97 protein-coding genes and 4 tRNA genes (1 of these 101 running past the window's edge) are annotated in these 115,343 nt (G+C 46.9%); 49 read left to right on the top strand and 52 right to left on the bottom strand.

Going from position 1 to position 115,343, the window contains the following annotated elements; translation table 11 throughout:
- Positions 1–74 precede the first annotated feature (74 nt).
- From ACM5Q9_RS07280 to ACM5Q9_RS07270, 3 genes are all read left to right on the top strand, one after another.
- Complete coding sequence (locus ACM5Q9_RS07280) at positions 75–863, top strand: GntR family transcriptional regulator (protein ID WP_418144066.1); 789 nt, start codon at positions 75–77, stop codon at positions 861–863.
- Between the two features lie 68 nt (positions 864–931).
- Complete coding sequence (locus tag ACM5Q9_RS07275) at positions 932–1,900, top strand: Bug family tripartite tricarboxylate transporter substrate binding protein (RefSeq protein WP_418144065.1); 969 nt, start codon at positions 932–934, stop codon at positions 1,898–1,900.
- A 632-nt stretch (positions 1,901–2,532) separates the two neighbouring features.
- Positions 2,533–3,327 (top strand): SDR family NAD(P)-dependent oxidoreductase, encoded by a 795-nt coding sequence (locus ACM5Q9_RS07270; RefSeq protein ID WP_418144064.1) that lies wholly within the window; start codon positions 2,533–2,535, stop codon positions 3,325–3,327.
- A gap of 111 nt (positions 3,328–3,438) precedes the next feature.
- Here the strand turns inward: ACM5Q9_RS07270 and ACM5Q9_RS07265 are convergent, their stop codons facing one another.
- Entirely contained in the window at positions 3,439–3,756 is a 318-nt protein-coding gene (locus ACM5Q9_RS07265; protein ID WP_418144063.1) for a metalloregulator ArsR/SmtB family transcription factor, read from the bottom strand.
- A 139-nt stretch (positions 3,757–3,895) separates the two neighbouring features.
- On the opposite strand from ACM5Q9_RS07265, the gene ACM5Q9_RS07260 reads away from it, so the two are divergent.
- On the top strand, positions 3,896–4,795 hold the full coding sequence (locus ACM5Q9_RS07260; RefSeq protein WP_418144062.1) for an MBL fold metallo-hydrolase: 900 nt from the start codon (positions 3,896–3,898) through the stop codon (positions 4,793–4,795).
- A gap of 6 nt (positions 4,796–4,801) precedes the next feature.
- Here the strand turns inward: ACM5Q9_RS07260 and ACM5Q9_RS07255 are convergent, their stop codons facing one another.
- Positions 4,802–5,701, bottom strand: coding sequence for a LysR family transcriptional regulator (locus tag ACM5Q9_RS07255; RefSeq protein ID WP_418144061.1), 900 nt, complete (start codon positions 5,699–5,701; stop codon positions 4,802–4,804).
- Between the two features lie 141 nt (positions 5,702–5,842).
- Here ACM5Q9_RS07255 and ACM5Q9_RS07250 point away from each other — a divergent pair, with 141 nt between their 5' ends.
- The 3 genes from ACM5Q9_RS07250 (at position 5,843) to ACM5Q9_RS07240 (ending at position 7,621) form a co-directional block, all read left to right on the top strand.
- Complete coding sequence (locus ACM5Q9_RS07250; protein ID WP_418144060.1) at positions 5,843–6,385, top strand: cytochrome b; 543 nt, start codon at positions 5,843–5,845, stop codon at positions 6,383–6,385.
- Positions 6,386–6,407: 22 nt separating this feature from the next.
- Entirely contained in the window at positions 6,408–6,980 is a 573-nt protein-coding gene (locus tag ACM5Q9_RS07245; protein WP_418144059.1) for a YceI family protein, read from the top strand.
- A 71-nt stretch (positions 6,981–7,051) separates the two neighbouring features.
- The gene (locus ACM5Q9_RS07240) at positions 7,052–7,621 is read left to right on the top strand and encodes a YceI family protein (protein WP_418144058.1); all 570 of its coding nucleotides are present in this window, start codon (positions 7,052–7,054) and stop codon (positions 7,619–7,621) included.
- A 164-nt stretch (positions 7,622–7,785) separates the two neighbouring features.
- Here ACM5Q9_RS07240 and ACM5Q9_RS07235 read toward each other — a convergent pair whose 3' ends face one another.
- Complete coding sequence (locus ACM5Q9_RS07235) at positions 7,786–8,454, bottom strand: OmpW/AlkL family protein (RefSeq protein ID WP_418144057.1); 669 nt, start codon at positions 8,452–8,454, stop codon at positions 7,786–7,788.
- Between the two features lie 144 nt (positions 8,455–8,598).
- On the bottom strand, positions 8,599–10,464 hold the full coding sequence (locus tag ACM5Q9_RS07230) for a bifunctional metallophosphatase/5'-nucleotidase (RefSeq protein WP_418144056.1): 1,866 nt from the start codon (positions 10,462–10,464) through the stop codon (positions 8,599–8,601).
- 127 nt (positions 10,465–10,591) lie between these two features.
- On the opposite strand from ACM5Q9_RS07230, the gene map reads away from it, so the two are divergent.
- A complete protein-coding gene (gene map, locus ACM5Q9_RS07225; protein WP_418144055.1) occupies positions 10,592–11,389 on the top strand; it encodes a type I methionyl aminopeptidase in 798 nt (265 codons plus the stop codon).
- A 129-nt stretch (positions 11,390–11,518) separates the two neighbouring features.
- Here map and ACM5Q9_RS07220 read toward each other — a convergent pair whose 3' ends face one another.
- The 3 genes from ACM5Q9_RS07220 to ACM5Q9_RS07210 all read right to left on the bottom strand — a co-directional run bounded on the left by ACM5Q9_RS07220 (position 11,519) and on the right by ACM5Q9_RS07210 (position 15,065).
- Entirely contained in the window at positions 11,519–11,836 is a 318-nt protein-coding gene (locus tag ACM5Q9_RS07220; protein ID WP_418144054.1) for a DUF1971 domain-containing protein, read from the bottom strand.
- Between the two features lie 37 nt (positions 11,837–11,873).
- Entirely contained in the window at positions 11,874–13,202 is a 1,329-nt protein-coding gene (locus tag ACM5Q9_RS07215) for a ferric reductase-like transmembrane domain-containing protein (protein WP_418144053.1), read from the bottom strand.
- 342 nt (positions 13,203–13,544) lie between these two features.
- Positions 13,545–15,065, bottom strand: coding sequence for a catalase (locus tag ACM5Q9_RS07210; protein ID WP_418144052.1), 1,521 nt, complete (start codon positions 15,063–15,065; stop codon positions 13,545–13,547).
- Positions 15,066–15,570: 505 nt separating this feature from the next.
- On the opposite strand from ACM5Q9_RS07210, the gene ACM5Q9_RS07205 reads away from it, so the two are divergent.
- The gene (locus tag ACM5Q9_RS07205) at positions 15,571–15,993 is read left to right on the top strand and encodes a copper resistance protein NlpE (RefSeq protein ID WP_418144051.1); all 423 of its coding nucleotides are present in this window, start codon (positions 15,571–15,573) and stop codon (positions 15,991–15,993) included.
- Positions 15,994–16,070: 77 nt separating this feature from the next.
- Here the strand turns inward: ACM5Q9_RS07205 and ACM5Q9_RS07200 are convergent, their stop codons facing one another.
- The 3 genes from ACM5Q9_RS07200 to ACM5Q9_RS07190 form a co-directional block, all read right to left on the bottom strand.
- The gene (locus ACM5Q9_RS07200; RefSeq protein ID WP_418144050.1) at positions 16,071–17,303 is read right to left on the bottom strand and encodes a CaiB/BaiF CoA transferase family protein; all 1,233 of its coding nucleotides are present in this window, start codon (positions 17,301–17,303) and stop codon (positions 16,071–16,073) included.
- Positions 17,304–17,379: 76 nt separating this feature from the next.
- Positions 17,380–17,553, bottom strand: a complete 174-nt coding sequence (locus tag ACM5Q9_RS07195) for a LuxR C-terminal-related transcriptional regulator (protein WP_418144049.1) — start codon at positions 17,551–17,553, stop codon at positions 17,380–17,382.
- Positions 17,550–17,948, bottom strand: a complete 399-nt coding sequence (locus tag ACM5Q9_RS07190; protein WP_418144048.1) for a PAS domain-containing protein — start codon at positions 17,946–17,948, stop codon at positions 17,550–17,552. The genes ACM5Q9_RS07195 and ACM5Q9_RS07190 overlap by 4 nt, the downstream gene beginning before the upstream one ends.
- A 206-nt stretch (positions 17,949–18,154) precedes the next feature.
- On the opposite strand from ACM5Q9_RS07190, the gene ACM5Q9_RS07185 reads away from it, so the two are divergent.
- On the top strand, positions 18,155–19,681 hold the full coding sequence (locus tag ACM5Q9_RS07185; protein WP_418144047.1) for a class I adenylate-forming enzyme family protein: 1,527 nt from the start codon (positions 18,155–18,157) through the stop codon (positions 19,679–19,681).
- A 127-nt stretch (positions 19,682–19,808) separates the two neighbouring features.
- Here ACM5Q9_RS07185 and ACM5Q9_RS07180 read toward each other — a convergent pair whose 3' ends face one another.
- The 7 genes from ACM5Q9_RS07180 to dnaA all read right to left on the bottom strand — a co-directional run bounded on the left by ACM5Q9_RS07180 (position 19,809) and on the right by dnaA (position 29,973).
- On the bottom strand, positions 19,809–21,320 hold the full coding sequence (locus tag ACM5Q9_RS07180) for a tripartite tricarboxylate transporter permease (protein WP_418144045.1): 1,512 nt from the start codon (positions 21,318–21,320) through the stop codon (positions 19,809–19,811).
- Between the two features lie 6 nt (positions 21,321–21,326).
- Positions 21,327–21,806, bottom strand: a complete 480-nt coding sequence (locus ACM5Q9_RS07175; protein WP_418144044.1) for a tripartite tricarboxylate transporter TctB family protein — start codon at positions 21,804–21,806, stop codon at positions 21,327–21,329.
- Positions 21,807–21,816: 10 nt separating this feature from the next.
- Positions 21,817–22,803: a Bug family tripartite tricarboxylate transporter substrate binding protein gene (locus tag ACM5Q9_RS07170; protein ID WP_418144043.1), complete on the bottom strand. Its 987-nt coding sequence runs from the start codon at positions 22,801–22,803 to the stop codon at positions 21,817–21,819.
- 66 nt (positions 22,804–22,869) lie between these two features.
- Entirely contained in the window at positions 22,870–24,525 is a 1,656-nt protein-coding gene (locus tag ACM5Q9_RS07165; protein WP_418144042.1) for a rhodanese-like domain-containing protein, read from the bottom strand.
- Positions 24,526–24,837: 312 nt separating this feature from the next.
- Positions 24,838–27,288 carry a DNA topoisomerase (ATP-hydrolyzing) subunit B gene (gyrB, locus tag ACM5Q9_RS07160; RefSeq protein ID WP_418144041.1) on the bottom strand — a complete coding sequence of 817 codons (2,451 nt, stop codon included), beginning with the start codon at positions 27,286–27,288 and terminating at the stop codon, positions 24,838–24,840.
- A 91-nt stretch (positions 27,289–27,379) separates the two neighbouring features.
- Positions 27,380–28,489 (bottom strand): DNA polymerase III subunit beta, encoded by a 1,110-nt coding sequence (gene dnaN / locus ACM5Q9_RS07155; RefSeq protein ID WP_418144040.1) that lies wholly within the window; start codon positions 28,487–28,489, stop codon positions 27,380–27,382.
- Positions 28,490–28,491: 2 nt separating this feature from the next.
- Positions 28,492–29,973 (bottom strand): chromosomal replication initiator protein DnaA, encoded by a 1,482-nt coding sequence (dnaA, locus tag ACM5Q9_RS07150; protein WP_418144039.1) that lies wholly within the window; start codon positions 29,971–29,973, stop codon positions 28,492–28,494.
- A gap of 293 nt (positions 29,974–30,266) precedes the next feature.
- Between dnaA and rpmH the strand changes: the two genes are divergently transcribed.
- From rpmH to yidC, 4 genes are all read left to right on the top strand, one after another.
- The gene (gene rpmH, locus ACM5Q9_RS07145) at positions 30,267–30,401 is read left to right on the top strand and encodes a 50S ribosomal protein L34 (RefSeq protein WP_006578231.1); all 135 of its coding nucleotides are present in this window, start codon (positions 30,267–30,269) and stop codon (positions 30,399–30,401) included.
- Positions 30,402–30,497: 96 nt separating this feature from the next.
- On the top strand, positions 30,498–30,869 hold the full coding sequence (gene rnpA, locus ACM5Q9_RS07140) for a ribonuclease P protein component (RefSeq protein WP_418144038.1): 372 nt from the start codon (positions 30,498–30,500) through the stop codon (positions 30,867–30,869).
- Positions 30,866–31,132, top strand: coding sequence for a membrane protein insertion efficiency factor YidD (yidD, locus tag ACM5Q9_RS07135; protein WP_418144037.1), 267 nt, complete (start codon positions 30,866–30,868; stop codon positions 31,130–31,132). The genes rnpA and yidD overlap by 4 nt, the downstream gene beginning before the upstream one ends.
- A 71-nt stretch (positions 31,133–31,203) precedes the next feature.
- On the top strand, positions 31,204–32,871 hold the full coding sequence (gene yidC / locus ACM5Q9_RS07130) for a membrane protein insertase YidC (protein WP_418144036.1): 1,668 nt from the start codon (positions 31,204–31,206) through the stop codon (positions 32,869–32,871).
- Positions 32,872–33,363: 492 nt separating this feature from the next.
- Here yidC and ACM5Q9_RS07125 read toward each other — a convergent pair whose 3' ends face one another.
- The 11 genes from ACM5Q9_RS07125 to ACM5Q9_RS07075 all read right to left on the bottom strand — a co-directional run bounded on the left by ACM5Q9_RS07125 (position 33,364) and on the right by ACM5Q9_RS07075 (position 44,773).
- On the bottom strand, positions 33,364–35,481 hold the full coding sequence (locus tag ACM5Q9_RS07125; protein WP_418144035.1) for an acetate--CoA ligase family protein: 2,118 nt from the start codon (positions 35,479–35,481) through the stop codon (positions 33,364–33,366).
- 142 nt (positions 35,482–35,623) lie between these two features.
- On the bottom strand, positions 35,624–36,805 hold the full coding sequence (locus ACM5Q9_RS07120) for a cytochrome P450 (RefSeq protein WP_418144034.1): 1,182 nt from the start codon (positions 36,803–36,805) through the stop codon (positions 35,624–35,626).
- A 152-nt stretch (positions 36,806–36,957) separates the two neighbouring features.
- Entirely contained in the window at positions 36,958–37,902 is a 945-nt protein-coding gene (locus tag ACM5Q9_RS07115) for a Bug family tripartite tricarboxylate transporter substrate binding protein (RefSeq protein ID WP_418144033.1), read from the bottom strand.
- A gap of 184 nt (positions 37,903–38,086) precedes the next feature.
- Entirely contained in the window at positions 38,087–38,932 is an 846-nt protein-coding gene (locus tag ACM5Q9_RS07110) for an amidohydrolase family protein (RefSeq protein WP_418144032.1), read from the bottom strand.
- An 11-nt stretch (positions 38,933–38,943) separates the two neighbouring features.
- Positions 38,944–39,633: a fumarate hydratase C-terminal domain-containing protein gene (locus ACM5Q9_RS07105; protein WP_418144031.1), complete on the bottom strand. Its 690-nt coding sequence runs from the start codon at positions 39,631–39,633 to the stop codon at positions 38,944–38,946.
- Positions 39,621–40,562: a fumarate hydratase gene (locus ACM5Q9_RS07100; protein WP_418144030.1), complete on the bottom strand. Its 942-nt coding sequence runs from the start codon at positions 40,560–40,562 to the stop codon at positions 39,621–39,623. Before ACM5Q9_RS07100 ends, ACM5Q9_RS07105 begins: the two co-directional genes overlap by 13 nt.
- A 30-nt stretch (positions 40,563–40,592) precedes the next feature.
- Positions 40,593–42,329 carry an L-aspartate oxidase gene (locus ACM5Q9_RS07095; protein ID WP_418144029.1) on the bottom strand — a complete coding sequence of 579 codons (1,737 nt, stop codon included), beginning with the start codon at positions 42,327–42,329 and terminating at the stop codon, positions 40,593–40,595.
- The gene (locus ACM5Q9_RS07090) at positions 42,326–42,688 is read right to left on the bottom strand and encodes a succinate dehydrogenase (RefSeq protein ID WP_418144028.1); all 363 of its coding nucleotides are present in this window, start codon (positions 42,686–42,688) and stop codon (positions 42,326–42,328) included. Before ACM5Q9_RS07090 ends, ACM5Q9_RS07095 begins: the two co-directional genes overlap by 4 nt.
- On the bottom strand, positions 42,688–43,011 hold the full coding sequence (locus ACM5Q9_RS07085) for a succinate dehydrogenase (RefSeq protein ID WP_418144027.1): 324 nt from the start codon (positions 43,009–43,011) through the stop codon (positions 42,688–42,690). The genes ACM5Q9_RS07090 and ACM5Q9_RS07085 overlap by 1 nt, the downstream gene beginning before the upstream one ends.
- Before the next feature lie 8 nt (positions 43,012–43,019).
- Positions 43,020–43,733: a succinate dehydrogenase/fumarate reductase iron-sulfur subunit gene (locus ACM5Q9_RS07080; RefSeq protein ID WP_418144026.1), complete on the bottom strand. Its 714-nt coding sequence runs from the start codon at positions 43,731–43,733 to the stop codon at positions 43,020–43,022.
- Between the two features lie 41 nt (positions 43,734–43,774).
- Positions 43,775–44,773, bottom strand: coding sequence for a Bug family tripartite tricarboxylate transporter substrate binding protein (locus ACM5Q9_RS07075; RefSeq protein ID WP_418144025.1), 999 nt, complete (start codon positions 44,771–44,773; stop codon positions 43,775–43,777).
- 179 nt (positions 44,774–44,952) lie between these two features.
- Between ACM5Q9_RS07075 and ACM5Q9_RS07070 the strand changes: the two genes are divergently transcribed.
- Entirely contained in the window at positions 44,953–45,864 is a 912-nt protein-coding gene (locus ACM5Q9_RS07070) for a LysR family transcriptional regulator (protein WP_418144024.1), read from the top strand.
- 93 nt (positions 45,865–45,957) lie between these two features.
- On the opposite strand, the gene ACM5Q9_RS07065 is transcribed toward ACM5Q9_RS07070, so the two are convergent.
- Positions 45,958–48,324, bottom strand: a complete 2,367-nt coding sequence (locus ACM5Q9_RS07065) for a cytochrome P450/oxidoreductase (RefSeq protein ID WP_418144023.1) — start codon at positions 48,322–48,324, stop codon at positions 45,958–45,960.
- 75 nt (positions 48,325–48,399) lie between these two features.
- On the bottom strand, positions 48,400–49,380 hold the full coding sequence (locus tag ACM5Q9_RS07060; RefSeq protein WP_418144022.1) for a Bug family tripartite tricarboxylate transporter substrate binding protein: 981 nt from the start codon (positions 49,378–49,380) through the stop codon (positions 48,400–48,402).
- Between the two features lie 151 nt (positions 49,381–49,531).
- Between ACM5Q9_RS07060 and ACM5Q9_RS07055 the strand changes: the two genes are divergently transcribed.
- A complete protein-coding gene (locus ACM5Q9_RS07055; RefSeq protein ID WP_418144021.1) occupies positions 49,532–50,341 on the top strand; it encodes an IclR family transcriptional regulator in 810 nt (269 codons plus the stop codon).
- Positions 50,342–50,401: 60 nt separating this feature from the next.
- On the opposite strand, the gene ACM5Q9_RS07050 is transcribed toward ACM5Q9_RS07055, so the two are convergent.
- The 9 genes from ACM5Q9_RS07050 to mnmE all read right to left on the bottom strand — a co-directional run bounded on the left by ACM5Q9_RS07050 (position 50,402) and on the right by mnmE (position 68,119).
- Positions 50,402–53,713 carry an autotransporter domain-containing protein gene (locus tag ACM5Q9_RS07050; protein WP_418144020.1) on the bottom strand — a complete coding sequence of 1,104 codons (3,312 nt, stop codon included), beginning with the start codon at positions 53,711–53,713 and terminating at the stop codon, positions 50,402–50,404.
- Positions 53,714–54,278: 565 nt separating this feature from the next.
- The gene (locus tag ACM5Q9_RS07045) at positions 54,279–58,022 is read right to left on the bottom strand and encodes a hypothetical protein (protein ID WP_418144019.1); all 3,744 of its coding nucleotides are present in this window, start codon (positions 58,020–58,022) and stop codon (positions 54,279–54,281) included.
- A 117-nt stretch (positions 58,023–58,139) separates the two neighbouring features.
- Positions 58,140–61,289 carry a type I restriction endonuclease subunit R gene (locus ACM5Q9_RS07040; protein WP_418144018.1) on the bottom strand — a complete coding sequence of 1,050 codons (3,150 nt, stop codon included), beginning with the start codon at positions 61,287–61,289 and terminating at the stop codon, positions 58,140–58,142.
- Between the two features lie 14 nt (positions 61,290–61,303).
- Positions 61,304–62,563, bottom strand: a complete 1,260-nt coding sequence (locus ACM5Q9_RS07035; RefSeq protein WP_418144017.1) for an FRG domain-containing protein — start codon at positions 62,561–62,563, stop codon at positions 61,304–61,306.
- On the bottom strand, positions 62,560–63,933 hold the full coding sequence (locus ACM5Q9_RS07030) for a restriction endonuclease subunit S (RefSeq protein ID WP_418144016.1): 1,374 nt from the start codon (positions 63,931–63,933) through the stop codon (positions 62,560–62,562). Before ACM5Q9_RS07030 ends, ACM5Q9_RS07035 begins: the two co-directional genes overlap by 4 nt.
- Positions 63,923–64,051 (bottom strand): hypothetical protein, encoded by a 129-nt coding sequence (locus ACM5Q9_RS07025; RefSeq protein ID WP_418144015.1) that lies wholly within the window; start codon positions 64,049–64,051, stop codon positions 63,923–63,925. The genes ACM5Q9_RS07030 and ACM5Q9_RS07025 overlap by 11 nt, the downstream gene beginning before the upstream one ends.
- Positions 64,048–64,902, bottom strand: coding sequence for a DNA damage-inducible protein D (gene dinD / locus ACM5Q9_RS07020; RefSeq protein WP_418144014.1), 855 nt, complete (start codon positions 64,900–64,902; stop codon positions 64,048–64,050). Before dinD ends, ACM5Q9_RS07025 begins: the two co-directional genes overlap by 4 nt.
- Before the next feature lie 4 nt (positions 64,903–64,906).
- Positions 64,907–66,616, bottom strand: a complete 1,710-nt coding sequence (locus ACM5Q9_RS07015) for a type I restriction-modification system subunit M (RefSeq protein WP_418144013.1) — start codon at positions 66,614–66,616, stop codon at positions 64,907–64,909.
- Positions 66,617–66,709: 93 nt separating this feature from the next.
- Positions 66,710–68,119, bottom strand: coding sequence for a tRNA uridine-5-carboxymethylaminomethyl(34) synthesis GTPase MnmE (mnmE, locus tag ACM5Q9_RS07010; RefSeq protein ID WP_418144012.1), 1,410 nt, complete (start codon positions 68,117–68,119; stop codon positions 66,710–66,712).
- Positions 68,120–68,232: 113 nt separating this feature from the next.
- On the opposite strand from mnmE, the gene ACM5Q9_RS07005 reads away from it, so the two are divergent.
- From ACM5Q9_RS07005 to ACM5Q9_RS06975, 7 genes are all read left to right on the top strand, one after another.
- The gene (locus ACM5Q9_RS07005) at positions 68,233–68,922 is read left to right on the top strand and encodes a response regulator (RefSeq protein ID WP_418144011.1); all 690 of its coding nucleotides are present in this window, start codon (positions 68,233–68,235) and stop codon (positions 68,920–68,922) included.
- Between the two features lie 52 nt (positions 68,923–68,974).
- Positions 68,975–70,345, top strand: a complete 1,371-nt coding sequence (locus tag ACM5Q9_RS07000; RefSeq protein WP_418144010.1) for a sensor histidine kinase — start codon at positions 68,975–68,977, stop codon at positions 70,343–70,345.
- Between the two features lie 96 nt (positions 70,346–70,441).
- Entirely contained in the window at positions 70,442–71,407 is a 966-nt protein-coding gene (locus tag ACM5Q9_RS06995; RefSeq protein WP_418144165.1) for a Bug family tripartite tricarboxylate transporter substrate binding protein, read from the top strand.
- 63 nt (positions 71,408–71,470) lie between these two features.
- Positions 71,471–71,914 carry a tripartite tricarboxylate transporter TctB family protein gene (locus tag ACM5Q9_RS06990; protein ID WP_418144009.1) on the top strand — a complete coding sequence of 148 codons (444 nt, stop codon included), beginning with the start codon at positions 71,471–71,473 and terminating at the stop codon, positions 71,912–71,914.
- A complete protein-coding gene (locus ACM5Q9_RS06985; RefSeq protein ID WP_418144008.1) occupies positions 71,911–73,437 on the top strand; it encodes a tripartite tricarboxylate transporter permease in 1,527 nt (508 codons plus the stop codon). The genes ACM5Q9_RS06990 and ACM5Q9_RS06985 overlap by 4 nt, the downstream gene beginning before the upstream one ends.
- A 6-nt stretch (positions 73,438–73,443) precedes the next feature.
- Complete coding sequence (locus tag ACM5Q9_RS06980) at positions 73,444–74,499, top strand: AbrB family transcriptional regulator (RefSeq protein WP_418144007.1); 1,056 nt, start codon at positions 73,444–73,446, stop codon at positions 74,497–74,499.
- A 154-nt stretch (positions 74,500–74,653) separates the two neighbouring features.
- Positions 74,654–76,072: a DHA2 family efflux MFS transporter permease subunit gene (locus ACM5Q9_RS06975; protein WP_418144006.1), complete on the top strand. Its 1,419-nt coding sequence runs from the start codon at positions 74,654–74,656 to the stop codon at positions 76,070–76,072.
- A 160-nt stretch (positions 76,073–76,232) separates the two neighbouring features.
- Here the strand turns inward: ACM5Q9_RS06975 and ACM5Q9_RS06970 are convergent, their stop codons facing one another.
- Positions 76,233–76,661 (bottom strand): HIT family protein, encoded by a 429-nt coding sequence (locus ACM5Q9_RS06970; RefSeq protein WP_418144005.1) that lies wholly within the window; start codon positions 76,659–76,661, stop codon positions 76,233–76,235.
- Positions 76,662–77,369: 708 nt separating this feature from the next.
- A complete protein-coding gene (locus ACM5Q9_RS06965; protein ID WP_418144004.1) occupies positions 77,370–78,536 on the bottom strand; it encodes a methionine aminotransferase in 1,167 nt (388 codons plus the stop codon).
- Between the two features lie 320 nt (positions 78,537–78,856).
- Between ACM5Q9_RS06965 and mnmG the strand changes: the two genes are divergently transcribed.
- The 18 genes from mnmG to serA all read left to right on the top strand — a co-directional run bounded on the left by mnmG (position 78,857) and on the right by serA (position 98,371).
- Positions 78,857–80,770, top strand: a complete 1,914-nt coding sequence (mnmG, locus tag ACM5Q9_RS06960; protein WP_418144003.1) for a tRNA uridine-5-carboxymethylaminomethyl(34) synthesis enzyme MnmG — start codon at positions 78,857–78,859, stop codon at positions 80,768–80,770.
- A gap of 8 nt (positions 80,771–80,778) precedes the next feature.
- Positions 80,779–81,432, top strand: coding sequence for a 16S rRNA (guanine(527)-N(7))-methyltransferase RsmG (gene rsmG, locus ACM5Q9_RS06955; RefSeq protein WP_418144002.1), 654 nt, complete (start codon positions 80,779–80,781; stop codon positions 81,430–81,432).
- 3 nt (positions 81,433–81,435) lie between these two features.
- Entirely contained in the window at positions 81,436–82,254 is an 819-nt protein-coding gene (locus ACM5Q9_RS06950; RefSeq protein ID WP_418144001.1) for a ParA family protein, read from the top strand.
- The gene (locus ACM5Q9_RS06945; RefSeq protein WP_418144000.1) at positions 82,244–83,227 is read left to right on the top strand and encodes a ParB/RepB/Spo0J family partition protein; all 984 of its coding nucleotides are present in this window, start codon (positions 82,244–82,246) and stop codon (positions 83,225–83,227) included. The genes ACM5Q9_RS06950 and ACM5Q9_RS06945 overlap by 11 nt, the downstream gene beginning before the upstream one ends.
- 106 nt (positions 83,228–83,333) lie before the next feature.
- A tRNA-Tyr gene (locus ACM5Q9_RS06940) sits at positions 83,334–83,419 on the top strand.
- 88 nt (positions 83,420–83,507) lie between these two features.
- Positions 83,508–83,581, top strand: a tRNA-Gly gene (locus ACM5Q9_RS06935).
- Positions 83,582–83,617: 36 nt separating this feature from the next.
- Positions 83,618–83,692, top strand: a tRNA-Thr gene (locus ACM5Q9_RS06930).
- Between the two features lie 45 nt (positions 83,693–83,737).
- Complete coding sequence (gene tuf / locus ACM5Q9_RS06925; RefSeq protein ID WP_418143949.1) at positions 83,738–84,928, top strand: elongation factor Tu; 1,191 nt, start codon at positions 83,738–83,740, stop codon at positions 84,926–84,928.
- A gap of 75 nt (positions 84,929–85,003) precedes the next feature.
- Positions 85,004–85,079, top strand: a tRNA-Trp gene (locus tag ACM5Q9_RS06920).
- Between the two features lie 37 nt (positions 85,080–85,116).
- Positions 85,117–85,497 carry a preprotein translocase subunit SecE gene (secE, locus tag ACM5Q9_RS06915; protein ID WP_418143999.1) on the top strand — a complete coding sequence of 127 codons (381 nt, stop codon included), beginning with the start codon at positions 85,117–85,119 and terminating at the stop codon, positions 85,495–85,497.
- Between the two features lie 10 nt (positions 85,498–85,507).
- Entirely contained in the window at positions 85,508–86,041 is a 534-nt protein-coding gene (nusG, locus tag ACM5Q9_RS06910; protein WP_418143998.1) for a transcription termination/antitermination protein NusG, read from the top strand.
- 57 nt (positions 86,042–86,098) lie between these two features.
- Positions 86,099–86,533 carry a 50S ribosomal protein L11 gene (gene rplK, locus ACM5Q9_RS06905; RefSeq protein WP_189386116.1) on the top strand — a complete coding sequence of 145 codons (435 nt, stop codon included), beginning with the start codon at positions 86,099–86,101 and terminating at the stop codon, positions 86,531–86,533.
- Positions 86,533–87,228, top strand: coding sequence for a 50S ribosomal protein L1 (rplA, locus tag ACM5Q9_RS06900; protein ID WP_418143997.1), 696 nt, complete (start codon positions 86,533–86,535; stop codon positions 87,226–87,228). The genes rplK and rplA overlap by 1 nt, the downstream gene beginning before the upstream one ends.
- 230 nt (positions 87,229–87,458) lie before the next feature.
- Positions 87,459–87,983, top strand: coding sequence for a 50S ribosomal protein L10 (gene rplJ, locus ACM5Q9_RS06895; protein WP_418143996.1), 525 nt, complete (start codon positions 87,459–87,461; stop codon positions 87,981–87,983).
- A gap of 80 nt (positions 87,984–88,063) precedes the next feature.
- Positions 88,064–88,444, top strand: a complete 381-nt coding sequence (gene rplL, locus ACM5Q9_RS06890) for a 50S ribosomal protein L7/L12 (protein ID WP_418143995.1) — start codon at positions 88,064–88,066, stop codon at positions 88,442–88,444.
- Between the two features lie 182 nt (positions 88,445–88,626).
- Positions 88,627–92,742: a DNA-directed RNA polymerase subunit beta gene (gene rpoB / locus ACM5Q9_RS06885; protein ID WP_418143994.1), complete on the top strand. Its 4,116-nt coding sequence runs from the start codon at positions 88,627–88,629 to the stop codon at positions 92,740–92,742.
- The gene (gene rpoC / locus ACM5Q9_RS06880) at positions 92,739–96,995 is read left to right on the top strand and encodes a DNA-directed RNA polymerase subunit beta' (protein ID WP_418143993.1); all 4,257 of its coding nucleotides are present in this window, start codon (positions 92,739–92,741) and stop codon (positions 96,993–96,995) included. The genes rpoB and rpoC overlap by 4 nt, the downstream gene beginning before the upstream one ends.
- A 146-nt stretch (positions 96,996–97,141) precedes the next feature.
- Entirely contained in the window at positions 97,142–98,371 is a 1,230-nt protein-coding gene (gene serA / locus ACM5Q9_RS06875) for a phosphoglycerate dehydrogenase (RefSeq protein WP_418143992.1), read from the top strand.
- 167 nt (positions 98,372–98,538) lie between these two features.
- Here serA and ACM5Q9_RS06870 read toward each other — a convergent pair whose 3' ends face one another.
- On the bottom strand, positions 98,539–99,672 hold the full coding sequence (locus ACM5Q9_RS06870; protein ID WP_418143991.1) for a PQQ-dependent sugar dehydrogenase: 1,134 nt from the start codon (positions 99,670–99,672) through the stop codon (positions 98,539–98,541).
- Between the two features lie 441 nt (positions 99,673–100,113).
- On the opposite strand from ACM5Q9_RS06870, the gene ACM5Q9_RS06865 reads away from it, so the two are divergent.
- From ACM5Q9_RS06865 to ACM5Q9_RS06855, 3 genes are all read left to right on the top strand, one after another.
- Complete coding sequence (locus tag ACM5Q9_RS06865) at positions 100,114–100,332, top strand: hypothetical protein (protein WP_418143990.1); 219 nt, start codon at positions 100,114–100,116, stop codon at positions 100,330–100,332.
- Positions 100,333–100,414: 82 nt separating this feature from the next.
- Positions 100,415–101,803, top strand: a complete 1,389-nt coding sequence (locus ACM5Q9_RS06860; protein ID WP_418143989.1) for an amidase — start codon at positions 100,415–100,417, stop codon at positions 101,801–101,803.
- Between the two features lie 84 nt (positions 101,804–101,887).
- Positions 101,888–102,844 carry a LysR family transcriptional regulator gene (locus ACM5Q9_RS06855; RefSeq protein ID WP_418143988.1) on the top strand — a complete coding sequence of 319 codons (957 nt, stop codon included), beginning with the start codon at positions 101,888–101,890 and terminating at the stop codon, positions 102,842–102,844.
- Between the two features lie 12 nt (positions 102,845–102,856).
- On the opposite strand, the gene ACM5Q9_RS06850 is transcribed toward ACM5Q9_RS06855, so the two are convergent.
- The 9 genes from ACM5Q9_RS06850 to ACM5Q9_RS06810 all read right to left on the bottom strand — a co-directional run bounded on the left by ACM5Q9_RS06850 (position 102,857) and on the right by ACM5Q9_RS06810 (position 110,594).
- Positions 102,857–103,834, bottom strand: coding sequence for a flavin reductase (locus ACM5Q9_RS06850; protein ID WP_418143987.1), 978 nt, complete (start codon positions 103,832–103,834; stop codon positions 102,857–102,859).
- Positions 103,835–103,867: 33 nt separating this feature from the next.
- Positions 103,868–104,260 (bottom strand): RidA family protein, encoded by a 393-nt coding sequence (locus tag ACM5Q9_RS06845; protein WP_418143986.1) that lies wholly within the window; start codon positions 104,258–104,260, stop codon positions 103,868–103,870.
- 23 nt (positions 104,261–104,283) lie between these two features.
- Positions 104,284–105,147: a class III extradiol dioxygenase family protein gene (locus tag ACM5Q9_RS06840; RefSeq protein WP_418143985.1), complete on the bottom strand. Its 864-nt coding sequence runs from the start codon at positions 105,145–105,147 to the stop codon at positions 104,284–104,286.
- Positions 105,135–105,533 carry a hypothetical protein gene (locus tag ACM5Q9_RS06835; protein WP_418143984.1) on the bottom strand — a complete coding sequence of 133 codons (399 nt, stop codon included), beginning with the start codon at positions 105,531–105,533 and terminating at the stop codon, positions 105,135–105,137. Before ACM5Q9_RS06835 ends, ACM5Q9_RS06840 begins: the two co-directional genes overlap by 13 nt.
- Positions 105,534–106,292 carry an HpcH/HpaI aldolase family protein gene (locus tag ACM5Q9_RS06830; protein WP_418143983.1) on the bottom strand — a complete coding sequence of 253 codons (759 nt, stop codon included), beginning with the start codon at positions 106,290–106,292 and terminating at the stop codon, positions 105,534–105,536.
- 36 nt (positions 106,293–106,328) lie between these two features.
- Positions 106,329–107,186: a hypothetical protein gene (locus ACM5Q9_RS06825; RefSeq protein WP_418143982.1), complete on the bottom strand. Its 858-nt coding sequence runs from the start codon at positions 107,184–107,186 to the stop codon at positions 106,329–106,331.
- Between the two features lie 41 nt (positions 107,187–107,227).
- The gene (locus ACM5Q9_RS06820; protein ID WP_418143981.1) at positions 107,228–108,202 is read right to left on the bottom strand and encodes a Bug family tripartite tricarboxylate transporter substrate binding protein; all 975 of its coding nucleotides are present in this window, start codon (positions 108,200–108,202) and stop codon (positions 107,228–107,230) included.
- 40 nt (positions 108,203–108,242) lie between these two features.
- Positions 108,243–109,469 carry a flavin-dependent monooxygenase gene (locus ACM5Q9_RS06815; protein ID WP_418143980.1) on the bottom strand — a complete coding sequence of 409 codons (1,227 nt, stop codon included), beginning with the start codon at positions 109,467–109,469 and terminating at the stop codon, positions 108,243–108,245.
- Positions 109,470–109,808: 339 nt separating this feature from the next.
- A complete protein-coding gene (locus tag ACM5Q9_RS06810; RefSeq protein WP_418143979.1) occupies positions 109,809–110,594 on the bottom strand; it encodes an enoyl-CoA hydratase in 786 nt (261 codons plus the stop codon).
- Positions 110,595–110,834: 240 nt separating this feature from the next.
- Here ACM5Q9_RS06810 and ACM5Q9_RS06805 point away from each other — a divergent pair, with 240 nt between their 5' ends.
- A complete protein-coding gene (locus tag ACM5Q9_RS06805; RefSeq protein WP_418143978.1) occupies positions 110,835–111,926 on the top strand; it encodes an ion channel in 1,092 nt (363 codons plus the stop codon).
- 49 nt (positions 111,927–111,975) lie between these two features.
- Here the strand turns inward: ACM5Q9_RS06805 and ACM5Q9_RS06800 are convergent, their stop codons facing one another.
- Complete coding sequence (locus ACM5Q9_RS06800) at positions 111,976–112,395, bottom strand: Lrp/AsnC family transcriptional regulator (protein WP_418144164.1); 420 nt, start codon at positions 112,393–112,395, stop codon at positions 111,976–111,978.
- A 143-nt stretch (positions 112,396–112,538) separates the two neighbouring features.
- On the opposite strand from ACM5Q9_RS06800, the gene ACM5Q9_RS06795 reads away from it, so the two are divergent.
- The 4 genes in view from ACM5Q9_RS06795 to ACM5Q9_RS06780 are tightly spaced (at most 46 nt apart) and all read left to right on the top strand, a layout consistent with a single transcriptional unit that may run on beyond the window.
- Entirely contained in the window at positions 112,539–113,651 is a 1,113-nt protein-coding gene (locus ACM5Q9_RS06795) for an ornithine cyclodeaminase (RefSeq protein ID WP_418143977.1), read from the top strand.
- Between the two features lie 46 nt (positions 113,652–113,697).
- Positions 113,698–114,660, top strand: a complete 963-nt coding sequence (gene rocF, locus ACM5Q9_RS06790; RefSeq protein ID WP_418143976.1) for an arginase — start codon at positions 113,698–113,700, stop codon at positions 114,658–114,660.
- Positions 114,661–114,672: 12 nt separating this feature from the next.
- On the top strand, positions 114,673–115,113 hold the full coding sequence (locus tag ACM5Q9_RS06785) for a multidrug/biocide efflux PACE transporter (RefSeq protein WP_418143975.1): 441 nt from the start codon (positions 114,673–114,675) through the stop codon (positions 115,111–115,113).
- A gap of 2 nt (positions 115,114–115,115) precedes the next feature.
- A protein-coding gene (locus ACM5Q9_RS06780) for an NAD(P)H-hydrate epimerase (RefSeq protein ID WP_418143974.1) crosses the window boundary here: on the top strand, positions 115,116–115,343 show its start. Its footprint extends 393 nt past the window's final position; only the first 228 of its 621 coding nucleotides appear in the window; it begins with the start codon at positions 115,116–115,118; the stop codon falls past the right edge of the window.

Here is a 115,343-nt window from a genome sequence, read left to right as displayed (position 1 = left end):
CTTTTATAATTTATAATTGTACGCATATTAAATATGAATTATGATCCTTCATCTAGATATTCAAGAATCCGGCCATGCAAGAAAAATCAGTCACCCTGAAAAAATCCATCCCCAGGGCATCCGGCAACAAGCGGATGCCCCGCTACGCCTGGCTGCATCAAACCTTGCTCACGGATATTGAATCAGGCAAATATCCGGTAGGCAGCTATTTGCCTACCGAAGAACAATTGGGCACCATTTATGGTGTCAGTCGTCATACGGTTCGTGAAGCAACCCGCCGTCTGGCCGAAAAAGGCATGATTACCCGGTCTCCCAGCACCGGAACGGTTGTCAATTCGGCAACCCCCATCCAAAACCAGTCAGTCTATGTGTCAACCTTTGGTTCCATGAATGATTTAATGCTCTATACCGCACAAACCCGGATTGAGCCATTTGCCCATGAAACCATTCAGGCCGATCACGACATAGCGCAACAGCTGCTTGTCCCCGTGAACGAAAAACTGGTTCGTTTGCATGCCTATCGCAAACTGGTCAGCAACGATCTGCTGATTTCCTATTCGCACATTTACCTGAATCCTGCCTTCAAAAACCTTAAAAACCGCCTTAAAGGTAACCATCCCAGTGTTTTTGAGCTTTTGAAAACAGAATTCAACCAGGAAATCGTGAAGGTGCACCAGGAAGTAGGAGCATGTCATATGCCTGAACAAGGCATACAGGCATTGCAACTCAAACCTGATGGCTTGGCTTTACGAATTACACGTGTTTATTTTGATAAAACAAACCGCCTGCTGGCGGCCTCAGACAACTTCTATATTGAAAACAATTTCCGCCTGATTACCACATGGCAGAAAGAAAATGAGTAAACCAAAAGTTTAATTAAACGCTGTTATTCAATAAAGAACTTATTCATTCTTCCTTATGGAGACAATATATGAAGAAATTTATAGCTTCAGTTTTACTTGGTTGCACACTTAGTGCAGGTGCCGCATTTGCCGCCTATCCTGAAAAAAGCGTTCGTATTACCGTACCCTACCCAAGCGGTCAGACCACTGATGTGATTGCCCGCTTGCTGGCAGAACAGTTTTCAAAAGAACTGGGCCAGCCTTTTGTAGTTGAAAACAAAGGCGGTGCAGGTGGCATTATTGGTGTGGAAGCCGCCAAACGCGATAAACCCGATGGTTACAATTTGTTAATTGCCGCCTCGGGTCCACTGGGCATCAATCCATCGCTTTATACCAACTTGCCTTATGATCCGGCTAAAGATTTCACCGCCATAGGCATGGTATCCATGGTGCCTTTGTTTCTGGTCACCCGTAGCGATTTTCCTGCCAATACCGTTCCAGAACTAATTGACTATATTAAAAAGAATCCGGGCAAAATCAACTATGGTTCTGGTGGCATTGGCTTAACCAATCACTTAACCATGGAAATGTTCAAGCAGGCAAATGACCTTAACTTGCTGCATGTTCCCTACAGAGGTGCTACCGCTGCAGTTGCTGGCCTGGTAGGCGGTGATACCAGCGTGATGTTTGAAGCGGCTCCTGCAATCAAGCCTTTGGTTCAGGATGGTCGCCTTAAAGTTTTTGCCGTTGCCAACAAAAGCGGCGCACAGGCTTTTGAAGGCGTGCAGCCACTGGATAAACTTGGTGTCCCCAATTTTGATGCGACTGCATGGATTGCATTGATTGCCCCAACCGGTACACCCGATGAGGCGATCCAGACCTTAAATAAAACCATGAACAAAATTTTGCAGGATCCCGAACTGGAAGATAAATTGGCCACCATTGGCAATGAAGTTTTTATTGCCAGCCCGGAAGAAAGCCAGGCATTTATTGAAAAAGAAATTGAAAGTTGGGGTAAAGCCGCTAAAGCTGCGGGTGTTGAACCTTCAAAACTGTAAAAACAGCTTTTTATAGTCATAAAAACCCGCTTTAATTGCAATATTTTTTGAATCGCTGCATCTATCATTGGATTTAAATGCCAAATTGATCAATGCAGCTTTTTTTATTGCCCGATTTCTTTACTTATTTATATTTTCATACGTTAAATTTTTATAGTGCCCAAAAACAGGTGTTTATGCTGTTTTTGGGCTTTTCTTTTATGTTATTAAACTTCTTTATATAAAAATGATTAATAGACAGATACTCTGTGGATAAGTCTGTTTTCCTTATAATCTTCTTTTTTTTCAACAAATTAGAGAAAATTTTTGCTGTTTACTTATGTTCTTTTTAAATTTGGATAAGATTGAACAAGTTTGCCGGCAAATTTTCAACGGTCGCTTATGAACTTTTCATACAAAAATTATCCACAACCCATTTTCCCAGTAGTTATCCACAGGCCGTTTTTTTAACTTATTTGGTTATATTGTTCATTTTTTGAGCAATTTTATTGGTTTTTCTAGCAAATACCGCAGGCACTCAAACTGATTGTTCCATTAATGGAATTGAGCAATGCATTTTGTAGGGTTCTGTTTTAGGGTAGGTGTCCCTAGAATGTAATATCCATCAAATATGAAAAGAGAAAAGGTTAATAATGAATATCGATCTGACCGGTAAAACCGCGATTGTAACTGGGTCTACCGATGGCATTGGTTTGGCCATTGCCACGGGTCTTGCTCAAGCAGGGGCACGTGTGATTATTACCGGCCGAACCCAAGACCGAATTGATGCTGCAGTAAAAAAAATTCAGGCTGTTGCCAAGGCCCCGCAAGTAGTGGGTGTGCTTGCTAACATTGGTACGGTAGAAGGTTGCCAAACTTTAATCACCGCCTATCCCCAAGCAGATATTTTGGTTAATGCTTTGGGCATTTATGGTGGCAAGGCATTTTTTGATATTACTGATGCCGATTGGGAAGAAATTTACCAAGTCAACGTGCTCAGTGGTGTTCGTCTGTCCCGTCATTATGCAAAGGGCATGAAAGAAAAAGGCTGGGGCCGGATTCAGTTTATTTCCAGCGAATCTGCCCTGAATATTCCTGCTGAAATGGTTCACTATGGTGTAAGCAAAGCAGCTTTGCAAGGAGTTTCTCGCGGCTTGGCTAAAGTATTGGCTGGTACGGGAGTAACGGTGAATACTATTTTGCCTGGCCCTACCCGCACAACAGGTGCTATAAACATGATGCAAAAAATGGCTGATGAGCGGGGTATATCCGCTTTGGAAATGGAAGCCGTTTTTCTGAAAGAAAATCGTCCTTCCACTTTACTTGGCCGTTTTGCCAGTCCTGAAGAAGTAGCCAGTATGTCAGTTTATATTGCTTCTGAACAAGCTAGTGCCACAACGGGTGCCGCACTGCGTGTTGAAGGCGGTATTGTTGAAAGTATTGCTTAAGGTTGCCGCCATGAGCTGACTCATATTAAGTGGGTCGGTGTATAACTGAAAAATGAAGGACTGGGTCCAGTGTTGTACTGGATTCAGTCCTTTTTTGCATGCGGTGATTTATTAGAGCAGTGTAACGGTTTCGTCTACACTGCCAACACAGTAGATTTTATAGAGCGCGGCAATAATGGGTTCGGCCTTAGCCGTACTTAGCCGGTAAGTAAGCGTACGCTGATCGCGCGTAAAATCAACCACGTTTTCACTGCGCAGCTTGGCCAGATGATTGGACATGGAAGTTTGGCTGATACCAACGATTTTGGTTAATTCGGTCACATTACGCTCGCCCTCGAGAAGCGTGCATAAAATCAGCAAACGGTGAGGGTGTGCGATAAGTTTTAAAAAGCGGGCGGCTTTTTCGGCACTGGCAGCCATTTCTTGCATGATTGATCCGTATAATTAAGGAATACTGTAATTATAGACATTGCCATAGCAACAATCAATAAATATCAATATATTTAAATTTCATGATTTATTGATATAATAAGCGTACTACTATTTCCTAAAACAGGAGTGCCCGCCCATGAATGATGTAAACATTCCACAAGCTGATCAATTAATCAAACCGCTTGTGACCGCTTTTTTTGATGAGCAAACCAATACCTATTCTTATATTGTGCAAGATCCGCTTTCCAAGGCCTGCGCCATTGTAGATCCGGTTTTGAATTTTGATTCGCCATCAGGGACAACCAGTCACGAAGGGGCGGATGCCATTATTGCTGCGGTTAAACAGCAGGGTTTACAAACCGAATGGATTATTGAAACCCATGCGCATGCCGATCATCTTTCTGCCGCTCCCTACATCAAGCAGGCACTAGGTGGAAAGATTGCCATTGGTGACAAAATCACGACGGTTCAGCAAACTTTTGGCAAGCTGTTTAACGACGGTTCTGCCCTTGCCCGTGACGGCAGCCAGTTCGACCACCTGTTCAAAGAAAATGAAACCTATCATATTGGCCATTTGACAGCGACGGCCTTGTATACACCAGGCCATACACCGGCCTGCATGAGTCATGTCATTGGTGATGCGATTTTTGTGGGCGATACCATTTTCATGCCTGATGGCGGTACGGCCCGTGCCGACTTTCCGGGGGGTGATGCCGCCGAGCTTTATCGTTCCATCCAAAAATTATTAAGCCTGCCTGGTGATCATCGTATCTTTGTATGTCACGATTACGCCCCCAATAACCGTGAGTTTGCCTATGAAACGACGGTGGCAGACCAAATAAAACATAATATTCATGTCAAGAAAGGTATTAGCCAGGAAGAATTCGTTGCAATGCGCCAGGCCCGTGACAAGACCCTTGGCATGCCACGCCTCATATTACCGTCCCTGCAAGTTAATATCAGGGCCGGTAATATGCCTGAACCTGAAGACAACGGGCTTGTTTATTTGAAATTGCCAGTTAACGCTTTCAAATAACCTTGTTTAAGCGTCTTGCATTTCCTGCTTGAACAAATCAATAAACGCTTGTGTCCGAGTGGGTAAAAGCCGTCTTCCGGGGGTTACACACCAAACCGTATCGGTAGGCATTGACCATTCGGGCAGAATGCGGACCAGGCGACCGTCTTTTTCAAAGGGGCGGGCAAACAACTCAGACAGTCCTACAATGCCCATTCCTTGGGCGGCCAGGTCCTGGTGCAAGCCGACTGAGTTGGAAGAAATCCGGTGCAGCGGCAATCCTTCCCATTCTTCTTGACCGTTGTGCAGTTTCCAGCACAGGAAATCCCCACGGCTGTTTATCAATACCATCCCTTGGTGTTTGATCAAATCCTCGGGGGAGGACGGTGTACCGTTTTTTTTCAGGTAAAGGGGGTTGGCATACAGGCCATTTTTCAATACGGCTATTTTACGTGCCACCAAGGTACTGTCATCGGGCAAAGAAGGTGCAATGCGAATGGCAATATCAAAGCGTTCCACAATCAGGTCTACCCGTCTTGCTGACAAATCCAGTTCTAGGGAAACCTGTGGATATTGACGGGTAAATTTTTCCAGGAATGAAACCATGGCAAATTCCTTGAATTCGGTCGGCAATGACACTCGCAATTTGCCTTGTGGCGTGGTTTGCCGGTTCAGGGCAAATGCCGAAGCCGCTTCGGTTTCTTCCAATAGACGCTTGGCATGTTGCAGTACTGCTTCACCAAAATCTGTAATCGCCAGTTTGCGGGTACTGCGGGTAATCAGTTTTTCTCCCAGCAGGGTTTCCAGGTCACTGATCCGTCGTGATAAGGTGGATTTTGGCAGGCCTGTATGATCTGAAGCCGCAGAAAAACTGCCATATTCCATAATATGGGCAAATAAAATCAGGTCATTCGCATTCAAAATCATGGCTTTTATCCATTATTGTTCCATTGTCGGGACAATTATATCCAAATTATGATCTTCTGCTTTCAGGTAATCTTGAATAGAATGTTAAATAGCAATTAATAATTATTTATACATTAGTTTTTTATTACTGAAGGCGGCCTCATGAGTCAACGATATACCCCTATCGCTATTACTCTTCACTGGCTAATGGCATTGGGCTTAAGCGGTACTTTTGCAATGGGATTTTATATGCAGGATATTCCCTTGTCTCCGTCAAAGCTGCAGCTTTATGCTTGGCATAAGTGGGCAGGTATAGTCATGCTATTGCTGGTTTTCGCCCGGATTACCTGGCGCTTGACACATGCAGCACCCTCATTGCCAGATTCAATGTCGGGTTTCATGCGGTTTATGGCCAACGTTGCACATTGGGTGCTTTATGGCTTGATGCTGGCTATTCCCCTTAGTGGCTGGCTGATGAGTTCGGCACAGGGATTCCAGGTTGTCTGGTTTGGCATATGGCCTTTGCCAGATTTGGTCAGTAAGAATCCGGCCCTGGGTGAAACACTGACTACAGTGCATTGGGCTTTGAATTACGTGTTGTTAGGTTTTGTGGTTTTACATATTGCTGCGGCACTCAAGCACCATATTCTGGACAGGGACAATATTTTGGCACGCATGATACCGGTTCTGGACAAACAAAGATAAACGAAGTTATCAGGAGATATTCATGTTGAAACAGCACTTACGTTATTTTTTTGCCGCTACTGCATTTTTGCTTGCCATGACAGGTACTGCCAGTGCGGTAGAGTATAAAACCATTGAGCCATCAGCCAGCAAGTTGTCGTTTACCTATAGCCAGATGAACGTCAATATGGACGGGCATTTCAAGCAATTGAACGCGTCACAATTCAGTTTTGATCCTGCCGTTCCTGAACAGGCCCGGGTGGTGATTGAAATACCCATTGCAGACATTGATGCGGGTTATGGTGAAGCCAATGAGGAATTGAAAAAAACCGAATGGCTGGATACATCCGCTTATCCCGTTGCCAAATTTGAGTCTGTAAAGGTGCAGGCTTTGGGTGATAACCGCTATCAGGTTGATGGCAAGATGGATATCAAGGGAAATGCCCGCGAGGTCTCCATCCCATTCACTTTTACAGAAAAAGATGGCAAGGGTATTTTTGACGGTGAATTTACTTTCAAACGTGCTGACTTTAAGGTAGGTGAAGGAATGTGGGGTGATTTTGGCATTGTTGCCAATGACATCAGGATTAAATTCAATGTTGTTGCAGGACAGTAAGCCTGTTTTTTAATACCAGGCTATATATTTGAATATTAAATTATTATATTAATGAAATTAAAGGATTGACCATGAAAAAACAACTTATTGCAGCTGCTTTCGCAACGCTTATCGCTTCTCCTGCTTTTGCGGCCACCGAGACTTATAACATTGACCCAAGCCATACATTTCCACGCTTTTCCTATGACCATATGGGGATGTCCAAACAGATCCTGCGTTTTAACAAAACCTCAGGTACTGTACAGCTGGACAAGGAAGCCAAAACCGCTGCGGTTGATATTACGGTAGACATGAAATCCATTGATACCGGTTTTGAAATGTTTGACGGACACATTCAGGGTGAAGATTTTCTGGATACAGGCAAATTTCCTACCGCCACCTTCAAATCCACCAAAGTGGTCTTTGAGGGTGACAAGCCGGTAAGCATTGACGGTGACCTGACCATCAAAGGCATTACCAAACCCGTCACCTTAACCGTTACTTCTTTTGTAAACATGCCTCATCCCATGTTGAATAAAGACGCCATTGGTGCCAATGCGACCGCGGTCATCAAGCGTACCGAGTTCAATGCCGGTAAATATGCACCGGGTGTGGGTGATGAAGTTACGCTGGATATCGCACTGGAAGCCGTCAAGCAGTAATTTGATTGGCAACACACTAGCCTGGGACATTATTTGTGTCGGGTAGTTGTCAACCCTTATTTGCGGGCAAAACGTATTATTGTTGATTGAACTGCCCCCAAAAAATTGGATATGTATTCAACTTTTTGGGGGTAGTTCATATTAGATCAAGGGTAATAGCCTGGTTAAAAACGGTAGCCAACACCTACGGTCGCGACCCAAGGGTCAATTTTGGCGGTGCCAATACGTTGTCCATCTAGTTTGACTTTGGAGTCGATATCAATATAGCGTAAATCGGCATTCATGAACCAACGTTCGCTTAAGCGGATATCAACGCCAACCTGTGCGGCAAGTCCCCATGAATCTTCAAGCTTAAGTTTTTTGAAGCCAAGGTCTTTAAGTGCACCCTGTGGTTTGGTATCGAAAAACTTTGTATAGTTTAAACCTACACCAACGTAAGGTTGGACGTCTGAATCAGGCAGGAAGTGCCATTGGACGCTAAGGGTAGGTGGCAGATGCTTTGTTTTGCCAATTTTTCCGAGGTCGCCCCCCAGGTCGGGTGCATCGCCATAAATTTTATGGCTGAAGGGTGTGGCGGCCAGTAATTCTATGCCGACATTTTTGGTTGCCATGTAAGTAAGGCTGAAGCTGGGTTGCATGTTGCTGTTAACATCCAGGCCTATGCCTTTTGGAACCAGTCCTTGGCCAACGGTACCGTTATTTGACTTTGGCATGACACTGGTGACACCTACTTTGACAAGCCAGTCGCCTGCCTCGTGGGCCATGACCGGCGTAGCGGCAAAAATACCCATGGCCACTAAACAGCCGGTTACTACTTTTGGTGTGAACTGCATTAGATTTCTCCACAAACAGATAAAAATTACATTAGGCTCTAGGTTGATGCAAAAGGTAACTGTTTGTTTTGAGCAATATCAAACTTTGTAATAGGTCTGAAACAATACATTGTTTGAAATCAAATGCGGCTGATATTTCTGCGATTATTTTTTTAATAAACCAAGCAGTTTATTCAAGGATGCTATTCCCTTTATGGTTTGCGTACTGTATTCAGTAACTGGCAAGCGTTCAAGCGTCGGGTTGGACTGCACATATTTCAGGAAGCTTTCTGCATAGGGCAGAAAAGTGTCTTCACGAGCAATATCTGGCGCATTGGCAAAATGCTGGTAGCCATCCTTGCCATCCGCCAGAAAATCGATGATTATCACTTTGTATGTCCTTTCCGGATCCAGGGGGCCCCAGGTTCCGTCTTCCTGCTTCGTTTGCAAATTGCTTAATTTTTCCTGCTTTGGTGCAGCCAGGTCAAGATCCCAACGCAATCCTGCTGCATAAGGGTATGAACCTGTATTACCCTTAAGTACGGAATCAATGGAATCCTCAAGTACTTTTTTGAGGTCCTGCCCTTTCACGGTTAGCCTGACCAGCATGTTCCTGAATGGCAGGACGGAGTAGATATCTCCAACCGTTACCGGGCCTGCTGCAATATCGGTGCGTACACCCCCCCCATTCTGGATGGCAATATCGGCACCACCAAAATTTTTTCCTTGCATCAAAAATGCATGGGCAACCAGTTGCTGGATATCTCCACCATGCGTATTTGGATGCTGGTTAATATCACATCCAGCCAGTTTTGAGCTACCGGCTCCTGCCACGCCAGGAAAGCGGCGGCTGCAAATATCAAGCGGAGCAGTACCTACCTGCTGATTGGCAAATGCCTTGAGTTTTTCCTGGTGCGGCGCTAGCATCGACAATGCCCGGGCAGAGGGCTCAATCGCCATGATTTCTGTTTGGGTGGCCAGATCGGCCAGAATGGCTTGATGTTCTTCAGGTGTTACAGGCGTTCCTTTGCGGTTGAAGTCGGTACCAATAAGTAGATGTGGTTGTCCCTGGCAATCAACGACGTTGTCGTTGGCATCAAACCGCACCTTTAGTTCACCAACAACCGAACTGTATTGCCAGGCCTGTACCAGGCAAACCGGTTGATTATCTGCATTAACAAGACGGGTGGGGTAAGGTCCCATGGGCTTCAAGCCATAATCGTTTAATGTCTTGCTGCCCAGCAGGGTGTGGGAATCTCCGCCCACAATAATATCTACCCCCGACAACTGTTGTGCCAGTTTTTGTTCGGCAGGATAACCCAAATGGGCAAGCACGATAATTCGGTTAACGCCTTGTTGGGTCAGCCGGTTTATTTCATTTTGCACTGATTCAAGTTCATTACCCAAAATGGTACCGGGATCAGGACGGGAAGCATGTTGAGTTTTATAAGCACTGGTTACACCCACGATACCAATTTTATGGCCACCACGTTCTAGCACAATCGAAGGTTTGATCACGTTGTTGGCAAGAGCAGATTTGGGACCAGGCCTTAGATTGCTGGAAAGCAGCGGTGTTTTGCAAGCGGGGGAATACCAGAGCATTTCCATAAAATTGAACAGGGCCAGGTCCCCTAAATCCAGTTCATGGTTGCCAACGGTCATGGCATCAAAACAGATGGTATTCATCAGGTCGGCATCGGCCTGCCCTACCGACAGGCTATGGTACAGGGTACCCGTTGTGGCATCACCGGCGTGCAGCTTCAGGACATTGTCATTGTTTTTGGCCAGGGATTCAAAGGCAGCGCTTATTCTTGCAAAGCCGCCCAAGCTGACCGAAACCGGTTCACGTTGTGTCTGTTTGCCTGTGTTCAATAACAGGTTAGCGGAATAGGCCTCTAGATTGGAGTGATGATCATTGATATGCAGGATGGTCAATTCATCTGGTTCGGAAACCGGTGCGGGTGTTTGCGCAAAAACAGTGGCCGAGCAGAATATACCCAGACTGAATATGACTGACTTGTTCAGCATCATGATTTCACTCCATAAATATGTTGAAGGCAATGCTAGCAGAAAGCTTGGCATGGATCGATAACAATATAGAAAAAATTGAAATGTTATACTCTTGACAATAAATTTCGACTATTAAGAGTATCCGATAATGAGCAGAAAAAAAGTTACCATCCATACACAGGAAGATATTGCCAAAGCTCGTGAAGCCGCTCGGTTGGCGGCTGATGTCCTGCACATGATTGCACCCTATGTTCAGGCAGGTATTACCACTGAAGAACTTGACCGTATTTGTCACGATTATATTGTTGATGTACAGCAGGCCATTCCTGCCAACGTAGGATATTGCGGATTTACCAAAACCATCTGCGCATCGGTCAATCATGTTATTTGTCATGGTATTCCGTCATCCGGAAAAGTACTCAAGAACGGCGATATTGTTAACATTGACGTTGCCGTTATCAAGGATGGCTGGCATGGCGATACCAGCCGCATGTATTTTGTAGGTCCCCCCAGTACATTGGCACGTCGCCTGGTTTACACAACCTATGAAGCCATGCGTGCCGGCATCATGCAGGTCCGTCCGGGTGCTACCTTGGGTGACATTGGCCATGCCATTCAAACCGTTGCACATCGTGAAGGTTTCAGTGTGGTACGCGAGTATTGTGGGCACGGGATTGGCAAGGTTTACCACGATGAGCCCCAGGTACTTCATTATGGCAGCCCTGGACAGGGCATGAAGCTAGAGCCTGGCATGATGTTTACCATTGAACCCATGATTAATGCCGGTAAAAGACATACCAAGCAGCTCGCCGATGGCTGGACGGTTATTACCAAAGACCATTCCCTGTCTGCCCAATGGGAGCATATGGTGGTGGTTACTGAAGGCGGCTACGAAGTGCTGACGCAATGGCCCGAGCATATGCCCGAATATCCCACGATTCCGTGATGAAGAAGTCTTGCATGCCACAGACAGTGCTGGTTATGGCATGTAAGACGGTGTGATTTTTGCCTGGCATCGTACCCGTTTTTTTTGATGATTTAGTGGCTTCTGGTTTAAAAAAATGGCCTTGGTGGGTTATGTGTTATCGGGTCTTTTGACATGATCCTTTGACCGGTAAAAGTCTATCTGGAAACTGCCTGTCTGTTCAAATTCCACATGATGGCGTGTATCGGGTGCAATCACGATTTGTTCACCAGCGTTCAGGACAACGTCTGTGGACGGTTCTGTTTCATAGGTAAAACGCAACGTTCCGCTAATCACCCGTAACAATCCGTAGGTACCCGCTTTGACGGAATGACTGGCTTTTAATTTTTCCGGCAAGGTATCTGGCGTGAAAACGGGTGATTGGCTGTAGCATTCCAGCCCTGGTGGCATAGTATCAGGTAGTGTCATAACGGCTTTCTCCTTGAAAGCTGTTTAAAAAATGGCTTTATCTCATGTTAAACAGTTCCTGATGGAAATAGTCTTCAGACAGGCCTTTTTGTATCATGTCTTTTTTTAGTGATTTTCCAAAACCTGCCGGGCCACAGAACCAGATATCGGCTGTTTGCCAGTCTGGCACGATGTTGCAAATCCGGTCGGCATTTAGACGTGGATCTTTACCCGAGACAATGACATGCAAGGTCACTTTTGCCTTTTCCGCGAGTTTTCTTAGCCTTTCAATAAAGTCCTCTTGTGGTGCGCTGGTGCTATAAAACAAGTGGATTATCTGGTTATGCTTTTCAGTGCTTAATTTTTGCAGGCGGGCAATAAATGGGGTAATGCCAATGCCACCACCTATCCATATCTGTCTGGGTTTGTCGCCATTGAACATGAAGCGTCCATAGGGACCCTCGATACTGGCCAGATCACCTTTTTTTAGGGTTCTTGGCATGGCATTGGTGTAGTCACCCAGACCTTTTACCATAAAGTTGATATGACCGTCATTGTTCCATGAAGAAGAAATGGTAAATGGATGCGCCCCTTCATCTTTATCAAACGTGACAAAAGCAAATTGACCGGTTTGGTGGCCTCGCCAATGACTTAATAATTTGATATCAATACTGAGTACCCGGTTATCTGTAAAGTATTCCAGTTGAGTGATTTCTCCGATTGCCTTGCGGTGATACCCTACTTTCCTGGACAGGGAGATGATGGCAGCTACGGTTCCTCCGAGCATTAAAATTGCCATCACAGGTGCAATTGCTTGATTCCAGTAATAAAACGGCGTTAGCACCACGGAGTGGAATACAAGAAAAAGGTAAACAATGGGTAGCAATCGGTGTGTTTTAAAAAAATGCTTGTAAGGAAATTTTTTAATCAGTGCCAGTGAAAGCAAAATGACAACGGCATAAAATGCCCATTCTCCAATACTTTCAGCCAAGCCACGCTGTTCTTGGAAAAAGATGAAAATGGAATTCGTTTGTTCGGGTCGTGGACCACGTGCAGGCCGTTCCAGCATGCCCCAGCCAATCATCCATTTGGGTGCTTTCACTAGCAGCCAGTGCATAATGGATATGACGAGCCCTGTAATACCCAGCCATTTATGCAGGCGATAGGTTTTATCCAGGCCACCTGTTACGGGTTCCATAAAAACAGGTCGTAAAGCCAGAATCATCGCAATGCTCATTACACCGATCCCAATCAGCCCGGTATAGCTGATTAAAGAAGACCTGACTGCAAAAAAAAGGAAGTCTTGCGACAAAAAGGTATCGGCGGTAAGCCACAGCAAGGTGATTATCAGCAAAATGGCGAAAAATAAAATTTTGATTTTTTTCATGAATGACCTTTGTTTTTCTGTACTGTAAACAGGTGCTGATAAATCTCTTGATTATGCGGCGTAACCTTTTGTTAATGATAGCCGACTCAAAACCAGTTGTTGTGGTTTTAAATTTGGAACTGGAATTTTGTGGTTGTAATGAGTGGAATCAAAGGCCAATGTAATGGCCATTTTTTTATGGCTTTTATTGAGTTTTAAGCCTGAAAATGCTTTGTGTAGACAGGTGTTGTCGGGCATTTTCCGGCATTTAAAGAAAAACCCCGAAAACCGGAAATAACAAACCGGTTTTCGGGGCTGTGTCAGGCAAATAACTTTATTGCCTTGTAAAGATGCCGTTAAGAATTACAGAAAGCCTGGCTGGCCTTTGGCCGGATCTGTTTCACGGGCAGCCTGTGCGTCAGCAACGGTCATGCCCAGTGCTTTGGCAACACCTTCACCATAAGCAGGATCACATGCATAGCAGTTACGGATATGACGGTACTTGATAAAATTAAGCGCATCACCCATAGCCGCTGCCGTGTTGTTGAACAGGGCCTGTTTCTGTTCGTCGCTCATTAAATTGAACAGGGCACGTGGCTGGCTGAAGTAATCGGCATCATCCTGACGGTAATCCCAGTAATCCGCATTACCATTGATTTTCAATGGTGGTTCTTTATAGTCGGGCTGGGCTTGCCATTGATGGAAGCTGTTGGGTTCGTAGTGTGGCAAGCCACCATAGTTGCCATCAATACGGCCAATACCGTCACGGTGGTTGGAGAATACCGGGCAACGAGCCTGGTTGACCGGAATTTGCTGGTAGTTGGTACCCAAACGGTAACGTTGCGCGTCAGCGTAGTTGAACAAGCGGGCTTGCAACATCTTATCGGGTGAAACACTAATGCCGGGTACCAGATTGCTTGGTGCAAAAGCAGACTGCTCAACATCCATGAAGAAGTTGTCAGGGTTGCGGTTTAGTTCAAATTCCCCTACTTCAATTAGTGGATAATCCGCATGTGGCCAGACTTTCGTCAGGTCAAAGGGATGATAGGATACTTTTTCAGCATCGGTTTCTGGCATGATCTGGACACACATGGTCCATTTCGGAAAATCGCCGTTTTCAATTGAATTGAACAGGTCGCGTTGGTGGCTTTCGCGGTCTTTACCAATCACGGCTTCGGCTTCGGCATCGCTCAGGTTTTGAATGCCCTGTTGGGTGCGGAAGTGGAATTTGACCCAGAAACGTTCATTTTGTGCATTGATGAAGCTGTAGGTATGGCTGCCAAAACCGTGCATGTGACGATAGGATTTTGGAATGCCGCGATCAGACATCACAATAGTGACCTGATGCATTGATTCGGGTAATAGTGTCCAGAAATCCCAGTTATAGGTGGCATTGCGCAGATTGGTGCGCGGATCACGTTTAACAGCCTTGTTCAGGTCGGGGAAGTTACGTGGATCACGGAAGAAGAACACGGGGGTGTTGTTACCCACCATATCCCAGTTACCTTCTTCGGTATAGAATTTTAGGGCAAAGCCACGAATATCACGTTCTGCATCGGCCGCACCACGTTCACCGGCAACGGTGGTGAAACGGGCAAACATTTCAGTTTTTTTACCTACCTCAGAGAACATTTTTGCACGGGTATACTTGGTAATGTCATTGGTAACGGTAAAGGTACCGAATGCACCGGAGCCTTTGGCATGCATGCGTCGCTCAGGAATCACTTCGCGAACAAAATTGCCTAGTTTTTCATGTAACCATACATCCTGGGCAAGCAAAGGGCCGCGTGGGCCGGCAGTTAAGCTGTTTTGGTTATCGGGTACGGGCGCACCAAAATCGGTGGTCAGGTGGGTGACGGGGCACTTTTTAATATCTTGACTCATTGCATTTCTCCATTCGTATGGGTAAATTTCCTGTTTAAGGAAAGACTTGATGGTTTGACTATAGCATAAATTTATTAAATACAAATTTTAATTATTTTATGCTAATGATAGCTTTGGTAAATTAATTGGGGATTTTCAATTAATTTGATCTATATAAAACTCATCGACAAGCAAATAACCGGCAAAGTAATGATGCTTGACCTGTAGCATTTTGACAGGGCTGCAGTTGTACCAATATGACAAATTCCAGTTTAGTCTGATAATCAACGTTTTTATGGGCTTACCCTGCCCTGAATTGTCTAGACAATAATAATTATTATTTCTTATTTTTGATAACACCACCATGCTTTGGATCATGTTTTTGCAAAATAAAAGCATAGAAAATAAAAAAATAATAAATTTGCAGTACTTTTCTGCATGATTATCCTGTCACACGTATCATTCATATTGGCATAAACTGAAGACTTATCTCATTATTATTGTTGAATTAAAAGGCAGATTTGAAATGAAAAAAACCGGATTGGCGATTTTGCTTGCTTCTTTTATTATCGTTGGCTGCGCCAGCAATCAGGATAAAGCAAATAAAGTACCAGACATGCATACAGCCGACATTGCACTAGACTGGCAAGGTACTTATGAAGGCACTTTCCCTTGCGCTGACTGTGAAGCCATCCAGGTACAACTGGAATTGCTTCCCAACAAAACCTATAAGCTAAAGCAAGAATACGTGACCAACCGTCCTGGAAACAGGGTTTTTGAAACCGGTGGCAAGTTTGAATTCGACAAAAGCAACCCTTCACTGATCCGTCTGGATGAAAAGGCCGACAACAGCGTTTATTTTGTCGGGGAAGGCTATGTTGAAGCAAGAGACAGGCAAACCGGCCAGCCCATGTCTACCAAGCTGAATTACAAATTAATCAAAAAATAAATTCATTCCAGCGCTTGTCGCACGCCTTAAGTTTCCCTGGCGTGCGGGTTCTTATATGCCCCTTTTCTGCACATCGTTTATTGTGGCAGTGTCAGTACTCCCTTACTGTGCAAGTCAGCCAGTTCCTCATCGCTTAGCGCAAGCAGCCGGGTAAGGACTTCACGTGTTCCTTCACCCAATTGTGGTGGTGCATGACGTACGGGAAGGCGTTGTCCGTCCAAACGGTAAGGGGGAGCAAAAACATGGGTGCTGCCGGCATCCGGATGAGGCATTTTCTCAATCAGACCACCCTGTCTGGATCGTTCACTGGTTAGTGCTTCATATAAATCGGCCACTTCGCCACATGGAATACCGCAGTCGGTCATGCGGTCCAGTAACTGCTTACGCGGATATCGCCTGATGGCTTCAACCAAAATCGGCTGCAGGATGTTTCTGTGTCTGGCGCGTTCCACATTGGAAATAAAGCGCGGGTCTTCAGCCAGTTCCGGACATTCAATAACCTGGTTACAGAACTTGAAAAATTGTGCATTATTACCGACTGCAATGATTAAAGGACCGTCAGCCGCTTCAAACATGCCATAAGGCATGATGGAGGGGTGCTCATTACCATAGCGTGGCGGATCTTTCTCCATCAACAGGGCATCCAATCCGTAATAACCGGTAATCATGATGCCGCAATCATATAAAGCAAGTTCAATGAGCCGGCCCAAGCCGGTTTTGCTACGCTTATACAGGGCGGCTAAGACGGCCTGGGCCGCGTACATGCCAGTCATCATGTCCACAACCGCCACCCCGAACTTGAGTGGAGGCTGGGTAGCTTCTCCGTTCAGGGCCATTAAACCGCTCTCTCCCTGGATCACAAGATCGTAGCCAGGCCTTTTCGCCTCTGGACCGCGGGTATCGTAACCGGCAATGGCGCAATAGATCAGGTCGGGTTTAATGGCTTTAAGCTGTTCATAGCCAAGTCCCAGTTTTTCAGCGCCACCTGTTTTAAAGTTATGAATGACAACATCAAACGAAGGCAGCAGCTTGTAAATAAGCTGTATCCCTTCCTGGCTTTGCAGGTCTATGGTAATTGAACGCTTGTTGCGGTTCATACTGTTGTAATAGGTCGTTTCGGTTTTACCAATACGCATCCCCCAATCACGTGTATCATCGCCACGGGCCGGATGTTCCACCTTGACCACTTCCGCGCCAAAATCGGCCAGCACCTGACCGCAAAGCGGTCCTGCAAAAACACGGGAAAGGTCCAGTACGCGTATATCATCCAGTGGAAAATCTATATTTGCTGAAAGACTTTGGGTTGTCACTATTATTCTCCATCTAAAATCTGAATTTAAGAATTATCAGTTATCGGTTCTTATTGGTCTGGCCGCAGTTTTTTGTTTAACCGATCAGTTTTGCAATAAGTTCATTCGAAGACGTCACTTTAAATTTGCGCATGAGTCTTGCCCGATGGGCATCAACGGTACGGTAACCAATACCAAGCTGTTTGCCGATTTCCTTGCTGCTTTTTCCTGCCACAAGAAACTGGGCTATTTCACGTTCTCGGGTTGTCAATTCAGTCGTGATTTGCCTTTTTTCTGAAATATCCTCAAACACCCATATTGCAGCAGAAAACGGCTCGTTCCTGTTAATGGCCGTCCGCTTACATGACACCAGAATAACTGTCCGTTATTGCGTTTCATGATGCGATCATCGGAATAACGTCCTTCATTTCGCATAACCATCAGGGCACGGTCACCGATATGCTCGAATTCGGTGACAGAGGGATACAAAGAGAGTAGCGATTTGCCCTTCAGTGCTTCGGATAAATAGCCGAACATATTGGAAAATACCCGGTTGCATGACTGTACATAGCGATTGCGGGATATGAGTAAACCAACAGGTGCCATATCAAAAGCCAACAACAGGTCATCTTGGGTGGTGGGAGATGAAAGGGGTTTTGTCTCCATTATTAAACATCCCTTATCGGGTAAACCCTTGTGTAATCAAGCAACTGTCAGGATGAGGAAGTATCGGGCATTATAACCATAACCTAATAAAGATAAAAAAGCATAAGGAGACATAACATGACCGTATCTATCGTGGGCTGGGCCTATCTCCCATTTGGTCATCTAGACAATCTTGGCTTTGAAAAACTTATTCTGGAGCAGGTACGATGAATATTGTCCTGTATCTTCAACGTACGGCCAATGCCAACCCTGATGCACCAGCGGTTTACTCAGGCACACAGTTGCAATTGAGTTATGGTGAACTGTTGCAAAGAACCACTGCCCTGGCCGGTTATTTGAAGCATGCGTTTGGTGTGAAACCCGGAGACAGGGTTGCCATTTATGCCGCCAACTGCGTTGAGTATCTTGAAATCCTGCATGCCATTCTGTGGATCGGTGCGGTATCCGTGCCTGTCAATTACAAGCTTCACAACAAAGAGCTGGACTATGTACTGGCTGATTGTGAAGCGCAGGTATTAATCGTGTCACAAGCATTGTCCGCCTGCACTGACAATCTGGCAAACCCGCCGGCACATATACTTATTCCGGGTAGCCCTGAATATGGACAGGCCCTGCAACATGCCAGTGCACCTATATATGATTGTGGGCCTGATGCGCTTGCCTCCCTGTTTTATACCTCGGGCACAACCGGTCGCCCCAAAGGTGTTATGCAAAGCCATGGCAACCTGCAGGCCATGACCGTTTCCTATCTGGCTGATGTGGATACCTCAGATCCTGCCGACGTTATGGTTTATGCCGCACCCATGTCTCATGGTGCCGGTTTGTACAACTATGTCCATATGCTTAGCGGTGCCCGCCATTTGATACCGTTATCCGGTGGCTTTGAACCGGCAGAGCTGGCAGAACTGGCTGCGTCAGTGGGACGGCTGACATTCTTTGCTGCACCCACCATGGTCAAGCGTCTGCTGGATTATGTGATGGACAGCGGGGCTGATGTTTCAGGTTTCAAAACCATTGTTTATGGTGGTGGTCCTATGTATGTTGAAGATATCCAGCAAGCTTTACAGATTTTTGGTCCTCGATTTGTACAGATTTACGGACAGGGTGAGTGTCCCATGGCTATCACGGCACTGGCCCGCCAGCATTTGGCAGATGCGGCACATGCCAATTGGAAAGCACGTATTGCTTCGGTAGGTTTGCCGCAATCTATGGTTGAAGTCCGTGTCATAAATGGTAACGGCCAGCCATTGGAGGCGGGGGAAATTGGTGAAGTGGCTGTAAGGGGCGCACCGGTCATGCAGGGGTACTGGCGTAATGAAGAAGCCATACGGAAAACATTGCGCGATGGCTGGTTACTGACCGGTGATACCGGTTTTCTGGATGCAAACGGTTTTCTTACCCTGCATGACCGCTCCAAAGACCTTATCATTTCCGGTGGTTCCAATATTTATCCCCGTGAAGTGGAAGAGGTTTTGCTGACACATGCGAATGTATCAGAGGTTGCGATCGTGGGCCAATTGGATGCCGAATGGGGGGAAGTGCCTGTGGCTTTTGTCGTGACACGCAAAGGCTACACTGTTGAACCAGAAGAGCTGGACCGGCTGTGTTTGGATAATCTGGCCCGCTTTAAACGGCCCAAACATTATCATGTGATTGAGGCCTTGCCCAAAAACAGCTATGGCAAGGTTCTCAAGACAGAGCTGCGACAATATCTCATAACGAAAAATATTTAAAACCTAAAATAAAAAGAAAGTGAGATAATTGGATTTATCAATGACAGCTACTGACTATCCATAAACGGCCATGCCACCGTGTATCAGATGCAGGGTGGCATGGCCACATGTCAAAAACGGTAGTGTATTACAATTCCGTAAAAATTTTCTCTCGCCGTTTTTTCATCAATGGCACCGCCGATACGACAATTAATAATGATGCCGCTATGAGTAAGCCTAGCGACAACGGCCGCTCGTAAATGATTAAAAGATCGCCTTGAGAAATCATCAATGCACGCCGAAAGCTTCCCTCCAGAATCGGCCCCAGTACCATTCCCATCAACAACGGTACCGGTGAAACTTGCAACTTGATCAGGATATAGCCGAGGATGCCAAACACCCCCAACAGATAAATATCAAACACCGAAGCCCGGGCCGTAAATGCTCCTACCGAACAAAACACTAAAATTACGGGGAACAAAATTCGATAGGGCACTTTGAGCATATTGACCCATATTCCGATCAACGGCAGATTGAGCACGACCAACATTAAATTGCCAATCCACATGGATACAATTAATCCCCAAAAAACATCAGGATGCTTGATAATTACCTGTGGACCCGGTTGAATATTCTGAATAATCATGGCACCCAACAACAAGGCCATGACGGCACTGCCGGGAATGCCTAACGTCAATAATGAAATAAAGTTGGTTTGGGCAGCGGCATTATTGGCCGACTCTGGGCCGGCTACTCCTTCGATGGCACCCTGCCCCAATTCATCCTTGTGTTTGGAAAATTTTTTCTCGACTGCATAGCCCGCAAACGAAGCCATTGTAACACCTGCACCTGGCAAAGCACCTAGCACCGACCCAACGGCAGTACCACGTACAATTGAAGGTAGCATACGTTTAAGGTCTGCTTTTCTAGGCAACAATTGTGTAATCTTGGCCAGCACCGGATTGCTATCACGCTCGCGATTATAGTGCTCCAAATTAACGGCAATTTCCGCCACACCGAATACACCCATCGCCAAAGCGGTCAATTCAATACCATCCGTTAATTCAACAAAATCTCCCGTAAACCGATACTCACCTGAATTTATATCAGTGCCAATCAAGCTTAACAACACGCCAAACACCATCAGGCCGAGTGACTTATCAATTGCATCCGAGGATAATGCGATGGAACCAACCAGGCCTAAAACCATCAGTGAGAAATACTCAGCAGGACCAAACAGGAATGCCACCTGTGTCAATGGTTCGGCAACGGTTGCCAATAACATCACACCAAAGCTGCCCGAGACAAAAGAGCCAATTGCTGCCGTAGCCAAGGCCACCCCCGCACGACCACGCTTGGCCATTTCATAACCATCAATCATGGTAACGGCAGATGACGATTCACCAGGAAGTTTGAGTAAAATAGCGGTGGTTGAACCGCCATATTGTGCACCGTAATAAATGCTTGCCAACAGAATCAAAGCCCCACTGGCGGTCATACTATAGGTAATCGGCAATAACATCGCAACGGTAGAAAGAGGACCCAGACCCGGCAAAAGTCCGATGAATGTTCCGATCAAACAACCCACCAAGGCATAGCCTATGTTCTGCCAGGTCAACGCGGTTGAGAAACCAAGTGCGAGATTGTCAAACAGATCCATGATGCTTTACAGTGAGGTTGATAGGATTTCAGGGAAAACCGGGAAGGGGATTGACAAACCATAAACAAATCCCCCCACGTTCAATACCACCATTACAAAGGCGTTCACCAAAGTCGTTCGCCAGGTGAATTCATGGCTGGCCAGACTCGCCAATACGACGAGCAAGACCAAGGCAATAATCAGTCCCAAGGGTTGTAGTACCCATCCAAACACCATTACCGAACCGACCATCCAGAAGATCGATCGAAAATTCCAGCCCGTTAAACGCACGATTGATGCCGCTTTTGTACCCAGTGAACGGGCGACAATCAATGCACCGATGCCAGCTAGCAAAAGTCCGAGCATAAATGGGAAGTAACCTGGTCCCATATAAGAAAGCTGCCCCATGTCATAACGTGACGAGACCAGTGCAAATCCTCCTCCTGCAAAGATATATAGCAGACCTAGCAGAAAATTGGGTTGATGCTGAATGCGAATTGATGCCACGTTCGACTCCTTATAGCTTGATGTTGGCTTTATTGGCCACTTCACCGTAGAAGACTCTATCTTCCTGAATTGTCTTGTTCAGCTCATCAGGCGCAGACGCCGTCACAATGAAGCCAAGATCTTCAAGCGCTTGCTTGTTGATGGGATCATTCAGAATTTCCGCGACGGTACTGTAAATCTTCTGCACAACCGCATCCGGTGTTCCAGCGGGAGCAACCAGTCCTTGCCAACTTTGGAAAGCATAGCCATCAATCCCGGACTCCTGCAAGGTGGGTACATCTGGTAATGCTTGTGAACGGAATGGCGTTGTGACACCTAAGCCCTTAAGCTTGCCTGCACGTACATTTTCTGTTGCCGCGGCCAAGGTGATGATTTGCGCATCGATATGTCCACCCATGACATCTAACATGGCCGGGCCACCACCCAACGATGGAATTACTGTAATTGGCACGTCCGTGAGTTGTGACAACAACTCAATCGCCAAGTGCTGATGGCTGTTTTTGGCACCTGACAAAGCCAGCGAGGTCTTGCCTTGATTGGCCTTGAGGAATTCCAGATACTCTTTGAAGTTATTGACGGGCAAATCTGGACGTACCATGATCAGAAGTGGGTTTACAACCGCTTTGATCACGCCGGTGAAGTCTTTCAAGGGATCGTAAGGCAACTTGCGAGACGTCTGTGCCGCCTCAATCGATAAACCATCACCCGCCAATAGCAAAGTGTAGCCATCCGGTTTGGCTTTGGCTACGATGTTGTTGGCAATACTGCCACCTCCGCCTGGATGATTCTCAACAATTGTTCTCACGCCCCATTTTTCATCCAGCTTCTGCGCAATCGTACGTGCCAGCTTGTCGGAGCTGCCACCCACTGAAGCCGATACAATGATTCGCAGATTTTTATTGGGGAAGCTGTCAGCTTCTGAGGCCTGGGCTGCGGGAATCATCAACAACGATACAACCAAAGCGCTCACAACGCTTAAAAACCGTCTTTTATGCATTTTCTAACTCTCTTTTCAATATTTGCTTTAAGACTCAATCTGGGTTGAGTCAGAGGATTAAGGGTTCTACAAGTCTTGCGCAGGTGAAGCACCTAAAACCTTGAATGTGTGTTGCGCACCTTTTTGGGCCAATTGGTCCACCAGCCCCACTTCCCAATCGAGGTATTCCTTAAACTTCTGATTGCGAATTGCTGTGTCACTGTAGTCATAGGCATTCAGTGCCAAGGCCTGCTCGCCCCCCAAGGCTTTGTCTATGCCTGAGGCCGCTGGCAAGCCTGCTGCAAACCATGCTTTATTGCCTCCCAGCAAAGCCAGCGCAGGATAGCCTAATCGAGTCAGACGACGTGCCACAGCATCGGCCAGTATTCCATCGGCCGAAGTGATGACTAGCGATTGACCATTTTGTATCAATTTCTGTACATGTGACTCCAGTGTTTCCGCCACGGCAAAAAACGCACCTTGAATATGACGTTTCACATAGGCACGCGAACTTTCAACATCAATAACTACTGCCTGTTCATGCATCAGCTTTTCTGACAATGCATCACGTGCAATCCAGCGTGACGCTGCGCTGATTGGGTCTTTTAAAATCCTGATTGTTTCTGGCCCGGTTTCCAAAGTTAACGTGTTTTCGGGGCGATATACATACACCTCATACTGTCCCAATTGAACCAACCACGTGGCCACGGTGGCTGCACGTACGCCATCCAAATCCGCAATGACCACACGGGCACGTAGTGTCGCGATGTATTCATCCGTTGCCTGAATCAATTGCCCACCCGGTGCCCAACGCCATCCTGGCAAGTGGCCCGTTTCGTATTCTTCTTGCGTACGAATGTCAAACAAATAAATGCTACGTGACGTATCGTTGCGAAATTGTTCCAGACGAGCCGAGTCGATGACCGAAACTCGTGATTTTTGCAGCAACACTTCGGCATCACGACGCGCTTGTTCCAGATGCTGCTCACTGGGTTCTGGCAGTGAAATGTGGCGACCATGCTTTAACTCATGGCCGGCAAGCAACCATGCCATGGTGCCATCCTGCAAAGACACGACTGGATTCGGAATACCTGCATTAATCAGTGTCTGAGCACCAATAATGCTACGAGTACGGCCGGCACAGTTCACAACCACCAATGTTGACGGGTCAGGCGCAATCTCACGGATTCGATAAGGTAGCTCTGCGTTGGGTACGCTATACGCACCGGGTATGCTGAAGTTGTAAAACTCCTCTGGGGTACGACCGTCCACTACAACCAAGTTCTCACCTGCTTGTAATTTGAGATGAAGCGTCTGAGCATTGATGTGCGGCGTATGTGCCTGAATCTCAACCACTTCGCCTAATGCCTTGCTGGGAACGTTCTCACCGCTAAAGACTTCATATCCAGCGCTTTGCCAGGCATTGGTGCCGCCTTTCAAAACAGAGATTTGGAGATAGCCCAAACGGTTTAATATCTGTGCTGCCTCATCAAGTAGACTCCCATCATCGTCGACCAATACAATCGGACTGTTCTTGTTGGGTACCTTGCGACTGATCAATAATTCAATGCGCGTCAATGGTAAGGATGTAGCATACAATAAATGACGCTTCGAAAAGGAAGCGATATTCCGAACATCAAGAATGGCAACTTCCGTTTTTCCTTGAAGCGTACTAAACAAATCATCTGGCGATATATGCAAATAACCCAGAGAGCCTTGACTAAAAATCCCGATATCACCCATCTCTTAATCACCCATTTATTAATTTAAATATCAAACATCAAATTATAAGTAAATATTGATTTGTAATAAAAATCAAAAATAAACGAATAAAGTCGAATTTGAAATTATTCTAGGGTGATTGATATTTCCAATCCACTACTTTAATATCATGAGCTTATCATTTTTAATAATTTAATTTTAAATAAACTATTTTTATCTAAAGGGCATCTAATAATATCAGGATTTATCCTGACTGTTAAAATACTGAGGCCCATAAGTTCTTCCACTTATGGGCCTCAAATTTGCATGTTACGTATTTAGCTACAACAGACTTTAAATATCCAGATTCGACGCCATCAGCGCATTGCTTTCAATAAACTCCCTGCGTGGTTCCACTTGGTCGCCCATCAGCGTTGTAAACACATTGTCAGCAGCAATCGCATCTTCAATCTTGACGCGTAGCAGACGGCGTGCAGAAGGATCCATGGTGGTTTCCCACAGCTGATCAGGGTTCATTTCACCCAGACCTTTATAGCGCTGTTTCGTAACCACCCGTTCAGCTTCGCTGCGCAACCATTGAACGGCTTCGCGGAAATCGTTCACGTATTGCTCTTTGCGTCGTTCACCTTCACCACGATAAACCAGGGCGCCTTCGCCAACCAGGCCAGAAAGGGTTTCTGCTGAACGCGACAGGACGGCATAATCCTTGCTGTTCATGAACTCCTGGTTAAACACACAAACACGAACGTTGCCGTGGTGAATGCGCTTGAGCACCAAACGGTGTTTGTCCAGTTCCTCATCATATTCTGCCTCTACGGTCACTGCATGTGGCATGGCCGGGTCAAACAGGGCCTCTTGCAGGTCCTGAGCCGATTTCTTGGCATTTTCCGCATTATCCAGGTTAATCTGTACCCCTTCGGCAATCGCTGACAGGGCTGCGGCATCCATGATGCGTGACAGGCGGTCAATCACCTGATCGGCCGAGACATAAAGCTGAACCTGTGTTTCAAGATCTTCGCCGGTAATGGCTTGCGCGCCTTGATGTGGAATCAGGCCGGCATCTTTCAGGGCAACCTGTTGCATGAATTCGGCTTCTTCAACCGCATCTTTCAGGTAGCGTTCTTCACGGCCAAATTTTACCTTGTACAAAGGTGGTTGGGCGATATAAATAAACCCGCCCTCAACCAGTTGGGGCATTTGCCGATACAGCAATGTCAACAGCAAGGTACGGATGTGTGCGCCGTCAACGTCCGCGTCGGTCATGATGATGATGCGGTGATAACGCAGTTTGTCGATATTGAAATCGGGGCCAATGCTGGTGCCAAGTGCGGTAATCAGGGTGGTAATCGCCTCACTGGCGATCAATTTGTCAAAACGGGCCTTTTCCACGTTCAGCACTTTACCGCGCAAGGGAAGAATGGCCTGGAATTTACGGTCACGGCCCTGTTTGGCCGAACCACCCGCAGAGTCTCCCTCCACAATGTAAAGTTCTGATTTGGCAGGGTCTTTTTCCTGGCAGTCTGCCAGCTTGCCTGGCAAGCCAGCACCTTCCAGGACACTTTTACGACGCGTCATTTCGCGAGCCTTGCGGGCCGCCTCGCGGGCACGGGCCGCCTCTACAATCTTGGCACAAATGGCTTTGGCGTCATTGGGGTTTTCCAAGAGCCAGGTTTCAAGCGTGCGTGACACCGCTTCTTCAACAGCCGGGCGGACTTCGCTGGAAACCAGCTTGTCTTTGGTCTGGCTGCTGAACTTGGGCTCGGGTACCTTGACAGACAATACGCAAGTCAGGCCTTCACGCATGTCATCGCCGGTTGTGTCAACCTTGGCCTTTTTGGCCATTTCGTTATCGGCAATGTATTTGTTCAGGCTGCGGGTCATGGCAGCACGTAAACCGGTCAGGTGGGTACCACCGTCGCGCTGAGGGATGTTATTGGTAAAGCAAAGCACGCTTTCGCCATAGCTGTCGTTCCATTGCATGGCAACATCTACGGTAATTGGCGAGCCACCAGCATCGGATTCGGTAGAGACGTTAAATACATTGGAATGCAGTACCGTTTTGGTACGGTTGATGTATTCCACAAAGCCTTTAACGCCACCTGAAAAGGCAAAATTCTCTTCCTTGCCTTGTCGTTCGTCAACCAGGCGGATCTTGACGCCGTTATTCAGGAAAGACAATTCACGCAGGCGTTTGGACAGGATATCGTAGTGGTATTCGACGTTGTCAAAAATGGTGCTGTCTGCCAGATATTGCACCTTGGTACCGGTTTTATCGGTAGTGCCAACCACTTTCAGGGGCTCGATGCGTTCACCACGCTTGAATTCAATCTGGTGAACCTGGCCATTGCGGCGAATGGTCAGTCGCAACCATTCTGACAGGGCGTTCACGCAAGAAACCCCGACACCATGCAAACCACCGGAAACCTTATACGAGTTCTGGTCAAATTTACCGCCGGCATGCAGCTCGGTCATGACAATTTCAGCGGCACTGCGGTGGAATTCGTCATCCTTGTGGATGTCAGTGGGAATACCACGGCCATTATCGGTAACGGAGATGGAATTGTCGGTATGAATGGTTACAACAATATCATCACAATAGCCGGCCAGGGCTTCGTCAATGGCATTGTCGACAACTTCGAACACCATGTGGTGAAGGCCTGTACCATCGGATGTATCTCCAATATACATGCCGGGACGTTTACGGACAGCCTCAAGGCCCTTGAGCATTTTAATGGAATCGGCACCGTAACCTTGATTCGGGGTGTTCGGAGTATTTTCAGACATAATGGAATAACGCTTTAAAAAATCTTGATCGACTGCTAAGAACAGGAGAATATCCGGCCATTAGGTGGCCGGGATATCAGTATTTGCCTGACTAAATACGCATGGGCATGACAACGTATTTGAACTCTGTTTCTTCAGGCAGGCTGATAAGTGCGGATGCATTGACATCCGGCTTGACGGACCAGGTGATTTCTTCGGTTTTTGCCATAGCCAGGACATCCAGCAAATAGCTTACGTTGAAACCGACATCAATAGGCTCAAATTCATAATTCACTTCAATTTCTTCCCGCGCTTCTTCCTGCTCGGCGTTGGAGGAGGAAATTTGCAGCAGGTTGTTTTCAAGATGAAGCTTGACCCCTTTGAGCTTGTCAGTGGTCAGGATGGCAGCACGCTGCAGGCTGCTTTGCAAGGCTTCACGATTGATATTGAAACTGCGTGTATAGTCGGTTGGAATGACCCGTTTGAAATCGGGGAACTTGCCTTCCACCAGCTTGGAAATGAGTTCAACATCACCAAAAGTAAACCGGATCTGGCCAGCAGCCAGGTCAATCTTGACCGGTTCATCACTTTCATCGAGCAGGCGCTGCATTTCAAGAACGGTTTTACGTGGAACAATCACCTCGTGGCGCTCACCAATACTTTCAACTGTTTCAGCCGCATGTGCCAAACGGTGGCCATCGGTAGCAACGGTGCGAACCATGCCTTCCTCAAACACCATCAACATGCCATTCAGATAATAACGGATGTCTTGCTGGGCCATGGCAAAGTGCACCATATTAAATAGCTTGCGCAGCGTTCTTTGTGGCATGGACAGGCTCAGGTTCCAGCTTTCAGGCTGGGCAACCGTGGGGTATTCGGCTCCGTCAAGAGTTTGCAGGGCAAAGCGGCTTTTACCGGCATTGACTGACATTTTTCCGTCGTTCAGGCCCAGCTTGACTTCTCCGGTATTGGGCAAGGCCCGCAAGATATCCAGCAATTTACGTGCGGCAACCGTCGTAGATTCCACATCATCACCTACGCCAAAGTCGGCATGCGTGGTGATCTGGACCTCAAGGTCGGTTGCAATGAATGCAACACGGTTACCTTCTTTGCGCAACAGGATATTTGCCAGAATGGGCATGGTATGCCTGCGTTCAACAATACCGGCCACTGTTGACAGCGGCTTGAGTACAGCATCTCGGGTAGCTTGTAGCAATTGCATGATTATCCTTTTAAGGTTTGTTCTAACACGTGTAATTGGTGATTTAATTCTGCGTTTTTCACGCGTGCTTCGGTAATTTTACGTACTGCATGCAGGACGGTTGTATGATCCCGTCCACCAAACAGGTCGCCAATTTCGGGCAAGCTTTTTTGAGTCAGCTCTTTGGCCAGGTACATGGCAATTTGCCGTGGCATCGCGATATTGGCGGGACGCCGTTTGGAATACATTTCCTGAACCTTGATTTTATAAAAATCGGCAACGGTTTTCTGGATGTTTTCTACCGTGATCTGTCCATTGGACACGGAAAGCAGGTCTTTCAGGGCCTCTTTGCATACTTCAACCGTAAAGGTTTTAAGCCCGTGAAAGCCGGCGTAAGCAGATACTTTACTCAGCGCGCCTTCAAGCTCACGCACGTTACTGCGCAAATGCTTGGCAATAAAAAACGCAGCTTCCTCTTTGAGGATAATACCGGGTTTTTCTTCGGCTTTACGAAGCAAAATGGCAACCCGCATTTCCAGCTCGGGGGGTTCGATATGCACGGTTAGGCCAGAGTCAAAACGGGAGGTCAGGCGGTTGCTGATATCCTGCAACTCACGCGGATAGGTATCGGACGTGATGATGATTTGCTTGTTTTGCGCCACCATGGTTTCGTACAGGTAGAAGAACTCTTCCTGGGTACGGTCTTTCTTGCGGAAAAACTGGATGTCGTCAATCAGCAGCAGGTCTAGCGAATGGTAGTAACGCTTGAATTCATCAAAAGTACTGGTACGGAATGACTTGACCAGGTCAGAGTAATACTGGTCGGCATGGATGTACCGAACCCGGTTGACTTTGCCGGCCTTGATTAGTGCATTGCCGATGGCATGCATCAGGTGGGTCTTACCCAGGCCGGTACTGCCGTAAATAAAGAACGGGTTGTAGGCCGAAACCCCAGGTTTGTCGACAATTTGTGCCGAAGCGGCATTGGCCAGCTGGTTAGAGCGTCCTACCACCAGGCTTTCGAAAGTCAGGTTGGGGTTGATATGCGAACGCTTGTAAATGAAATCTTCAGATTCGGTATTGCCAAGCATGGTTGCGGCTGGCGCATTGGGCGCGGCGGACTCGATGATGACTTCAGGGCTTGCCCCGAACGAAGGTGTACTGCTTGCAACCGGCGCTGCCTGAACCGGTGTGGCCGGTGCTGGCGCAGGCGCCGATGAGGTCACGGTTCCTTGCATGGCTGGCGGCATTTGGTTGGGGCGCACCAACTGGAACATGACCTTGACATCGGGACGGTTGAACCACTGGGATGCCAATTCCTGAATACGCTGCGTGTAATTGGTTTTGGCCCAGTTCTGCTTGATTGGCGTGGGCGCAGAAATGCGCAGCTCTCCCAGTTCTTCATCAAAACCAAGAGGAGCCAGCGGTAGCACCCACGCTTTCATTTGCTCGGGAGGAAGTTCCTGTGCCAATGCCTGGACACAGGATTGCCAAAACTCTTTCATATACGATCTACGATAAAAACGTTCTATTTTACCCTGACAAGTAAAAAGTTATCCACAACTTGAATAATTAATGGGAAATTTTCCACAAAGTGCTTTCTTTTCAAAAAAAGAACAGATTTTATGTTTTAATTACGGGAATTCAGCCTAAACCATTGACTAATCACTAATTATTTGATGAAATAAAAGGCTTTACAAAATTCTTTACGTCGTTTGGATCATTTTTGGGTATCTTTGATAAAAATACTAAAAAAAGGTCCTGAACAAGCTCTTAGCTCTTTATATTTGGAATTTCCATGAAACGTACATACCAACCATCAGTCACACGCCGTAAACGCACACACGGCTTTCGCGTTCGCATGAAAACACGTGGCGGCCGCGCAGTTATCAACGCACGTCGTGCAAAAGGCCGTAAGCGTTTAGCTGTTTAATCCCAGCTGATTACAATTTAATAATCAGGTTGAACAGAAAATGTGTTTACCTCGTAAACACAAGGCTTTATCATCTGCTCGTCCCGATTCATAAGCATGCCAAGCGCCACCTATCCCAAAGCGGCGCGACTGCACCGCCCCTTAGAGTTCACCAATGCCCTGAAAGGCAAACGTGTATCTCGAGGGGCTTTGTTTACGCTTAGCAAAGCCAAACCAGTCTCCCCTCTTCCCGAACCGATCGCCCGATTGGGGCTTGTTATCGCCAAACGGTTTGCTGCCAAAGCCACTACTCGCAATGCCATTAAACGGGTTGCACGTGAGTCTTTCAGGCATTACCGTCATGAGTTACCTGCCTGCGATTACGTCATTCGCCTGCACGGCAAGGTTACGCCCTGTACCCTTACTGAACTCAAGATAAGCGTGCGGAAAGAAATCGACCATCATTTTGCAAAGGCAAAATCGGCATGATCAAGAAAATACTCATAGCACCTATCCGGTTCTACCGCTATTTCTTAAGTCCCTGGATCGGACGTTCCTGCCGTTTCACACCCACCTGCTCCGAATACATGATAGAAGCCATTGAAACCCATGGTGCAGCCAAAGGGCTGTATTTGGGTACAAACCGGATCTGTCGCTGTAATCCGTGGTGCCAAGGTGGTCATGATCCTGTTCCTCCTGTTTCTGGCCGCTCCTCGCCTGAGAAGAGTCTTTTTCCCAAAGATTTGTTTTAAATTCAGGTGTTATACCCCTAGCTGGGTTAAACTGACGAGCTTTACTAACCGCTTAATAATGATCAGGTTAAATGGATATTAGACGCACCATCCTTTGGATGATTTTTGTATTTTCGGTGTTCGCCATCTGGAATAACTGGCAAACCTACAATGGCCAGCCATCCCTGTTTGGCCAGGCACCCCAATCAGAAACCAATCCCAATCCGGCCTCCGGCACCCCTGGCATCCCGAATGCTGCCTCGCCTGCCGGTGCTACAGCCACTCCATCAACAACAGCACCTGCCGTTGCTTCAGAAAAAATCACGATTACCACTGATGTTTTCAAAATGAATTTTGATTCCATTGGTGCCCAGATTGTGTATGCAGAATTGCTGAAGTATCCTGCCTCTGAAAACAGTGACCAGCCAATCGTATTGCTGGATAACACTGCAACGGCCGAGTATATTGTACAAAGCGGTTTGGTTGCACCACAAGGAAGCAACAAGCGCTACCCCGACCAGAATACCGCTTTCAGGATGGTTTCTACCGAAACCACCATGACTGGCGATACCTTGCCAGTGGTTTTCGAGTCTGAGTCTGATGGCATCAAGGTCACACGTACTTATACCTTCCATCGTGATTCTTACCGGATTGATGTCAAGGACGAAGTTAGCAATATCAGTGCCGAGCCACAATCACCGTCACTGTACCTGCAAATTGCCCGTGATGGCCAGGATCCTGCTGGCAGTTCCAGCTTCTATCCTACCTTTACAGGTATGGCAGTCTATTCAGACGAAGAACGTTTCCAGAAAGTATCCTTTTCCGAAATCGACAAGAAAAATGCCGATTACATCAAATCGGCAGATGATGGCTGGATCAGTGTGATTCAACACTTCTTTGTAACCGCCTGGGTTCCACCCGAGGGCAAAGAACGTTTTATCGATATGCGCAAGGTTTCCAATACCCTGTATGCCATCAGTTCCGTTGAACCATTGGGCACCATTGCACCCAACACGACCGTTACCTCCCAATCTACCTTATGGGTTGGTCCACAAGACCAAGAAGCACTGGCAGCCATTTCGCCATCACTGGATCTGGTCGTTGACTATGGCTGGCTAACCATTCTTGCCAAACCCATGTTCACGTTCATGACCTGGTTATATTCCTTGGTGGGCAACTGGGGCTGGACAATCGTTCTGCTAACCGTCATTATCAAATTAATCCTTTACCCATTGTCGGCCTCAAGCTATCGTTCCATGGCCAAAATGAAAAACGTGGCCCCGCGTATGCAGGCCCTGAAGGAGAAATTCGGTGATGACCGCCAGAAGCTGAACGCAGCGATGATGGAAATGTACCGTACCGAGAAGATCAATCCATTGGGCGGCTGTTTCCCAATCCTGATTCAAATTCCGGTATTCCTGACCCTGTACCGCGTATTGCTGTCCAGTGTGGAAATGCGAGGTGCAGGCTGGATTGGCTGGATTACCGACTTGTCAGTCCGTGACCCATACTTCATTTTGCCTGCCATCATGATGGCAACCATGTTCCTGCAGATCAAGCTGAACCCAACCCCACCTGACCCAACCCAGGCCAAGATCATGATGCTCATGCCGCTGGTATTTGGTGCCATGATGTTCATGTTCCCTGCCGGTTTGGTATTGTACTGGTGTGTTAACAACATTCTGTCTATTGCCCAGCAATGGTACATTACCCGCAATATGAACAAAGCGGCTAATGAAGCCATCCTGACGCACAAGTAATTCAGGTGTTGCCCTTTTCCGGTTTATCTTTGTTCAGGTAAGCCGGAAAACAGAAATAAGAAACCGCATCCGAAGATGCGGTTTTTTTGTGTTCGATTACCTGCTTATGAAATGCTCCGAGCCTTGCGAAGCTGAATGCAATTCACATGCCTGGGATGGCAACGTAGATTAAGTTTCGGGTATAGGGAAGAAAAAAATAATAGAAATCAACTATAAACTATTAATAATAAATAAATTATACAAAAATACAGGCTGGTATTATCATACCTACATTGCAGCTATGAAGGGTTCTCTAACGCGCAGTAGAACACTTCACTAAAGCTGCAATCCAGTGTGGTACAAGTCTCGCTGTTAAAGACCTGTCACCACACACCTTTTCCTCGCATTAGCAGCGGGGAATATTCTTTTGAAGTCTCCTCCTCCCCTTTACGGGGAAACTCCTCCCTTAAGCCTGCTTCTTTTACCAAGCAGGCTTTTTTTTGCCTGCCTTAGTTAAACTTCGATCAAGGCATCGGCAATGTAACAGCCCTTTTCACCCGGAACCGCCAAAACCGGATTGACTTCCACCGATTTGATCTGGTCCTGTGCCTGTGCCGCAAAAATGGACAGCCGGGACAACTGCCCGGCAAGCCCGTCAATATCAACTGCAGGCTTGCCACGTACGCCTTGTAAAATTGCCGCACTGCGAATACTTAGAATAAGTTCCTTGGCAGTGGCCGCGTTGAAAGGACAACGATGCAGGACGACATCTTTCAAGACTTCCACATGAATGCCACCCAGCCCGAACATGGCCACAGGACCAAAAATCGGATCATTTTTTACCCCCATGATGCATTCAACGGCATCATTGACCTGCTTGGCAATAAGTACTCCGGTAATTTTTGCGGAAGGTGCTTTTTCAGCCGCTCTTTCCAGAAGCAATGCATAGTTTTCATGCACTTCGGCAATGCTGGACACATTAAGAATAACGCCGCCAATTTCAGATTTATGCTTGATATCGGGCGACAGGATTTTCATGACAACCGGGAAACCAAAGCGTTCCGCCAACCTGCCAGCCTCTGCAGCATCTGTTGCCACTGCTTCCGGCACACCTTGCAAGCCTGCTTCTTCAAGCAAACGTTTTGCCTCTGCCTCATCCGGTGTCGTCTTCAGGGACTCCAGGGTTTTCTTTTCAAATGGAATCAATGCATCAGGTTTACTGAAGGCAGTACCCAAGGTACTCATTGCCTTAATCGCCCTCACGGCGCGCACTGGATCTTCAAATACGGTGAAACCGTCTGCCTCATAGCGGGCAATCGTTTCTTTTTCCGCAATCAACGATAAAACTAATAAAGCATCAGGATATTTGCTGACGGCCTTACTCAATTCAGGACGTAATTTGGCTTCAATCGAAGCGGTTCCTGCCGCATGTGCAAAGAAACCAAGAATAGATGTGTATTGGCCCGTTTCCAGCATGGTACTCAGGAACTGGTCAGCCAATTCAGGCTGATTGATAACTTGGGCAGTGCAATCAACCGGGTTTTTAACTGCAGCAAAAGAAAGCGCTTCTTTCAGCTTTTTTTGTGCCCTATACTCCAGCTCCGGCATGGATAAATCCATGTCTTCGGCTACGTCACTAATCAATATGCCTGCACCGCCACTAATCGTAATTACGCCAAGTGCATCACGCTCGGGGTACACTTTTTTCGTAGCCATATAAGCAATATCCAGAAATTCATCAGGACTATAGGCACGTACCGCCGCATATTCTTTCAAAACCGCATCAAATACCACATCGTCACCTGCAATAGAAGCAGTATGTGATTGTGCTGCGACCTGACCAATCGCACTACGCCCGGTTTTCATAACCACCACCGGCTTGCGATACTGCTTGGCCAGTTTCAATGCTTGAATGAACTTTTCAGGGTCAGACAAACCTTCCAGGTAGACACCGATTACCTGAATTTCAGGATCCCTGACCATATCAAGCATGACCTCTGCAACGTTGATATCCGCTTCGTTGCCAGTGGTGACGCAAAGTGGAATACCAATACCACGATTACGTGCCGAGCAAAAAATGTGCAAGGCAAAAGCCCCCGACTGACTGGCAATGGCGATAGAACCAGGCTGCGGCCAATACAGTTCAAACGCTGAGGAAAAAGTGGAAAACAAGCCCTGGCGATCATCATAAAATCCTAATGTATTAGGGCCTAATACACGAATGCCATATTTTTTTGCAGTCGCGATTAATTCCTCCTGCATTAATTTGCCTTCATTGCCTACCTCTGAAAACCCGGCAGATAAAATAACGGCCAGCCGGGTGCCCCGCTTTCCTAAATCAGCCAGCATCTGGTTGACCATGCCACTTGCAACCGCAATAATCGCAATATCCGGCGTTTCAGGCAACGCTTCTACGCTAGGATAGGCCTTGAGGCCTTGAATTATTTCCTGTTTGGGATTGACTGGATAAATCCGCCCCTTATAGTTCCGTTGCAGCATATAGGAAATTGGCCTTCCGCCAATCCGCAAAGGGTCATTGGAAGCACCAATAATTGCTATTGAATCGGCTTCCCAGAGTTTTTTTGTATTCGTTTCCGGCTGTAAATTTAAGATTGCATCAGACTTGACCACGTGTGTCTCCTTCCGTTATTTTGAATTTTCCTGGAACCCTTTTTTTGCAGGTGTATCCAGGATTCAACTACTTTAGAGCAACACGTATAAATTTAAAATCTTTTTAAACTTAAGGGAGCGTTCAGGTAAATAAAATCTATGATTAGCTGCAGGAACCGCAACAGGTTTCAACAAAAAGTTTGACAGGTAAAACGTCAAACCCGCCTGCAGGATATTTTGCATGCACTGGGCTGATATTTTCACCTAATGAAAACCTGCTGGTATCCCGTAGCAATTCTTCCATCACCAGACGCAGTTCCAACCTTGCCAGAGGGGCACCGGGACAGGCATGAATACCCGCACCATATAACAGGTTCAGCGACGGGTCACGGTCAGGCTGAAACACATCAGGGTTCCCAAAAACAGTTTCATCGCGGTTGGCTGATGCCCATAATAGGGTAAGACGTTCACCGGCTTCGATTTTTTGTCCTGCAATGGTAACTGCTTTGGTAGACACGCGGCGACTGGCGATTAGCGGTGGATGAATGCGCAGGATTTCATCGATGGCCGCAGGTAAAAGCTTAGGCTTATAACGTAGCTGGTGTTGTAATTTGAGATGCCCGGCCAGATATTTCACCAATATGCCAATACAGGCGGCAATGGTTCCCAATTCACCAACGGTCCAATTACGCAAGATACTTACCAGTACCTCATCTGGAATCAGCTCACCATTGATGGTTTCACGCATCAAGGCAGTGGTTAAATCATCGGGAGCCTGATCACCGGCCTGGCGTCTTGCCGCCAGCAGAGAACGGATGTAGCCGTCAAATTCAAGGGCAATCTCGGACATGGCCTGATGATCCTGTGCCTGGGTTGCCTGATGATTTTTACGTACCCATTGAACCAATGACGCTTGCAACGATTCCGGCCAGCCAAGATAGGCGCATTGCACTTGTACTGCATAAACCCTTGCGAAATCTTCAATAAACTCAAACTCCCTGTTTTTAGGTGCCTGTTTGACTAGATTGACCGCAATTTGACGACAAACCGGTTCAAAAGCAGAGAGCCTTTCCTGATTGAAATATGGCTCGATAAGTGCCCTGTAAACCGTATGTTCTGGTTGATCCATGCCATTAGGCACGGACAAATGGCGAGAAACGGCATTGCTGAATGTCTGATGATCATTCAGCAATGCCAATACATCCTTGTGCCTGAGCAAGGTCCAGTGTAAATGCCTGTCATGAATGACTGGACAAGCTTGCCTTAATTGGTCATAAGCTGCGATGGGCTCATTGGAAACAGATGCTTTACGGACATCTTCGGAGAGGAGTACAACATCATTCATAAATCATCGTCCTTGCTGGAATTTGAATGATTCTTGCACAACCCGGTTTTATTTCCCTTGATACCCATCAATACTTTAGTTAAATAGTCGGGTATATATTAAGTAGTCTTTATTTAACCGTCAACAGCACATGAACGCTTAGACATGCAAAATTAATTCAAGCTAATGTTGCCCTTGCGAATTACATTCCCCCAATTTTTTACTTCTGTAGAAATCAATTTGGAAAATTGTTCCGGTTCATTTATTTCTTTAACTGCACCCAATCCATCCAATTGCGCAATCACTGTTGGTTTCGCCAATATTTTTGCCATTGTGTTATTTAGCTTATCAACAATTTTTTGGGGTGTCCCGGCAGGAGCCACAATACCAAACCAGGTGTCAACGACATAGTCAGGGTACCCCAATTCCTGCAAGGTAGGAACATCAGGAAATACAGATGATCGCTTCGCAGAGGTAACCGCAAATGCTTTCAAGGCACCTGATTTTATATGTGGTGCAGCCGCAGGCATATTTTCAAAAACCACACTGACTTCCCCCGCTAGTGCGGCCGACATGGCCGGCGCACTTCCTTTATAAGGAATATGTAAAATATCAATACCCGCCTGCTGTTTGAACAGTTCACCTGCCAGGTGAATGGAAGTACCAAGACCGGCGGAACCATAAACCACACCTTTGGGATCAGCCTTCGCAAAATCAACCAATTCCTTGACCGAGTTGTATGGAACCTTTTTGTTGGCAACCAAAATATTCGGTACTTTGGCAATCAACGCAACCGGGGCAAAATCTTTTTCTATATCAAATTTAATATTTTTATAGAGTGTCTGGTTGATCGTGGAATTGGCCGCTATCATTAACAGGGTGTAGCCATCGGGTTTTGCCCGGGCAACCTGATCTGTGGCAATCGTGCTGCCTGCCCCCGGTTTGTTTTCAACCACAAACGGCTGCTTCAATTCTTCTGTCAACTCTTTGGCCATAATACGTGCCAATACATCGGTCGTACCGCCAGGGCTAAAACCCACGACCAAACTTACCGCACGTTCGGGATAATTGGTTTGTGCACTAACCGGCGCCGTCATTGCCATAAGTCCTAAACCCATACTAATTGTCAATGCGGCTATACAAAATTTGGAATGGCTTTTCATAAACTATCTCCTTTAACTAACATCTCACTTCTCCTTTGATTTAGTCATTTTTTAACCGTATTTATTTTTCAATGTAATCAACAGTATGCGCCAGTCTAGTGCATGCTATTAAATCAAACCATACAACACCTGCTCCATTTTAAATCGTTGCTAATCCCAGCAATTTTCTCGCATTATCACCCATGATTTTCTTGCGATTAACTGCTTGTATTGGCAAGGTTTCAAACCACTCTTTATAACCTTTAATAGGACAGAATGGAAATGAACTGGCATACAACATTCTATCTGCCAGAAAACCGTCTGCGGCTTTAACATACTCTTCCCAACCCGCCATCCGTGAAAAATACATATCCGGTGACAGATAAACATTGGTGCGCCTGAAGGCAATATGCAAAATTTGCGTGACCCATGGCCAACCACCATGCGCAAGCACGACTTTCAAATTAGGAAAATCGGCAAGCATACGATCGGTACGAATCGGGTCAGAGTAACTAAGATCAGGGCCGGCAGTACCTCCCACCATCAAAATAATGGGAATTTGCCGGTCTTCACAATGGGCATAAATAGGATAAAGACGACGATCATCCGCATACATGGGAACCGGATAAGCACCCGGTTCTATGTTGATCAGTTTAAAACCGGCAGCCATCGACTCATCAATACTACGACATGCCGCAACCCGGTTACTTGGATCTATCGAAGCAGCACCAATAAAGCGGCTGCCATAGGTATCCATGAGCAATTTGACATCTTCATTGGAAATGCTACCCAGCATCCCAGCAAGCCGGCCCACTACCACCCCGTGCTGCACGCCCGCAGCATCCATTTCTGCCAGAGTCATTTCCATGGATTGCTGCTGTGCCGCTGGGGAGGGTTCAAAACCCACGGTTCTGGTAAAACCGTCACGACGTTCACCTGACGCGTACATCAGGGTAGAAAGAAACTCACCGGCCGGCGGTCTTAAGCGAAAATCAATAATAGACATTATTACCTCTTCTACATCACTTCATTTTTACGGTCACTGGTTTCACCAAAACGGTGTAATGCGGGTGGTTTCAAGCCGGCATAAAGCTCATCAATCCGGGCATTAACCTGCTCGCCATGCCGATGAAAAAGCGAATTGCCATGAACGTCGCTTTCCACAATAAAGGGGCCAAAATCTTCCACTTCAAAAAGCCACATCGCCTGCGCAATGCCCAGTTCATCCAACCAGAAGACATCGCGGACCTGTTTGATACCACGACCCAGCAAGGCACCCGTACCATAGCCGACGGTTGTCAGGTAGACCGCACCCTGTGGCACCATAATATTGGCATAGTCATCATGTGGCATACCGCCTTTACCAATGACAATTTTGGTCTGTGTCAACTCAAGCCATTTGGGCATCCATTTGGAAAACCTGAAACTGGCCGTAGCCGTAACGGCCCCAACGTTGTATTCACCTTCGGGCGTGACGGCTGCTGCCGGAGAACAATGAAAATTAACGTTGCTCAGGCTCTCGAGATCCACAGGCAATGCTTCTCCATTACCCAATACTTTTTGATACACACCCTCCCTGGCGGTATACACCACGCCAGTCATGTAAACCACTGACCCGATTTCCAGGCGGGCAATATCTTCCGCAGTAGCAGGAAGATTGATTCTGAAAACCTTCAACTCTTCATCTTGATTATTCAACGATTCCATTCAACTGTCTCCCTTCTCATATAAGGCGTGAACCATTCAGGATTGGTACGGTATTCAATACGTCCATCCGCATAAATTCTCGCGGTAGACCGTCGTGATGACAGACAGAATGTATGAATGCTGACTGGCATGCCACCCGTATGCGTATAGCCCACTTCAATATGGCAATCAACCACCATGGATGAACCAACAAATCCCATTGCGCCCATGCCAATTGAATTGCCCAGTTTTTTCAGTTCCATTTCAAGCTCGGCGATTTTGGGATCAGGATTACGGTCACCCACTGTGCGCAAGCAAGCTGCCTGTTTGCCCAGTTGCATACAGGTATCCTTGGAACCGCCAATACCAATGCCTACAATTGCTGGCTGACACGCCAGGCCACGCTTGCCAAAGGCAATCAGGCCATCCAGTACAAAACGCTTGATACCGTCAATACCATCACCGGGAAAAAGCATTCGGTAATCGGTTCCGAACAGGCCACCTTTATGAACTGTTGTGATATCCACCCAGTCGGCATCCGGTTCAAACGACCATTCAATTTCAGGTGCATTGATACCCACGTTATTGTTGTGTTCCGTACGCCATAAAGGGTGTACCCGATTGGGCCGTAATGGAATTTGAACAGTGGCATCAGCCGTGGCCTTACGCAAGGCCCGTTCGATCCCGATAAAACCGGCTTGCACACTGGCGTTATTACCCATTTTTACGTAATAACGCGGCACACCGGTATCCGCACACATGGGACGGCGATCCTTGCTCGCTGCTTCCCAGTTATCAACCATGGCATGCAACACGAAACGGGGCAATTTGCCTGTTTCGGTTTTCTGCATTGCCTTGATGCCTTCGCTGTAATCTTCCGGAATATCGATGGCAGCACGCTTCATTATTTCCAGTGCTGCCTCTTCAATTCGATTTATCTCAATGGCCATATCCTGCCTCCTGAATAATTTTGTGTAAATTTATGCGCAATTTTCTTCCTCTTCGCGAATCAGTGAGTTGCCTGGAGAGACAATATCGAATTTAACGGGCACCATTTCCAATTCAATTTTTCCATCGCGTTCACTCACACGTGTATAGGCTGAGGTATGCAGGTCACCCGTTTCAGGATAATCCTCCCGGAAATGTGCACCGCGACTGTCACACCTGGCCAGTGCCGAGGTTGCAATCACGGTTGAAATGGTTGTCAGGCTGTCCAGATTGAGCCAGTCATGCCAGCTCAGGTTGAATCGGCGCTGACCGTCCGCAACACCAATCGTACGCAACGCATCATAATGGCTGGCCAGGCTCTCAAGGCCTTTTTCAATGCCCGCTTTATTGCGTAAAATGCCCACGTCATCCCACATGGTTTTTGCAAGCGCTTCGCGCAGCGGCAATGTCATCTCGGCTTTTTTGGAAAACGGAAATTCTGCCCGGGCAACACCTGCTTCAATCACGGACTGGTCGGGTTCTTTCCACATCCCGCCTTTTTTGATGTATTCGGCCATTGACTCACCGGCAATCCCGCCAAATACTGTTGAGTTGGCCACACCGTTGCCACCAAGCCGGTTAGCACCATGTACACCGCCACAATCTTCACCGGCCGCAAACAAGCCTGGCGACGCGGTTGAACAGTCCACATCAAATTCAACCCCACCCATTAAATAATGAGCGGTTGGTACAACCTCGACACGCCCGCCTGCCAAATCAAAACCACAATCCGCACAACGTTGAACCATGCCAGGGAAGGTTTTGCGAACATGTTCCACACCAAGATGTGACATTTGTATATAAACACCGCCCATCGGACTGGTCCGCCCGGCACGCATTTCAGCGTAAATACCCCGGCTCACCACATCGCGCGTGGCACGTTCACCACGTTCATGATAATTACTCATGAAACGTTCGCCCGCACCATTGATTAAATAGCCACCCGCACCACGTAACCCCTCTTCAAGAACCGTACCCGTCATACGGGTATCAGGACCACCCAGCAAGCCGGTAGGATGAAATTGAACCATCTCCATATCGCGTAACTTCAAGCCGTAACGCAAGGCCATGGCAAGGCCGTCACAGGTTTTTTCACCTGAAGGGGTATGGTACTGATACATGGTGGGTCCGGCACCGGTACTAAGCAGCACGGCTTTTGCCTGTACAAAACGGTAACCACCCGTGCGCATGTCAATAAATAACACGCCAGAAATGCCTGATCCGTCACGGGCAGGAATCAATTCAATCGCACGATGCTCTTCAAGACGGTTAACATCCAGTGCTTTCACTTTCTCCATGAGACGGTTGATAATTTCAATGCCAGTCAGGTCAGATTTGTGCACCGTCCGGTCGAAAGTCTGTCCGGCAAAAGCTTTCTGGTGCAGAGTACCATCGGGATTACGGTCAAAAAAACAACCGATTTCATTTTCCAGTTCCTGGACACGCTCTACCGCACCGGTCACCAGTCGCCATGCCAGGTCCTGACGTGGCAACCACTTACCCCCTTCAATCGTATCCATGAAGTGCCGCTCAACAGAGTCGCCATCAGCCAGCGCAACGTTGTAACCACCTTGCACCATTCGGGTACAGCCACTTTTACCTATCAAGCCCTTGACGGCAACCGTCACTTCAAGATTCGGGTTTGCCTGCTTGGCATGCAGGGCCGCAAATAATCCCGCACCGCCACTGCCAAGGATAAGGATATCTGTTTTAGAATTTTCAATTTTCATGACCCGAATACTCCTACAAGAAACACGGCACCAATAATGACGCTGAATGTCATACTCCAGCTAATCCAATTCAAGCGTATGGACCTGGGTGTTGGCCACTGCACAAACTCAATCACCAAAATCCGCAAACCAAATCCAAGATGAGTGCCTAATAAAATGAGCAGTCCCCACTCGGCAAACTTGACGCCTGGCAGCTCGGAAAATTTCAGAAAACTGTCGAATTTATCAACCTTGTTTAGCGCCAGCCCCAATACATAAAAATGAACCGGAAGAAATATGCCCAACAGCAAACCGGAAATCCGGTGACCTAAAAATGCAAAATAAGCTTTGTGTTTATGCACATTCTTGATCTTGATCATTACAAACCTCCCACTGCAATCACTGCCCGCATCCCTAGCCCCAAGAACACCAGACCCAGGGCTAATGCCAGCCAATTGGCTGCTTGAGACGTGATGGTCGTCCACTCTTTGACCACCTTGCGAATACCAATAGGGGCATGGATTGCTGCACTAATCACAAACAAGGTATAAAACGCAATCCATAACCAGTTTCCCTGGGTTCGAGTCAGTATTTCCTCAGCACTTAAACCTCCACGAACTGCATAAACAATCATGCCTATATGAACAAAAATAAAAGGCACCATAATCATGGCTGACAAACGCTGCAGCAGAAAAAGTCTCATTTCCATCACTATTCCCCACTAAAAAACTCAAGCAATGAGCGTTTTTTCAGCCCGGCAATACTGCCTGTCGGACTTAACCCGATTGGACAATGCTTCATACAACTGCCCTGGGTATGGCAAGAATTGCATCCACTATCACTCATTGCCTTTTTAAGAACCCCCTTCTGGTCTGCATGACGTTCATCATTAACCAGACTCCAGGCACGGTTGAGTGCAGCCGGACCCAAATAATCTTTATTCCACTCAACCACATCACAAGCGGCATAACAAACAGCACAATTAATACATTCAATCGCCGCATCAGCCTGCTTCCTGGCCTTGCTATTCGGATCAACCAGCGCCGGTTTTTCATGGCGTGTACGGGTTCCTATAAATTCCCCGCCTGCTTTTTTCCATTTATCAAAAAACTCGGTCATATCGACAACAAGATCTTTGACACGTGGCATATTGCGCAAGGGTTCAAGCACTATTTCGCCATTTTTTTCAACATTCTTCACATGGCTTCTGCATGTCCATCTTGGCTTGCCGTTCACCGTCATGGCACAGGTTCCACATACACCAACCCGACAGGAAAAGCGATATGACAGAGTAGGATCAACCTGTCGCTGAATTTCTGTCACTACATCAAGCACCGTCTGGTTTTCCCTGGAAGGGACTTGATAAGTGACATACTCTCCCTGCTCCTCTCCTCGCCAGATTTTTACTGTCAGCATCTTTTCCATAATTCACCCATTCAAATACAAAATCCATTTATCCTGAACCATTACCTCGGTTCAATTTTCTGCTCTGCAATCACCTTCTGCCAGAAAGTAGATTCTTCCTGCACTCTTCCATTCATGTAGTCAGAACCTGTGGTTGCCGGCTCCAGTCCCAAATCATCAAAAGTCCGCTTCATGCGATCCGAATTAAGCGCAACCTTAATCCCTTCTTCAATCTGCTTTACAACGGCATCAGGGGTTTCTTTAGGTACCGCAATCCCAAACCAGCCAACGACATCAAAATCCTTATTAAGCTGTTCAGCCATTGTGCCGACGTCCGATACGCTTTTTGAACGTTTCCCGCTGGTTACCGCAATCGGCTTGACTTCACCCGACTTTAAAAAAGGCAAAACAGCCGAAAGATTGGCGGTCACCACATCAATCTGGCCAGCCATCAAATCGGTCAAGGCAGCTGACTCTCCGCTATAAGGAATATGGGTCATTTGGGTACCCGTCGCATTCATGATGGCCTCTGATGCCATATGCCCCTGACTACCTACTCCTGCAGAACCAAAATTGGTTACAGCGCCGTGTGCCTTTACATAATTCATGAATGAATGTAAATCGTTAGCCGGGATTTTTTTGTTCACTGCCATCAATAATGGTCCTGCTGTTACCGCACTGACTGCGCGGAAGTCATTGACGCTATAAGGCAGTTTTTTATATAAATAAGGGTTAACGGTGAACATGCTGCCCGAAATCATTAAAAGGGTATAGCCATCCGGTTTGGCACGTGCTACCTGTGAGGCACCCACAGCACCTCCTGCCCCCACTTTGTTCTCCACAATTACCGTTTGTTTCCACTGCTTGCCGAGCTCTTGTCCCAGGGTTCGCGAAATAATATCGGTGGCCCCGCCGGCAGCAAACGGCACGACTAAACGAACCGGTTGTTTGGGCCACTCCGCTGCCAAGACGGGAGTAGCGAGCGTACAGGAAATAAGAACCGCCGCAAAATTTTTAAAAACACGACCTCCTGAAGCATAAAAACTCAATACCGTATCCATTGTTGTCTCTTCCTTGATTCCTGATTTATAAAAAATCAGGGGTGGTTTAATAAAGTTTTTTCTTTGAATTTACTGTCATGTACTGTGCATGCAGCTTTATTTTGTTTGATTATTAGTTAAATTTAATTTAAAGTAAATCCAATATTTTTTTAGTAATTTAAAATTTAATTTTAATTATCATGATCACTTTACGAACCTTCCGGGTTTTTGTTGCGGTTGCTGAATGCGGTTCTTATACTGGTGCCGGCAAAAAAATAGGTTTGACGTCCGCTGCAGTGGGCCAACAAATCAAAACGATGGAAGAAACCCTCAAAACCCCTCTTTTTCACAAAAACGGTCATCAATTGGTACTGAATCATTTTGGTGAAAATTTATTGAAAAAGACACAGGAGTTAATGGTCAAATATGAAGAAATTCTAAAAAGCGGCGATAGCAAACAGGGCAAGCTAACTGGCACCGTTCATATTGGTGCGCTGGTTTCCAGTTTAATGGGGGCATTTTCAGATGTACTGTGGATAATCAGGAAAAACAATCCGGATCTGGATGTAAAAGTTTTTGCCGGTCAATCGGGTGACTTTGCACACAGAATCACCAGTGGTCAACTAGATGCCGCGATTGCAACCGAACCGCCTGAGTATGCTTACAACGAATTGATATGGACACCGCTTTATGATGAATCCATGATTCTTATCATTCCGCGCAAACCCTTTTTTTCACTTGAACAAATAGCACCCGAACCGTCACTGGAAATTCTCAAGCATGCCCCGTTCATTCATTTTGACCAGATGACATGGACAGGCATCCTGATTCGGAACACCTTGAAAAAACTGGCTGTCAACGTCGACATTCAAATGGAAATAAATTCGATTGAAGCCATTATTGAACTGGTCCGCCAGGGATATGGGGTATCGATTGTGCCCAAACTGGCCAACCTGGACTGGGAGAAAGATGAAAAACTGGTATACGTGGATCTCTCATATACCAAGATTTTTCGAAGAATTGGCATTCTGGAAAGAAAGTTTCATCCACGCAGCGAATTTACAAAAGCGATCAGGGATCACTTCAGTAAAAAAACAAGCTTTGATTATTAATAAAAATTAAATAAATATGCCTGTTCACATAAATGGTTATGCGAACAGGCATAATTTGATCACAACAGCTGGTTTCAAAAAAAATTTATATTATTACAACTCAAGAACCAGTTTTTCTCCTTTTGCGGAACGGGAACAGCAAGCCATCATTTTGGTATTTTGTTCCTTCTCGGCACGGGTCAATACAACATCCCGATGATCAATATCACCTTGTAATACCCTTACCTCGCAAGATCCGCACAGGCCTTCACAACAATCACTTTGCACGTCAATATTGGCGCCTTGCAAAGCCTGTAATAAGGTCTGGTCTGCCGCTACACTCAGCGTAATACCCGAGTCTTTCAACTCAACCTCAAAAGCATGTTCTTTGGAGGGATCCAGTTCACCCAGGACGGAATGAAAATGCTCAACATGCAAAGCATCTTCAGGCCAATCCTGACAGGATTTGGCCAGCCCATCCAACATTCTTTCAGGGCCACAAGCATAGATCTGGGTTTTCACATCGGGCTTGGCTAACAAGGAGGCAAAGTCATTACGCTTGCCTTCTTCTTTCGCATAAACATGCAATTTATCACCATGCAGCGCCACCAACTCGTCTAATAAAGCCATGGATTGTCGTGAGCGTCCGCTGTAATGGATTTGATAATCAACCCCGCGCTGCCTGGCCTCGCGAGCCATGGCGCTGATTGGGGTAATGCCAATGCCACCCGCAACAAAGATGATTTTTTCTGCGCTCGGGTCCATACGGAAATGATTGCGTGGACCACGGATGCGAACACGATCGCCCTGCTTGATATTTTCATGCAGCCATGCAGAACCACCACGACTTTCAGGATCTTTCAGGATGGCAATTTCCAGGCAACTGGTATCTGCCGGATCACTGCACAAAGAATATTGTCTTGAAATGCCCGTATCACCGCACTCAATATCAATATGGGCCCCCGGTGTCCAGCGAGGAAGAGGTTTTCCATCCGGTGAAATTAATTTCAATTTTAAAATATCTTCGGCAATCAATTTTGCTTCCTGCACAACAACAGGTCGACTGATTGCACTGGCAGAAGGTTCTCCCAAACGCAGGGGGGCCTGCAAATCGAGTATCGCCGGGTCTTTCCTTTCAGGATTCTGTGCCGGATCCCATTCTACCCATAAGTGTTCGGGCCCACGGAAAGAGGTATTCGGCAGGTAATGGAAGGTTTGTTCAGCAAGCCTCATATGCGGAAGGCGACGTGTAAATTCCTCCAGGAAGATCTGCAGCTCCATGCGGGCCAGGTTTTTACCCATGCACTGATGCGAACCATAGCCAAAGGTCAACTGTTCACTGGCATTCTCACGCCTGATATCAAAGTGGTCGGCATCCTCAAACTTGCGTTCATCGTGATTGGCAGAAGAAGACATCATTAGTAGTTTTGATCCGGCAGGAATCTCAACATCACCAATTTTTGTATCGCAAGTAACCAGCCGACGCCAGGCGGCAATTGAGCCATTATGACGCAGGCACTCCTCTACCGCATTCGGGATCAGGGATGGATCTTCGCAAATCTCCTGCCAGGCATCGGGGTGCTCAAGCAAAATTTTCAATGCATTGGCCGTACCATGCGCGGTGGTCTCATGCGCTGCAACAATACCGGCCATCATCATCGAATGCAGGTAAGAATCAGTGATAATGTCAGGATGGTCTTTCTGCAGGCGGATACCATAACGCATCCAACCTGGCTTATCTGGTTCCTGACGCATTTTTTCAAGAATTTTACCGGCCAATTGCCAGAAATTGCCAACGGCATGCGCCACTTTCAACTGCTCTTCAGGGCTTGGCTTACCCCATGTATTTACCGTGTGCGCAATAGAGTATTTGCGCAGCATGTCCATATCCTCTTCCGGCACGCCCAGAAAATGCAGGGCAACCGTCAAAGGGACTTCCCACAGCATTTGGTCAACCAGGTCTGCCTTACCGTCATTAATAAAACGGTCTACGTATTCACGAGCCAGTTTCCTGACCATCGGCTCGTGATGCTTCAGGGCTTCGGGTGTAAAAGGGTCAATCAGCAAACGCCTGCGTGCCATATGGGCGGGTTCATCTTCGTTTACCAGCGTACGACTCATGCCGTAATCATAAGACGCCAGGATGGCATTGGCTTGTTCGCTGTTTGGGGTTATTTTTTCCAGTGCAATCGAAGGGCTGAAGGTTTTATTATCCCGGAAAACAGCTTTAACATCTTCATAACGCGTTACGATCCAATACCCCAGTTTAGGACTGTAAAAAACCGGTTCTTCTTCACGCGCCCAACGTACATATTCGGGCGGGTTTTGCAGGTAATCATTGCTAAATGGGTCAAATGCCGCCGCTTGCCCGCTAACCGGACATCCATTTGCTGACGCAGGCGCACCATTATTGCTTGCATTGCTGAATGCACTGTGATCAATCGGACAGCGGGAAATACCGGTAGTAGCTAACTGATTCATTTCATTTGCCTCTTTACTAATTTTAACTTTAAATAATTGGTATAAATTTTAAATTTATACCAATTATTTTACTTATTAATCCAACGTGATGTTCAAATCACTGATCAGCTTGTGCCAGCGAACACGTTCATTTTTCAACAGCTCTGCATATTCCTCAGGCGTGTTACCAACAGGTTCAATGCCAAAGTCAATCATTTTTTTGTTTACTGCAGGTTCATTTATAACTTCAACTACTTTTTTATTTAAGCTTTCAATGGTTTCTTTGGGGGTTCCGGCAGTTGCAACCATGCCAACCAGGGCAGCCGCTTCAACACCCTTATAACCGGCTTCTGCAAAAGTAGGCACCTCTGGCAATTGGGCAAGGCGTGAACCATTTGCTACGGCCAATGCCTTGACTTTACCGCTTTTAATGAAGCCGGCTCCTGCCGCCAAATCCACCATCATTGCCTGTACCTGGCCACCCGCCACATCTGACAAGGAAGGAGCGGCTCCCCGATATGGGACATGAACAATATCAATCCCTGCTTCTTCTTTCAGCAACTCCATGGCCAAATGATGCGGACTGCCGGCACCTGCCGAACCGTAATTCAACTTACCGGGGTTTTCCTTGGTCTGTTTGACAAATTCCTCGACTGAGTCAATTTGTGAGTTTGGAGAAACAATCAGGATCATGGGAAACTTACCCATCAGGGTAACCGGCTCCAGATCCTTTACCGGGTCATAGCTTAAGTTTTTATACAGTGCAGAATTAAAAACCATCGTGCCGTTATCGGCCGACAAAACGGTATAGCCATCAGGCGTTGAACGGGCTGTCTCCACGGCAGCAATCGATGTATTACCACCTGGCTTGTTGTCAACCAATACCGTCTGGCCTGTTTTCTCTGATAAAGGCTGGGCAATCGTACGCGCCAGGAAATCCGAGCCACCACCGGCCGGATAAGGCACTAACCAACGAACCTGTTTTTCAGGGTAATTGGAAGCACTGGCATTAGCTGCCAAACCCAGTGTAGTTACCGATAATAAACCTGCGATACAGGCCTTTTTTAAAAAATTCATGAAAAGTCTCCTTAGTGTTCAATCCTTCCTGCGTAAATGATATACGCATTGCGTAACTTTTACATTCGGGTTAACCTGTATCAAGGACTTTTTTTGTAAAAAAACATATAGCCTATAATCTTCACTTACCAATAATGCCCTGAATATCACCATGACAGAAACAGAAAAACCACACCTTCCTGATCGCCGGCAGCGGGTTCAAGCGGCAGAAACGGGCTTTGCCGTTTTAAAAGGCTTGGCAAGAATCGGTGGCAGCGCCAGCCTCACGGCACTTTCTGCCTACCTGAATGAAAACCCGGCCAAGGTTCATCGCTACCTTGCCAGCCTGATCGAAGAAGAATTGGTGATTCAAGACCCCGAAACGCAACAATATCGCTTGGGCCTTGAGGCCATGTTTATAGGACTGGCAGCCATGCGCCAGTCAGATCCCATTCGCCTGGCCGAACCGGCCCTGATCCGTCTGCGGGAAACTCTTGAAGTGACCAGCTTTATTGCCGTCATGGGCAACAAAGGACCGGTCATCGTCCGCTTTGAAGAGCCCAGTCTGCCTGTTACCGTTAACGTGCGGGTAGGTTCTGTCTTGCCCTTGCTGACCTCGGCAACCGGACGGGTATTTCTGGGTTTGCAAGATGACAGGCTGGTGCGGGAACTGGCCCGGGAAGAAATGCGTCTAATGGAACGCTCAAGCGATGCTGAAATCAGTGGGGATCTTGATGCATTCACCAAGCAATTGCGTGACGAAGTACAGAAACGTCAATGCGCGATTGTGAAGGATACTAATTTACGGGGAATCAGTGCAGTAGCCGCGCCTGTTTATAACTATGCCGGCCAGTTATGCGCCGTTATCACTGCCCTTGGGGCAACCGGTGGCTTTGATGCCAGCGTAAATGGAAAAATAAGTCATCAGGTGCAACAAGAAGCAAAGCAGCTTAGCGCATCACTGGGATATGTAAAAATTTGACCAATCAGGCATATACAGACCACACGCCAGCGGCGCATGGTCTGATACCCCTAATGAACCTTAAAACTGCCAGACAGCCCGGGCAGTAATTTTATGAACCGTATAACGTTTACTTAACTCGGCATCATAACCTAGCATCAATGACATACCGTCACGTACCTCTGCACGATAGGCAACACCCAACTCAAAGCTATTACGCGAAAGGTCATCACCCGACAAATTGAAACTATTTCCACCAGAGACAAAACGGGCACTCACGTCAGGCAAATCCCGGAACTCATGCAAATAACGCGCACGGAACCGCAAACTGCTTTGATCCTCAAACCGATGGTTAAGCTCTGCACCCAATACCGATTGGACCGATGTGGTGGTCATTTTATCAATATGCTGGGCTATCGCGTTATTGCCATCTTCCGTATAGCTATCGGTTCTAAGGCTACTGGCGCGTACACCGGCAAGCCAGCGCCCATTCCAATTAGGTGCGAGCTGGAAGGGCAACCCTAGTTCAGCCCGGCCACTAATATTCCAGCCTGAATAATCACCGCTAACTGTACTATCAAACCCGTCGAAGCGGACGCGTCGCTCACTTTGATAATCGTTATAACCCACCGCCAAAGCAGCATCAAACGTCCAGGAATTGGTATTGTAGCTATAGTAAGCACCCAGATTATAGTTATCCAGCTTCACTTCATCACCACTGGCGCTAGAAATTCCTTTGGCCTTGGCTTTGTTGGCAGCCAGCGAAACCCCCAGGATAGAATTGGCAGACTGATCAAATTCAAGACCGGCAGCCAAACCACCACTATTCAAATTGAATCCGTCATTCTGAGCATGTTCTTTCTGCTTGCCCCAGGCACCCAAGCCCATGGCCCACAAGCGATAACTGTCATTGCCACCACTTGTCACACCACGCGGCGCTGTTGACAGATCATTTTCTCTTACCGCGTCCATGCGATCAAAAAACGATGACATGACAGAACCAGTCGCCAGTTGCGTTGCCTTGGCCGCCGCACCATTGGTTTGTGGCGCGAGCTGGCGCAAGGCATCAGACAGTTGGTTTGTGGTGTTCAGATAAGAAACCGCCTGCAACAATGGCCCGGCGGTGTTGTTGCCTTCCAGGGCCAATTGGTCCAGCTTTGAAAGCATCATATTCTGGTTACCTGACAAGGCGTTAGTAACCGCTACCGGCCGGATCGCATTCAGCACCAAATCATTACCTGAACGGTTCAGGTTATATGACATTAATGAGGAACTGTTCCGGATGGCCAGGTTTTCCGGATTCGCATCCAAACCCAGGCTGGAGACAATACGGTAACTGGCGCCGTTTGCAATGTATCCTTGTGAAACCGGTTGAATCGTTGCTCCATCGGCTAACGTAGCAATGCCTAAGACATTAATCCGGTCTGAACGGTCTTTACCCGCTACACCCACTTCTAGCACCCCATTGGCAGTTTGCGTATAGTTACCACCAACATTAATAATGCGATCGGCTTGCTCACCAGATGTCTTAAGCGTTCCGTTCACGCTTAAGTTACCCGCTATATCCAAATTTCCACCAAACGTAGTGTCACCACTTGTTATATGGATATTTTGAATATTTTGTAGACCACCACGAGCAAAAAATTGTGTTCCCGCTGTTTCCAAGGTATTTTTACCTGTACCTCCGTCAATGGTACCGTTGACTTTACCGCCAAACAACCGCAGAAGGTCATCACCTGCACCCAAATCAATGGCTTTACCATTGTGACCGGTAATTAACCCATAGTTAATTAAAATATCGTCTCCGCCACCCATTTGTACGGCAGCAGCAGGGGTTGTGCTACCTAATTCGTCCACACGCATTGCATCAGAACCGCCTTCAATGACACCACTTGCATAATTAACTAACAAGTCGGCATAATCACCTACCAAACCAATCGCTGTTTTACGCTCGCCGATAATGCTGCCTTCGTTATAAATACGAGCCGTTGCACCTGTTGTGGAGCCTGTATCACGCGCGGTTGCAGGATTATTGGTTATGGTGCCGTTCGCGCCGTCATCAAGCAAAATACCCGTTGATTGGCCATAAATTTCCGCTCCTGCCTTATTGATAATGACACCGCCACCCGCCGCAATCCCATCCGCACCATTTGGACGGCCACCCGAGTCATACCCACCTGCACCCGTACCACGAATGCTACCGGCGTTATAAATATAGGCAACGCCGTCAATATCGACTCCGTCACCATCACCATTGCTATTCGTATTTGTGGTGATGGTTTGCCCATTAATCGTCACGGTTGGACTGTTAACCTGATGCGAATAAACATTACCTTCACCCACATAGTTGCCGCTAATGTTTCCATGGTTAATCACAACGCCGTAACCATCTAAACCAATACCCGAACCATTCTTACCTGTAATCGTACCGCCCGCGTAGTTAATGATGACGGGATTGGCGATGGTAACGTCTGAGGTGGTGACTCCATCAAGGTGCTTATCAAAAACCACACCATTTGGACCAGTTGCTGTTATTGAAAGCAAAGGAGCGGCCATCAGTTGCTCATGACTGCCCAACAAACTGGCACTGGCCAAATCCGTTAAATGGGATGAAACGGTAACCGGAACACCGCCATCAACGCCATGGCGAGGGCCGGTTATGTTTCCATAATTAAGAATCGCAACATTGCTGCGCTTATCCTGGATGGCCACACCGTCCGAAGCGCTGAAATCCGCGCTGGAAATGCCAAATAGATACTGGTCCGCGTCTCCAGCACTGCTGGTATTGACCATGCCAGTCGAGTAAATACTGCCGTAATTCAATAGCGTTACGTTCGTTCCCAGGCGAATGGCATCATTGGAATCTGCGCGGATGACTGCCAAACTGTTGGTTTCAGAGCCGTTAATAACGGTATTACCTGTAGTATCGTAATTTTTATCGGCAATCACAGCACGACTGGTCGTATCGCTGGTGCCACCGCCTTCATTTCTTTGCCAAATCGTACCTTGGTTGTTTAACGTGAAACTACCGGCTTTCCGGTCAAATCGAATAACCGCTGAATCCCCACCTCCTTGGGTGTCAATCAAGCCGCCTACGGCGTTATTAATAATGACATGGGGGGTTTTGTCCTCAACATCAATACCAAAACCTGAAGTACCCGTTTGGGTAATTTGACCGCTATTACTCAAGATATAGGTGCCGTTAACATCAAGCTTAATCGTTGACCAACCCACGGCACTAATAATCCCCCTGTTTTCTAGTATAAAAATAGGGGTGGCCGATGTCGTCTTAATGGCATTACCCGTCCCTGTCTGGCTGATAAAACCGTCATTAACAAGGGTTGATACTCCATTACCGACTTCTACCGCATCTTTGGACCCTGACGTAGTCAATGTTCCTCCTGCCTCGACAGTACCAAGGTCAAGATTGGATAAAGTTTGTTTATTTGTCTCGGTTGTCCCGCTGACCACTGTAAAACTGGCTGCGTATGAGCATGAAATAAATGAGACCTGCAAGGCTGCTACTAATGTTAGTAGCCTGAAATTATTATTGAAATTCAAAACAATCGCCTTTGTGTGAAATTAGAATTAGCAACACTCTAAAAGGCTAAAATGAAAGCTTTGTGACAATATCTGACATCTTGAAAATATCAGGAACACCAAGCTTGATTTCTTCCAATTTCACAACACATTTCATGTCGTGTTTTTCTTGGCAAGATCTGGAACGAAATAAGAGGCAATCTTCATGGCAATAAGTAAGTTATGGCCTGAACGTCCATGCTATGTAAGAACATCGACACAAAGGACGCAGGCAGGTTGGTATTCAGCTCATGGTTTAGCGCCAGACCGGCTAATGAAACACCAGATTATTGACTGGCCTTGACCAACTCCACCGTGAAATAGGCAGAATAATACCGTCGCACGGATTTAAGAGTAATCGACTTCTGAAATCAATAAGCTATGATTCCTGCGTCCATAATCCATCTTCATCATTTAGCTTAGCTTCATGCTCGTATGATTTGGCAAGACTCTCAAGCATTGCAGCAAGATTAGGTCTTGAGTTTAGCCAATGACAGGAGAAACGTCTGAATTCCTCTGCGACTTGACGTTCTTGCACCCCACCATCATAAGGCATACGGGTCGTAACCCCCCTGGACTTATGCACTCCAGTATGAAAACCTCGTCTGATATCTTCGCTATCATCCTGATCCAATAACTCGGCAATAATTGGGTTTGGCCAACATTCCAGGTTTTTACTCAAAGGCCATTCGGAAAGCCAACTGCCTATTGTTAAATCAGTAACAACCTCGCGATCCTTCTCTCTTGCCAAGTCTCGGGTTTTATTGATCCATGAGAAAAATTGCTCTCTGTCAATCTCGCCATTAAGACTTGTGCCTGGAATTCCACGCCCATTGCAGATCAGGGAAGCGGCTGTTTGTACCGCTGCATACAAATCGCCTTCCGTATTACGAGGCTTATAGACAAGGCAAATGAGCTCCATAAAGGATTCAGGTTTAGCGAGTATTTCTGTCATCAGATGAGGAGTTCCATATTCGTCATGTTCAAGTATCGGGTAGTAAGCAAACTCCAGATTTACCATTTCCGAATGATTACACCCTGACTTGGCAAGTGCCTTAAAGACACGAGAAATATCCCACGAGCCTGGAAAAGGCAAATTTTCTTCCTGACCGGCTGCAATACCTCTTAACATACGCACCAGCAATTCATTGGGCAATTCGGGGGAACAATCCCCCATAGCACACATGGCTGTTCGCGGCCTTCCAAAAGCCAACAATTTTTCCATGCAGAAGAGCAAATGATCACTATCTGATTGAATATAAGATGGCCGGACATTCAGCCAAAAATGATCGACAACCTTTTGCGACTGCTCTTCTACAAGAAGCCATAAAATCATGCTTTGCGGAGCATTAATCATAAATCCAGCCACTTTTTCAAAAGGGATTGAATTTTGTTCGAATTGCAGCAAGCTGCCTTTCAAAAACTCTGTAAGCTCTGCTTGAGGTATTGCATGCAGCACACCATAGGTCAACGAGTCAAATAACGACGGCCCTGACAAATTGGTATACCATTGGCACAGCCACTGTGCCAAATCTTTACGCTTAAACGGCCCCTCAACAAGCTCCCAACCAACAAGCCTTGGATCTCCACAACGTTTAGCCAACCTGTCAACGCCAGACCAACCCAGAGTTTGATATATTTCCAGAATGGCTGAGGTGCGCAATAATTTCCGAACCTTGTCGTCTTCCTTGTAATCTTCCTCACTTCCATCAGGGAGTTCTACCCATGCATTAGAAAAAATCCATCCGTGCCGGATAACCGGGTCCTCAGCGGCCAGAGTATCGAACAATGGTCTCAATGTATCCGCAGAATAACGATCGTGCTTCTCTCCATCTTGATTAAAAGCATTTTCCCGATTCAGGAATTGCCTAATAGCATTGCGAATAATCTCTCGTTCTTCATCAGGTAAAGTTATTGCGTCATATACCAACTCAATAACTTTATCCCGAAAGTGGGTATCCAATTCATTAATTTTGGGTATCAGGTCAGCAATGCACCGGGCATCTCGCTGAGCTTTCTCTATCAGCAATCCTGCAATTGGCAATATGAATTGTCGGATTTCACCATAAGTGACAACCTCACCTGAACCAGCGTCATCGTCACGCCAGCGAGGCTTTGCATTGGGCGAGGCCGCATCATGCTGCTTTGGTAGCAAAGACAACAAAAGCATCCAGGCAGTTTCAGGATAGCGATCTACTACATTTCTGATAACACGGAGTCGAAGTTCGACTGACGCGGCTGTTTGTGGGTACCAATATCGAAAAAAAGAAATCAAAGTTTTAAACGGTGTGTTACCCCAATTTCCTTTTATCTCTACATTTGACAGTTCAGCAAGGATATTCGCAACCCGCCCAAGCCGTGCAGGATACCATGCCAGCAGTTCTAAAGCCCATAACAAATTTGCATGCCAGCAGCGTCCCATAGTGCCTGATGCCTGTGTTTCCGTAATTAAACGGGTAACTGGTTTATCCGGTTTTCGCAAACTCCCTTGTACAGCATTCAGGAACTCATCGGGAGCAGCCTCGGCAAAGGATCGAAGAAAAGATGCAACAGAAAGCCAGCGTTCCTCATTGGCGTTTTCCAGCAGTTGAGAAACAAAATTCCGTACATGCTTGCCGATAACAGCATGATCAAAACTGTCGGCAAAGTATCCCAGTTTAGCAATAGATTCGGCCATGGCGTCCAACACAACGCCGGATTGCTCGCGAACCTTACCATAAACGGAGGCCATCCAGCGTTTGTCTTCTTCCAACTCCAACACTGGGTCAGGTTGTTCAAAAACAGCACAGGCAACCTGAAAGAATCTTGCCAAAATGGCTTCATTCAGTCTGGCTGCCATCAGGTGCAATAACTCCAACGGTGCCTTGGCCTTCCAGAGAGAGCCTATTCTTACAATAGGCGCGTCATCCAGCGTAACCAACCTCAATAGCTCGTTTTCAATGTCCTCATAGGGCTTGTTGGCAATCTTTTCTACGCACGCCTTATCTCCTTCAGACGTACTGTTCCAAGCACCCACCAGAGTCATTATCAATAAGCTTGTAGTGTCGGCTTCATCAACCCAATCCGGTTTCTTGATAGCAGGATTTTGCGCATACCATCGGCGAAAAACAGTCCATGATCTTCCTAACGTTAGAGTATATCGGGCAGCATCAGAGGGATCTATTCCAAGTTCACACAGAGATTTTTCAAATTCATCCCGTTTTGGACGCTTAAGCTCTACTAGGTTTTGGCCAATTGCCTGTCCGCCAATACCCATAAGATTGAATGCCTGATCTCCGAATGCCATGGGGACAATCAAGCTCATTCCTTCACGTGGAGCACGGCGCTGGCCAAGGCGGTTATCGGTAATAATCACCAGCTCAATGCCTGAGTTGGCATCTACAAACTGCCAGCCTTCTTCCGAGGTTATGCAAACAGCGCGCAATGAATAACCGTCTTCGATCAACAGTGCGCAAGTGAAGGCAACTGCTTCAGACTGGCTGTCTGCCATAACAGCAATCAAAGGTTCTCTTTTCTGAATACTTTTCTGTAGAGCAAGCTTTGATTTCTCACGACCACTAAACAGTGCAGGCCTTGTGGCGGCAGGACTGGACTGATTGCACCAATGCTGCCAATAATTTTCCACGGTGTCTATACCATGTCCTGCAATACCAAGCTGCATGCCCAGCCACAAGTTGGTCACAGGCGCCGCTTCCAGCCAGGCTTCCAGATCATCAGCATCCCAAACCAGCACATTTTCCCACACCTTGCGATTTCTAGCTTTTTCTTGCCATATATTTTTCCCCGGCCAGCGGCGCGGCGTTACAAAAACAAAGGTTGCTTTCGTTGCCTCTTCCGTTGATATCTGTCCTTGGCGTTTCTCAAAATCACTGCTGGCTTTGGATGCCGGATCTTTTGATGTACCTAATTCCCAATAGCTAATGCCAGTTGGAACCCACGGGTTTCCTTGTTCCACTGCGATAACACCATCCCAACCGGGAACACTAACCGAGTCACCGCCGGGCATGGCAATCGCCGTAATACGGGCCGTTGCCGAGATTAACCTTCTTACTAAGACGGGAAGCATTCCTTGTGCCTCACGTTTGTCTGACCACTGTACTAGATCGGTTGCGGTGACGCGCATGGTGTGGGAAATCCTTTATAGAATAAAATGCCAATCTGTTACAGTTAGGCTAGGATTTGTTATTCAAGGCAGATTCAAGCACGATAACAACAGCAGTCATCTGAACTCTTATCGTATCTATTTCGACCACCTATTCGACAAAACCTCTGCCTGCTTCAACACCAATTCAATAGCAGCTTCTTCACCAACTGGGGGATATTTCCATTTTTTCAAAGTACGTCTGACTAAAATCCTTAACCTGGCTCGTACACTGTCACGCACTTGCCAGTCAACTGTAGTGCTATTACGTAATTTCTCCGTAATTTCAACAGCTATTTTTTTAAGAATTTCATCACCCAGTTCTCTGGCCGCACTTTCATTATTGGCAAGCGCATCATAAAAAGCAATCTCATCCGGATTTAAACCCAATGCAGCCTCTCGCTCAAGTGCTTCCTGGAAATCCTTGGCCATCTGGATCAATTCTTCAATAACCTGCGCCGTCTCCACCGCCCTGTTGTGGTACTTACGCAGGGTTTCCAGCAGGCGATCGCCATACTTCTTCTCTTGCACCACGTTGTTACGTGCCCGGGCTTTAATCTCATCACGCAGCAGCTTTTCCAACAGTTCCACAGCCAGATTGCGACTCTTCATCTGTCGCAAATCTTCCAGAAACTCTTCTGACAACAGGCCAATATCAGGTTTATCCAACCCTGCCAAAGCAAAAATATCCGCTACTCCATCAGCCACGATAGCGTTATCCAGAATCTGTTTGAGCGCACTATTCTTTTCTGCGTCAGAGCGCTTGCGGTCTACCGTGGTGAACTTAACAATAGCGGCCTTAACAGCGGCAAAGAAGGCAATCTCCGTGCGTAGTGCCGCAGCTTCATCCAAGGTGCTGCATAAAGAAAACGCCTTACTGACGGCCAACATAGTATCCAGGAAGCGCTGTTTGCCATCTTTCACCCCCAGGATATGGTTTGCTACCGGCACCAATAGCTGCATTGCATCCGTCTCAAATTTACTGTAATCAAAGCCATGCATCAACCCACGTACAATATCCAGCTTCTCCAGTAATATCGCCAGTGCTTCGCTCGCATTATGGGTCGGATCACCCTTACCCTTGGATTCAGTGTAAATTTTGAGCGCTGCCTTTAACTCATTGGCAATACCAATATAATCCACAACAAGCCCGCCAGGTTTATTACGGAACACCCGGTTAACCCGGGCAATCGCCTGCATCAAGTTGTGCCCCTTCATGGGTTTGTCAATATACATGGTGTGACAACAAGGTGCATCAAAGCCAGTCAGCCACATATCACGCACAATCACCAGTTTCAATGGGTCTGCCGGGTCTTTAAAACGCTTTTCAAGACGCTTTTTAACCTGTTGACTGTACAGGTGCGGCTGCAACAAAGGTTTGTCTGCTGCCGAGCCGGTCATTACCACCTTGATTGCGCCTTTTTCCGGGTCGGTATCGTGCCAATCCGGTCGCAAAGCTACAATAGCGTTGTACAGCTCAGCACAAATATCACGACTCATGCAAACGATCATCGCCTTGCCTTCCAGCGTAGCAGTACGTGTCTCAAAATGCTCTACCAAATCAGCCGCTACCTGTGCCAGCCGTGGTTGTGCACCTACCAACTTGGTCAGTGCTGCCCAATCGCTCTTGGTCTTCTCTCGGGCAGTGATATCCTCTTCATCTTCAATAACTTCATCTACCAGGGCATTCAGTTCATCAATTTCAGCCTGGTTCACGTCCAGCCTGGCCAGGCGACTTTCATAGAAAATCGGCACCGTGGCACCATCATCCACCGCATCCTGAATATCATAAATACTGACATAATCACCGAACACCGCCCGGGTATCCTTATCTTCCAACGCAATAGGCGTGCCTGTGAAACCAATGAAAGTAGCGTTCTTTAACGCATCTCTCATATGTTTGGCATAACCAAACACGTACTTACCAGTCTTCGTATCCAGCCGTCCTTTCATGCCATATTGACTGCGGTGCGCCTCGTCAGAAATCACTACAATATTGCTGCGATCCGACAACAAGGGGTGCTGTTCTTCATCGTCCAGCAACGCAAATTTCTGTACCGTGGTAAAGATGATGCCTCCTGCCTCACGTGAAGCCAGCATCTCACGCAACTCTTCTCGGCTGCCTGCCTGCACCGGTGTTTGCCTGAGCAAGTCTTCAGCAGCGCAAAAAGTGCCATACAACTGCCCATCCAGATCGTTGCGATCAGTCACCACCACCAAAGTGGGGTTTTTCATTTCTGGCTGCTGCAACAGTTTACCTGCATAGCAAGCCATAGTGATACTCTTGCCCGAGCCTTGCGTATGCCACACCACGCCAGCCTTGCGACTGCCGGGTTGCACTTCCTTGCCATAGGTCGCCCGTGGCTCTTGTACCTCCAATATACCCTTGTTCGGGTTACTGGCTGCAATCACCGTAGCCTTAACCGCCTCACGAGCGGCATGGAACTGGTGATAGCCTGCAATCTTCTTGATAATCTGGTCAGCCTCCTGCTCAAACAGCACAAAGTGGCGCACGTAGTCGAGAAACAGCGCAGGCTCGAAGAAGCCACGCACCAAGGTTTCCAGTTCGAATTCCAGCAGCGGCCGATCATCCTCATTGGCAATAGCCCGCCAGGGCTGCATGCGCTCCTGATTGGCCGTGAGCGACCCCAGCCGCGCCGTGAATCCGTCGCTGACCACCACCGCCACGTTGGTGTTGAACAAGTCGCCGATTTCGTCCTTGTAGGTCTGGATCTGGTTGAAAGCATCCCAGATATCGGTTTGTTCGTTGGCTGGGTTCTTCAGCTCAATCACAGCCAGCAGCAGACCGTTGACGAAGGCCACTAAATCCGGACGACGTGGCTGCTTGGTTCCGGTCACGGTGAACTGGCTGACCAGTAGAAAGTCGTTGTTGCGTGGGTTGGCGAAGTCGATCAGGTTAACCAGGTCGGTGCACTTTTCGTCGCCTATGGAGAACTCGACCGGAATGCCAGCCAGCAGCAGTCGATGCACACGACGGTTGCGTGCGATCAGCAGCGGCTCGCTGACCGTAAGAAGCTCGTGTGCCGCCTGCTCCAGCGCCGCGGCGGGGATGTGCGGGTTAATGCGTGTAAGCGCGACCAACAAGCGTTCGCGCAATACAGTCTGACGATAGTCGGAGCGGGCAGGTTGGTCTCCATCGGGCGCAATGTCCGGACCCTGTGTGTACGTCCAACCGAGGCTCCCGAACCATTCAATGCAGAGGTCTTCAAGTTGTTGTTCAATAATCATTTCCCCTCCGCTGCCTACTGCTTCACCGCATCCATGATTTGTTCGGCCACCTCATCACGTAGTTGGGATGGATAGCCGTTCTTCCGTAGCGTGATACGGATAACGTTACGCATTCGCGCTTGAACATCTTCGCGTTTGTCCCAATCCACAACCTGGTGTTTAGAAATATCGCAGGACAGCTCGCTGGCAATCAAAGCGATACGTCCTGGTTCCACTTGCTGCGCGTCAGGATGCGCACGCAAGATGGCATCAATGTTGAAAGACGTTTTCTCCGAATCAATGACGGGAGCACCCTCAACGTCAGCAGCCGGAACAGAAGGCACTTGAACAACTTGAGTAGTAGCCGAGCGCTCAAGTTCTGCGGCTCGTGCAAGGCTGGCTTCCTCCTCCGCTTCGGCGGTTGTAATATTGCAATAATCAGATGCGCCAATGAGATCGGGAAAGAGGCTGGCATGGTGCACGTTCATCCGCCTAAGATGGCGCAAGCAAGCATCACGACCCTCATTGCGGATATAAACCTTGCAGATGTATCGAGCCAATAAATCTGGCTGATCTTCCTCCGATGCGGAGCGTAATTCCTCATCTTCAAAAGCCTCATCGTCGGCTAAGGCATTCGTCAGCTTGTTTTCTATCGTGGCGTCATACGGAGAGAAAGTGAACAGTCCGGCCTGATTCACCAATCTTCCATAGCTGTCCTTGCGTGGTTCCCAAAGCCGAATGCTTGTCTCGTCCTGATGCTCCAGAATAAAACTCTTGTTGAGCACGTAGACGACACGATACGGGTTCTCTTCTTCATCTTTGCTGTCAGGCTTGGCGAAGGCGAAAAACAGAGCGACATACGGTGAATAGGTCCAGTCAAGCAAGGGCGTCATCAAGCCGTGATGCTGGCCAATAGACCAAAGCTCGTCATCTTCTTCTAAGAGGCTGTTATCGCTAAGTCGGCCTCGAATCGCCCGTTTGAATCGGTCAAGCTGAGTTGCTGCCAAATTATCGGTGACGATACCATTGTCGGATAGACGACCTAAAGTCGGCATCAGACTCCAGTCAGAACGTCGTTGACCACGAAAAATCAATTGTGTCGCGGGACGATTAAAGAAAGAACTTTCCAGTAGTTCCGTGTAGTCCCGCCAAGATTCTAATCGAGTTACCGGGATGCGACCACTACGCTCGTCGGCCATAACTTCAAAGCATTTTTTCCCATTCTCCCAAACTGGGATCTTCTCAAAATAGTCAGTGCTTTGTTCTTCGGGAAGAATACTTTCTAGCTGAGTCATTGAACGTCCTCACCATTGAGAACACAAGAAACTGTCAATTCGCCAGATAGAAGCTTAGGTAGAAGAGTGTCGCGGAGTCCAGCTAGCTCACGATTCTGAAATACGTTCAATTTAATGCATTTTAATAAAGGCACTACCGTATTATCAAACTGCTTCATGACTGAATGTCTTGGCCTGACACAAAGTACGGTTTCAAACGTAGCCTGTGTAATGGTATCAAAGACGGCGCCGTGTGTATTTTTCTTAAGTTTCTCAACAGACTCTTTCAGGTTAAAATAGTTGAAAAGATCCCCAACACCCTCGGTGCCTATCACCCCATAGCAAGACTGATTCATCGCCATTTCCTTGCCAACTAAGGCGAGTTTACCAACTGTTCCCCGTGCAGAAATGATCGTTGTGCCCTCAAGCAACAGTTTGGTCGAGCTTTTCTGCAAGCCTGTCTCGGTAATTTTTTCTTCGGTATCAACAACCCAAACATCGCTATCATCGGGAACATCTCTAACTGAAAACCAGGGAATGGTGCCAGCCCAATAGCTGGACTCGGATCGCTTGGGCGTACCACCTCCAATCAATTGAATCATTTTTGATAGCGGTACTGCTTCCCACCCCTTCGGGATATCCCCCAACTCCGAGTCTTCCATCGCATCGGAAAACAACTCGGCAGTGGCCGCAAGTTGGTCGTGGTGCTCGCGGGGCATCTGGTCAAGTTCTTCGTTGGTCTTTCCGCTGATGGCGCGCATGGCGGCTCGTAGTGGGTCTTCGCCTTGCTCGATGGCAGCGATCTTGGCTTTGACCGGGTCGAAATCAACAAACCAGGACTTGAAGATAGCTTGCGCCATGGCTTCGAGGGTTTTATTGAGGTGTCGGTTGAGGTCGATCTTGTCATCTATTTTGCGAAGAATTGATCCAATAATTTGCCTTTTATCCGAAGGAGGAAAGGCAAATGAAAAATCAGAAAGCGCTTGCCACGATACACGTTGTCTACCAGATGTTCCTTCCATCCGCGCTTCAGCAAAAGATCTGAAATCGGGGTGGCGCGCCAAGTAATATACATAGTCCTCATCATATTCAGGAGCTTTAGCTGCCATGACGATGAATTCAGTTGATCCATGCGCAATGGATCCAGCAGGCAGGGCATTCACTTTGGCTGTCTTACCATTTTCAAGACATGGGGTGATACGGGCGAACAACGTATCACCGTTCCTAAAGCGTGAGCCTCCGCCAGCAAATTCGCGCTCAGATACATATGCGATATCACGTTGGTTCTCGGCTAGAGCAGCCATATCAACAAATGGTGCGATTGCTCCGCGTTTGATAGGCCTTGGTGGATTGAAATCTACCACCTCCGTGATTTTCTGGTCAGCAGCCATAACCCAACTCCGCCAGATTCTTACTGATTTCTACTTCCAACTTCGCACTCTTGACAAACTGTTCCACCAGTTGTGTGGCCAACCATTTGAAAATACCATTCAATACATCAGCCATCATTCCTCACCTCCCTTCTTAATCCGCTTCTTCTTCGCTGACTCAAGTTGCTGAATGCTTTGCTCTGGCACAGGCAGGTTTTCAGGCATGGTGCCACCCAAGTCTTGAATGGTTTGACGGACTTTACTACCGACCTCATGATGAGTCTGATTGGCCTGGCGTTTGCCTTGTACACCATCACGGCGTAATTTTTCTTCAGTCTGGGTTGCTCGGAACAGGTTGGCAGCCAACTCTGTACTACCCATGTGATCAAGGATTTTCTGACTCTTTTTAAGACCTTTGCTGGCATGAATATCTTTGGCACCCAGGCCGCCATACAGACCTCTGTAACCGTGATCCTGAAAAATAGCATAGTCCAGCGCAGTTTCCACGCCCGCATCTTTGGCAGCTGCAGCGAGATGTTTATTATGGGTGGCTAGTTCATTACGAATAGCCAGACGTTTTTCATCTTCTGAAAGCTTGGCAAAGTTTGCATCGTCAGCCAATTCCTGTCGCCGGGTCTGAATGGCAAAGTAAGTCTGCCCATTGGCAATAACAGGCTTGCTCGGGTCACCGTTCTGTACAATCAGGTAGCAGGCGTAACGTGAAAGGCGTACATCTTCTAACTGACGGTGAGCGCCAGAGCCGATTTCGACCATATCGAGGATATCCTCGAAATGGTCTGCTTCGTTCTGCCCACTATTACGGCATGCAGCCTTGGCACGAATGATAACGGGCAAAAAATGACGATATTCAGAGTACTCCAACACCTTCGCCAGTTGGCGAGCTCGCCAGTATTCATGACCGCTTTCATCCTGATGACGAAGCGCATCAAAGGTAGTGTGATGCTGTTGACTGATTTGCTTTCCATTCATATTATTAGCCTCCGTAACCCAAACCCGCTAAATTCTTTTTGATTTCTTCCTCCAGCTTCGCACTCTCGGCAAACTGTTCCTCTAGTTGCGCCGTCAACCGCAGCATCTTCTCGGCAAAGGGTTCGCTATCTTCTTCCTGCTGCACTGCTCCTACATAACGCCCCGGTGTGAGTACATACTCATGTTTACGTACATTCTCCAACTTGGCAGAGTAGCAAAATCCGGGAACATCTTCGTATTTTTCATCCTGTTGCCAGGCATGAAAAGTATCGGCAATTTTCTTGATGTCATCCGCCGTGAAATCACGCAACACACGATCTTTCATGTACCCCATCTGACGGGCATCAATGAACAGAAATTCACCACGCCGGTCACGCTTTTTCTTGTCTAAGGCAAAACCATTTTGTTTATCACGGGTCAGAAACCAGATACAAGCTGGAATCTGGGTATTGGTAAATAGTTGGCCAGGCAAAGCCACCATGCATTCCACATAGTCATCTTCAATCAATCGCTTGCGGATTTCTCCTTCGTTATTGGTATTGGAACTCATGGAACCATTCGCCAGCAACAGCGCCATACTGCCAGTGGGTGCAAGATGCCAGAGCATATGCTGCAACCAGGCAAAGTTAGCATTGCCTTGGGGCGGTGTGCCAGCAATCCAACGTGGATCGTTGGCCAGTTTCTCATTCCACCATTCTTTCATATTGAAAGGCGGATTGGCCATAACATAATCAGCCCGTAAATCTGGATGCTGGTCATTAAGCAAGGTATCCGCCGGGCCAGAACCAAAGTTGAAGTCAATGCCACGAATAGCCATATTCATCGCAGCCAGACGCCAGGTGGTAGGGTTGCTTTCCTGTCCGTAGACGCTGATCTGTTTATTATTAGTGACCTTACCACCGTGCTGTTCAATGAATTCTTCACTTTGCACAAAAAAACCACCAGAGCCCATGGCAGGGTCGTAAACACGGCCTTTAAACGGCTGAAGCATTTCCACAATCAAAGTAACGATGCTTTTAGGTGTGTAGTATTGGCCGCCCTTTTTACCTTCAGCCAAAGCAAACTGGCCTAGAAAGTATTCGTAGACATGGCCAAGAATATCTTTGGATTGCAAGCTGAGTGGCTGGCCTTCGTAAGTTTTAGCGGCGAAATCAGTATCAGAGAACAAACCAATAAGTTCGCCCAATTTACTGGAGTCAATCTGCGTACGGGCAAAATCCTTATTGAGTACATTCTTCAGACGGCTATTTTCCCGCTCTACTGCCTCCATGGCGTTGTCAATCAGCCAGCCCACCGAACGCATTTCTTCTGGTTCGTTCTTACCCGGTTTACTCCATGGCAGCGGTGTCTTGGGTGGCAGTTGTGCACAATCACGCAAGGTTTGCCAACGAGCTTCCAGGGGAACCCAGAATACGTTCTTTTCCGTGTAGTAATCACGCTCCTCCAGTTCATAAGCAAGATTTTCTTCATACTCTTGTGTACCTGCACCACCGTAGTCACTGGGGTCCATGTAGTAATCATGCTCTGGATTAATGAATTGCTCTCGCAGTTCACGCTGACGCTCCTCGAAGGCATCAGAAACGTATTTAAGAAAGATCAACCCAAGCACGACGTGTTTGTATACGGCTGCATCCAAGTTGGAGCGTAGCTTATCAGCCGCGGTCCACAGTTTCTTTTCCAGGTCGTTGAAGAATTGTTGTTCGATGTGTTTCATATAAAAAATAAAAACTTGATCACGAATAATTCAATATGATAACGCCTCAAACACATTTGTTTACAATAATTGGAATATTTAACCGTTTACTTATCACTTCCCAATACAAAACGAAGAAAAAATCTCCCCCAGCAAATCATCACTGCTGAATTGCCCGGTAATCTTGCACAACTCATCATGCGCCAACCTGAGTTCCTCGGCAAACAAATCCAGCACCCGGTCATCGTGGCTGGCATGTTCCCGCGCAATGTCCAGGTGTTCACTGGCATTATTCAAAGCCAGCAAATGCCGCTCACGGGCCAGCCAAGGGGATTCGGCACTGGGATTCCAGCCCGCAATTTCCAGCAGTTTCTGCCGCAAAGTATCCAGGCCCATTTCTTGTTTGGCAGAAACCAGAATAGCCAAGGCTTCATGGCCATTCTCTTCGGTGGTTTGTTCAACCTGCTGCTGCAGGCGTTTTAAGGCACCCTCATCCAACAGATCAATTTTGTTAAAGACTTTCAACACCGGGGTCCGGACAGGCAAACGTTGGGTAATCTCTATATCCAGCTCATCATTGGGCGAACGGGCATCCTGCAAATGCAAAATCACGTTTGCCTTTTCAATTTCCGCCCAGGTACGGGCAATGCCAATGCTTTCAACCGTATCTTCGGTTTCCCGCAAGCCTGCCGTATCTACAATATGAATGGGTACGCCCTGGATATGAATCTGTTGGCTTACCTTATCGCGTGTGGTGCCGGCAATCGGTGTCACAATCGCAACTTCATCACCCGCCAGGGCATTCAGCAAACTAGACTTGCCCACATTAGGCTGGCCTGCCAGCACCACATGCATGCCTTCACGCAAAATCATGCCCTGTTTGGCTTGTTTGGTCAGGTGATGCAAATCGGCCTGAATGTTTTCCAGCTCTTGATGTGCCTGATACTTTTCAAGGAATTCAATTTCTTCCTCTGGAAAATCCAGCGTAGCCTCTACCAGCATGCGCAAATGCACCACACGGTCAGCCAAAGCATTAACCAGGGTTGAAAAAGAACCGCTTAAAGAAGCCATCGCACTGCGGGCCGCCGCTTCCGAAGAAGCGTCAATCAAATCGGCCACTGCTTCAGCCTGAGCCAGGTCAAGGCGATTATTCAAGAATGCCCGCTGGGTAAACTCACCTGGTTCGGCATGGCGCAGGTCAATCCCAATCTCGCGGCCAACTTCAAGGCAACGTTCAAGGATACGTTTAAGCACGGCCGGCCCACCATGGCCCTGCAATTCAAGCACATCCTCACCGGTATAGGAATTCGGCGCCTTGAAAAACAGGGCAATTCCTTCGTCAATCGCTTGCCCCGTCGCATCCAGGAAAGGCAGGTAATGGGCATGTCGGGCTACCAGTTCACGACTGAAAAATTGCTGTATGAAGGCGCTCAGATCAGGTGCCGAAACCCTGATAACACCAATGCCACCCCGTCCGGGTGCGGTTGCAATAGCAACAATGGGTACATTATTTGAAGTAATCATCTTTTATGCCGCATAATCAGATACCTGAATTATAAGGGTTAAGGTAGAAAAGAACCTTTTAGGGCATAATATAGCAGAAGTAAACATTCTTCCGTTAACACACCATTTACCCAATGCGTATATTATTAGTCGAAGACGAACCCGATCTGGCCCAATGGTTAATGAGAAGCTTGGGCAAACAGGCCGGATTCACCATTGAATGGTCCAATGATGGTTTGGTAGCCTATAAAAGACTGCTTATAGAAGAGTTTGATGCCATTATCCTTGACCTGGGTATCCCGGGCATGGATGGCAATACCTTGTTAAGCCGGCTAAGAGCCGACGATGACCGTACCCCGATTCTTATCCTGACAGCCCGGGATTCCCTGGCCGATCGGGTAGATACCCTGGAGTCCGGTGCCGATGATTTCCTGCCAAAACCTTTCATGATCGAAGAACTGGTAGCCAGGCTTAATGCGCTTATTCGCAGAAGCCGTGGCCGGGACAAACCTCGATTAAGTTGTGGCAACCTGCATTACGATATGGGCAAACAACGCTTTTTGCTGGATGAGCAGGTATTACAGGTTACTCCCCGGGAAAGTGAAGTTTTAACAGTACTTATCCAGAAAAGCGAAGAACCTGTCAACAAGAAATTCATACTTGAACGCTTGCTGGCCCATGACACCAATGATGAAATCGGCATAGAATCCATTGAGGTTATCATTCACCGGTTGCGCAAAAAACTTCAACAGTCCACGGTGCAAATCACCACATTGCGCGGTATTGGTTACTGCCTTGAGCCCATTCCCGATGATGAAATTTAAAAGCCTAAAATCTACATTATTATGGCTATTGATACCTGCATTAGTCATTACCATGCTGATTTCACTCTGGGCCTCCAACCTTGAACTAAGGGGACAAGTTAACAAAGCATTTGACCGCTCCCTGGCGGGTGCGATCCGTTCCATAGAAGTCAACATCAAGACAGAAGACGGTGGCCTGGCCATGGAACAACCCTTTTACATGCTTGAGTTCTTCGAACTGACCACGCGCAGTACTGCCTATTTCAGGGTGGCCACCGAAGACCGGCTAACGGAAATCGGCTATACCGACCTTCCCTTGCCTGCCACTGCCCTAAAAACCAATAAAGCCGTTTTTTATAACCAGGATTATCTTGGCCAACCCATGCGGATTGCCGCCATTGCCATTCGCCCTGAAGCAGGCCTGCTTTACAACCCCGAAAGCCGTATTATCATCCAGGTTGCCGAAAGCATAGCCAGCCGGGAAGCCTTCATCAACCAACTCATCTGGCAATCAGTACGCAAAGACTTTGTCGTGCTTGCCATTTTTATCCTTTTACTTTCCGGTGGCATTATTATTGCGCTTCGCCCCTTGAAAGCATTAAGCAGTGAAATCAAAAACCGTTCATTTGATAACTTGATGCCGATTGATGAAAAGGAATTGCCAAAAGAAATCAAACCCCTGGTACAAGCCATCAATCTTCATCTTGAACGTTATATCAAGCGGAATATTACCCAGCAGCAGTTTCTTGATGATGCCTCCCATCAATTGCGCACACCACTTTCCGTGTTAACCATGCAGGTGGATTATGCAAAGAAACTGGCCCAAACCACCGAAATGGAAGAAGTATTAACCGCCATACAGCAAAGACTGGGCAATACAATTCAGCTAACCAATCAATTACTGGCATTGGCCAAAGTTCGAGATGCCGCCGACAAACTCACGGCCAATGTTTCACGTGAAACAATTGATATCTGCCAGCTAGCTGCCGAAGTAGTAAACAATTTATTACCCTCGGCACGCAAGAAAAGAATGGATTATGGCCAGGAATTGCCTGACCAGCCCATCATGATCAATGGGATTGAATGGCTGCTTAAGGAAGCGTTAAGCAATATTATCAGCAACGCCATTAAATATTGCCCAATGCGTTCCCGGATTACCGTCGCTGTATTGGACGAACAGGAACATATTATCTTGCAAGTTGAGGATAACGGGCCGGGCATGAATCCTGAAGATATCGCCTTGGCAGGCAAACGCTTTCGCAGGGGGGCATCAGGCAAGGAAAAATACGGTTCTGGCTTGGGGTTGGCCATTGTGAACACGATTGCTGAAATTAACCGGGCCAGGTTTGAAATTATTTCCAAAAAAAATGAAACCGGCCTGATTGTTCGGCTGATTTTCAACAAACCCCCTATGGATTACCCTGATAAAGGCCGATTTTCATAATATTGAAAGGTAATCGAAAGCTTCAGTTTTGTATTGTTAGGTCCTTACACATAAAAGGAGAGTGCAATGAAGCTTTACAAAAAAACATTATCTTTCATGGCGGCAGGCCTGCTTGGCCTTGCTACCCTGGGCAATGCACAAGCACAGGAACAGCCCAAAAAACCGGAATGTATCGCACCGGCACAACCAGGCGGCGGCTTTGACCTGACCTGCAGACTGGCCCAGAACGGTTTTGCCCAAACCAAAATTCTTGAAGCACCCATGCGAACCATTTACATGCCCGGTGGCATTGGAGCCGTGGCTTATAACAATATCGTGGCTCAACGGCCAGCCGATGGCAACGCCATTGTTGCCTTTTCAGGCGGTTCCTTGCTCAATCTGGCTCAGGGTAAATTTGGCAAATACAACGTTAATGACGTGAAATGGCTGGCAGCTGTTGGCAGCGATTATGGCGTCGCCATTGTACGTAACGACTCTCCCTATACCGATCTCAAGTCCTTGATGGAAGCTTTCAAGGCGGATCCCGCCAAAATTGTCCTGGGTGCAGGCGGTTCTGTGGGTAGCCAGGATTGGATGAAAGCGGCCCTGACAGCCAAAGCGGCCGGTGTTGATTATAAAAAAATGCGTTTCGTTGCCTTTGAAGGTGGCGGTGAAGCGGTAACCGCCCTGCGTGGTGGACATATCCAGGCTTATATGGGTGACGCAGCAGAAGCCCGTACCATGCTTGATGGTGGTGCGCCCATCCGGATTCTGGCTGTTTTCAATGACAAACGCCTGCCTGGCAAAATGGGAGATATCCCTACTGCCGCAGAACAAGGCTTTGACATCAACTGGCCGATTATTCGCGGTTTCTACGTTGGTCCAAAAGTTTCAGACGCCGAATACAACTGGTGGGTAGGTGCTTTTGACAAACTCATGAAAACACCTGAATTTGCCACTATGCAAGAACAGCAAGGCCTGTTCCCCTTTGACAAAACCGGTGCTGAACTGGACAGCTATGTCAAGGAACGCGTTAAATTCTATACAGAACTGGCCGACTCTTTTGGCCTGATCAAAAAATAATTTTTACTCTAAAGTACCTCTGCCAGCCAGAGGTACTTGTGTTTCTATTTCAAAGGTACTCTTATGGCACTAAATGATAGGGTGTTGGGTATTGCCGCCCTCTTCTTTGCCGCATTTCTTACCTGGTTTGGTTACGACCTGGAAGCGCCATTTTCTTATGAACCCGTAGGACCAAAAGCATTTCCTCTCATGCTTGCAATGATTATCGCCATTTGCGGTGTGCGACTTGTTTACAAAGGTGGCAATACGGTTGAACCTAACCCGGCGGGCGCCAACTTCCGGATCATGACCATGATTGTCTATGTTGCCGCTTATGCTTTTCTTTTTCAATGGGTCGGATTTATTGTGTCCACAGCACTCATGACCATTTTTGTAGGCCGCCTGTTCAATGGATCATGGCTCAAATGTATTATTGGCGGAGTGGTAATGGGCATCCTGTTCTTCCTGCTTTTTGATAAAGGCCTGGATGTTGTCTTGCCTACCGGTATTCTTGGAGACCTCCTATGAGCGGATTAATGGAACATTTATCGATCGGATTCGGTGTTGCCTTTTCAGGCCTGAATCTGCTCGTGGCAGCGCTTGGCTCATTTATTGGCACCATTGTTGGTGTATTACCCGGACTGGGGCCGATTAATGGCGTAGCTATGCTAATACCCATTGCCTTTGCCATGCAATTGCCACCGGAAACCGCCCTGATCCTGCTGGCAGCGGTATATGTAGGTGCCGAATATGGCGGCCGGATTACCTCTATCCTGATTAACGTACCAGGAGAAGCCGCCGCAGTCATGACCACGCTTGATGGTTACCCTCTGGCACGCCAGGGGCTGGCCAGTGTCGCGCTGTCAATCTCGGCCTGGGCTTCATTTATTGGCTCTACCATTGCCATTTTTGGTATTTTGCTGCTGGCGCCCCTGCTGGCCAAATGGGCCATTGCTTTTGGTCCTGCCGAATACTTTGTATTAATGGTCTTTGCCTTTTGTGCGCTTACCAGCCTATTGGGTGAACAACCTGTTAAAGGAATTCTGGCCGCCATGATTGGCCTGTCCATTGCCACCGTTGGCGTGGATGCCAATTCCGGGGTCTATCGTTATACCTTCGACTTACCCAACCTGGCAGATGGCATTGATTTCGTAGTGGTTGTAATCGGTCTTTTTGCCGTTTCCGAAATGCTGCAAATGCTTGAAAACCTGCTTAGCGGTGTTTCAATCGATGTCCCCAAAAGCAAACGCAAATTATTCAATTTTCAGGAAATGGCCTACACCTGGTGGAGTACGGTTCGTTCAGGATTTTTAGGCTTCTTTATTGGAATTTTGCCGGGCGCCGGCGCTAGTGTTGCCTCTGCCGTTGCCTATGCCAATGAAAAAAAACTGATCGAAAGCAAAGACCCGGAAGCCAAGTTTGGCAAAGGTGACCTACGTGGCCTTGCTGCCCCCGAATCTGCCAATAACAGTGCAGCAACCGGTTCATTCATTCCCATGCTGGCACTGGGTGTCCCGGGTTCCGGTACCACCGCGGTCATGATGGGAGCCCTTACGCTTTACAACATTACGCCCGGACCGGTCCTGTTTGAAACCCAGCCTCAGCTTGTTTGGGGCCTGATCGCTTCCTTGTTCATTGCCAACGTCATGCTGCTGTTAATGAACATTCCCATGGTTCGCGTATTTGCTTCCATGCTATCGATTCCCTCATGGTTACTGGTGCCCGGCATTTTATCTGTCAGTTTTATTGGTGTATATGCCATTAACGCCACAACCTTTGACCTGATGCTAGTGGTGGGAATTGGTGTGATTGGTTATTTCCTGCGAAAAATGAATGTACCAATGGCTCCGCTTGTCCTGGGAGTCGTGCTGGGTGACATGATGGAACAAAACCTGCGTCGTGCCTTGTCTATCACCAATGGTGAGGTTTCCATCTTGTTTGAAAGCCCCATCTCAATTGGTTTATGGATAGCCGCCATCTTGGTTGGTGTAGTTCCTCCATTACTCAGGAAATTCTCAAAAAAGAATGAAGTTCATGTACCAGCCAACTGATATAACATGTTTGTAAGATATTTAACGGGATTCATTCTGGCTTTATCGGGTGCTTTGGCAGCAGTATGGTTAGCCATACCGCTACCATGGCTGATTGGCTCATTGTTATTAACTGCGATCACAAAAACAGCAGGCGTAAAAAGCGCTTCACATACTGTTTTTCGCAATATGGGCCAATGGGTCATTGGAACTTCCCTGGGGTTATATTTTACCCCCGAGGTCCTGACCATCATCGGAGGATATTTCCCGTTTATCTTTGCTGGAATGGTATTTGCCATCTTACTGGGCATCAATGGCTCCCTGATTTTAAAAAAATGGGGGGCCGTTGATTTTAAAACTGCCTGGTTTGCCAGTGCTATTGGCGGGGCCAGTGAAATGGCCAATCTGGCGGAAAGAAATCATGCAAGAACCGACCTGGTTGCTTCCGCTCATAGCCTGCGCATGATCATGGTGGTTATTTCCATTCCGTTTGCATTCAAATTCCTGAATATAAGTGGCAATTTCCCTGGTACGGAGTTGCTGTATTTTTTTGATCCCAGCGGTTTTTTCAAGCTCGTCATATTAACCTGCATCGCTGGCCTGCTGTTCAAGAAATTCAAATTACCCAACCCATGGGTGCTAGGTCCATTGCTGGTAACCATTTTATTAACTGGCAATGACACCATTCTTACCTATCTTCCCAACGAGATATCAAAACTTGGCCAACTGTTTATTGGCTGGTCACTGGGTGATAAATTTGGTCCGGATTTTTTCAAAAAAGCCCCCCGGTACCTATCCGTGGTCGCGTTAAGTAATACCCTGAACCTGATACTGGCATTTGGCTTCAGCTACCTGTTATCCACATTGTCAGATATCCCGTTTCCAACGCTTGTATTAAGCAATAGCCCGGGAGGCATCACGGAAATGTCAATTACCGCGAAAGTGCTTTCACTAGGCGCACCGATTGTGACCGCGTTTCACGTGGCACGCATGGTCTTCGTCTTGCTGGTAACAAGCCCGCTTTATCATTTTTTTGAAAAATACCTCAAACCTCGGGCAAGTATTAAAAGCCAGACTGATTGAAGCATCGATAAAAAAGACCTGAATTCAACATCTTCCTGTCGGGTATATAAATAATCCGCACAGGATTACCCCTGCCTGACCTTTGCCAATCAAAGCTGATAGCGTATATTTACAGGAAACAGCAATAACAACTTTCCTGTACTTTAAAGTTACCATGCCTTCTGATCATATCCTTCCCAAAAAACCAGACAAAAGTGGCAATTCCACAGCTGTTCGCCTGATACCATTCATTGTTGGTTGCGCCCTTTTCATGCAAATGCTCGACTCATCGGTGGTGGCAATGGCCTTGCCCATGATGGCCGAAACTTTCAGTACAAATGCCGTACGCATGAATATTGCCATTACGGCCTATCTTGTATCCGTTGCCATTTTTGTTCCTGTTTGTGGATGGGCTGCCGACCGCTTTGGTGCAAAACGGATATTCCTGCTTGCCATCATCCTGTTTTGCTTGTCTTCACTGGGCTGCTCTATGGCCCCAACGCTTGATATTTTTGTCTTGTTCCGGTTTATACAAGGCCTTGGCGGAGCCATGATGGTGCCCGTAGGACGCATTATCATGTTACGCACGGTTCCGCGTGAGCAGTTGCTCAAAGCCACCGCTTTTTTATCCATTCCAGCCCTTCTCGGTCCCATGCTTGGCCCACCATTGGGTGGCTTGATCGTTACCTTTAGTACTTGGCACTGGATTTTCCTGATCAATATTCCTATGGGCATGCTTGGTGTTTTTCTGGTGCTTAAATATGTTCAGGAATATAAAAACGATAATCCCCCACGACTGGATTGGCCCGGCTTCATCCTAAGTAGCTTGGCCATGGCTTCTTGCGTATACGGGTTTGAATCCCTGGCCAAAAACCAGGGGTTTTTCAATGCCTATTTTCTATTAATGATTTCCATAGTTAGTGGCATTTTTTATTGCTTTCACGCCAAACGGGTTACTAATCCCATTATTGATTTGTCCCTTTTAAAAATCCAAAGCTTTGCCATTTCCATTTTTGCCGGAAATTTATGCCGCTTTGCCGTTGGTGCTACCCCGTTCCTGCTGGCCTTATTGCTACAGATAGGCTTTAATTATTCACCTTTATCTGCAGGCATGATTACTTTTGCCGGTGCACTTGGTGCCCTTGCAATGAAATTCGTTGCCATACCCATCCTGAAAAAATTCGGTTTTCGTCGCGTACTTACTGTCAACGCTGTTATCACAGGCCTGTTTATTATGGCCTGCGCCCTGTTCACCCTTGAAACACCGGTATGGATCATGACAATGACCCTGCTTTTTGGCGGATTTTTCCGGTCCCTGGAGTTTACTTCGGTCAATACCCTTAGTTTTGCCAATATCAAACCCGAAAAAATGAGCCAAGCCAGTAGTTTTTCTGCTACGGCACAACAAGTAGGGATCAGTATGGGCATGGGTATTGCTACCGTGAGTATTGATTTGAGCATGTATCTGAATGGTTCTTCCACCGCGTCAATTCAGGATATCAAATCGGGTTTTATTGTTATTGGTGCTGCATCGATATTGTCGGCCTTATGGTTTAACAGGCTGGAAAAATCTGCCGGTACAGGCATGTATTAAATAGGCGATTGGTGCCCTGCCCTATACCTTATAGGGCCTATAGGCAGGTATCAACCCTAAAATTAGGCCTACTGGCAAAAAAATAGAAAAGTAATAATAAAAAAACAGAACCCGGTTTGATACCGGGTTCTGTTCCTTGAAAAAACCACTTTGACGGGTATTAATTCAACTCATCAATAGCAGCTACAATTTTTTCAGCCAAGGCCTTGATAGCTTCCATATCTCCTTTTACATGGGCATGGGCATTAACATTTTGCCCATCATATCTAGGTACCAGGTGAAAATGGACATGATCAACCGTTTGCCCTGCTGCTGCACCATTAAACTGGCTAAGGACAATTCCATCAGCATGGGTTGCTTTCATGATGGCAGGTGCAATTTTCTTGGCTGTAGTTACGCAAGCCTGGGCAGCATCGTTAGACAAATCAAACAAATTGACGGCTGGCTCTTTGGTTAGCACTAGGGTATGCCCAACAGTTTGCGGCATGATGTCCATCATGACATAAGTTTTATCATCTTCATAAACTTTAAAAGAAGGCGCCTCACCCCGTAAAATTTTAGCGAAGATATTATTTGTATCGTAAGCCATTCCAATTATCCATAAAAATAGTTAATTTACTGAAATCCAAGCAATTTGATAATTACTTTAACATAAAACATCAAGAAAAATTTCAACAACTTTAGCCAAACTGATCCGAAAATGCGATTAAAAACAAGCATTTCAATTTTTCATTTGATTTACCCTATCTTGAAAAAATTTATTTTTTAATACATCACTCAATCTTGCTCGATATCAATTTTTACCAAGAATTTTCAGCAAACTATTCGTAATCCCTCCATGGCCGGCAAAAACATGCATAGCAAAAAAATTGCTCGCCAGAATTTTACCAACGGTTTCCATTGCAGCCATATTTAGCTCAAAAATAATAAACCATCGCAATTTGCATGATTAAACAAGCTACTTGCCAATAGAAAAACATGAAAAAAACACGGTTTAATCCTGTTTTCATGCCTTTTTCAAGCGTCAAAAACAGGGGTTTATCGTGTTTTCACGAAAATCAGCCTGTGGATAACTACTATAGGCATCCAATGTGAATAAGTTTTGTATGAAAAGTGAAGAACCCATTTCAAAAAATTTTCACTAAAACTTGTTCAACTTTATCCAACTCTAAAAAGAATTGAATTCAACAACAAAAAAACAGCATAAAACCCTGTTTTTTATGAAAAAAACAGGGTTTTAGTACTTATCCACAGAGCATCTAGTTCTTAATCAGTTATATATAAATAAAAATAATAACTAAATAGTACTTAACACATCTAACGCTTTTTTCAACGTTTCATTTTTCTTGGCAAAACAAAACCGAACCAAATGATTGTTAGAAGCTAGAGCTGAAGAATTTTTATAAAATGCTGAAACAGGAATCAGGGTTACCCCATGTTTTTTTGTCAATTCTGTAGCAAAATCGAATTCATTGGCAGATGAAATTTCACTATAGTCAGCCAACATAAAAAATGTGCCTTCGCTCTTGATCGGTTTGAAGCGAGTATTCAATAATCCGTCATATAGAAAATCATGTTTTTCTTGATAAAAATTGGATAGGTTTGAATAGGTACTGGGATCTTTCATAAATTCAGCAAATGCATACTGCATGGGTGAACTTACGGTAAAAACAACAAACTGATGAATTTTTCTGAATTCGGCCATCATTGCCTTGGGTGCACTGCAGTACCCTACTTTCCAGCCAGTGGTATGGTAAGTTTTACCAAAAGAAGAGATGACAAATGACCTGCTAGCCAAAAACTCGCGGGTAGACAAACTTAAAAATGGTTTATTGTCAAATACAATGTGTTCATAAACCTCATCCCCAATTAAAAATATTTCCTTATCTTTAATTAAATTCTCAATAGCATCCAGGTCAGACTCTTTTAATGTGAGTCCGGTTGGATTATGGGGAAAGTTCAAAATGATCAAACGGGTTTTATCAGTGATCGCATTTTTGACTTTAGTCCAGTCAATTGAATAAGCCGGTTTTTCTTTTGACGGTGGTGTCAAGGATACAAAAACTGGAATACCACCAGCCAATTTGATGCAAGGAACATAAGAGTCATAGCATGGTTCTATGACAATCACTTCATCGCCAGAGTGAATGATGCTAAGGATTGATGACATTAAAGCTTCTGTTGCACCATTAGTTACTGTGATTTCAGTATCCGGGTTGTAATCATGTGAATAAAGTTGATTAATTTTATCTGCAATGACAAAGCGTAATTCTTGTACACCAGGCATGTATGGATACTGGTTATGTCCATTTTTCATTGCTTCATTAACTAATGAAACCAGTTTTTCATCAGGATTGAAGTCTGGAAACCCTTGACCCAGATTTATTGCGTTATGTTCGTTGGCCAATTGGCTCATGATGGTAAAAATCGTGGTTCCAACGTCAGGTAATTTTGATTTAATCATTTTATTCACAGTTTTTGTATAACAATTTCAGGCTATATAAATTTTATCAACAAGGCTATAATCCTTATTATGCCTTATTGTAGGGAATGTTATTAACATTTTATACATAGAAGTACATGCTTTTTCTTCGCATTATTAACAAAGTTATCCACAGTTCTTTGTTTTGTTCCACGTGGAACAATTTTTAAATAATCTTGCCTTAAGATTTTTCGCTTTCAGACCAATCAAATCAAAATAACTGAAACTTTTGTAAATGTTCCACGTGGAACATTTAATCTGGATTTATAATCAACTGTTGATATTTTTTATTAGAAACAAAAATGGATTACCCAAACGAGTTTGATGTAATAGTAGTAGGTGGTGGTCATGCAGGAACAGAAGCAGCTTTGGCTTCTGCGCGTACTGGTGCCAAAACCCTGTTGCTTACACACAATATTGAAACCTTAGGCCAAATGTCTTGCAATCCTTCAATCGGGGGAATTGGAAAGGGCCACTTGGTAAAAGAAATAGATGCATTGGGTGGCGCAATGGCGCTGGCGGCAGATGAGGCGGGAATCCAGTTCAGGATCTTAAACAGTTCAAAAGGTCCTGCGGTACGAGCAACCAGGGTGCAAGCAGATAGGGTGTTGTACCGACAAGCTATCCGAACCCGTCTTGAAAATCAGGAAAATTTGTGGCTATTTCAACAGGCCGTCGATGACTTGATTGTTGAAGGTGATAGGGTGGTTGGTGCCGTTACGCAAATCGGACTTAAATTCAGGTCTCGTGCCGTAGTTTTGACAACGGGTACTTTTTTGAATGGTTTGGTACATGTGGGGTTGAAAAATTATTCTGCCGGTCGGGCAGGAGATCCGCCAGCCATCAGTCTTGCACATCGTTTAAAAGAATTAAAACTTCCGCAAGGAAGACTGAAAACCGGGACGCCACCGCGAATTGATGCCAGGACAATTGATTTTACAAATCTGATAGAGCAACCGGGTGATCTTGATCCCATCCCAGTATTTTCATATATGGGTAATGCTCAGATGCATCCACGGCAATTGCCGTGTTGGATAACCTATACCAACGAAAGAACCCATGAAATCATTCGTGGTGGATTAGACCGCTCACCCATGTATACCGGAGTGATTGATGGAATAGGTCCACGGTATTGCCCTTCGATTGAAGACAAGGTGCATCGGTTTGCCGATAAAAATTCACATCAGGTGTTTTTGGAACCAGAAGGCCTGACAACCAATGAAATTTATCCAAATGGAATTTCAACCAGCTTGCCTTATGATGTACAGCTGGAATTGGTTCATTCTTTGCCTGGATTGGAAAACGCCCATATCCTTCGCCCGGGCTACGCAATTGAATATGATTATTTTGATCCACGTGGATTGAAAAGTAGTCTTGAAACCAAAAGCATTAATGGCTTGTTCTTTGCGGGACAAATCAATGGAACAACCGGATATGAAGAGGCTGCTGCCCAAGGTTTGTTGGCAGGATTGAATGCTGCGTTGCAGGTAAAAGGAGAAGAACCCTGGACTCCTCGCCGAGACGAAGCGTATCTTGGTGTGTTGGTGGATGACTTGATTACAAAAGGCGTTACCGAACCATATCGGATGTTTACTTCAAGGGCAGAGTATCGATTAAGTTTGCGGGAAGATAACGCGGATTTCAGGTTGACAGAAACAGGGCGTAAGCTTGGCGTCGTGCCCGATGATCGATGGGAGTTTTTCTGTCGTAAACGGGATAATGTAAATAGCGAGATAAAACGTTTGGCAGGAACCCGGGTTCATCCTAAAACATATAGCCCTGAACAGGTCAATGCCATTTTGGGTAAACCGCTTGAGCGGGATTACACATTGGTGGATTTGCTTAAACGACCGAATGTGAATTACAAAGATCTTGTCAGTGCGTCAACGGCTACCGGTGAGAATTTTTCTTCTGAAACAGTATTGTCTGAATCTGAAATTGAACAAATAGAAATCCAGGTCAAGTATGCGGGCTATATTAGCAGGCAGCAAGAAGAAGTTCGTCGTCAAAGTACTTATGAAGACCAGAAAATACCAACTGATTTGAATTATGATGAGGTGGGTAATTTGTCATTTGAGGTCCGTCAGAAACTTAGGGAAAATCGCCCTGAAACTATCGGACAAGCAGGACGAATTTCCGGTGTTACACCGGCAGCCATAGCATTATTGCTTATTCATATAAAACGAATGCAATATTCAGATCAAAAAAAGGCGTAAGAGTTGTAATGATTGATTCAAAACAAAGTTTGTTCAATGCAGCCAGTCAGCTTGGTCTTGACATGAGTGATGAACAGGCTTCTGCATTGTTGCAGTATATCGAGCAAATGCAACGCTGGAATAAAACCTATAATTTGACCGCCCTGAAAACCAGGGAGCAAATGCTTGTCCATCATGTTTTTGACAGTCTTTCTGTCGTGATGCCGTTAAGAAAAAAATTGGCAGACAGAACCACTGTAAATGTATTGGATGTGGGATCGGGCGGTGGTTTGCCTGGTGTTGTGTTGGCGATAATGAATGCCACGTGGAACATTTGCTGCATTGATGCCGTTGAGAAAAAAACGGCTTTTGTCCGTCAAATGTCAGGCGTATTAAAGCTTCCAAACTTGTCGGCACAACACATTCGAATAGAGCAAAGAACTGAACCACAGGTTGATCTGGTCATTTCAAGGGCTTTCGCTTCTTTGGCGGATTTTGCTTCCTTGGCTGGCAAGCATGTGGATGCTTCCGGTTATCTGGTGGCGATGAAAGGTCACTATATTCAGGATGAAGTTAATGAATTGGTATCCAGTACGGAATGGGAAGAAGCGTCGCATGAAACGCTTGAAGTTCCGGAACTGGATGCAAACCGATGTTTAATCTGGCTGCGGCGTAAAGGGTAGGTAATGGGTAAAGTTGTAAATACACTTAAGATTTTTTGTATCGCCAATCAAAAAGGCGGGGTAGGTAAAACAACCACGGCAATTAATCTTGCCGCCAGCCTGGCATCCCATAAAAAAAGGGTCCTGTTGATAGATCTGGATCCCCAGGGTAATGCCACCATGGGAAGCGGCATAGACAAAAATAGTTTAAGTTTAAATATATATCAGGTGCTTATCGGCGAAGCAAGCATAGACGAGGCTCGGGTTCGTTCGGAAAGTGGCGGATATGATGTCCTGCCCGGAAATCGGGAGTTGTCGGGTGCCGAGATAGATCTGGTGCAGATGGACAATCGTGAGCATCAATTGAAATCGGCAATTGAAAAGGTTGCAGCAGATTATGATTTTGTGCTTATTGACTGCCCGCCAACCTTGTCTTTGCTAACCCTTAACGGCTTATCATGTGCAAATGGCGTAATTATTCCAATGCAATGTGAATACTTTGCACTTGAAGGATTGTCAGATCTGGTAAATACCATAAAACGGGTGAATAAAAATATCAATCCTGAATTGAAGATGATTGGGCTGCTGCGCGTCATGTTTGATGCACGGGTCACATTGCAGCAACAGGTTTCAGAACAACTGGAATCGCATTTTGGCGACAGTGTATTCAAGACGGTTGTGCCGCGTAATGTAAGGCTGGCTGAAGCGCCAAGTCATGGTTTGCCAGGGATCGTTTATGATAAGTCGTCACGTGGCGCAAAGGCATACATTCAATTTGGCGCGGAAGTGATCAAACGGGTGAAAATGATGGATAAGGAAAACGGAAATAGAAATGTCAACTAAACCTACGGCAACTAAAACAGCAACGAAGGCAGCAGGTAAAACAGCCAGCAAGACAGCGGTAAAAAAAACCAAGGGTCTGGGGCGTGGCCTTGCTGCACTGTTGGGAAATGATATCAATGTCATTGAAGACATCAAAAATGATGAGCCTGGTAAACCTGCACAACAGCCTTCAGTGATCAACATTGACAGGTTGCAGGCAGGCAAATACCAGCCACGGACCCGGATGGATGAAGGCGCCTTGACCGAACTGGCCGATTCCATCAAAACACAAGGAATCATGCAGCCTATTTTGGTGCGCCCGTTAAAGGATGAACCGGAAGGCAAGTTTGAAATTATTGCGGGTGAGCGGCGCTATCGGGCGGCTGTAATGGCTGGCTTGAAAGAAGTTCCCGTCCTGGTGCGTGAGGTTGCCGATGAGAATGCGGCAATCATGGCCTTGATCGAAAACATACAGCGGGAAGACCTGAATCCGCTGGAAGAAGCCCAGGGGGTCAAACGCCTGATTGACGAATTCAGTTTTACCCATGAACAGGCAGCACAGGCTATTGGTCGTTCCCGTTCATTGACCAGCAATTTATTGCGCCTGTTGAACCTTGCCGAGCCGGTACAAACCATGTTGCTGGCCGGAGACATTGATATGGGACATGCCCGTGCTTTGCTGGCGGTGGATGCCGCCACCCAGATCCTGTTGGCAAACCAGGTTGTCGCAAGAAGTTTGTCAGTGCGTGAAACCGAAAAACTGGTCAAACAAACCATTGAGGGTGAAAATAAAAAAGCGGCAGGTATTGTTAAATCGGCGCCTGACCGGGATTTGGTTCGGCTTGAAGAGGCCTTGTCCGATCATCTGGGGACCAAGGTGGTATTGAAAGTCGGGGCAAAAAACAAAGGACAACTCATGATTGATTTTCACAGTTGGGATCATTTGAATTCATTGCTTGAAAAGCAGGGGTTGTCATCGGTTATAGAGCAATAATTGGCAGGAAAAAAATAAATTCAACAAAAAAACCACTTTTATCTGGATTATTTGTTGAAGGTACTTGACGTACCGAAAATGAATGTGCATAATTACACATTCTCTGGGTGGAGTGCCCGAGTGGCTAAAGGGGGCAGACTGTAAATCTGTTGGCTTGCGCCTACGTTGGTTCGAATCCAACCTCCACCACCAGAGAGCCTAATTTAAAATTATTTGTTCTTTGTGATGGCTATGAGATATCCGTTAAACAATAACAAATAATGGGTCAAGCGAAAGATCCGCGGGTGTAGCACAATGGTAGTGCAACAGCCTTCCAAGCTGATGACGAGGGTTCGATTCCCTTCACCCGCTCCAGACTTGCCGGTAACCTCATCGGTAAGCAAAGAATTCGCCCAAGTGGCTCAGTGGTAGAGCACTCCCTTGGTAAGGGAGAGGTCGCGGGTCCGATTCCCGCCTTGGGCACCATGTAAACTTTGTTATTAATTCCAGCACCATCATCAGGAGTCGGTCATGGCAAAAGGTAAGTTTGAACGTACCAAACCGCACGTAAACGTAGGTACGATCGGTCACGTGGATCACGGTAAAACAACATTGACAGCGGCAATTTGTACCGTTCTGGCAAAAGAGTTCGGTGGTGAAGCGAAAGACTACTCACAAATTGACGCGGCTCCCGAAGAAAAAGCACGCGGTATTACCATCAACACTTCACACGTTGAATACGAAACCGCAGAACGCCACTACGCACACGTTGACTGCCCAGGACACGCTGACTATGTTAAAAACATGATCACCGGTGCTGCCCAGATGGACGGCGCGATCCTGGTTTGTTCCGCTGCTGACGGCCCAATGCCACAAACTCGTGAACACATCCTGTTGTCACGTCAGGTGGGTGTTCCTTACATCATCGTTTTCCTGAACAAGGCAGACATGGTTGACGACGAAGAGTTGCTGGAACTGGTCGAGATGGAAGTTCGCGAACTGCTGTCTAAATACGACTTCCCCGGTGACGACACACCTGTTATCAAAGGTTCAGCCAAACTGGCCCTGGAAGGCGACGAAGGCCCATTGGGCAAACAAGCTATTCTGGAACTGGCTAAAGCACTGGATTCTTACATCCCAACACCAGAGCGTGCTGTTGACGGTACATTCCTGATGCCTGTTGAAGACGTGTTCTCTATTTCTGGTCGTGGTACCGTGGTAACCGGCCGTATCGAGCGCGGTATCATTAAAGTGGGCGAAGAGATTGAAATCGTGGGTATCCGCGACACCGTCAAAACCACATGTACCGGCGTTGAAATGTTCCGCAAATTGCTGGACGAAGGTCAGGCTGGTGATAACGTCGGTCTGTTGCTGCGCGGTACTAAACGTGAAGACGTTGAGCGTGGTCAGGTATTGGCCAAACCCGGCTCAATCAAGCCACACACCAAATTCTCTGCAGAGGTCTATATTCTGTCTAAAGAAGAGGGTGGCCGTCATACACCATTCTTCCAAGGCTACCGTCCTCAGTTCTACTTCCGTACGACTGACGTAACCGGTACCATCACTTTGCCAGCTGACAAAGAAATGGTTCTGCCAGGCGACAACGTTTCTATGGACGTTGAGCTGATTGCGCCTATCGCGATGGAAGAAGGTCTGCGTTTTGCGATCCGTGAAGGCGGCCGTACTGTTGGTGCGGGCGTTGTTGCAAAAATCGCTGCTTAACAGTTAATATAGCAGTATGGGTAGTACAGGCGTGCTACCCAAATTTCTGTCACTCAGTGCAGAAATTAAAACACTAGGGGTATAGCTCAATTGGCAGAGCGTCGGTCTCCAAAACCGAAGGTTGTAGGTTCGATTCCTACTGCCCCTGCCACCATTATTATGGCGCCGCTAAAAGGCTGCTCAAGCAAATGTCAAACAGTAGTGTAGAAACCATCACCCAACCTGCAGATAAAGCCAAAATCTTTATGGCAATAATCGTTGTTGCTGCGGGTATATTTGCGTATTCGTTTTTCAGTGAATTAAATGTTTATGCGCGTGTAGGTATTTTTATTGGCAGCTTGGTAATTGCGGCTTTGCTGGTATGGTTCAGTGAGCCGGGTAAACGCATTATCAGCTTTGCCACCGGCTCTTACAATGAATTAAAACGCGTAATATGGCCAACTAAAAAGGAAACCATTCAAATGACGGGCATTGTGTTTGCCTTTGTCAGTGTAATGGCGCTTTTCCTTTGGATTGTAGATAAGGTTTTAGGTTGGCTTATCTATGGTGTAGTATTAGGCTGGAACTAAGGACAAGCAAATGAGTAAACGTTGGTACGTTGTGCATGTCTATTCTGGCATGGAAAAAAGTGTTCATAAAGCCTTGCTCGAACGAATCGAGCGTGCAGGCTTGCAAACTTCATTTGGTCGCATTCTGGTGCCGTCTGAAGAAGTAATTGAGGTCAAAGGCGGTCAAAAATCCATCACTGAACGTCGCATTTTCCCAGGTTATGTCCTGGTTGAAATGGATCTTACCGATGAGACATGGCATCTTGTAAAAAATACAAACCGTGTTACCGGGTTCTTGGGTGGATCAGGCAATCGGCCAACTCCTATTTCAGAGAAAGAAGTTGAGAAAATTCTGTCTCAGATTGAAGAGGGTGGTGAGAAACCCCGTCCGAAAATATTGTTTGAAGTTGGTGAAATGCTTCGTGTTAAAGAAGGCCCGTTTGCCGACTTTAACGGTAACGTTGAAGAAGTCAACTACGAGAAAAGTAAAGTTCGCGTAAGCGTCACGATTTTTGGTCGTGCCACGCCCGTGGAACTGGATTTCAGTCAGGTCGAAAAGGTCTGATTTTATTAACTTGGGAAGCAATATCTTTATTGCGTTATTACCCGTCAGGAGCTAAAAATGGCGAAAAAAATCGTCGGCTTCATCAAGCTGCAAGTGCCAGCTGGTAAAGCTAATCCATCACCTCCGATTGGTCCAGCATTGGGTCAACGTGGTCTGAATATTATGGAATTCTGTAAAGCGTTCAATGCCAAAACACAAGGCATGGAACCTGGTTTGCCGATTCCAGTGGTGATTACTGCTTTTGCAGACAAATCATTCACTTTCATCATGAAAACCCCACCAGCTACCATTCTGATCAAGAAAGCTGCTGGTATTCAGAAAGGTTCTCCACGTCCTCATACCGACAAAGTTGGTACATTGACACGTGCACAGGCTGAAGAAATTGCCAAAACCAAAGAGCCCGACCTGACTGCTGCTGATCTGGACGCAGCTGTTCGCACCATCGCTGGTAGCGCACGTAGCATGGGTATCACAGTTGAAGGTGTAAACTAATGGCCAAGTTATCTAAACGCGCTGCAGCTATTGCAGAAAAAATCGATCGCAACAAACTGTATCCTGTTACAGAAGCCTTGGCTCTGGTCAAGGAAACTGCAACTGCCAAATTCGATGAATCCATCGATGTAGCAGTTCAGTTGGGTATCGATCCTAAGAAATCCGACCAATTGGTTCGTGGTTCAGTTGTTCTGCCTGCTGGTACAGGTAAAACCGTACGTGTAGCTGTATTTGCACAAGGCGAAAAAGCTGAAGCTGCTAAAGAAGCCGGTGCTGATATTGTCGGCATGGAAGATCTGGCAGACCAGATTAAGTCTGGCCAATTTGATTTTGACATCGTTATTGCTTCACCTGATACAATGCGTATTGTTGGTGCATTGGGTCAAATCCTGGGTCCTCGTGGCCTGATGCCAAACCCTAAAGTTGGTACTGTAACTCCTGACGTAGCGACTGCAGTTAAAAATGCAAAAGCCGGTCAAATCCAGTATCGTACCGACAAGGCTGGTATCATTCACGCAACAATTGGCCGTGCATCTTTTGGTACAGAACAATTGCAGGAAAACCTGGCAGCACTGATTGATGCTTTGAACAAAGCACGTCCTGCTTCCTCAAAAGGTGTTTACCTGCGTAAAGTGGCTGTGTCATCCACAATGGGTGGCGGAGCCAAAGTTGAGATTGCCTCTTTGGCAGTCTAACTGTAAAGAACTTTGGGCTGTGTCTGGTCGTGCACCAGGCACTGCTGTCAAAGACCGTTGGAGTCGGGTAAGCGGTTTTTACCTGACTTAATCCCGGGAAGTTTCCGGATCCAACGTAGACGGCGTCCCATGGAAGAATTCTATTCAGAGCTCTACCAGAGGTACGCCGCATATGGTTGACGCAATTGGGAACCCTTCCCTTCCGCGTCTTTAGATGGAGTGTTCAAACCGTGAGTCTCAATCGTAATGAGAAAGCGGCAGTAATTGAAGAAGTATCGGCACAAGTTGCCAATGCTCAATCTATTATTGTTGCTGAGTACCGTGGTATTGACGTCGCTTCTGTCACCGTATTGCGCAAATCTGCACGTGAATCTGGTGTGTATCTGCGTGTTCTTAAAAACACGCTTGTACGTCGCTCAATTGCCGGTACACCTTTCGAAGGTTTGTCCGATCAATTGACAGGTCCCCTGATCTATGCGGTCAGTCCTGATCCTGTAGCGGCTGCAAAAGTACTCTCTACATTCGCCAAAACAAACGACAAAATCGTCCTGAAAGCTGGTTCATTACCAAACAACCTTCTAGACGAAAATGGCGTTAAAGCATTGGCAACAATGCCTTCTCGCGAAGAGTTGCTGGCGAAACTGTTGGGTACCATGCAAGCACCTGTTGCACAATTTGTGCGTACGCTTAATGAAGTTCCAACCAAGTTCGTGCGTGGCCTTGCTGCCGTCCGCGATCAAAAAGAAGCTGCATAAGGCAAGCTTCATTGGATCTTTTTTAAAGACTAAGCGATACAAAACCCTGGCATTAAATTTATTTATTTGGAGTTCTTAAAATGGCTTTAAGCAAAGCAGAAATTCTGGACGCAATCGCTAGCATGACCGTGCTGGAATTGTCCGAACTGATTACAGAAATGGAAGAAAAATTTGGCGTGTCTGCAGCAGCAGCAGTAGCAGTTGCAGCACCTGCAGCCGCTGGTGAAGGTGCAGCAGCAGCAGCTGAGCAAACTGAATTCACAGTTTTCCTGGCTGAAGCAGGCGCACAAAAAGTTAACGTTATTAAAGCAGTTCGCGAACTGACAGGTCTGGGCCTGAAAGAAGCAAAAGAACTGGTTGACGGTGCTCCTAAAGCTGTTAAAGAAGGCTTGTCTAAAGCTGAAGCTGAAGAAGCCCAGAAAAAGCTTCAAGAAGCTGGCGCTAAAGTCGAACTTAAGTAATCTTTACTTAATGTTACCCGGAGTGGCTTTTGCTACCTCCGGGTTTTTGCGCTTTCAGGAAAGACGTGCTTTATTGCATTAAATTAAATGCTACATTAATAAAAGCCGTTTTTCGTGGAGTCGTAAAACCCTAACGGTTATGGAGTCCCATAGTCCGTGCAACCTCTCGAGTCGGAGTGCTCATGCCTTACTCGTACACAGAAAGAAAGCGTATCCGTAAAAGCTTCGCAAAACGTGAAGACGTTCAGGATGTTCCCTACTTACTATCAACGCAATTACATTCTTACCGTACATTTTTACAATCTGACCTTCGTTCGTCAGCACGCAAAGACGAAGGTCTGCAAGCTGCGTTCAATTCAATATTCCCCATTATCAGCCATAACGGCATGGCTCGTCTAGAGTTTGTTAGTTATGTGTTGGGTGAACCCGTATTTGATGTTAAAGAATGTCAGCTGCGTGGTTTGACCTATGCTTCACCCCTGCGCGCTAAAGTACGCTTGGTGCTTCTTGACCGCGAAGTAAGCAAACCAACAATTAAAGAAGTGAAAGAACAGGAAGTCTATATGGGTGAAATTCCCCTGATGACCGAAACCGGTTCTTTCGTGATCAATGGCACCGAGCGTGTCATCGTTTCCCAGTTACACCGTTCTCCAGGCGTGTTCTTTGAACATGACCGTGGTAAAACCCACAGTTCAGGAAAATTGCTGTTTTCAGCTCGCGTGATTCCTTACCGCGGCTCCTGGCTGGACTTCGAATTCGATCCAAAAGATATCCTGTTTTTCCGTATCGACCGTCGTCGTAAAATGCCGGTTTCCATCCTGCTTAAAGCCATTGGCATGCAGCCTGAAACCATTCTCGCGCATTTCTTTGATTTCGACCATTATGAATTGAAATCAACCGGTGCCGTCATGGAATTCGTGCCTGAGCGCTGGAAGGGCGAAGTCCTTGGCTTTGACCTGAAAGATAAAGACGGCAATGTTATTGTTGAAAAAGACAAACGTATCAACGCAAGGCATTTGCGTGATCTGGCTGCCGCCAAGATCGAACGGATTTCCGTACCGGAAGATTTCCTGATCGGTGAAGTGTTGGCAAAAAACATCATTAGTGAAGAAACAGGTGAAATCATTGCATATGCCAATGATGAAATCACCGAGACTTTGCTTGAAAAAATGCGTGATGCCAATGTTCGCGAATTCCAGACCATCTATACCAACGAACTGGATCGTGGTTCTTATATTTCACAAACCCTGCGTACTGACGAAACCGTCGACCAGAATGCCGCACGTATCGCTATTTATCGCATGATGCGTCCAGGTGAGCCTCCAACCGAAGAAGCTGTCGAGGCCCTGTTCCAGCGTCTGTTCTATAGCGAAGATACCTACGATCTGTCACGTGTTGGTCGTATGAAAGTAAACCGTCGCCTGGGTCGCGGTGATGAAATTACCGGTCCGATGACGCTTACCGATGAAGACATTCTTGAAACTATCAAGGTATTGGTTGCGTTGCGTAACGGCCAGGGTGTGATTGACGATATCGATCACTTGGGTAACCGTCGTGTCCGTTGTGTTGGCGAATTGGCCGAGAACCAGTTCCGTGCCGGTCTGGTTCGTGTAGAACGTGCCGTGAAAGAGCGTCTGGGTCAGGCTGAAGCCGATAACCTGATGCCGCATGACCTGATCAACTCCAAGCCCATTTCTGCCGCCATCAAGGAATTCTTTGGCTCAAGCCAGCTTTCCCAGTTCATGGACCAAACCAACCCCTTGTCAGAAATCACGCATAAACGTCGTGTTTCCGCGCTTGGTCCTGGCGGTCTGACCCGTGAACGTGCCGGCTTTGAGGTTCGTGACGTGCACCCGACGCACTATGGTCGTGTATGTCCAATTGAAACGCCTGAAGGTCCGAACATTGGTTTGATCAACTCCATGGCGTTGTATGCCCGCCTGAATGAGTACGGTTTCCTGGAAACGCCTTACCGCAAAATTATCGATGGCAAAGTCAGTGATCAAATTGATTACCTGTCTGCCATTGAGGAAAGCCGTTATGTGATTGCCCAGGCTAACGCCGAGCTTAATGAGGACGGCAGTTTTGCTGAAGACCTGATTGCTTGTCGTGAAGCAGGCGAGACTATGCTGACGGCCCCTGCCAATGTTCATTATATGGACGTTGCACCTTCACAGATCGTGTCGGTGGCCGCTTCCCTGATTCCGTTCCTTGAACACGATGACGCGAACCGGGCCCTGATGGGTGCCAACATGCAACGTCAGGCAGTTCCTTGCCTGCGCCCCGAAAAACCACTGGTCGGTACTGGTATTGAACGTACCGTTGCGGTTGACTCTGGTACCACCGTACAGGCCAGACGTGGCGGTATTGTTGATCATGTTGATGCCGAGCGCGTGGTTATTCGTGTTAATGACGAAGAGAACCAGGCGGGTGAAGTAGGTGTTGATATCTACAATATGATCAAATACACCCGTTCCAACCAGAACACTAACATCAACCAGCGCCCCGTAGTAAAACGTGGCGATATCGTTGCCCGTGGCGACGTTCTGGCTGACGGTGCGTCTACCGACCTGGGTGAATTGGCGCTGGGTCAGAATATGCTGATCGCTTTCATGCCATGGAACGGTTATAACTACGAAGACTCGATCCTCATTTCCGAAAAAGTGGTTGCCGATGACCGTTATACTTCAATTCACATTGAAGAGTTGACCGTTGTTGCACGTGATACCAAACTGGGTAATGAAGAAATCACCCGTGATATCAGCAACCTGCCAGAGGCTCAACTGAACCGTCTTGACGAATCCGGTATTGTCTACATTGGTGCTGAAGTCCGTGCCGATGACGTGCTGGTTGGTAAGGTAACACCAAAAGGTGAAACCCAGCTGACACCGGAAGAAAAACTGCTGCGTGCGATTTTCGGTGAAAAAGCGTCTGACGTGAAAGATACTTCCCTGCGCGTGCCATCAGGCATGGTAGGTACTGTTATTGACGTTCAGGTATTTACCCGTGAAGGTGTACAGCGTGACAAGCGTGCAGAATCCATCATTAACGATGAACTCAGCCGCTATCGCCAGGACCTGAATGACCAGTTGCGTATTGTTGAAAACGATACTTTTGACCGTATCCGCAAATTGCTGATTGGCAAAACCGTTAACGGTGGCCCTAATCGTCTGCCTAAAGGCACGGCAATTACCGCCGAGTACCTTGAAGGTGTTGATCGCTGGCAATGGTTTGACATTCGTCTTGCCGACGAAGAGCACGCCGTTGCGCTGGAACAGATCAAAGAATCTGTTGAACAGAAACGCCATGAGTTTGACCTTGCCTTTGAAGAAAAACGCAAGAAACTCACACAGGGTGACGAATTGCCACCGGGTGTCCTGAAAATGATCAAGGTCTACCTGGCTGTTAAACGTCGTCTGCAACCTGGCGATAAAATGGCTGGCCGTCACGGTAACAAGGGTGTTGTATCCCGTATTACGCCTGTTGAAGACATGCCACACATGGCCGATGGTACACCTGCAGATATCGTGTTGAACCCGCTGGGCGTTCCTTCACGGATGAACGTGGGTCAGGTGCTTGAGGTTCACTTGGGTTGGGCTGCCAAAGGTATTGGTCATCGTATTGCCGACATGCTTCGTGATGAGCGCGAAGTCCAGGTTGAGCAAGTGCGTGAGTACCTGAATACCGTTTACAACTCAACCGGTAGCAAGGCACATCTTGAAGAACTGACCGATGAACAGATCATCGAGATGGCACACAACCTGAAAAAAGGTCTTCCTTTGGCAACACCGGTTTTCGATGGTGCTACCGAAGAAGAGATTGAAACCATGTTGAAGCTTGCTTATCCTGACGAGATCAAGGAACGGCTGCAATTAACCGATTCACGTACACAGGCTTACCTGTTCGACGGCCGTACCGGTGATCGTTTCGAGCGTCCTGTCACGATTGGTTATATGCACTATCTGAAACTGCATCACTTGGTTGATGATAAGATGCACGCCCGTTCTACGGGTCCTTACTCACTGGTTACCCAACAGCCGCTGGGTGGTAAAGCCCAGTTTGGTGGCCAGCGTTTTGGTGAGATGGAAGTTTGGGCGCTTGAGGCATATGGTGCTTCATACACATTGCAGGAAATGCTGACGGTCAAGTCGGATGACATTACCGGCCGTACCAAAGTGTATGAAAACATCGTTAAGGGCGATCATGTAATTGATGCAGGTATGCCAGAATCGTTTAACGTGTTGGTCAAGGAAATTCGATCACTGTCACTCGATATGGATTTGGAGCGTAAAGAATGAAGGGATTATTAGGTTTATTCAAACAAATCTCGCAAGACGATCAATTTGACGTCATCAAGATCGGGATTGCTTCTCCAGAAAAAATCCGTTCGTGGTCTTATGGTGAAGTGCGCAAACCCGAAACCATCAACTATCGTACGTTTAAACCCGAACGTGATGGTTTGTTTTGTGCCAAGATTTTTGGCCCGATCAAAGATTATGAATGTCTTTGCGGAAAATACAAACGTCTGAAACACCGTGGTGTCATTTGTGAAAAATGCGGTGTTGAAGTCACGGTTACCAAAGTTCGCCGTGAGCGCATGGGCCACATCGAGCTGGCCAGCCCGGTTGCGCATATCTGGTTCCTGAAAAGCTTGCCATCCCGTCTGGGCATGGTGCTTGACATGACCTTGCGCGATATCGAGCGGGTTCTGTACTTCGAGGCATGGTGCGTGATCGAACCAGGCATGACGCCGCTTAAACGCGGTCAGATCATGTCTGACGACGATTTCTTGGCCAAAACGGAAGAATATGGCGATGACTTCACTGCCCTGATGGGTGCTGAAGCGATTCGCGAACTGCTGCGCACGATCGATATCGATCGTGAAGCGGAAGCATTGCGTGCTGAACTCAAGGCTACTTCTTCCGACGCCAAGATCAAGAAAATTTCCAAGCGCCTGAAGGTTATTGAAGGCTTCCAGAAATCAGGTATCAAGCCTGACTGGATGATCCTGGAAGTACTGCCAGTGCTGCCACCCGATTTGCGTCCTTTGGTACCTCTGGATGGTGGTCGTTTCGCTACTTCAGACTTGAACGATCTGTATCGCCGCGTTATTAACCGTAATAACCGCCTGAAACGCCTGATCGAACTGAAAGCACCCGATATCATCCTGCGTAACGAAAAACGCATGCTGCAGGAAGCGGTTGACTCGTTGCTGGACAACGGTCGTCGCGGTAAAGCCATGACGGGCGCCAACAAGCGTCAGCTGAAATCCCTGTCAGACATGATCAAGGGCAAGAGCGGTCGTTTCCGTCAGAACTTGCTGGGTAAACGGGTTGACTACTCTGGACGTTCGGTTATTGTGGTGGGTCCGCAATTGCTTTTGCATCAATGCGGCTTGCCTAAATTAATGGCGCTTGAACTGTTCAAACCGTTCATTTTCAACCGTCTTGAAACCATGGGTCTGGCTACCACGATCAAGGCAGCCAAGAAACTGGTTGAAGCCCAGGAACCCGTAGTATGGGATATTCTGGAAGAAGTCATTCGCCAACACCCGGTCATGCTTAACCGTGCGCCAACCTTGCACCGTTTGGGTATTCAGGCTTTTGAACCGGTCCTGATCGAAGGTAAGGCGATTCAGCTGCACCCGCTGGTTTGTGCTGCGTTTAACGCCGACTTTGACGGTGACCAGATGGCGGTTCACGTTCCATTGTCGCTTGAAGCACAACTGGAAGCCCGTACTTTGATGCTGGCCTCCAACAACGTGCTGTTCCCTGCCAGTGGCGAGCCTTCCATTGTTCCTTCACAGGATATTGTGTTAGGTCTGTATTACACAACCCGTGAGCGTATCAATGGCAAGGGTGAAGGCCTGTTCTTCTCCGACCTGGCCGAGGTATATCGCGCTTATGACAATGGTGTGGTTGAACTCCAATCACGCATTACGGTTCGCCTGAACGAGTATGTCAAAGACGAAAATGATGAATGGCAACCGGTGTTGCGCCGTTTTGAAACAACGGTTGGCCGCGCCATGCTGTCTGAAATTTTGCCTAAAGGCCTGCCATTTGCAGTACTGAACCGGGCGTTGAAGAAAAAAGAACTTTCACGCCTGATTAACCAGTCTTTCCGCCGTTGCGGCTTGCGTGATACCGTTATTTTTGCTGACAAGCTAATGCAAAACGGTTTCCGTCTGGCAACCCGGGCCGGTATTTCGATTGCCATGGGCGATATGGTTATTCCGACTGCCAAGGAAGAAATCCTTGCCCAGGCCAGTGGCGAGGTCAAGGAAATTGACAAGCAGTATTCATCAGGTCTGGTAACAGCTCAAGAGCGCTACAACAACGTGGTTGATATCTGGGGCAAGGCCGGTGACAAGATCGGCAAGGCCATGATGGAACAATTGGCAACTGAACCGGTGGTAGACCGTTTTGGTGATACCGTCCGTCAGGAATCATTCAACTCCATCTACATGATGGCTGACTCCGGTGCGCGGGGTTCTGCAGCACAGATTCGCCAGTTGGCCGGTATGCGTGGCCTGATGGCCAAACCTGATGGTTCGATTATCGAAACCCCGATTACCGCGAACTTCCGTGAAGGCCTTAACGTTCTGCAGTACTTTATTTCAACCCACGGTGCCCGTAAGGGTCTGGCCGATACCGCATTGAAGACAGCGAACTCGGGTTACCTGACACGCCGTCTGGTTGACGTGACCCAAGACTTGGTGATTACGGAAACTGATTGTGGCACAACCCAGGGTTATGTCATGAAGGCGTTGCTGGAAGGTGGTGAGGTTATCGAGCCGTTGCGTGATCGTATTCTGGGTCGTGTAACTGCAGTAGATATCGTTAATCCTGATACCCAGGAAACTGTGATTACTGCCGGTACCATGCTTGATGAAGATACGGTTGAGCTGATTGATAAGCTGGGTGTTGATGAAGTCAAGATCCGTACACCGCTGACATGTGAAACACGTCATGGATTGTGTGCACATTGTTATGGCCGTGATTTGGGTCGTGGTTATCTGGTGAATACCGGTGAGGCGGTTGGTGTTATTGCTGCCCAGTCTATCGGTGAACCAGGTACTCAGCTTACGATGCGTACTTTCCACATTGGTGGTGCCGCGTCGCGTGCTGCCATGGCGTCTGCAGTTGAAACAAAATCAGCCGGTACGGTTGGCTTTACCAGCTCCATGCGCTATGTGACCAATGCCAAGAATGAACGCATTGCCATTTCCCGTTCAGGTGAAATTGTTATTTTTGATGATAACAACCGTGAACGCGAACGCCACAAGATTCCTTATGGTGCCACTATTTTGGTGGGTGACAATGAAGTGGTCAAGGCAGGTGCACGCTTGGCAACATGGGATCCGTTGACCCGTCCGATTGTTTCCGAGTACACCGGATCCGTCCGTTTCGAGAATATCGAAGAAGGCGTAACGGTTGCCAAACAGGTTGATGAAATTACCGGCTTGTCCACACTGGTGGTGATTACACCGAAAACCCGTGGTGGCAAGATCATGATGCGTCCCCAGATCAAGCTTCTTAATGAAGTTGGGGAAGAAGTCAAGATTGCCGGTACCGATCACTCCGTGAACATTTCATTCCCGGTTGGCGCGCTGATTACCGTTCGTGACGGACAGCAGGTTGCAGTGGGTGAAGTTCTGGCCCGTATTCCTCAGGAATCACAGAAAACCCGCGATATTACCGGTGGTCTGCCACGTGTGGCCGAGTTGTTTGAAGCCCGCTCACCCAAAGATGCCGGTATTCTGGCTGATGTGACCGGTACCGTTTCTTTTGGTAAGGACACCAAGGGTAAACAGCGTCTGGTACTTACCGACATTGATGGCGTGGCGCATGAATTCCTGATTCCTAAAGAGAAGCAGGTCATGGTTCACGACGGCCAGGTTGTTAACCAGGGTGAGTTGATTGTTGACGGTCCGGCCGATCCGCATGATATCTTGCGTCTGAAAGGTATTGAGCAACTGGCTACTTATGTGGTTAACGAAGTTCAGGACGTTTACCGTTTGCAAGGCGTGAAGATTAACGACAAGCACATTGAAGTGATTGTTCGTCAAATGCTGCGTCGCGTAAACATTGTTGATGCGGGTGATACTTCATTCATCCCGGGTGAACAGGTTGAGCGCTCTGAATTGCTGAATGAAAACGATCGCATGATTGCAGAGAACAAGATTCCTGCAACCTATGAGAACGTTCTGTTGGGTATCACGAAAGCATCGCTTTCTACCGATTCCTTCATTTCAGCGGCATCGTTCCAAGAAACAACCCGTGTTCTGACAGAAGCTGCCATCATGGGCAAACGTGATGAATTGCGTGGTCTGAAAGAAAACGTGATTGTTGGTCGCCTGATTCCTGCAGGTACAGGCTTGGCCTATCATCATGCACGTAAAGTGAAAGAAGAAGCTGAACGTGCAGAGCGCCTGGCAGCCCGTGCACAGGAAAATCCTTTCGAAGAACCGACTTCAGCACCGGTTTCCCTGGAAAGTATTTTTGCACCGTTCAACAATACATCTTCGGATGAGCCACCAGCAGCAGAATAATATCTGTTGTTGCCAAAGCTGAAAAATCGCCTGATGTCAAAGTCAGGCGATTTTTTTTATGGGTATGGGGATTATCAATTAGCGAATACCCGAGTAAACTACTATACAATGGTTAAATAAATTGTTATTTTCTTATGGAAAGTGGTATGGAAAAGTTCTCATTAGACAAAAGCAAAATCAAATTCCTGTTGCTGGAAGGTGTACACCAGAACGCAATTGATGTTTTGCATGCATCCGGCTATACACAAATTGACTATCAGAAAAAAGCACTGGATAGCGATCAGCTGAAAAAAGCCATTGCCGATGCACATTTTGTGGGTATCCGTTCACGTACGCAGTTGACTGAAGAGGTTTTTGCTGCGGCCAAGAAACTGATTGCAGTAGGATGCTTTTGTATTGGTACCAACCAGGTAGACCTGGATGCCGCCAAAAAACGGGGTATCCCGGTGTTTAATGCGCCTTTTTCCAATACCCGTTCTGTGGCTGAATTGGTACTGGCAGAAATGATCCTGCTGATGCGCCGGATCCCGGCCGCCAATGCCGAAGTGCACCGTGGCCAGTGGCAAAAATCAGCGGAGGGTAGCCATGAAGTTCGGGGCAAAAAATTGGGCATTATCGGTTATGGCCACATTGGTTCGCAATTAAGCGTCCTGGCCGAAGCCTTGGGCATGGAAATTTATTATTTCGATGTTGAAGCCAAACTGCCTTTGGGCAATGCCAAGCCTGTTAAAACTTTGACCGAATTGCTCAATATCAGTGATGTTGTCACCTTGCACGTGCCCGAAAATGCATCGACCAAAAATCTGATGAGTGCCGAAAGGATTGCCCAGATGAAGAAGGGTGCCCATTTGATCAATGCTTCGCGTGGCACGGTGGTGGATATTGATGCCTTGGCTGTCGCGCTGGAAGAAGAACATCTGGGTGGCGCAGCCATTGACGTCTTCCCGGTAGAACCCAAGTCCAACAATGAAGAGTTTGTGTCTCCCTTGCGTAAATTCGACAACGTGATCCTGACGCCCCACATTGGTGGTTCAACCAGTGAAGCACAGGAAAACATCGGTATTGAAGTTGCCAGCAAGCTGGTCAAATATTCAGACAACGGCTCCACCCTGTCTGCGGTTAATTTTCCTGAAGTTTCCTTGCCGGAAAACAAACAGGCTCGCCGCTTCCTGCATATTCACGCTAATCGTCCAGGCGTACTGACTGCCATTAACAAACTCTTCATGAAAGATGGCGTGAACATTGTTGGCCAGTACCTGCAGACCGATCCGGAAATTGGCTATGTTGTGTTGGATGTGGAAAACGTGGATGCTGACAAGGCTATCGCAAAACTCAAGGAAATCGAGGGAACCATCAAAACCCGGGTTCTTTATTGATTAATGTTTTTTCTTGTCGTAATCCTTGAAAACTGCCTGTTTAACAGGCAGTTTTCAATTAAGAATGATGCAGTGCAAGGCTGATGCTTGCGATCTGCCCATAGTTTAAAACAGATATGGTGGCATGTAACCCTGCGTTGGCAAGGGACAAGGCCTGGACATGGCCATCATGGGGAAATTTTCAGGAGCTTTCCCCTGTTTGAATCCGTTAAGACATAAACGTAACCATCCGGGCCAACACGAACATCCCGGATCCGCTCATTGCGATCTTCCAGAAGATTTTCCTCTGCGGTGATTTTGTTCCCGTCCAGCACTAAACGGATTAACCGTTGGCCAACCAAAGCGCCAATAAACAGAGAGTTTTTCCATTCCGGGAATGTGTTGCTGTCGTAAAATGCCATGCCGCTGATGGCGGGGGATACTTTCCAGTAATAAACGGGTTGTTCCATTCCCTGGGCATGGGTGCCAGCCGCTTCAGGGATAGGCGTGCCTGAATAATTGATACCATGGGTAATGATCGGCCAGCCGTAGTTTTTGCCGGGTTTGGGAATATTGATTTCATCACCGCCGCGAGGGCCGTGTTCATGGGTCCATAATTGGCGGGTCCAGGGGTTAAGGGCAGCGCCTTGCTGGTTACGATGCCCGTATGACCAGATTTCAGGGCGAACGCCGGGCACATTGAAAAAGGGATTGTCTTTGGGAATGCTGCCGTCAGGGAACAGGCGCACTATTTTGCCTTGCAGTTTGTCCAGGTCCTGGGCGGTAGGGCGCTGGTTGTTTTCACCAAGGGCGATGAACAGATAACCCTTGTCGTCAAACACCAGTCTTGATCCGAAGTGAATGCCAGTGGAAAGCCTGGGTTCCTGACGGAAAATCACCTGGAAGTTTTCCAGGGTTTTCATGTCCTCGGAAAGCCTGCCATACCCAACACTGGTGCTGGCCCTGCCAGTACTGCCTTCTTCGGCAAATGAAAGATAAACATGGCGGGAGGTGGTAAAGTCGGGTGCCAGGGCAATATCCAGTAAACCACCCTGACCCCGGTTAAAAACCCTTGGGACCCCGCTGATGGGTGCTGAAAGACCGGATTTGGCCGTCCACAGACGAAGTTTGCCTGGTCTTTCGGTAATAAGGATACCTTGATTGTTGGCTAAAAAGGCCATTCCCCAGGGGTATTCAAGGTGATTTTCAAGCACCTGTACCGAGATTTTGGCTGGGGAGGATTGTTGGGCCAGACCGGGGCTAGCCAGGAATGTTGTCGCAAGGCATAGGGCCAGGCCGGTTTTTTTCAGTAAACGCAACATAATGTCTCCTTGACGATCCATAAAAATAATACATCAAAACGATGAGGTGGAAGATGCCATCAAGGAAGCACTGGCTGCTTATGAGCAGAAAGATTATGTCATGGCCAACAGTCACTGGGCATGGCAACGCAATTGATTAATCAGCTAAATGCAAAAGGATGACCATTGACGGTTCTGCCAGCATGGAAGACAAAAAAGAATATGCCAAGGTAGGTGATTGACCTGGAAAAATTGAAAGACATGTAAGTTTTCCAGGAATGGTTGAAATTCGGAAAGATCCGTTTTGAGTTAAACGAGTACATGGCAGATGCTTCAATTTGGGGCATCTGCCATTTTTTTGTGCGCCGCACAAGCTATTTCGGGTGCGATATAGGTAAAAACACTTAGGCACGGTTCTTGCTTAATACTTTATGAGTTTATTAACTGACATGGAAGTGCATCATGAGTAGCGTATCAGGCAGATCGGATTTGAAAATGAACAGGCGGATATTGGCAGGCGTGCTTGCTGTCAGCTTTGCGTTGCCAATCCTTGGCGTCAGTGCTGGCAGTGGATTGAATATTACCGGAGCAACGGATATTCAGTCGCCTTCCGGGAGGACCCTGGTAAAGAAGGGCCTTGCCTCGGTAAAGGACTCGCTGGAAATAGCCCGTTATGCGTGAAATGCCTTTGCCGGGGACGTTTCAGGAACCGGCCTATTTAATTTAATAAGCCGGAACCATTACCTGAAGAAGGAGTATGAAAATGGATAATTATGCATTCTGTTCAATCATCGAATTGGCAGCTCACCTTGAGCTGAAAAATATTTCAGCAGAAGCTTTGACACGGATTTTTTTGAGCAGGATAGACAAACACAATAAGTCGTTCAATGCCTATATCAACGTTTTTCCGGAGCAGGCACTGGAACAGGCGAGGGAGTCCGATGCACGTCGAAAGAATGGGACGTCATTGGGTTGGCTGGATGGTATCCCCATGGGTATCAAGGATCTTTGTGAGATAGAAGGATCTATTACTACCGGTGGCTCAAAGGAATGGATACACCGTATCAGCACTGAAACGGCTGAGGTTGTTGAAAAATTGCGGGCGCATGGTGCGGTGATTCTGGGTAAAACACATACCGTTGAGTGGGCTTTTGGTGGCTGGGGTACCAATGCATTGATGGGAACACCACGTAATCCATGGGATCGTTGGCAGCATCGTATTCCGGGTGGATCTTCCAGCGGTTCGGCCGTTGCCGTGGCTGCCGGATTGGCGGCTGCGGCCATTGGCACCGATACGGGTGGCTCTGTACGTATTCCGGCTGCCTTGAATAGTGTGACTGGCTTGAAGACAACGGTGGGACGCATTGCTACCCAAGGTGTTTTGCCATTGTCGCGTTCCCTGGACAGTGTCGGTGTCTTTACGCGTTGTGCTGATGATGCTGCCATTGTTTTTGATGCCATGATGAATGCACCTGCACAGTCGCGTTTGCAGGAAAATTATCGGATTCATGGCCTTGAAGGCGCTGATCTGGGTGGAAAGGTGATTTGTGTTCTACCTGATGAGCAGTATGAAACGCAAGTCCAGCGCAGTGTACGGTTGGGTGTAAGAGATATGGTCCGTATGGCGGAAATGGCGGGGGCGAAATTGGTACGCAAAGCGTTGCCGTTTAGTATGGAAACGGCCATGAATAATTGTAGCCGGCTGATTGCCGCCGAGGGCTGGCGTGTGCATAAGGACCATATTGCCGACCCGGAAAAACAAATTGATCCCAATGTCCGTCGGCGTGTTCTGGCTGGCCAGAACATTGATGACAGGAATTATGCGGAATTATTGGCGCAACATGCGGCCATGAAAACGATATGGCAGGAATGGATGGATGGGGGCGATGCCTTGCTGATTCCTGCCACACCCTTTACGGCATTACCGTTAAACCAGGTCGATGAAAACAATACATCAATCGGTTTCTTTACCCGGTTTGTGAATTGGACCGGCGCATGTGCGCTGTCCATCCAGGCCGGTTTTGATCCGCAGAATTTGCCCGTTGGTGCGCAGCTCGTGGGCAAGGCCAATGACGAATATACGCTGTTGCAGATTGCCAGCGTGATACAGCGCATGACGGCCTGGCATGCTTATCATCCGATGGTGGGGTGAGCTTTTTAAGCAAGCGGGTATTACCTATAATATTACTGAATTAATAACATATATAAAATTAATAATATTGTGGGTGAGGAAAACATGTTTTTTGAAGACATTAGTGCATTTGTTGCAGTGGTGCGTGCAGGCAGTTTTAGTAAAGCTGCCATTGATGCCTGCGTGGCTCAATCGGCCTTGAGCAGGCGGGTAAAAAGGATAGAGTCAAGGATGGGTACTGTATTGCTGGAAAGAAATGCACGTGGTGTTGTGCTTACTGAACCCGGAAAATTGTTTTTATCAAGAGTGGAAAAAATAGTGGATGAAATATCTGATATGGAAGCCAATCTTTCTTCTTTTGTAAAAGAACCGGCAGGTAAGGTACGAATTGCATTTCCACCCAGAAGCAGTGGTTTGTTGGCACCAAGAGTTTATAAACAAAAACTGGCAACATTACCCTTGGTACAGCTTGAGTTTCTTGAAGGGTCTCCGTCTCAGGTGCATGGTTGGCTGAGTCGTGGAGAAGTGGATATTGCACTGGTTTATAACAGCGAAATAGGGCCTGATTATGAAGTCATGCCTGTTATGACGGAACGTTTACACTTGTTTTGCAATACAAAAAAACTGCAAGAGATTTTTAAAGGAAAGGTGCCTACAGAACTGCTTATCAAGGATTTACCGCAAATTCCATTGATTCTACCCTCAAAACCGCATATTTTGAGGGTGATGATAGATAGATTATGTGTATTAAATAATATTCGCCCAAACATTGTCTTTGAAACAGACGGTTCTTTTGTGACAAGAGGCATGGTTGAGCAGGGAATTGGAGGCACTATCTTCAGTATGAGTACCTCCTGGAGCTATTCTGTTGAAACCGGTCAGGTCGCGGCAATACCTTTTAAATCGCCTTTGGTATGTTGGAATCTGTATTTGGTAAAGTCCAGGAGAGCATCCAATTTATTGGCCATCAACGCAATATATGCCATACTCCAGAAGGAAATTGATTATCTATTGGAGCAGGGAGCATGGTCTCACGCTTCAAAATGGAATATTAACGGTTAAAAATATCGTTGATTAAGCATCTTTGGCCTGTGTAATCAAATTGTCTATAACGCGTAACGCGGTTTCGAGATCTTTCTTATCGATGTTTTGGATCATATTCGCTTCGAAATTTTTTACTCGCTGATTAATGAACATGGCATATTCGCGACCACTGTTTGTCAAGTGTATTTTTTCGTCGACGATATATTCAAGATGATTCCGGTTTTTCATTTCCTGCAGGGCATCTTTTATTTCTTCCTGACGGAGGTAAATACATGCCTGAAGCTCCTGTTCGCTCATTGCCTGTGAGTTCAACCAGCTATATATCCTGAATTCTGCAACGCTTATGCTTAGTTCTTGTCTTTGAGTATTAAAACGTGAAGAAACAAGATGGCTCACATAATGTAAACGACGCAACAGAGATAAATGTGTATTGCCTTTCCTTGTCAAGGATGTGTTTTTTTCTGTTTCGGTTTGGTTCATAATCGATGACAAGTCATTGGCGACACCGTAACGACCCTGGTAAAACAAGAGTGGGGTTCCGTTGTAACGGGTGTAATGTTTGACGCGACCAATCAGAATCAAATGATCCCCACCATCAATGGTGTTTTCAAGGCTGCACTCCAATGTACAGATCACATCACGCAACAATGGCGCACCTAGTTTTCCTTTGAACCAGTCGGTTTTACTGAATTTATCCTCATCGCCTTTTGCAAACAAATTTGAGAGATCCACCTGATTGTCAGAAAGAATATTAACGGCATAATGTCGGGCCTCCTGAAAGATTTTAAGGCTGCCAGACTCTTTTCGTATAGACCATAAAACAAGGGGTGGTTCAAGAGAAAGCGCGGCAAATGAGTTCACAGACATGCCTGCCATGTCGGTCCCGTTGCAAGCAGTCATTACGGTCACACCAGTGGCAAATTGAGATAAGCATCTTCTGAATGCGCGTGAATCCTCTTCCGGACTGCCACTTTCAATGATTTGTATGGGTTTAGATATTATGTCCATGTCTTTATAAGCAAGTATTTTAAGAGTGAGTTTTTAATTATGGGGAGCCATAATTGCGAAAAGGTCGCACTGCATATCCATTGAGGCAGGTAAGGTATTGGAAACGATTACATGTCGGGCGGGTCTGCTTGTCTCATCAGGAAAAATATCAACCCAATATTGATTCAGTAAAGCTCGCGATACCTCTGGTTTGAGATAAAAAGTCATTTTGATAACGTCTTTCCAGCTGCCGCCCGCTTTTTCAAGAATACGACGCGTATTCTCAAACATGAGTTGACATTGTTGTTCAATAGATTCGGGAATTTTTCCCGTTGTTTTATCTGTGCCAAAGATGGCGCCGCTCATTAAAATATTGTGATGCAGGCAAGCGGCAGGAACAGGATTGTTGCCATGAGAAAATCCATCAATATAAATACTTTTACGCATGTTCGAGTTTTCCGGTTAATCAGCTATTTCGAGGCAGGAGTTGCTGGCTTTTCGGCTTCTAAAGCCAGTAAACCGTAGCCGGTTAGCATGGGAGCCCAGTAGAATCGTTGAATTTCATTGAAAGATTCGCTGGTCTCAGAAAGTGCGCCACGCATTGTCAGCCACAACATCATTTCAACTGACTCCAGGCCACCGCGGTATATGTAATCTTCATGAGTGGCTTGTGCCAATATTTCAGGTTCATGCATCAATAAGTCCATGAACCGGTTATCCCATTCCGGATTTACAAAACCAAAATTATCACCATGAATTTGATGGGATAAACCGCCAGTAGAAGCGACAACGACCCGTTCATTACAAGCTGAGTTTTTAATGAAGCGACCAATACTTTGTCCCAGTTTCCAGCATCGCATGGGAGTTGGAAGGGGTTCACGCAATACATTGACATGAATGGGAATGATACGTATTGGCCAGCTCGGGGGCATCAGTAAGGGCAGAACGGACATGACACCATGATCCAGTTCCATTTCCTGACAAATAGTCAAATCAAACTCATCGTTTACCAGTGATTTGGCCAGTTCCCAACCAAAGTCTGGAGCACCGGGAACGGATGCAAAATTGCGAGCACCAATGCCTTCATCAGCAATATTCAACTGCTTTGCGATGCCCATGGCAAAAGTAGGGTAAGCGTCAAACTGGAACTGATTCAGGTGATCGTTATAAATAACAATCATTGTGGTGACATTTTTTTGTTTTAGCCAATCATGGACGGGCTTGTAGGATTCAAAAAAAGGTTTCCATTCCTGTTTTTCCTGATGGCCAGCATCGAAAGCAAAAGAGATTGAGGGGGCGTGTGAAGATCCGATTGCACCAATTAACTCTGCCATATATATCCTTTGTTTGCTTCTTTTCTTATGCGTACAAATTCATCAACCGTCATGCCCAATTCTGAGGCGCCTCTTTCCATTAATGATGTCTTGAAAGCGCCATTCGCCTTGCCAATCGCAACTGTACAGGCGCCATATTCCATCATTTTGGTAAAAGCTCTGTTACGAACCATTTCTTTTTCCTGGTCGTTTAAACCAAAATGATCCATGCATGACTCTTCATCATTTAAAAAAAATGTACGCTGTTTTACTGAACGCATGCTAGTGAGGAATTTGGTAAGTCTATATCCTCTTTCTGCCCGTTCCGTCGTTAATGGGCACAGGCCTTTAAGAGTGATCCGGGGCCCTAGCTTTTTCTGAATATCTTGTGATTCTGTATTCATCATTTAACTTTTAAGCTGATTGATCATGCTGGCGGATGATTTGGCAAAAATGCTTATATCATTGCTGATCATGACAAAATTAAAACCATTTTCTTTGGCCTTAATGGCAGCATTGACATCACCAACTGCAGTGCCACAAGGAATATTCAATCGATTGGCAACGTTGATCAAGTTTGTGATTAATTGGCTGTTATCGGGATGTGAAGCCGGTTTGCCGGTTGATAAGGCCAAATCTCCCGGGCCCACAAAAATGGCATTGACCCCTGGCACTGCCAGAATTCTTTCAACGTCACCTAAGGCATGGGCATCTTCAAGTTGTGGAATACGCAAGACGTGGTTATTGCCTTCTTCAATATATTGGGCAGTTGGCTTAAGTCCCCAATGTCCAGCCCGTGAGGTGATGCCCAGACCACGATGCCCGACGGGACTGAAAATCATGCCATTCATGACATCACGTGCTTCCTGCTCTGAGCGGACCCGTGGAATTAAAACGCCATCAGCGCCACAATCCAATATTCTCTGTGCATAAGCGCCCGAGCTGTCAGGCAGGCGAACCAGTACTTTTAAACCCAAGCCTTGAGCGATGACAATGTTGCGGTAGCTTGCCTGAAAGGTTAGTGGCGCATGTTCCATATCAATGGCAATGAAATTGAAACCAGCCAGAGCCAGGCATTCAATGGTTTCTGGAGAGTCCAGTTTGACCCAGGTACCGAATTGACAGCTACCCGGTACTTTCAGTGTTTCTATAAAACGGCTTGTCATATAGCATCCTGTGATTAAAAGTAAAGATATCTTGATTTATGCGTTAATGTCGTCGGGTAGCGGGTATTCTTTTTCATTGCACACAAGACCTGGTCTCAGTGAGAAATCCTTGCGTGGAGGTGCAAAAATATCCACAAGGCGCATACCTTTTTCCCCAACGGCTTGGGAGGTATGGATGACGTTTGGGGGGATGACGCACAGCGAAGGGGCGGATGCGACAATATGGTCATCCTCACGCCACTCCGCCAGATCCGGTGTCCATGGGTAACGTAAATGATGGATATAAGCACCATGGACAGCCAGGGATCCTTGCTCATAGTCAGGGTGAGAGTGCGGGGATAGTTTGTGGATGTCCCGTGGTGCTGTACTTGGCAGGAAGATATTGACCATCAAATTGCATGTACGGAAAAGGCGCATTGTGGTATCTGTACGGATATAGTCTTGCAACGGATAGTGACGTAACTTGAAACCATCGACAGGGGCTGGCCAGTTAATTAATTCTGCAACGTCGGTCACGTTATTCCAGGCTTGATGATTGGGTGCCATTTCAATTAAGTCTTTGGCATTTTTGCTGAAAATTCGGTAGACCCAACCGCCATTCAACATTTTGATCTGGCTGTCACCCGGAGGGGCAATGAATAATGAGTCGCCATTACTTTTTATTTCATTGCCATTGCTGCTGATAACTGCTGCCGTATCTTCAGGGAGCAGAATGAAGTACTCATCATTTTGGTATTCTGCTGTTCTGGTTAGAATGGCATTTTCTTTTGCATGACTGGCCATGACGACAAAATTGGCTGCGCGTGTTATCCAGCTCTTGGTGTCATGGGAATCAATCGTTGTATGGGGGTCACGGTAAAAATGCCCTGTATATGCCTGACGTGTTTTGGTCATTGTGCTTACACTCAATAATAATTCAGTTTAAATTTATTTACTCAATCTAAAGACAAGCCGATTTCCTTAACCAGCGCTTTGGACTTGATGATGTCTTGGTTGATTTTGTCGGTCATTTCTTCAGGCGAACTGCTTTTGAGGTAGGCACCACTTGATGTGGCAATCCATTGCACTAATTCTTCATTTGCCAGTGTTTGTTTGAAAGCGTCATTCAGCTTATTAATAATGGCATCGGGTGTGCCAGCGGGAGCTGATACACCATGCCAATACTCATACACAAAATCGGGAAGACCGGATTCTGATAGAGTGGGAATCTCCGGTACTATTTGATTGCGTTCTTTGCCTGAAGCTCCCAAAATCTTGATTTTTCCGTCTTTGCTTTGTGCAGAGGCAATTCGGGCGCCTGAAAACATGGCTTGCAATTCTCCACCCACAAGATCTTGCATGGCAGGCCCTTCCCCTTGATAGGGAATATGTACAATATTCAGATTGTCATTGGCAATTTTCAGGCTCTCCATCATGAGGTGATGAGGCGTTCCGTTACCTGCTGTTCCATAACTCATGGTTTGGGGATTTGCTTTTACGTAATCAATAAATTCCTTAACATTATTGACGGGAATATTCTTATTAACTGAAAGGACCAATGAACCGGTCAGTATGGTGCTTACCGGTTTTAGACTGTTTACGGGGTCATAAGACAGTTTTTTGTAAAGCGCGGTATTGGTGGCGTAAGTCGCATTGTCGCCCCATAACAAGGTATATCCGTTGGGTGTTGAGTTTGCGACTGCAGTTGCACCAATAGCGGTTCCTGCGCCAGGTTTATTATCAATAATAACGGGTTGTTTAATGATTTCACTCAGTGTCCGTCCGACTTGCCGCGCCATAATGTCGGTACCACCGCCTGCTGCGTACGGAACGACTATTTTGATGGGCTGATTGGGAAAACTGTCCGCCTCATTGGCTTGCACAAAAGAAGTTGCAAGCAGTGAAAGCGCGGTTAATATGATTTTATTCATTAGGTCTCCTTTAATAATTGTGTATTGATGATTTACTTAATTATGCAAAATAATTCTGGGCGATTTTTTCATCACCCAAGAGAGTGCCTGCCCATGCATTGGCATGATGTTGATAATTATTTAATTGATGACTTTGAATGGCCATTATGTCGTTATAAATTCGACCAAAGTCATATTGTTTATAAATTGCATGTCCTCCACTGAGTCTGAAAAGCTCAGCGGCCAACTGCGCACAACGTGGAGGAATTTGTGAGCTTTGAAAACGGAACTGGCGTCGTTCGTCCATGCTTATTGAAGGGCCTTTTTCAACCTCGGCAATTACGCGAGCGTAGTTTTTGTAAACTTGGGTTTTCATTTCTTCAGCGTGTGACAAAGCTTGGGAAACAGCCAATACAGCGGCTTGATTTGCACTGATATTTACGCCATGACGACTGACTTTCTGGTAATTGAAGTCAATAAATGTTTGTACCAGACCTTTTAATGCACCTAAAGCACTGGGGGCTTGTGTTGCTCTTGAGAAAATCTGGAAAAAAGGAATTTTATAAAGCAAACCATCATTCATTTTCAAACCGGGAGCTTCGTTGGTTAGGACAGACTCCCAGCGTAAGGCCCGATGTTCGGGGATGAAGGCATCCTTGACAATAATATCGTTACTGCCTGTAGCGCGTAAACCGTGTACATCCCAATTTGGAATGATTTCGTAATCACTGCGAGGTAACAGAAAACAGTATTGCGCCATACCCGATTGTTTTGTTTTACCCGTATTTTCTTCGCCATCAATATTCCCGCCCAGAAATGTCCAAGCGCAATGATCGCTTCCACTTGAAAAACTCCATTTACCACTTAATACATATCCGCCGTCGACTCTTTTAGCCTTACCGGGTGCATAGGGAGAGCTAATTAGCGTTTTGGGGTTATCTCCCCAAACTTCTTCCTGTGCTTTTGGATCAAAAAATGCCAGGTGATAATGATGGATGCCAACGACACCCAGTACCCAGGCAACAGATGGGTCCGCTTCTGCAAGGATTGAGGTAACCTCAAAAGATTCAATGGGTGTGGTTTCTCCACCGTGCCAGCGCTTGGGTTGTAGCATTTGAAAAAAACCGGCTTCTTGAAGATCGGCAATTGTTTCGTCAAATATTTTTGGGCAATCCCATTGTGCTGCGGAGCGTTTTTTCAGGGTAGGCAGCAACGCTCGGGCTTTTTGGACATATTCCGAGTCGCTGAAGTCTCCTCTTAAATAATTGTTAATTTGACTGATTGGCATGTTCTCAAAATCCTATATATGTTTTTTAGATAAAAAATGCTTCTTTCATTGGTTGAAATTAAAGCACCTGGAGATAGGTTTGAGATAGATCAATTCTGGTATCGTAGCCATCTCATTTAGAGATAGCCTGCTCTTAAAAAGTCAAGTGGGAAAAATCAAATAACTGATTTGCATCAAATTAATTTAATTGATTATATTTATGATAATTTGAAACCCTTTGAACTTTATAAAAATTTAATTCAAGGCTGGCCGCAATGATATCCGTATCAGCGGGTTATTTGCTCAGGATGGAATCCAGTTTCGAGCAAGAACGGGATTCCATCCTGTGCTTTAGTAAACTTAGCTTTTCCAGATCGCCACCCGTTTTTCCAGAAACGCATCAATCCCTTCCATCGCGTCTTCTTCCATCATGTTGCGCGCCATGACATCGGCCGCATAATCATAGGCATCGGCAAGCGCCATCTGTTTCTGTTTATAGAACATTCGTTTTCCATAGCGAATAGCCGTTGGGCTTTTGCTTAAAATATCAGCCAGCAATGCGTCAACCCGCTCATCAAGCTGTGCTTCCGGTACGGCATCATTCACCAGTCCCCAATCCAGTGCCGTGGCGGCGTCTATGAAACGGGCGGTGACCAGCATTTCAAAGGCTCGTTTGGAAGAAATGTTGCGGCTTAAGGCAACGGCAGGTGTGGAGCAGAAAAGGCCGACATTGATGCCTGATACCGCGAATTGGGCCGAATGGGTGCAGATGGCCAGATCGCAGGCAGCGACCAGCTGACATCCTGCTGCCGTGGCAATACCGTGCACTTTGGCAATGACCGGCACCGGCAGGGACTGGATACCCTGCATGACCTGGCCACATTTGGCAAACAGGTAACGATAATAAGCCAATTCAGGCTGGCTGCGCATTTCCTTTAAGTCATGCCCTGCGCAAAAGGCTTTGCCGGTGGATTCAATAATCACGCAACGCAGGGTGTGGTCTTGCTGGAGTATTTCAAATTGATCCAGCAAAGCCTGCAGCATGGCTTCGGAAAGTGCATTGAACTGGTCAGGACGGTTCAGGCGCAGGGTCACAACCCCCTGGTTGTAAATGGTTTCCAGAATGGGCGTGGTGTTGGTATTCATGTTGCCTCCTCATTGATATTATTGGATGATGTTATATATTACAGGATCGTGGCGCCTCAAGACCTATGCCCAGGATGGGGGTGCCTGCTTTAACGGCTTGGTACAATAAATGTATGGCATGTGCCATGATAAATACTGGCAAACAACCAGCGCTTATGGATTCTTATGAACGCAACAAAATATATTGGCTCGTTTTTCCAATCAATTTTAAATTTACGAGTTTTATTATCACTGCTGAGTATGATTAATGGGCTTTGGTTGACGTTGCCGGTTTTATATAAATATTCCCATCACTTTGGCAAGGATACCGGTGAGTTTGTGCATTGGATGCAAACCCTGGGATTTTTTCATTTGCTTGAATTGCCTCGGTTTGCCTTGGGTACCTGTCTGGTCTTATTTAGCATTTTCATGTTTACAGGCGCACGATTGGCCTGTTTTTTCAGTATTTTTGCCCTGTTTTTATTGCTTGTCCTGGATATCACACTGGGCAGTGCCTATTTTATTCATGGAATTTATTCTTTCGTTTTATTGGTTTTATTACTCCATTACTGGAAGCGCTTTCCAAATTACAGTATAAGCAATACAGCAGGGCTGGCCTTGTTAAGTATCGCCATACTTATTGTGTATTCAGTATTGGGTTCTTTATACCTGGGTTCTCATTTCAACCCAAAAATTTCCGATATTTTTCAGGCATTTTATTTTTCTGTCGTTAGCATGACAACGGTCGGTTACGGAGATATTGTGCCGGTAACCATAGAATCACGTCTTTTTACGATTAGTGTCGTTTTTTTGGGTATTACTATTTTTACCACTTCAGTGGTGTATTTGGCAGGTATTGCGGCAACGGATACACGCAAAATCGTCAATAAAAGGTTGTTAAAAATGAAAGATCATTATGTTATTGTTGGCGTCTCTCAAGTAGCGGTTTTTGTGTATAAGGGCTTGAAAAAACGGGGTTTGCAGACCGTTATCGTATGTGATGAAAAGCACCGGGATTTATTTCCTGCCGATGCCCTTGTCGTGTCTGGCGAAGTGACTGATATCGCGACCCTGGATAAGGCTTCTGTAAAAGATGCGCGTTGCGTGATGGCATTGGAACAGAGCGATGTGGAAAACACCTACATTTTATTGGCGGTGAAGAAAATGGCAAGTGACAAGGTTAAAACCATTACCATGATTAATGAAGAAGGTAATCGCAATAAACTACAACTTTTGCACGTTGACTATATATTTTCATTACCGGAAGTGGGCAGTGAGGTTTTAATGAAGTATTTAAGCGGTGAGGCCATTGATAACAATACGATTGCTGATTTGGTCATTCACCATAGTTAACCGGTCAATACTAAGTCAAGCAATTTGAACTAAAGCCAGCTTGACATGATTATTTATAACTCTTCAAATGAATGCTGGTTTCTGAATTGCTAATATGTTTAATGAGCCTGATCCGTTCCAGTGCCTGACCCAGTTCATCCAGGGTTTGCGCCTGCAGTTCGGCCAGCAGGTCCCAGCGGCCATTCGTGTCATGCAGGGCAACCACGCAGGGTTCACCCAGTAAACTGGCCACGGCCTGCCGGGTGGCGTTGCCTTCAATGGCAATACTCATCCAGGCGGTAATGGGACGGTTCTGGCTGGTGGGGCGCAGCTGCACCGAATAACCGGTAATCACGCCTTCATCTTCCAGTTTCAGCATGCGGTTGCGTACCGTGCCGCGAGATACCTGTAATTTCTGGGCCAGATCGGCAACCGTATAGCGGGCATTCTGGCGTAAAAGGGCAATCAGTGCCTGGTCAATCGTATCCATCATTGTCATTCCGGTAATGTGTTCTGTCATTATGATAGAAAACTGCCCGAAAGTATGCGAAATGTGGTCTGTAAATTGATGACATCCTGCGACACACTACAGCTAATGGATTGAATTTTAAATATAAATACGGGAGACCTGGCATGAGTACCTTATTGCAAAATCATCTAATGACTGAATTGATCCGTCCACAGGATATTGCCGCCATTGTCCAGAAAAAAGGTATGAAAGCCTGTCTTGAAGGGGTGGCCAGCTATATTCTGGCGGATTATCTGCGCTGGGATGAGTTTGATAAATCCAGGCGGGTGGCCAAGTATGTGGAAAACGGCGTGATGGAGCTGATGCCGATTGCCGATAAAAAACACTATGCGTTCAAGTATGTGAACTGTCATCCGCATAATCCGGCCAAGGGTTTGTCTACCGTGATTGCCTTTGGTGCCTTGGTTGATGTGGTCACAGGCATGCCAATGGCCATTTCAGAATTAACGCTAACAACCGCCTTCCGGACGGCAGCGACATCGGCATTGGCTGCACGTTATCTGGCTCGCAAGAACAGCCGCAGCATGTCCCTGATTGGCAATGGCTCGCAGGCAGAGTTCCAGGCGCTGGCATTTCATTACCTCCTGGGTATTGCAGAAATCCATTTGTATGATAAAGATCCCAAGGCTTCTGAGAAACTGGCGGGTAATCTGGCTCATACCGGCATGAAGTTTGTGATTGCCAGCGATGTGGCCAGCGCTGTCAAGGGAACCGATATCATCACCACGGTCACGGCTGAATATGCCAAAGCGCATATTATTACCCCGGATATGATAGAGCCGGGCATGCATATTAATGCTGTGGGGGGTGACTCACCTGGCAAGACGGAATTGCATCCGGATATCCTGTCAAAGAGCACGGTGTTTGTAGAGTTCGAGGAACAAACCCGGATTGAAGGCGAGTTGCAGAATGTGGCGCAGGATTTTCCGGTGGTGCATTTATGGGAAGTGTTTGGCAAGACAAAACCCGGCCGCAGTGATCATCATCAAATAACCCTTTTTGATTCAGTCGGTTTTGCGCTGGAAGATTATTCCGCCATGCTGTTCATGCGTGATGCGGCAAAAGAACTGGGTTTGGTGCAGTCCATTTCACTGGTGCCCGAGCTGGCCGATCCGAAAGACCTGTTTGCTTATTTGGGTGTGCCCCCAGTGGTGCCAGAACAGAATCCGCACGGTGGCGGTGATGATGGCATTCCAGTCTTGATTGCCAGTGTTTAAGCCATGAGGGGGCAGTTCTTTGCCAGTCTGCAGGCAATATGAGAAAATGGGCCAGTGGATTCTCAAGGACAACGTTGTGGATATTCAGAACAAACAGCTTAGCCTGATTGGCGTACCCACCGATGTGGGTGCCGGCCATCGTGGTTCCAGCATGGGTCCGGAAGCCTTGCGGGTGGCGGGTATTACCCAGTCCCTTGAGAAACTGGGACTTGAGGTGCGCGATTGTGGCAATATTCAAGGTCCGGCCAATCCATGGCAGGCACCTGTCAATGGTTACCGCCATCTTGAGCAGGTTGTGGCATGGAACCGGCTGGCTCATGATGCCATTTATGCCCAATTGCAGGAAGGCCGTTTGCCGGTCATGCTGGGGGGCGACCATTGCCTGGGTGTGGGCTCTATCAGTGCCGTGGCCCGCTATTGCCGGGAGCAGCAAAAGCGGTTGCGGGTATTGTGGCTGGATGCCCATACCGATTTCAACACTGCCGAGCTGTCGCCCACGGGCAATATCCATGGCATGCCGGTGGCCTGCCTGTTTGGTTATGGCCCCGAGGCGCTCGTCAATATGTCGGGCACCAGGCCTGCGCTTAATGCGGACATGATCCGCCAGATTGGCATCCGCAGTGTTGATGCCGGTGAAAAGCATTTCATCCATGAAGCGGGCATAGAGGTTTTCGATATGCGTCACATAGATGAAACCGGCATGCGGCAGACTATGCAAGAGGCCTTGTATGGCCTGGACCAGGATACGCATTTGCATGTCAGTTTTGATGTGGACTTTCTTGACCCGGACATCGCACCGGGAGTGGGAACAACGGTAAGGGGTGGACCCAATTACCGTGAAGCCCAGTTATGCATGGAAATGATTGCCGATACCGGGATGATGGCCTCTTTGGATATTGTTGAACTGAATCCGGCCCTGGATGTGCGCAATTTAACGGCGGAAATTGCGCTGGATATGGTGGAAAGCCTGTTTGGACAAAGTACACTGGTACGCCGTAACGTTAAATAAGAGATTTTTGCTGTGCAATTGGAAAAAGACAAATCGGTTCTTGAGCGGTTTTTGCATGCCTTCTGTTTTGAGGCGCTGGCTATTGGGATCAGTGCGCCTTTGGCGGCCTGGCTGTCGGGTGAATCCATGTTTGACATGGGGGTGGTGACTATTGTAATTGCTGTCATGGCCTTGGTCTGGAACATGATTTACAACACCGGCTATGATCGTCTGGCACGCCGTTTTGGCTGGGTGAAAACGGTAACCGTGCGGGTGATGCACGCCATCGGGTTTGAGTTGGGGCTGTTGGTGATGGCCATTCCGTTTGTGGCCTGGTGGCTTGAGATGGGACTGATAGAGGCGCTTATTCTGGATTTCGGCCTGATCATGTTTTACCTGCCTTATACCTATGTGTATAACCTGGTGTATGATCGCTTGCGTGCCCGTTACTGGGGGCGTTTGGCGGCGGCCTGAAAATGAAAGTTTATACCTCTGCACAAATGCGTCAACGTGAACAGGCAGCCGTAGATGCCGGTACCAGTTTTGAGCAATTAATGGAAAATGCCGGAACCGTGGCGGCCAGTGATATTTTGCAGCGCTTTCCGCTACCCGGTCGTTGTCTTGTGGTGTGTGGCAAGGGCAATAACGGGGGCGATGGCCTGGTCATTGCCCGTTGCCTGCACGAGCAGGGCTGGCAGGTGGAT

Source organism: Advenella sp. RU8, assembly GCF_048381675.1.
Taxonomy (GTDB): domain Bacteria; phylum Pseudomonadota; class Gammaproteobacteria; order Burkholderiales; family Burkholderiaceae_B; genus Advenella.
Note: the sequence above shows the minus strand (reverse complement) of the source record. Positions and strands in the feature narration are given on the sequence as shown.

Coding starts and splice junctions, on each gene's coding strand:
- dinD (WP_418144014.1), bottom strand. CDS start 64,902: ATGAATGGAAAGCAAATCAGTCAACAGCATCACACTACCTTTGATGCG.
- ACM5Q9_RS07110 (WP_418144032.1), bottom strand. CDS start 38,932: ATGTCTATTATTGATTTTCGCTTAAGACCGCCGGCCGGTGAGTTTCTT.
- ACM5Q9_RS06850 (WP_418143987.1), bottom strand. CDS start 103,834: ATGGACATAATATCTAAACCCATACAAATCATTGAAAGTGGCAGTCCG.
- rsmG (WP_418144002.1), top strand. CDS start 80,779: ATGATTGATTCAAAACAAAGTTTGTTCAATGCAGCCAGTCAGCTTGGT.
- ACM5Q9_RS07260 (WP_418144062.1), top strand. CDS start 3,896: ATGAATGATGTAAACATTCCACAAGCTGATCAATTAATCAAACCGCTT.
- ACM5Q9_RS07210 (WP_418144052.1), bottom strand. CDS start 15,065: ATGAGTCAAGATATTAAAAAGTGCCCCGTCACCCACCTGACCACCGAT.
- ACM5Q9_RS07235 (WP_418144057.1), bottom strand. CDS start 8,454: ATGCAGTTCACACCAAAAGTAGTAACCGGCTGTTTAGTGGCCATGGGT.
- ACM5Q9_RS07215 (WP_418144053.1), bottom strand. CDS start 13,202: ATGAAAAAAATCAAAATTTTATTTTTCGCCATTTTGCTGATAATCACC.
- ACM5Q9_RS07025 (WP_418144015.1), bottom strand. CDS start 64,051: ATGATGGCTGATGTATTGAATGGTATTTTCAAATGGTTGGCCACACAA.
- mnmE (WP_418144012.1), bottom strand. CDS start 68,119: ATGATTACTTCAAATAATGTACCCATTGTTGCTATTGCAACCGCACCC.
- ACM5Q9_RS06805 (WP_418143978.1), top strand. CDS start 110,835: ATGATTAATGGGCTTTGGTTGACGTTGCCGGTTTTATATAAATATTCC.
- ACM5Q9_RS07035 (WP_418144017.1), bottom strand. CDS start 62,563: ATGACTCAGCTAGAAAGTATTCTTCCCGAAGAACAAAGCACTGACTAT.
- ACM5Q9_RS07065 (WP_418144023.1), bottom strand. CDS start 48,324: ATGAATCAGTTAGCTACTACCGGTATTTCCCGCTGTCCGATTGATCAC.
- rpoC (WP_418143993.1), top strand. CDS start 92,739: ATGAAGGGATTATTAGGTTTATTCAAACAAATCTCGCAAGACGATCAA.
- rnpA (WP_418144038.1), top strand. CDS start 30,498: ATGCCAAGCGCCACCTATCCCAAAGCGGCGCGACTGCACCGCCCCTTA.
- ACM5Q9_RS07030 (WP_418144016.1), bottom strand. CDS start 63,933: ATGGCTGCTGACCAGAAAATCACGGAGGTGGTAGATTTCAATCCACCA.
- ACM5Q9_RS07005 (WP_418144011.1), top strand. CDS start 68,233: ATGCGTATATTATTAGTCGAAGACGAACCCGATCTGGCCCAATGGTTA.
- yidC (WP_418144036.1), top strand. CDS start 31,204: ATGGATATTAGACGCACCATCCTTTGGATGATTTTTGTATTTTCGGTG.
- gyrB (WP_418144041.1), bottom strand. CDS start 27,288: ATGTCTGAAAATACTCCGAACACCCCGAATCAAGGTTACGGTGCCGAT.
- ACM5Q9_RS06965 (WP_418144004.1), bottom strand. CDS start 78,536: ATGATTAAATCAAAATTACCTGACGTTGGAACCACGATTTTTACCATC.
- ACM5Q9_RS06800 (WP_418144164.1), bottom strand. CDS start 112,395: ATGGATACGATTGACCAGGCACTGATTGCCCTTTTACGCCAGAATGCC.
- ACM5Q9_RS07230 (WP_418144056.1), bottom strand. CDS start 10,464: ATGATGCTGAACAAGTCAGTCATATTCAGTCTGGGTATATTCTGCTCG.
- ACM5Q9_RS07045 (WP_418144019.1), bottom strand. CDS start 58,022: ATGCGCGTCACCGCAACCGATCTAGTACAGTGGTCAGACAAACGTGAG.
- ACM5Q9_RS06970 (WP_418144005.1), bottom strand. CDS start 76,661: ATGGCTTACGATACAAATAATATCTTCGCTAAAATTTTACGGGGTGAG.
- ACM5Q9_RS07250 (WP_418144060.1), top strand. CDS start 5,843: ATGAGTCAACGATATACCCCTATCGCTATTACTCTTCACTGGCTAATG.
- yidD (WP_418144037.1), top strand. CDS start 30,866: ATGATCAAGAAAATACTCATAGCACCTATCCGGTTCTACCGCTATTTC.
- ACM5Q9_RS06855 (WP_418143988.1), top strand. CDS start 101,888: ATGTTTTTTGAAGACATTAGTGCATTTGTTGCAGTGGTGCGTGCAGGC.
- ACM5Q9_RS06795 (WP_418143977.1), top strand. CDS start 112,539: ATGAGTACCTTATTGCAAAATCATCTAATGACTGAATTGATCCGTCCA.
- map (WP_418144055.1), top strand. CDS start 10,592: ATGAGCAGAAAAAAAGTTACCATCCATACACAGGAAGATATTGCCAAA.
- ACM5Q9_RS07015 (WP_418144013.1), bottom strand. CDS start 66,616: ATGAAACACATCGAACAACAATTCTTCAACGACCTGGAAAAGAAACTG.
- ACM5Q9_RS07055 (WP_418144021.1), top strand. CDS start 49,532: ATGACAGAAACAGAAAAACCACACCTTCCTGATCGCCGGCAGCGGGTT.
- ACM5Q9_RS07120 (WP_418144034.1), bottom strand. CDS start 36,805: ATGAATGATGTTGTACTCCTCTCCGAAGATGTCCGTAAAGCATCTGTT.
- ACM5Q9_RS07090 (WP_418144028.1), bottom strand. CDS start 42,688: ATGATCAAGATCAAGAATGTGCATAAACACAAAGCTTATTTTGCATTT.
- rplK (WP_189386116.1), top strand. CDS start 86,099: ATGGCGAAAAAAATCGTCGGCTTCATCAAGCTGCAAGTGCCAGCTGGT.
- ACM5Q9_RS07185 (WP_418144047.1), top strand. CDS start 18,155: ATGAATATTGTCCTGTATCTTCAACGTACGGCCAATGCCAACCCTGAT.
- ACM5Q9_RS06990 (WP_418144009.1), top strand. CDS start 71,471: ATGGCACTAAATGATAGGGTGTTGGGTATTGCCGCCCTCTTCTTTGCC.
- dnaA (WP_418144039.1), bottom strand. CDS start 29,973: ATGAAAGAGTTTTGGCAATCCTGTGTCCAGGCATTGGCACAGGAACTT.
- ACM5Q9_RS07165 (WP_418144042.1), bottom strand. CDS start 24,525: ATGGGTGATATCGGGATTTTTAGTCAAGGCTCTCTGGGTTATTTGCAT.
- ACM5Q9_RS06825 (WP_418143982.1), bottom strand. CDS start 107,186: ATGACCAAAACACGTCAGGCATATACAGGGCATTTTTACCGTGACCCC.
- ACM5Q9_RS07280 (WP_418144066.1), top strand. CDS start 75: ATGCAAGAAAAATCAGTCACCCTGAAAAAATCCATCCCCAGGGCATCC.
- ACM5Q9_RS06870 (WP_418143991.1), bottom strand. CDS start 99,672: ATGTTGCGTTTACTGAAAAAAACCGGCCTGGCCCTATGCCTTGCGACA.
- ACM5Q9_RS06820 (WP_418143981.1), bottom strand. CDS start 108,202: ATGAATAAAATCATATTAACCGCGCTTTCACTGCTTGCAACTTCTTTT.
- ACM5Q9_RS07205 (WP_418144051.1), top strand. CDS start 15,571: ATGAAAAAAACCGGATTGGCGATTTTGCTTGCTTCTTTTATTATCGTT.
- ACM5Q9_RS06810 (WP_418143979.1), bottom strand. CDS start 110,594: ATGAATACCAACACCACGCCCATTCTGGAAACCATTTACAACCAGGGG.
- ACM5Q9_RS07000 (WP_418144010.1), top strand. CDS start 68,975: ATGCTGATTTCACTCTGGGCCTCCAACCTTGAACTAAGGGGACAAGTT.
- ACM5Q9_RS07220 (WP_418144054.1), bottom strand. CDS start 11,836: ATGACACTACCTGATACTATGCCACCAGGGCTGGAATGCTACAGCCAA.
- serA (WP_418143992.1), top strand. CDS start 97,142: ATGGAAAAGTTCTCATTAGACAAAAGCAAAATCAAATTCCTGTTGCTG.
- ACM5Q9_RS07265 (WP_418144063.1), bottom strand. CDS start 3,756: ATGCAAGAAATGGCTGCCAGTGCCGAAAAAGCCGCCCGCTTTTTAAAA.
- ACM5Q9_RS06995 (WP_418144165.1), top strand. CDS start 70,442: ATGGCGGCAGGCCTGCTTGGCCTTGCTACCCTGGGCAATGCACAAGCA.
- secE (WP_418143999.1), top strand. CDS start 85,117: ATGTCAAACAGTAGTGTAGAAACCATCACCCAACCTGCAGATAAAGCC.
- ACM5Q9_RS07115 (WP_418144033.1), bottom strand. CDS start 37,902: ATGGGTTTAGGACTTATGGCAATGACGGCGCCGGTTAGTGCACAAACC.
- ACM5Q9_RS07170 (WP_418144043.1), bottom strand. CDS start 22,803: ATGCATAAAAGACGGTTTTTAAGCGTTGTGAGCGCTTTGGTTGTATCG.
- ACM5Q9_RS07100 (WP_418144030.1), bottom strand. CDS start 40,562: ATGGCCATTGAGATAAATCGAATTGAAGAGGCAGCACTGGAAATAATG.
- ACM5Q9_RS06830 (WP_418143983.1), bottom strand. CDS start 106,292: ATGACAAGCCGTTTTATAGAAACACTGAAAGTACCGGGTAGCTGTCAA.
- ACM5Q9_RS07095 (WP_418144029.1), bottom strand. CDS start 42,329: ATGAAAATTGAAAATTCTAAAACAGATATCCTTATCCTTGGCAGTGGC.
- ACM5Q9_RS06975 (WP_418144006.1), top strand. CDS start 74,654: ATGCCTTCTGATCATATCCTTCCCAAAAAACCAGACAAAAGTGGCAAT.
- mnmG (WP_418144003.1), top strand. CDS start 78,857: ATGGATTACCCAAACGAGTTTGATGTAATAGTAGTAGGTGGTGGTCAT.
- ACM5Q9_RS07075 (WP_418144025.1), bottom strand. CDS start 44,773: ATGGATACGGTATTGAGTTTTTATGCTTCAGGAGGTCGTGTTTTTAAA.
- ACM5Q9_RS07180 (WP_418144045.1), bottom strand. CDS start 21,320: ATGGATCTGTTTGACAATCTCGCACTTGGTTTCTCAACCGCGTTGACC.
- dnaN (WP_418144040.1), bottom strand. CDS start 28,489: ATGCAATTGCTACAAGCTACCCGAGATGCTGTACTCAAGCCGCTGTCA.
- ACM5Q9_RS06845 (WP_418143986.1), bottom strand. CDS start 104,260: ATGCGTAAAAGTATTTATATTGATGGATTTTCTCATGGCAACAATCCT.
- ACM5Q9_RS07190 (WP_418144048.1), bottom strand. CDS start 17,948: ATGGAGACAAAACCCCTTTCATCTCCCACCACCCAAGATGACCTGTTG.
- rpmH (WP_006578231.1), top strand. CDS start 30,267: ATGAAACGTACATACCAACCATCAGTCACACGCCGTAAACGCACACAC.
- ACM5Q9_RS06945 (WP_418144000.1), top strand. CDS start 82,244: ATGTCAACTAAACCTACGGCAACTAAAACAGCAACGAAGGCAGCAGGT.
- tuf (WP_418143949.1), top strand. CDS start 83,738: ATGGCAAAAGGTAAGTTTGAACGTACCAAACCGCACGTAAACGTAGGT.
- ACM5Q9_RS06950 (WP_418144001.1), top strand. CDS start 81,436: ATGGGTAAAGTTGTAAATACACTTAAGATTTTTTGTATCGCCAATCAA.
- ACM5Q9_RS07270 (WP_418144064.1), top strand. CDS start 2,533: ATGAATATCGATCTGACCGGTAAAACCGCGATTGTAACTGGGTCTACC.
- ACM5Q9_RS07070 (WP_418144024.1), top strand. CDS start 44,953: ATGATCACTTTACGAACCTTCCGGGTTTTTGTTGCGGTTGCTGAATGC.
- ACM5Q9_RS07105 (WP_418144031.1), bottom strand. CDS start 39,633: ATGGAATCGTTGAATAATCAAGATGAAGAGTTGAAGGTTTTCAGAATC.
- ACM5Q9_RS07255 (WP_418144061.1), bottom strand. CDS start 5,701: ATGATTTTGAATGCGAATGACCTGATTTTATTTGCCCATATTATGGAA.
- rplA (WP_418143997.1), top strand. CDS start 86,533: ATGGCCAAGTTATCTAAACGCGCTGCAGCTATTGCAGAAAAAATCGAT.
- ACM5Q9_RS06840 (WP_418143985.1), bottom strand. CDS start 105,147: ATGGCAGAGTTAATTGGTGCAATCGGATCTTCACACGCCCCCTCAATC.
- ACM5Q9_RS06860 (WP_418143989.1), top strand. CDS start 100,415: ATGGATAATTATGCATTCTGTTCAATCATCGAATTGGCAGCTCACCTT.
- ACM5Q9_RS07245 (WP_418144059.1), top strand. CDS start 6,408: ATGTTGAAACAGCACTTACGTTATTTTTTTGCCGCTACTGCATTTTTG.
- ACM5Q9_RS07080 (WP_418144026.1), bottom strand. CDS start 43,733: ATGGAAAAGATGCTGACAGTAAAAATCTGGCGAGGAGAGGAGCAGGGA.
- ACM5Q9_RS07040 (WP_418144018.1), bottom strand. CDS start 61,289: ATGATTATTGAACAACAACTTGAAGACCTCTGCATTGAATGGTTCGGG.
- ACM5Q9_RS06980 (WP_418144007.1), top strand. CDS start 73,444: ATGTTTGTAAGATATTTAACGGGATTCATTCTGGCTTTATCGGGTGCT.
- rplL (WP_418143995.1), top strand. CDS start 88,064: ATGGCTTTAAGCAAAGCAGAAATTCTGGACGCAATCGCTAGCATGACC.
- ACM5Q9_RS07085 (WP_418144027.1), bottom strand. CDS start 43,011: ATGAGACTTTTTCTGCTGCAGCGTTTGTCAGCCATGATTATGGTGCCT.
- ACM5Q9_RS06865 (WP_418143990.1), top strand. CDS start 100,114: ATGAGTAGCGTATCAGGCAGATCGGATTTGAAAATGAACAGGCGGATA.
- nusG (WP_418143998.1), top strand. CDS start 85,508: ATGAGTAAACGTTGGTACGTTGTGCATGTCTATTCTGGCATGGAAAAA.
- ACM5Q9_RS07275 (WP_418144065.1), top strand. CDS start 932: ATGAAGAAATTTATAGCTTCAGTTTTACTTGGTTGCACACTTAGTGCA.
- ACM5Q9_RS07060 (WP_418144022.1), bottom strand. CDS start 49,380: ATGAATTTTTTAAAAAAGGCCTGTATCGCAGGTTTATTATCGGTAACT.
- rocF (WP_418143976.1), top strand. CDS start 113,698: ATGGGCCAGTGGATTCTCAAGGACAACGTTGTGGATATTCAGAACAAA.
- ACM5Q9_RS07240 (WP_418144058.1), top strand. CDS start 7,052: ATGAAAAAACAACTTATTGCAGCTGCTTTCGCAACGCTTATCGCTTCT.
- ACM5Q9_RS06835 (WP_418143984.1), bottom strand. CDS start 105,533: ATGATGAATACAGAATCACAAGATATTCAGAAAAAGCTAGGGCCCCGG.
- rpoB (WP_418143994.1), top strand. CDS start 88,627: ATGCCTTACTCGTACACAGAAAGAAAGCGTATCCGTAAAAGCTTCGCA.
- ACM5Q9_RS06815 (WP_418143980.1), bottom strand. CDS start 109,469: ATGCCAATCAGTCAAATTAACAATTATTTAAGAGGAGACTTCAGCGAC.
- ACM5Q9_RS06985 (WP_418144008.1), top strand. CDS start 71,911: ATGAGCGGATTAATGGAACATTTATCGATCGGATTCGGTGTTGCCTTT.